This is a genomic window from Mycobacterium sp. DL440 (assembly GCF_011745145.1).
Classification (GTDB): domain Bacteria; phylum Actinomycetota; class Actinomycetes; order Mycobacteriales; family Mycobacteriaceae; genus Mycobacterium.
In genome coordinates, this window is sequence record NZ_CP050191.1 from 5,927,659 (window position 1) to 6,042,569 (window position 114,911).

Below are 114,911 nucleotides of genomic sequence, written 5' to 3' on the forward strand. Positions count from 1 at the left end.
ACCTCCGGACGCCGAACTCCCGCAGCGTGGCGACCCGCTCGGCCTCGCCCGCACGGTAGGTGATGGGCCAAGCCCGGCCGATCATCGGGCCCTGGCTGTCGAAGTACTGCCACACCTTGTCCATGACGTTCTTGGGCATGAAGTGCGTGTGCACGTCGACGATGCCGGGAAGACCCAGCTCCGTCCAGATCTTCCGCACCTTCTCCGATTCATCCATCGCGTCCGACGATATCGACCTTGGTTCCGGGCATGATCGGGGCATGTGGAATCCGGACACCTACCTCGCCTTCGCCGACCATCGGGGCCGGCCGTTCTACGACCTGCTCACGCGAGTCGCTGCGGAGGCGCCACGTCGGGTGGTCGACCTGGGTTGCGGGCCGGGCAACCTCACCGAGACGCTCGCGCAGCCCTGGCCGGGAGCGACGCTGGAGGCCTGGGACAGCTCCCCGGAAATGGTCGCGGCAGCGCAGGCCCGCGGGCTCGAAGCACACGTTGGGGCGATCGAGGAGTGGACGCCGCAACCCGACACCGATGTGGTGATCACCAACGCAGCACTGCAGTGGGTGCCCACCCATCGCGAACTCGTGGTGCGCTGGTCCGGGCAGTTGGCGCCGGGATCCTGGATCGCCTTCCAGGTACCGGGCAATTTCGATGCCCCGTCCCATCATGCGGTGCGGGAACTGGCCCGTCGTGAACCGTTCATCGAGCCGCTGCGCGACATGCCGTGGCGCGATGTCGGCCAGGTGGACACGCCCGTCGAATACGCCGGGCTGCTGACTGATGCGGGGTGTGCGGTGGACGCCTGGGAGACCACTTACGTGCACCAATTGACCGGTGAGACACCGGTTCTGGACTGGATCACCGGGACGGCTCTGACACAGGTCAAGGGTCGGCTGAGCGAAGAGATGTGGGAGCAATACCGCCAGGCCATCATCCCGATGCTGGCCGAGGCCTACCCTCGGCGCGCCGACGGCATCACGTTTTTCCCGTTCCGTCGGGTGTTCGTGGTGGCGCAAGTCGCGCGGTAGGCATTACCTACGACGTAATCGATTTCCCCACCGCACTCCGTGACGATGAGGGCATGCCTACGTTAGAGACCGCCGACCGCACCGACATCCATTACACCGATACGGGGTTCGGGCCGGTCCTGGTGTTCACCCACTCGTGGGGGCTCAACTCGGGCCAGTGGAGGCTGATCACAAACACCCTGGTGGACAAGGGTTTTCGCTGTGTCGCCTATGACCGGCGCGGGCACGGAGGCTCGGGTGCCTACGAAGGTGAGTGGACCGTGGATCTGCTGGCCGACGACCTGGCCCGAGTGCTCGAACACCTGGATCTCGACGATGTGACGTTGGTGGGGCATTCCCTGGGATGCGGTGAGATCGGGCGCTACCTCAGCCGTCACGGAACGGCTCGGGTGAACCGCGCGGTGCTGGTGGCGGGGCAACTCCCGCTGGTGGTCAAGACGGCGGACAACCCCGACGGTGTTCCCGAGGCGATGCTCGACGCCATGCTGGTCGAGCTGGAACGTGATGTGCGGCAATGGTGTATCGACAACATCCCGCCGTTCCTCGGGCCCCACACCGTGGCACCCGAGATCGTCGAGTGGACCGTGGACCAGATCGCTGCCGTGCCTGTTGAGACCCTGCTCGCCACCCAGCGGATGGGCGCCCATACCGATTACCGGGCCGAGCTCGCCGAACTCGACCTGCCCGTACTGCTGGTCCACGGCGACGTCGACGCATCGACACCCATCGAACTCACCGGACGGCGTACTGCCGCGCTGCTGCCACACGCACAACTCATCGAGATCCCCGGTGCGGCCCACGGGATCTACCTCACCCACGCCGACCGCGTCATCGACGCGATTTGTGTGCAATCAGCGGCGCGCACCGCCGCTAACCGCACCCAAATCACCGGTTAGCGACGGGTGTTGAGCAGGTCGACGACCTGCTGCACCAGGTCGTCGATGACGGCGCCAGTGGTGTCGAGCACCAGATCAGGGTTCTCGGGCGCCTCATAGGGGGCGTCGATGCCGGTGAGCCCCTTGAGTTCGCCGGCGCGGGCCCGGGCATAGAGCCCCTTGGGGTCCCGGCGTGCGCATTCCTCGACGGGTGTCGCCACATGCACCTCGATGAACGGCAGCTTGGCGGCATCGTTGAGTGCCCGCGCGGTATCCCGGTCCGACTTCAGCGGTGAGACCAGCGAGGCCAGCGCCACGACACCCGCATCGGCCAGCAGCCGGGTCAAATGTCCGACGCGGCGGATGTTCTCGGTCCGATCGCCGGCGGAGAAGCCGAGATCATCGGACAGGCCGTGGCGCAGGTTGTCCCCGTCGAGCAGATAGGCCACCTGACCCGATTCGACCAGGGCCCGCTCGACGGCGACCGCCAGCGTGGACTTGCCCGACGCGGGCAGGCCGGTGAACCAGATCGTGGCGCCGCGTTGCCCGGTGCTGTTCCACCGGTAGTCGCGATCCAGCGACGAGGGATGCCACTTGATGTCGGAGCGGTTGTGCCCACTCGGCTTGAGCTCGCGGGCCTGCAGGATGATCCCGGCACCGACGGTGTCGTTGGACACCTCGTCGATCAGGATGAACGCTCCGTTGTCGCGGTTGTCGGCATAGCTGTCAGCGATCAGTACCGAGCTGGTACGCAACGTCACCGAGCCGATGTCGTTGAGTGCCAGCTCAACCGGGGCCTCGACCTCGTCAAGAGTCTCCGGGTCCAGCTTGGTGTGCAACTCCTGGACTGTGGCCCGCACCGTGCGGGTGCCCTGCTTGAGGGCCAGCCGGTCGCCCGCGCGCAGTGGATCGTCGAAGAACCAGCACACCGTCGCGTCGATTTCGCGGGCCAGCACCGGAGGAGCGGCATCCGAGGAGTCGCTGACGAAGACATCGCCGCGACCCACGTCGATGTCGTCGGCCAGCTCGACCGAAACCGACAGCGGTGCAACGGCTACCGCACGTTCATCGTCCAGGGTGTCCACGGCCGTCACGATGGAGCGGGTACCGGCCGGCAGGCTCACCACGGGGTCGCCGACCTGCAGCGTGCCCGCGGACAGCCGGCCGGTGTAGCGGCGACGCTGTTCCGCCGTCGGCCGGGACACCCATTGCACCGCCAGGCGCAGGCTGGCCGGATCGGCATGCGGCGCAGCCAGTTCGACGCCCTCGAGGTATTCGAGCAGCGTCGGCCCGTCGTACCAGGGGGTGTGCTCGGAGCGGTGCACCACGTTGTCGCCCAGCTTGGCGGCGATCGGGATGACGGTGAGATCGAGCCCGCCGAGCCGGTCGGCGACCTGCTGCAGCTCACGCTCGACCTCGGCGAACCGGCCCTTGTCGAAGTCGACCAGGTCGATCTTGTTGACCGTGGCGACGAAGTGCTTGATACCCAGCAGCTTCGCGATGCGGGCGTGGCGGCGGGTCTGGCGCAGCACCCCGGCCCGGGCATCGACCAGCAGGATCGCCACATGCGCATTCGAGGCGCCGGTGAACATGTTGCGGGTGTAGCGCTCATGCCCTGGCGTGTCGGCCAGGATGTAGCTGCGGGTGTCGGTGGAGAAGAAGCGGTAGGCGACATCGATGGTGATGCCCTGCTCGCGTTCGGCCCGCAGCCCGTCGGACAGCGCGGCCAGATCAGCAACGCCTTCCGAATCGGTAACGGCCTCAAGATGATCCAGCGGCAGGCTGTCGGTGTCGTGCATCAGGCGGCCGATCAGGGTGCTCTTGCCGTCGTCCACCGAACCCGCGGTGGTGATGCGCAGAAGTTGACGTCCAGTCATCAGAAGTACCCCTCGCGTTTCCGGTCTTCCATCGCCGCGACGGACGTTCGGTCATCGGCCCGGGTCTCGCCGCGTTCGGAGACGGTGGCCGCCGAGATCTCGGTGATCACCCGGTCGATGGTGGTGGCCTGCGACCGGACGGCTCCGGTGATGGTGAGATCGCCGACCGTGCGGTAGCGCACCCACTCCACGGCCATCCGTTCAGAGCCGGCCGGCTGGGCATACTCCGAGACCGCGAGCAGGATGCCGTCCCGTTCGAACACCTCGCGCTCGTGGGCGAAGTAGATCGACGGCAGCTCAAGGTTTTCCAGCTCGATGTAGCGCCAGATGTCGAGCTCGGTCCAGTTCGACAGCGGGAACACCCGGACCTGCTCACCCTTGCGGATCCGGCCGTTGTACAGCGACCACGGCTCGGGGCGCTGGGCGCGCGGATCCCACTGGCCGAACTCGTCGCGGAAACTCAGGATGCGTTCCTTCGCCCGGGCCCGTTCTTCGTCGCGGCGCGCACCGCCGAACGCCGCATCGAATCCGCCGGCCTCCAGCGCATCCAGCAGGGTCCGGGTCTGCTGCCGGTTGCGGGACGCGCCCGGACCGGGATCGGCGACACGGCCGCTGTCGATGGTCTCCTGCACCGAGGCCACCACCAGCCTGTGACCAAGCCCGGTGGTGCGACGGTCGCGGAACTCGATGACCTCGTCGAAGTTGTGCCCGGTGTCCACGTGCAGGACTGGGAACGGCAACGCCGAAGGGCGGAAGGCCTTCTCGGCCAACCTCAACAGGACGATGGAGTCCTTGCCCGCCGAGAACAGCAGCACCGGACGCTGCAGTTCGGCGACCACCTCGCGGATGATGTGCACGGCTTCGGCTTCCAGCAGCCGCAATTCGTCGACGTGCAGTAGATCGGTCGTGGCCGTCATACCGGCAACCCCTCCTTCTCGGCATCGCGGCGGTAGCGATCCACCCATTCGTCGGATCGCTGATCGGCCTGACGTTCCAGGACCGGCTGCGGCGCCAGGCGCGGGTCCAGGCCCAGCGCCTCCAGCACCGCGGCCACCACGGTCGTCAGGTTGCGCCACAGGTACGGGTAGGACACGTCGATGGGGGAGATGTTCTCCTCGGCAAACCAGGAGCGCCAGCCCTCCTCCTGGGCCCGCAGCAGCGTGATCACGTGGGCGATGGCGCCCGCGTGATACTCGGCCCGCGCATCGCGCGTCGGATCGGCCCGGCCGCGCCACACCCTGGTCTGCACCGCCCGCCAGAACGAGACCGCCTGTGACACAACGTCGGGCCGGTAAACGTGGATCAGCACCGGGTCGCCGCCGGTGACGTCGCGGATCGCGGCGAGCAGGCCAGGCCCGGATCGCTCGGGCAGGCCCTCGGCACGTTCCAGCAGCAACGGTGTCTGGTTCCACATCAGCTTCCCGCCCCACACGCCGTTGGGGGTACGGCCGACGGTGCGGATGTAGTCGCGCCAGATCTCGGCCGGAGCCAGGTCTGGCTTGCCTTCGACCAGTGGGTCGAGCAGGCGCAGGATCGACTCGTCCTCGACGCCGGCGAACCATTCCCGCGGTTGCGGCGACATGCTGGTGGTCGGCAGGTACTGGAAGAACTCCTGGGGCTCGCCGGCCATGCCGGTGGCGCGCAGGGATTCCACCAGCAAGGTGCTGCCGCTGCGCTGGGATGCGAGCACCAGGTAGGCCGTCGGATGATCTGGCATGGGCGAGACTCTAACCATGATTGGTTTGCGGCGCCTATTTAAGTAGGCGTCAAGAGTTTTCATTCACCGTGATGAAAACTATTGGTGGGTATCGGTGATGCCACGGTCGGCAGCGATGGCCGATCTGCTGCTGGCCGGATGGCCGTGGATATGTAGATACGTCTCGGTGTAACGCTCCGATATGCGGGTGCCGGCGAATTCGGAGGGAATGACATCGAGCGTCTTCTCGCGCCAGTCGTTCAGGAGCAGTGCCAAGTCGTTCGCGATCGCCTCAGCCTTGTCGGTGGCGTCCGGTCCCAGCAGGTTGTTGCGCTCGGTCGGGTCCGCGACGAGGTCGTACAGTTCACGGCCGGGCCGGGGGGCCTTCACCCGCTCGTCGAGTGCCCGTCCGGAGGGGCTGTCGGCGATATCCCATGGCAGATCCAACAATGGTCGCGCCGCGTAATTCTCGATGTAGCTGTATTCCTTTGTGCGAATGGCGCGAATGGGGTCGAAAGAATCGTGGTACGTCTTTGTGGTGTACACCTCGGAACGGACCTCAGCCGTTTCCGTGGGAGTTGCTGTGAGGTTGCTGGCGTGTGACAGACCTTCGACCGCGTCGGGGATCTCGACGCCGAGGAGTTCCAGCAGGGTGGGCAGCAGATCAACCCCGCTGAACAGTTCGTCGTAGCGGCGCGGCGCGATGCCGGAGCCACGCGGCGGGCGCACGATCAGCGCGATGCCCGTGCCCGCGTCGTACAGCGTCGACTTGGCCCGGGGCAACGCCGGTCCGTGATCGGTGATGAACACTACCCAGGTGCTCTCGTCGAGACCGGTCGCGGCCAAAGTGCCGAGCAGTTCGCCGACCTTCGCGTCAGCTACCGCAATCGATCCGTAGAACTCGGCGAGGTCGTCACGCACCCCAGCGGTGTCGGGCAGGTAGTCGGGGACCGCGACGTCGTCGGCCTCGGCCGGTTCGTATCGGTCGCGCGGATACGGCCGGTGCGTCTCGAAGAACCCGGCGGTCAGCAGGAACGGTTCTTGCGGTGGCGCGGCCAACCATTCGGACGCCTGCTCGACGACGTACTCGCAGAACGAGTTCGATACGTCGAACTCGTCGTACCCCAGATTGGCCGGCTGCGAGGTTTCGTGTTGCATGCCGAACAGGGCTGTGTGCCAACCTGATTCGGCGAGGAAGTGGGGGAGCGTGCGCACTCCGGCGCGGTACTCCCAGCCGTGGTGGGCCAGGCCCACCAGTCCGTTGCTCTGCGGGTAGCGGCCGGTGAACAGCGAGCCCCGCGACGGTGAGCACAATGGTGCGGTGGCGTGGGCGCGGGTGAACAGGACCCCCTCGGCGGCGAGGCGGTCGAGGTGTGGGGAGACCACATCCGGGTGGCCGTACACGCCGAGATAGCGGCCGAGATCATGCCAGTGCACGATCAACAGGTTCTGCCGTTGCGGCTCGGTCACGTCACATCCTTTCCGTCCACCCTACGACCGAACAGCCTGAATGCGCGGCCCGCAACCGTTTGGCTCAGCCCGAGCACGTTATTTGCTACGGGTGATACGGCACGCCGACCGCGCGGAACACGTACTCCGGGCCCACGTCGAAAGCCAGGGACCGGCGGGGCAGCCGCGCCAGCACTTCGGCCGGAATCTCCGTCTTGTAGTGCAGCGAGAGCTTCCCGTGACCGCGCCGGTCGATCTGGGCCACGTCGGCCTGCAGGGTGAGCCCGGTCTCGCTGATCTCGGCGTGCACAGTACCGACCTGCGGGGCTGCCCACGGCTGGTCGATGCTGCGGCCGGCGAGTTTGGGCAGGGTGGACATGGTGGCCAGTGCCCGATAGTTCGTCAGAACCAGTGAACCGGCATAACTGGCGACACTGCCTGCCGAGCGCGTTCCCGGGATCGATCCGGTGAAACGCCTCGTCACCGGGATGTATTCGGCCAGGAAAAGGATGCCTTCGGCTTCGGCCTCCGCGCGCAGGCCATCCGGCAGTGCGCCGATGTGCATCAGCTTCCGCAGGATCAGTGCCATGTCTTCGACGGTAGCGCGCAAACATGGCAAATCGGTTGGAGCTGGTAGAGATGATCTGGTGAAAACCCGGGACAGGTGGCTGATCGTGAGCGTGGTGGCGGCCGTCGCGGTGTATGCGGCGCTGTGGATCGGCTACGCGAGGCAGTGGACCTGGCTCGCCGACGTCGACGCCGCGGGCTTGGCAGGTCCGTACCGGTTCGGCTCGGCGCACCCGGGCTGGGTGACGGCCTGGGACGTGTTCTGCACCGTGCTCGGGCCCTTTGCCTTCCGGTTGCTGGCATTGGTGATGATCGTCGTCGCGCTGGTGCGTCGCCGGCGGCGCATCGCCTGGTACCTGGTGCTGACCGTCGAGCTCAGCGCGGTGATCACCGAGCTGGCCAAGTCCCTGGTCGATCGTCCGCGCCCGTCCACGGCACTGGTCCACGCCCTGTCCACGTCGTTCCCGTCCGGGCATGCGATGGGCGTCATGGTGGCGGTGCCGGCGCTGCTGACGCTTGCCTGGCCCGTGCTCCGGCCCGCGCTGCGGGGTTGGTGGGCGGCTGCCGGGGCGGTGGTTGTCATCGCGATCGGCGTGGGCCGGGTGGTGCTCAACGTCCACCATCCCTCGGATGTGGTGGCCGGGTGGGCGCTGGGCTACGTCTGGTTCGCGGCGGTGTTCCTGCTGTACCCGCCGTACTCACCGACGGTCACGGCAGTGGACGGAACACCCGCAGCGCCCGGTAGCGCACGCTGAAACTGGCCTCGGTGATCGCCTCGCCCACCTCGCCGTCGTAGGCGACGGCGGTGGGTCCGTCGACGGCGACGAACCGGAACTCCGGCACCCGAAGTTCGTGATAGAGCGGACTGCGTTCGAGCCGGCCCAACGCCACGGATACCGCGATGCGCAGCCGGCTGAAACGCCGCCCGGTTTCCAGGATCCGCACGTCGATCAGACCGTCATCAAGACGCGGTCGCAGCGACGGGGCGAACCCAGACGGGAAGTACGTCGAATTGCCCAGGAAGAACAACTCGGTCTCAAGTGTCTTGTCGTCGTAGCTGATCCGCACCGGGGCCTCCCGGCGCAGCGTCAGATACAGCGCGTACATCCCGGCCAGGCGCTTACCCATCCGGTGTTCGAGCTTCTCACGCATCCGCACGTAGTTCGGGTACGCGCCGATGCTGGCGGTGTTGATCACCATGCGTTCCTCGTTGAGGCACACCAGGTCGACGTAGGCCGCGGTGCCTTCGGTGATGGCCTTGACGGTCCGGGCCACCGAATCGCAGCCGATGTCCTTGGCGAAGTGGTTGAACGTCCCGCCGGGGAACACCGCGAGCGGGACACCTGCCTCGACGGCGATGCCCGCCGCGCAGGCCACCGTGCCGTCGCCGCCGCCCACCGCGAGCACGTCGACGCGGGCAGCAGTCTCGCGTAACACCGTCTCGATGTCATCGTCGTCGCCGAGTTCGACGATCTCGGTGCGCGGCAGGGCTTTTCGCACATCGTCGACGATCCGCGCGCCCGTCCCGTCACCGGAAGCCGGGTTGATCACCAGTGCCACACCGGCACCGTCCAGTCGGGGCTCGGTGTGGAACCGCAACGGATCCGAAGCCGGCAGGGTGGCAGCCGGGATGGTCGGGACGATGCGTGCGCCGAGGACCGCGATCGCGGCGCCGATGCCGAACCCGGCGAACACATCGCCGGGGTAGTGCGCACCGGTGGCCACCCGGGACAGGCCGACCAGGCCGGCGAGCAGCGCCAGCGGCAGACCGGCGGGTGCGGACTCCAGGCCGACGCCCACCGCGAACGCCGCGGCGCTCGCGGAGTGGCCCGACGGCAGGGAATGCGAGGTGGGGATGCGCCGGGCCCGCCGGGCCAGCGGGATCAGGCTGCGGTCCGGCCGTGGCCGCCGCCAGATCCGTTTGGCGACCTGGTTGGTCACCAGGCTGGTCACGGCCAAGCTGACGACGCCGCGCCCGGCACCACGCCGCAACGACGTGCTGCCCAGCGCACCCATGGCGGCCGCGATGGCAAACCACAGCTTGGAATGGTCTGCGGCCCTGGTCAGCCCGGGCATCACGGTATCCAGCAGTGGGCTCGGTGACTCGGCGACCGCCTCGAAGACCTCACGGTCCAACGTGCCCAGGCCCTTGCCGATCGCATGCACGTCCATGTCGCCAAGGTAGCCGTCGGGACCGGATCGTGCCCCAAGCTTTACCGGGCCGAGAGGGACACCGACGACGATGGACGGATGCGCCGACTGCTCGCCATGCTGTGCGCCGGGGTGTTGGCTCTGGCATGCGCGCCCACGGCCGGTGCCGTCGACCCGCCCTGGTTCGCCCCCTCGGTGGGCAATGCCACCCAGGTGATTTCCGTTGTCGGAGTGGGTGGTTCGAAGGCGAAGATGGATGTCTGGCAACGCGGGCCGGCGGGCTGGCAGCCGGTCGGCGCGGGGATCGACGCCAACATCGGCTCCAACGGCATGGCCCCGCAGACCCACGACGGGGAAATGAAGACGCCCATGGGCATTTTCACCCTCGACTTCGCGTTCGGCACCGCCCCCAACCCCGGTGGCGGGCTGCAGTACGTCCAGGTGACGCCCGACCACTGGTGGGACGGGGACATGAAGAGCCCGACCTACAACACCATGCAGGTGTGCAAGAAGGCGCAGTGCCCGTTCAACACCGATCCGGCCAGCGGCACCGAGAACCTCGACATCACGGCTTATAAGCACGCGGTGGTCATGGGCGTCAACAAGGCGCGGGTGCCCGGCAACGGTGGCGCGTTCTTCGTGCACACCACTGATGGCGGGCCAACCGCCGGCTGCGTGGCGATCGACGACGCCACGCTTGTCAAGATCATGCAGTGGCTACGGCCTGGCGCCGTGATCGCCGTCGCGAAATAGCTCAAAGATTGAGGGCGGCACCGGGTTCCAGCTTGAAGTTGAGCCCGTCGAGCGAGAGGGTGGCGTCGTAGGTGCGGTCGTAACCGGTGGCGCTGATCTTCCAGCCGTCGGCGGTGCGGCGGTAGCGGTCGTGGTAGAACGCCGAACCGAACAACATGAAGTTCATGCTCGCGACGATCACGCGGTCCTGCAGGTACCAGGTGGCGGTGGCCTCGTCGCCGTTCACCTCGATCTCGGGGTGCGCGACGCGATGCTCGGTGACGACCTCGGGGCCCAATGAGGCCTTCATGTACTCCACCAGCGCGTCGCGGTCGGTGAAGTGCAGGGTCTTACCCATGGACTGTCCGTAGTCGCCTGCCACGTCCTCGGTGAGGGTGTCGGCGAACTCGTCCCAGTGCTTGGTGTCCAGTGCACGCAGGTACCGGTATTTGACTTGCTTGATGTCGTCGATGTCGCCCATGCCCGACATTTGAGCACAACTCCGGCGGGCGCAATACCCGTTGTGCCCACTGTGGCGAACGTGCAGGCTTTCGCGGCAGGGATGCGGCGTTCGGCTGTGGAGGCGGCACGCTCGTCACAGGGGCTGAAACGGTTTGCCGGTCCATTGATCTGACCTTCGTCCGGGGTGACCATGCCCGTTCCTGTGCGCCACATTAACGTTGCTGACGTGGTCAAAGGCGCACCGCCGGAACGTGCTTGGCCTGGCCGCTGCGGAGTGTCGGAAGGCCTTGGGGCTGCGCTGCGGCTATCGTGGCGTGCGTTATGAGCGGCCCGTTGGGGTTGTCGATCGGGACCACCAACTTGGTTGCGGCGCGTGTCGGCAATCAACCTGTCAGCCGGCGTTCGGTGTTGACCTTGTCGACCGACCGGACGCCGCAGGTCGGCGTACCCGAATCCGGTCCCGGTGTCACCTTGAGCGGGTTCGTCGAGCGGGTCGGCGATCCGGTGCCGTTGGTGGCGCCCGACGGGGCGTCCTACCCCGCCGACACCCTGTTGGTCGAGGCCCTCGATGCGATGGTCGAGCTGGTCGGCGGACCCTCCGAGCAGCTGGCGATCGCGGTGCCCGCGCACTGGGGTGCACCCACCTTGCGGGCCCTGCGTAACGCGCTGCGGCACAACCCGAGCCTGTCGCGCGACGGGCGGCCGCCCCGGCTCGTCCCCGATGCCGTTGCCTCGCTCGCGGCGCTGCGCGCCAACCCGGGTCTGCCGTCCAACGGCGTGGTAGCACTCCTGGATTTCGGCGGCGGCGGTACCAGCATCACGCTGGCCGACGCCACGTCGGCCTTCGAGCCGATCGACGAGACCACCCGTTATCCCGATTTCTCCGGCGATCAGATCGACCAGGCGCTGCTGACCCATGTGCTCGACGGTGTCGCTCAGGCCGGCGGCATCGATCCGGCCGGTACCGTGGCAGTCGGCTCCCTGGCCCGGCTGCGCGAGGAATGCCGTCAGGCCAAGGAACGGCTGTCGGCAGAGACTGCGACCGACCTGGTGGTCGAGCTGCCCGGATATTCGGCCACGGTGCGGGTGACCCGTTCCGAACTCGAGGGGCTGATGCAGGCGCCGCTCACCGGTGTATTGGATGCGCTGGAAAAGGCCTTGGAGCGCAACGGGATCAGCTGGCCAGCGGTCTCAGCGGTGGTGACCATCGGTGGCGGGGCCAGTATTCCGCTTGTCACCCAACAGCTTTCGGAACATTCGCAGGCGCAGGTGGTGACTACACCGCAACCGGCGCTGGATGCCGCGATCGGTGCCGCGTTGTCCGCCGCCTACGCCGCGGATGCCGATGCGCAGACCGGCATGGCCCCCACCCTGGGCCGGGCGGCGGTGGCGCCGACGGCCGGGATCCCTTCCGGCCCAGCAGGTTCTGAGGGCTCGTCCACCTTCCGCGCGCTGGCCTGGTCGGAAGACGACGCGGGCGACGACGTGGTGCCCTACACGGGCCCTGATTTGGTGGAGTCCTACGGCAGCGAGACCGCGGCACGTCCGGCCGTGCAGTACGTTCCGCCGACGGGGCCCATTGAACAACCCCGCGGCGGGTGGGAGCGGTTGCCGTTGACGGTTTTCGCGGTGGCCGCAGCCCTGGTCCTGGTCGCCATCGGTGGTGTGACGTACGCGTTGACCGGCCACCTCCTGTCACGACGACCACAACCACCACGACCCCGCCGACCACCACGACGACAACCACGCCGCCGACCACGACCACGACCACGCCGACCACGACCACCACGACGACGAACCCGATGACGACGACGTACGTCACCGTGCCGTTCGTTCCGGTGCCCATTCCGATCCAGGTGCCGAACCGCGGTGAAACGCAGCAACCCCAGTACCCCTACCCGCAACAACCGCAGTACCCGTACCAGCAGCAGCAGCCGCAGAATCCGTTCCAGCCCTATCCCTGACGACCTGTGGTGTTGCTGGACCGTCGCTGAACGGTACTTGGCAAAGGTTGAGCCGGCGGACCATGAGCAAGCGCCCTTCGCTCGCTCTGCCTTGACGTCAAGAGGCTCGCTGTACACGAAAAGTGTTGTGCGCATTGTCAATACAATGAACTGACAGCGGGGTTCGGCAATACGCTGCCGGGTACGTCGTTCGGCGGTACCTTCTCGGTCAAAACCGGGAGGAAAGATGAAGCGCATCCATGCCGTCGTCGTGGGCGCCATGGCGACCGTCGCCGCAGGCTCGTTCGCTGGACCGGCTGCAGCAACTCCCGCCGAGGGAGACGTCGTGCGCACCGATCTCGGCAAAGGCACCACCACCGCGCCGATCTGGGTCGTGACGGCGGGCCAGCCGACCACGTTGCATGTCCAGAGCCTGCTGCTCAAACCGGGGGCCCGCAGTGGCTGGCACACCCATCCCGGACCGGAGCAGTCGGTGATCAACGACGGTGCGGTGGTCGTGCGGAGTGCGGGTGACTGTGCGCCTGCGGTGTACACGGCGGGCCAGCTGGTCGTCATCCCGGCCGGGGTGGCCCACCAGGTCACCAACGAGGGCGCCGACGACGCCGATGTCGTCGTGACCTACACGCTGCCCGCCGACGCTCCGGTGCGGGACGACTCGCCTGACCAGTGTCCCTAGCTGGGGAAACGAGCTTGCAACCACGAAACTTTGGGCAGGGGTCGAATATCTGGGTAAGAGTTCGGTTAAGGTTCTGCTGTGCCTGAGATGGATCGTCGCAGTGTGATGTTCATGATGGGTCTGGGGGTGGCAGCGGCAGCGCTGCCCACCGGGACGGCCAACGCCGACCCGGCTGCACCTGGTCCCGGAGCGCCCGGAGCGCCCACCCCGCCGGCTGCTACCGCGGCGTCACCGACGTACCTGTTCCAGGATGAGTTCAACGGCCCGGCCGGGACCCCTCCCGATCCCGCGTGGTGGCATCTGGTGCCCGAGCGCGAGATGATCAAGAACCCGGTCGAGTGGGACAAGCCGTTCAACATGGGCCGCTACGTCACCGACACCGACCACGCATTCCAGGACGGCAAGGGCAACCTGGTGATCCGCGCGACCCGCGGCCCCGGCACCACGGTGCAGGAGAAGTACGCGGGCGCCAAGGTCGTCGGAAACTGGCGCGGTGGCATCGGCACCACGTGGGAGGCGCGGGTCAAGCTCAATTGCCTGACCGACGGTGCGTGGCCCGCGTTCTGGCTCCTCAACGACGATCCCGTCCGCGGTGGCGAGGTCGACCTGGTCGAGTGGTATGGCAACCGTGACTGGCCGTCAGGCTCCACGGTGCACGCCCGCCTGGACGGCGAGTCCTTCGCCACCAACCCGCATCCCATCGACAGCGGGTGGCACACCTGGCGGATGTCGTGGACGCCGCAGGGCATGTACTTCTGGAAGGACTACGCCCCGGGCATGGAACCCTTCTTCGAGGTTCCGGCCAACTCGTTGCAGGACTGGCCGTTCAACGATCCGGGCTACACCCTGGTGCCGGTGTTCAACATCGCCGTCGGCGGCTCCGGTGGCCGCGATCCGAGCGGTGGCAACTACCCGGCCGAGATGCTGGTCGACTGGATTCGCGTCTTCCAGGGCTGATTATTTTCCGGGCTTTCCGCGGAACTACGGGTTGTGACGTCTTTCCGACGATGTCACGTCAAAACCCGTAGTTTCGGCGTTTAAGGGCAGACCGCTGTCCGCAGCTTGCCGGGCGGCGGCGGGTTGAGCGCCGACGCGATCTGCTTGAGGGGCACCGGTGCGACGACGAGCGCGTCCCATGGAAAGCGTTCGCGGGTGCGGTCGAGGAAATCCACGGCCCGATGCAGGTGCCGGGGCTCGTAGTTGTGCACACCGGTGATGGTCAGCCATTGCCGCACAACGGTTTCCGGATCCACCGCCAACGGCGGCCCAGGGGTGACCGAGCCGGCGAGTACCAGCGTGCTGCCGATGTCGAGACGGCCCAAGGCATCGGTGACGGCCGCGGAAGACCCGGTGTAGTCGATCGCCACATCGACCGGGTCTCCGTCGGACGCGTGGCCGCCGAAGCGCGGGACCAACGCCATGCGGTCGGCGTTGCGGTCGACCACCTGCACAGCGGCTCCCGCTGCGGCACATGCCGCGACGGCGGTGAGGCCAAGCATGCCCGCTCCGTTGATGAGAACCCGTCGCCCGGCAAGCTCACCGGCGGCTTCCAGGGTGGCCATCACCGTCGCCGTCGCGCATGCGGCCGGCGCGGCGACCGGATCGGAAAGTGTCTCGGGGACCACGGCGATCGTGGTGCCCCGCGGCAGAACCACATGTGCGGCATAGGAACCCGACAACGGCCAGTCCCCGTCGAACGGCTCGTGGCCCACCTTGCGCACCGACAGACATTTGGCGCTCAGCCCAGCCCGACACCGACGGCACGAACCGCAGGCCACCGTCACCGACCAGATAACCCGTTGCCCGACTCGCACATCCGCGCCCGGACCGGTCGCGACGATCTCGCCGACGGCCTCGTGTCCCAGCACCGACGGGCAGGCCGCGGAACGGCGGCCCATGACGGTGTGCAGATCGCTGCCGCACACCGTGGCCAGCCGCACTCGGACCAGCACCTCTCCGGTGCCGAGTTCGGGAACCGGGACGGTCCGCACGTCGACACCGGAGCCGGTCCAGACGGCGGCCACCGTCACACGAGGCGGGATCGGATCCATCCGGACAACCTTTCGATGGCGTAGACGATGACAAAGATGACGATGACGATCGCGCCGGCCACATCGAAGTTCAGGGTGCGGATCGACTCGAACAGCAGAAAGCCGACACCGCCGGCTCCGACGATGCCCAGGATGGTCGAGGTCCGCACATTCACGTCGAACAGGTACAGGCTGGATCCGACCATTGCCGGCATGGCTTGCGGAATCACCGCGGCGAACAACGTCTTCCACCAGCCGCCGCCCACAGATCGAACAGCCTCCAGCGGTCCCGGATCGATCTCCTCGACGGCATCGGCGACCAGTTTGCCGAGGAATCCGATCGATCCGATGGCCAGCGCGCAGGTGCCGGCGACCGGGCCGAGCCCCAACGCCGCGACGAACACCACGGCCAGGATCAGCTCGGGCACGGCCCGCACCAACAGGATCCAGCCGCGGGCCAGCCAGTAGACCGCTGGGTGCGGTGTGACGTTACGGGCGGCCAGGATGCCGACCGGGATCGACAGCATGACACCGATGGCTGTGGACACCACGCCGATTGCGACGGTTTGTCCTGCGGCGATGAACAATTGGCTGCCGAGGGCCGAGAAGTTGGGCGGGATCATCCGAGTGAACACCTCGATGGCCGGCCCCACCCAGGTCACCAGGGACACCGGATTGATCTTCAACACCACCAACGCCGCCAGACACACACCGGCCAGCGCGCCGCCGAAGGCAAACCGGGCGGCGCGCTCACGTGCCGGGTGTGAGTGGGTCGAATCCAGCAGCATCCGCCGAATCACGATCGACAGTAGTTCCATGGCCGCGATGATCGCCAAGATGACGCAGGCGATGCCCAGGGCTCGCGGATAGATCAAGCCGCGCAAGGCATCCTGCAACGCGAAGCCGATGCCGCCGGCACCGACGAAGCCGAGCACCACCGACATCCGCAGGTTGATGTCGATGCGGTAGATGAAGGTGGCGATCCAGGACGGGACCACCTGTGGAACGACCGCGTTGAGCATCTCGCGGAAGTAGCCGACGCCGGTGCTGCGCACCGCTTCTCGGGGTCCCGGGTCGGTTTGCTCGATGGCATCGGCGAACAACTTGCCGAGCATGCCGATGGAATGAATGGCCAGCGCGAGAATGCCGGGCAGTACCCCGATTCCGAGGGCCCGGACGAGCAGGACGGCGAACAGGAGATCGGGCATGGCCCGGCAGAACGTGATGATGGCCCGTGCCACCGCCTGTACGGCCGGGTGTGGGGTGGTGTTTCGGGCGGCCAGAAAGGCCAGTGGCACTGAGGCGATCGCGGCGAGCACCGTCCCCAGAACGGCCATCAACAGGGTCTCGACCGCCAGGCCGCCGATGCGGCCGGGATCATCCAGGCGCGGCGGGATCATCCGCTCCAACAGTGCGGCAACCTCGTCGAGCCCGTTCAGCAGTGTCGCGGGGGCGAAGTCGATCGACCACGCCGCGATGATCGTGGTCAGCACCGCGGCGACGGTGACCAGGTGCAGCAGGCCGGGCAGTGGCCTGCGCTCAGGCGCCGGGGCGGAGGGGGTCGGCCGTTCGGTGAGGTCGGTACTCACGACGGCCGGGCCGCTGAATGTGCTGTGGGATCGACCCGTTGGTAGATCTCCATGACGTCGTCGCGGGTCATGCCGACCGCGGGCCGGTCCAGGATCTTCTGGCCGTTGCGCAGGCCGACGAGCCGGTGGGCCCAGCCCAGTGCGAGGTCCACCTGGTGCAGCGTGCACACCACGGTCAGCTTCTCCTCGATGCACACCCGGAACAGCAGATCCATGACGACACCGGCGTTTTCGGGATCCAACGAGGCCACTGGTTCGTCGGCCAGCAGCAGGCCGGGCTTCTGCATCAGGGTGCGGGCGATCGCGACCCGCTGCTGTTGGCCACCGGAGAGGGTGTCGGCGCGGCGGTCGGCGTAATCGGCCAGACCGACGCGGTCCAGGAATGCCAGGGCTTCGGCACGCATGGCCCTCGGATAGGTCAGTGCGCCGTACCGGGGGAGTCGCAGCTGGCCGAGCCCGCCGATCAGGACGTTCTCCAGGCAGCTCAGCCGCCCGACCAGATTGAAGTGCTGGAAGACGAACCCCACATTGCGGCGCAGTGCGCGCAACTGTTTGGCCGAGGCGGTGTCGACGTGGGTGCCGCCGACCTCGACGCTGCCGGAGGTGACCGGTTGCAAACCGTTGAGGCAGCGCAACAACGTCGACTTGCCCGATCCGGACAGGCCGAGCAGCACCAGCATCTCGCTGCGCCGGACGTCGAGGGACACGTGGTCCAGGGCCAGGGTGTCACCGAAGCGTTTGGTGACGTCGCGGGCGATGACGACGAGATCGTCGCCCGCGACGGAAGGGTGGGGTCCGTCTGCGCTCATGGGTGTCAGCCCTTGCACTTCTCGGAGCCGGTGACATCGCAGACGTGGCGCACACCGCTGTAGTCCGAGTCCTCGACCGGGACGAATCCCCAGGCCCGCTCGTCGGTGGTCCGGCAGGCGTCACCTTGGCAGAAGCCCTCGGCCTCAAGGTTGGGCACGTTGACCTTGTCGGCGAAGAGGGTCTTGAGCTTGCCGATGGCTTCGCCGCCCAGCGAGTCGTTGGCGGCGAACACCGAGCCGGCGATCATCTCCGACTTCCACACCGTCTTGAGCTGACCGGGTTTGAGGTCGCCCTTGGCGATCATGGTCTTGTCGACCATGGTGTCGAATGCGAAACCGGCGTCGCAGTCACCGTTGGCGATCGCCAGGGCCGAGGAATCGTGCCCGCCGGCGTAGATCGGTGACATCGCCGCGGAGATGTCGCCTTCAGAACCGGATTTGACCACCCCGGCCTCGATCAATCCGGCGGTGGGATAGAGAAATCCCGAGGTCGAGCTCGGGTCTACGAAGCAGACCTTCTTGCCGGCAAAGTCCTTGAGGCCGTTGACGTTCGCCTCGTTCGCGCGGGCCAGGCCGTACGACTGGTAGCCGGGCTTGGCGCCCTGCTCCTGGATGACTGCGCCGACCGGTGTGACCTTGGCGCCGTTGACTCCGGCGACGACGTAGGCGAACGGCCCGAAGAAGGCGAGGTCGACGTTGTCGGCGATGATGCCCTCGACCACCCCGGCATAGTCGGAGGCCTGCACGAACTCGACTTTGGCGCCGGTCTCCTTCTCCAGCAGCTTGATCAGCGGCTGGTAGCTGGCCTTGAGGTCGGTGGAGTTCTCGGCCGGGATGGCGGCCAGGGTGAGGGTCTCGGGGAAGCCCTGGGCGGTCTTGGCGTCGGAGTTGTCAGAACTCGAACAGCCGGACAGGACGAGGGCGGCGCTGGCGGCGGCCACGGTTGCGATCTGGGCTGAGGTGCGAGCGGTACGGAACTTCATGGCGCGCGGGACCTTTCGGGGCGGGTGCGTTTGACGGGCAGAGCGCGAGCGGGGGTGCGCCGCTGCCCTGCCCCACACCCTGTGTGTTGGTCTATACCAGCGGGTGCATCGAAGTTGGCGAGGAGGTTAACAACACGGCAAGTCTTGGTCTATACCAAAACTTGCTACGGTGAGCGGGTGGTCGCCAGCGTAGAACCCCGGGTTCTCAAGCACCAGGTTGTCCGTGCGCAACTGGAGCGATTGCTCGACGACCTCGAGGTCGGAGACCCGTTCCCGGCCGAGCGCGAGATCGCGGAACGATTCGATGTCGCCCGCGAGACGGTCCGTCAAGCGCTGCGAGAGCTGTTGTTGGCCGGGCGGATTGAACGCCGCGGTCGCTCCACCATCGTCGCGCGGCCCAAGATCCTGCAGCCCCTTTCCATGGGTTCCTACACCGAGGCGGTCAAGGAGCAGGGCCGTACCGGTGGGCGCATCCTGGTCGGCTGGAGTGACCTCGTCGCCGACGACGTCCTGGCCGGCCAACTGGCCATCGACGTGGGCGCACCCATCCTTCAGCTTGAGCGCGTCCTGACCACCGACGGCATCCGGGTCGGCCTGGAGACCACCAAGCTGCCGGCCGCGCGGTACCCGGGGCTCAGGGAGGCGTTCGACTACCGCGACTCGCTCTACGCCGAGATCCGCAGCCGCGGGATTCACTTCGCGCGGACCGTCGACACGATCGATACCGCGCTGCCGGACTCGCGGGAGTCGGCGCTTCTCACCGTGGACAGCCGCACTCCGATGTTTCTGCTCAATCGAGTGTCCTACGACCAGAACGGGATTCCGATCGAACAGCGGCGCTCCCTGTACCGGGGCGACCGGATGACATTCACCGCGGTGATGACTGCTTCGTAGAAGCCCGTACGGCAAAGGCTTTGGTTCTTCTGTCGAGCCGGGTGACATTTCAGGTCCACCGTTTGGAGCGTCGAGAACTTGTGCGCAGGTTTCGTAGCCGCGAAGACGGGCGAGCGGTCGTCGTCGGGATCAGGCACCGCCGGACCGGGACGCCCATATGTGCCGCTCGAGGTAGCCGCCGTGCCGCCACATCTGTCCCGGCAAAGTAGTTAGCTGAAGTGGCGGTGCCTTCTCGTTCCGACGCGGCCCAGGACTGTTTCGAGGCGTAAGTCACGACGGGTCGTAATATTCAAAATATTGACGTTCGGCAAATGTTGAAACGGTGGCAAACGGCGATGGCTGAGCGGCAAATATACCTCTGACGAGGTGTTTGAGCGCGAACCCCCTGGCGGCCGTTGTCATGATTGGGCTATTCGGTGAAATGGAATGTGTAAGTGGGCATTTTCCACACTGAAACGTGTTTCAGAAAAGTGCTCGCATCAGCGTGAAGGCCGGGCTACATTTCGCCGCGTCGGCGTGAGCGCCGGCGTCCGGTTCAGAAACTTCACCACTGTCCAATGTCACCTGTGCCTCGAAGGGAAGCCCAAGTGGAAGTATCCGTTCGTTCATGTCTCACCGCCACCACCGCGTTTGTTGGTGCCGGTGCGATGGCTTTGAGTCCGCTCAGTCCTGTTGCTCCGAATGTGGGTGACTTGCGGGTTCCTGCGCTGACTTCTGATGTGGGGTTGATGGCGGCGCCGTTCCCGTTGCAGACGTTGTTGAACACCGCCATGACCACCGCGAACAATGTGACCGCGGTGGGGCAGGCAGTGTGGACGTTGCCGGCGCCTCTGCTGCGGCAGGCGGCGGCCAATCTGATCGAATACGCCTCGATTGAGATCGGCGCGTTTCAGAGCGCCTCCGCTGGTGCGGTGGGGTACTTCGGGACTACGTTCCCGGTACAAATGCAGGCCGCGATCGATGCGTTGGACTCCGGTGATCTCCAGGGGTTCATGGGCGGTGTGAACAGCGCGATCTTCAACACGTTTTTTCAGGTGCTGATGCCGATGCAGTCAGCGCTGGCGATCCCGCAGCACATCGCGGCCAGCCTCGCGGCCGCGTCCATTTACCTCACGGGCGCATTCATTACAGCTGCGGGGGCCGTGGTGGTGCAGGGGACGCTTCCCGCGATTACGGGTGCGATCGGTGCCGACCTTCAGGCCAGCTACGACGCGGCCACCAGCGGTAATTGGGTGGGCACCATCGCTGCCCTGGCTGACCTGCCGGTCGCGGTGAGCAACGCGGTCCTCAACGGGGTGGGTGGAGTCGGGGGCCTGACCGGGCCCGCCGCTTCGATCATCACCGGCGGTGGTTTCTTGGGTCTGCTTATGCAGACCCTGCCACAACAACTGGCCAAGGCGATTGCGGACCCGGACGGACAGAACATCATGGCCGGGGGCACTGTCGAGGCGGCGTGGCAGGACTTTGCCACCCAGATGACCACCGGGTGGCCCACGCCCGGCGAGTTGGCGACCATCCCGGCGGGTATTGCGGCAGGGCTGCAGGGTCTGCCGGAAGCGGCCCTGAATGCGACCGGAAAAGCGTTGGGGGGGTTGATCGGTGGCGGCGGCAGCCCTGCGATCGCCCCGGGAGCGCAAACCGAGGCGTTGAGTGTTCTTGGTGCCGGCGGCGCACCTTCGGTTGCGGCAGTCGGTGGCGGTGTGGCCGCCACGCCGGCTGGGGTGAATCTTGGTGGCTTCGACGCCGGCGGCGGCGGACTGATCGGGATGTTCGTCGGTAACGGAACGGCTGAGCATCCCAACGCCGGGATCCTGATCGGGAAGGGCTACAGCTACGGCACGGTGGACGGGGACTGCGCATCCAGCTGTAACGGTGGTAGCGGCGGGATGCTGTTCGGCCAGGGCGGCAACGGCTTCGGCGGTGGGACCGGCGGCAGCGTCGGTCTGATCGGTAACGGTGGCGCCGGCGGTGCGGGCACGGTCGACAATCTCAATGGGGGTAACGGCGGTCAGGGCGGCATCTTCGGCAACGGCGGCGCCGGAGGTGCCGGGTTCGGCACCGGCAACGGCGGTAACGGTGGGAACGCCGGCGTGTTCATGAACGGCGGCACCGGCGGGGCAGCTGGTGCGGACGGTGGGACCGGCGGCACCGGCGGTCTGGGTGGGCTGCTCACCGGCAACGGAGGCACCGGTGGGACCGGTGGCGGCGCTGGTGGTGATGCGCGCGCCATCGGCAACGGTGGCACCGGCGGTGCCGGCAACGCCAACAACCCCAACGGTGGTGACGGAGGTACCGGTGGCGCAGTTTTCGGCAGCGGCGGCGACGGCGGTGCCGGCACGAACGGCAGCGCGGCCACCGGCGGGGAAGCCGGCGACGGTGGTCAGGGCGGTGACGCGGTCGCCATGGTCGGCAACGGTGGTGCCGGCGGGAAGGGCGGCACCGGTCAAGGAGGTGCGGGCAAGGACGGCGGCAGCGGCGGCGCGGGTGGCACCGGTGGAAAGGTGTTCGGCCAGGGTGGTACCGGCGGTGCCGGCGGCAACGGCAGCGTTTTCGGAGAAACCCAGGGCAACGGCGGCAGCGGCGGGAATGGCGGTAGCAGCACCGGAGTCCTGGGCACCGGCGGCACCGGAGGTACCGGCGGCAACGGCGGTGGCGGCACCGGCAGCGCCACCAGCAACGCCGGCAACGGCGGGACGGGAGGCAATGGCGGGGCCGGCGGAATCAACGGCGGTGCAGGCGGCAGGGGCGGCTTAGGCGGCACCAACACCTCCGGCGTCCACTCCCCCGGCTCCGGCGGTACCGGAGGCGCCGGCGGCAAGGGATTCGGCGGCAGCCGCCCCGGCGGCAGCGGAAAACCCGGAACCGCACCCAGCGGCACCACCCGTGGAGAGGGTGGAGCAGGCGGCGCCGGTGGTGGCCTGTGAACCGCATCGGCCCCCACGGGTGCGGTCAAAACGCTGATGGTCCAGCGTAACCCGTCACAGCCACTCGCAGCTTCGGTAGAGGAATGCCGAGCCTTCTAGTAGTGGTGACAATGATCCACCCCTTCCGGTCCCCAACGGAGGGGGTGGATTACGTTGTGGGTCAGTTTGTTTGGCCGAATGTGCAGACATTACCGAAATGCTCTGCAAACAACCAAGATTCATCCGACAACTCTGTTAACATCGCGGCTATGTCAGAGACCAGCCGCACCCCTTTCATGATGGCGATCGCCGCGTTGGTGGCGGCGGTGGCTGCGTTGGCTGTGGCCGGGTCCGCGTTCTGGACGCTGCGGGACAAGCCCGAAGTGTCGACGGGCGCCGCGCCGTCGCCTACCTCCGAGCAGGTGAGCGCCGCCCGCACACGTACGTGCGACAACGTCAAGAAGGTCACGTCGGGGGTTGCCATTCAGACGCATACCCAGCCCGACGACAACCCCGCCTCGGGGCAGGCCGTCGCGGCGAATGCCCGACTGTCGATGCTCGGCGGGGGCACCTATCTGCTGGAAAATATCGATCCGGCCGCACCCAGTGATCTCAACGATGTGGTCAAGGAATTCGCCGGCACTCTGCAGACGGTTGCGGTGAACGCGCTGGCCGGCATCGGCAACGATGCGCCCGACCAGGCGGCCTTGCTGCAGAAGGCGCAGGCCGAGACCGAGCGGATCGAAGCGCTCTGCACGTAGTCGGTGCCGTGCTTCTGGAGACATCGGACGGTGCCGCCGAAATCGCTGTAGCAGTTGGATTTTCGATATCAAGTCACTCCGCCACTGGTGACGGAGATTGTCAGGTGGTGAGCCGGAGCCGTTCGATTCGCTGACCGGTGATCTCCGCTATCAGCTCAAAGTCTTTGTCCAACGCCAATACGGTGAGGCCCGATACTTCGGCGAGGGCAGCAACCAGAAGATCAGGGATCGACGGTGCGCGATGCTGACCCCGGTCGGCTAGGAGCAACTGCACCTCGACCGCGCGATCTTCGACTGCAGGCGTGAAGTATTCCACCGGCATCAAGGCAAGCGGTGGTGACACGGATTCGGTACGCGCCTGTGCGGCTGTGCGGAACGAGTAGCCAACTTCCAGTCGGGTCACGCAGCTGATCCGCACCATGCCGCGTTCAATGCGGTCCACCCACGTCTGTGCATCCGGAGAGTCCGCCAACCGGGTATACGCCGACTTGTCGATGAGCCACGTGGTTACCGCCACGCATCCCCCATCACTTCCGGATTGTCGAGATCCTTGGCAGCTTCAGCTGCGCGGCGCAGGTCTTCGATGCTGAGTTGGCCTTGTACCGCTGAGGATGCGCGCTCAGCCTCGAATCTACGACGTAGGTACTCGTTGCGTGACAGTCCGTGGGCTGCGGCGTCTGCATCGATGTTGGCAATTGCCGCTTCTGACAGGCCTCGGATGAGTACATCTGGCATACGCTCGCACCTCCTGATATCAATGCTATCAGCAGGTAGGGTGCGTGCGCAGCGGTCATTCCTGGGCCTCCGGCATCCAACTGGACTTCTTGGCGCTCAGTGGCGGTTGCGGTAGGCGCGGGGTGATACCCCGACCCGGCGCCTGAAGGCGGTGGAGAAGTGGCTCGGCCTCGAAAACCCCACCATCGCACCGATTTCGGTGACGGTGCGTGTTGTGTGCCGCAACAGCGATTTGGCGCGCTCGATCCGTCGATCCAGCAGGTATTGATACGGCGTGGTGTGAAACGCTGCGCGGAATGCCGTGATGAATACAGCCACTGACATGTTCGCTTGCCGGGCAAGCGTTTCGAGAGTGATCCCCGCATCCAGACTGTCCTCGAGGAATTCGATGATCTTCGACCGGGTCGCCGCATCCAGGGTGTCGGTCCTGCGCTCGACCTGGGGTGGCGGGTTCACCGTGCAGGTATTGGTGATCGCCAGTCGAAGGGTTTCGCCGATCGAGTCGGTGAGTAGCCGCGCCAGGGTGTCATCGCGATCGGTGACGGCGTAGATGCGCTCCACCATCTGGTGGATCAGCGGGTCGCGGTGTCTGATGCGCGGAATCAACGTCGTCGCACCGATCAGTTGGCCCGGGATGGCGATCTCGCAGAACTCCGCGGTGTCGCCTTCGACCAGCGACGCGCACTTGTCGCCGGCAGGCACCACCCACATATCGCCCACGCGCGGCACGCCCCGGCCAGACGGACCCCAGTCCAGGTCGGTTTCCATCGAGCGCAGACGGCCTGCGCGGTGCACATAGACAAGGTGGCGGGTGTCGTCGAAACAACACCAATCGGTCGTGGTGTTGATCCGCTCGGTCGCGAACCGGACGGACATTCCGCCCGTGGCGACCTTTGTCTCGCCCAGTACGACGCGTCGGGTTTGGGGCCGGTCGTCGTTCCAGGGCTTCATTGCCACAAGCGGACCTCCTGTGCGATCTACGGCTGCGTCGATCTGGGCAGCAGAGTATCGAGGCGGGGCGCGCGGAGAACCGCTTTTTTGAATCTAAATTGCGGTGAAGTTCTCATTTCCGGGGCGGATGCAGCCTTAGGCATTTCTTATTTTTGTGATCAATTTGTGACCAATGACCTGCGGAAACACGCCGATGGGATGTTTGACGCGTTTCTGAGGAAACTCGTAGATCGGGGGAGCGGTTGCTGCGTTGTCACAGAAGTGCCCGTATGGTGCCCGTGTGGGCCGACATGGATTAGCCAGCCCCCGCCAGCGCAAACTACCGGCGGTAGCGGCTGCGATCGTCGCGCCGGTGGCTGCGTTCTTCGCCGCCGGCGGCGATGCCCACCCCTATCCCGTCAAGGAAGCCGCCCAGTCCGTCGCGGCCGAAGCCGCGCCGTGCTGCATGGAGATCGTGGCCGCGCCGGCCGTGTCCGCGTCGGCTCCGTCCGTTCAGGCCCTCGCCATGGGGACTGCGCAGGCTCAGCCGGCCACTGCCTCCCGCTGGCGCGTCATCAACATCCCGCAGCTGCTGCCCGTCGGCATCGCATCGGAGCGGGGTCTGCAAGTCAAGACCATCCTGGCCGCCCGCAGCGTCCACGCAGACTTCCCCCAGATCCATGAGATCGGCGGCGTCCGCCCGGACGCGCTGCGCTGGCACCCCAACGGCCTGGCCCTGGACGTGATGATCCCCAGCCCGAGCAGTTCTGAAGGCATCGCGCTCGGCAACCGGATCGTGGCCTACGCGCTGAAGAACGCCGATCGGTTTTCTCTGCAGGACGCCATCTGGCGCGGCACCTATTACACGCCGGACGGCGGCGCGAAAGCCGGCGGCTACGGCCACTACGACCACGTCCACCTGACCACCAAGGGTGGCGGCTACCCGAGTGGCGGCGAGCTCTACCTGCGCTGAGCGTGGCGTGTCCCATGCCCAGGGAGCATTGCGCCGTTTAGATTCGCGTCGTGGCGCGCAGAATGTCGTTCCGCCGGGCGCGATCGGTGATGAGCGCCGAGATCGGCGCGATCCGCCGCACCGATCCCGACCTCGATCCTGGCGACATCGCCGGCTTCACCTTGCCGATCCTGGTGCGCGCCCTGGGTGTGGTGGCCATCGGCCTCGTGCCGCTGCTGGTGGTCCGCAACGGGGAAACCGCGAACGAGCAACTCGTCCCGGTCATCGGATCACTCGCGCTGGTGATCATCTGCGCGGCTGTGGTGGCCTGGCTGATCTCGATCGTCATCTCCGGGCTGGTGGTGATGATCCTGTACCGGACCCGACCGTCGTCCTCGTCGCGCCTGGTCATGCGCACCCTGACCGACTCCTTCATGCGCATCGACGACTCCACCTCGGCGCTGATGCTGCTGGCCCTGCTGGCCGGCCTGCTCTCCTTGGCGTTCGGTCTGCCGACGCGCAGCGGTGACGAGCTGGCGAACTCGGTGCTCGACGATCTGCTGGCGGCGCAGATCGGGGTGTTGTTGGTGGCGTTGGGTTTCTTGTTCATCGCCGAATCGATCCGCTCGGCTGCCGACATCGTCGACGACCAGTCGCTGCTGCTGGCCTGGCCGTGGGCGCTGATCATCGCGTGCCTGAGCTGGGTGCTGTCCACGGTGGCCGGCCCGTTCGAAGCGACGCGGATGCTGACCATTCTGTTGCACGAATGGCTGCCGGCTGTCGTCGACGATCAACCCAGCGCCCAGGTGATCGCCGAACTTGTACCGCCCTCGGCGCGGTGGTGGGTGGCGTTCGGCCCCTTGCCGATCATCGCCGCGATCTGGTCCTACGAGGCGTACCGACGCGGCGGGTTCCTCGCGATCCGGCGGTTCTTCGATGACGACGCGTCCGCGGATGCTGCGGCTGGTTAAGCATCGAATTTCAGGCATAACGGGTTGACTGTTCTTCCATCGCGGTGTCAGCATGGTTATGCGTGAATTTTCAGGCATAGGAGTGGCATGGCAGTCCCCCGACGCACAAAACCTTCGATCGACAGCACTATGCCTGAAATTGCACGCATAGGGCGACTCTTCGCCGAGCGCCGCCTTGCGCTGCGGCTCACTCAACAAGCCGTCGCCGACTTGGCCGGTGTGTCCCGCTCCAGCGTTCAGTCGATCGAGCGGGGGAGCGGTTCGATCAAGTTCGGTTCGCTACTCGAGATCGCGGACGTGTTGGGTCTGCGCATCGAAGTCAGTGAGGCAGCCGAATGACGGTTCCGGGAAGTCCCGACCTACGCGCGGTTGTCGAGGCCGATGTTTACCTCGGCGATGAGCGCGTCGCGCATCTTGTTCGGCAGGGCGGTGACCAGATCAGTTTCGACTACGTCGCTGACGGGACCGTTGGCAGCCGCAGGATCCGGGAGCGGTCGGTCTCGTGGTCACTTTTACGTTCGCGCGATTACCCCGTCATCACCACAGGTGGTGCTGTTCCTGCGTTCTTCGCAGGGCTGCTGCCGGAAGGGGTGCGACTGGGTGTCGTGACGACATCGACGAAGACTTCCGCTGACGATCACCTGACATTGCTGCTGGCGATCGGAGCAGACACCATAGGTGATGTCCGAGTGTTCCCGGCCGGGGTTGATCCGGCTCGGCCGGCAGCGATGTTCGACCCCGAGCGCGACACGGACTTCCGTTTGGTCTTCGACAAGCTGACCGGTTCGGTGTCTGCCGATCCCGTGGGTTTGGCGGGAGTTCAGCCGAAGGTCAGTGCCGACATGATCTCGGCTCCCGCGCAAACCCGTTCGGGGCCAGCGATACTCAAGCTGAATCCGGCGGAGTACCCGTTGCTCGTCGAGAACGAGCACTTTTTCATGACGATGGCCGGGGCATGCGGATTGCGCGTCGCCCCGACCGCACTGCTGCGCGACGCCGCCGGCCGCAGTGCACTGCTGGTCACCAGATTCGACCGCGTGGGTGCGACGCGCATTGCGCAGGAGGACGCCTGTCAGGTGGCCGGCATCTACCCCGCGTCGAAGTACCGCATTACCACCGAGGCGGCCATCATGAGTCTCGCCGAGGCATGCGGACGAGGCGGCGGCTCCAAGGTAGCTGCGACCGCTGAGCTACTCAAAACTGTTGTCTTTTCCTGGCTGGTGGGAAATGGCGATCTGCACGGCAAGAACTTGTCGATCTACGATCTTGACGGAATATGGCAACCAACCCCCGCCTACGACCTGCTCTGCACTCAGCCCTACGCCGGCTGGCGAGACCCTATGGCACTCAATTTATTCGGCCGCGCGAACCGGCTCTCTCGGACTGACTTCATCGATGCCGGCGAACGCCTAGGCATCAGGCAGCGTGCGACGACGAGAATGATCGACCAACTCGTTGACGCGGCCCACGACTGGCCGGATAGATGCGGTGAGATCGGTTACGGCGAACGGCAGACAGAGCTACTTGCGGACATGCTGCATACCAGGATCGGCAGTCTGAAATGAGTTAATCGGATTCGGGTTCCGCGTCGGGCACGTCGCGTCTACGCGAGAGCATCAGCACGATGTCGCGGATCGGCGCCTCGCGCCGCCCACCCCACTCCGGGCCGACTGCGTAGTCGGCATCGGTGGCGACGAACCGGTAGCCCGGCAGGTCTCGTTGCGGTGCGAATGGAAATTTCATGTGCCACAAGCGGTCTGCGACGGCGACGGCGGCGTCTGGAGGCATCGGCCGGTCGATGCCGAGTGGGATGCAGATGTCCTGCGTGTGAATCAGGATATCCAGCAACGGATCGACCTCCTTCGTCATCGGCGGGCGTTTGCGCGATCCCGCCATGGCGCGCAACCGCGCCGTGACAGCAGCAGGGTCGGACGGGTCCTCCAGCGCCGCCCGGCGGACCATCGCGTCGAACCGGAAGCCCGACTTGAGTGCCGCCGGCAACATCTCGCCGATGCTCGCGTGGGACTGCGTGATGTGAATGGCGACCTCGCGCACCGTCCAGCCCGCGCACAGTGACGGCGTGGCCCACTGTTGGGGTTCGAGGGTGTCGAGGAGATCAGCGAGCTGTCCGCGCTGTTCATCGACATTGCGCCAGATGGTGTCGGAGTCCACGGCTGCTCCTATCGTCAGGTCTCTCTGATCAAACTAGTCGCGCGGGACGCTGTGACGAACGTTCAGGCTTTGGCGCCGGATCCGCAGTTTTACCTTTACCGCAACAGGCTGCACGCTCGCCACAGCGTCTGCAGACAGCACTCTGGCCCAGCACCGGGCGAATGCCGACTGTGTGCATCGCCTGACGTGGGTGATCTCCCTACAACGGGATTGGACGGTTCAGATCGTCGGCGCCATCGTCGGTGAGTAGGTCATGGAAGCTGCGCAATACCGTCGCACATGCCGCCCGCTCGGCCGGGTCGAGCCGGTCGAGCACCTTGCTCAATTCCCGGCGGCGCCGTGTGTTCACCTGGCGCACCAGTTTGCGCCCGCGGTCGGTCAGCGCGAGGGTGACGACACTGCGGTTACTCGGGTCGGAGCCACGCGTCAGATGGCCGGAGGCGTCCAACCGGTCGGCCAGTCGGGTCACCGTCGACCCGACCACCCCGAGGGCCTGGGCGCATTCCGTCGACGCCGACTTCCCGCGCTCCTGCAGCACGAGCAGCAGCCGGAACTGTGGCAATGAGATCTCCAGTTGGTCGACGCTGCGCAGCGCCACGCCCACCAGATCTCGGGTTGCGACTTCGAATGCCGACAGTTCGTCGACCGGAGTTCGGGTCATCTCGTGCTGCTGCGCGCTGCCCATCCAGCGAGTATCCCATGCGGAGGGTTGCGGTGCCTGTAAGTCTGCTGTGCTGCGCGGAGGCGACGAGGTTTGGATTGACACGCAACTGATTTCGAATTCATTCGCACCGAATGGCGCAATCTCGGCGGACGCTCAGCCGTCGAGCACATACTGAATGCTGTGCACCCGAGGTCATGGCCGGCGGCGGTGCGGAGATATGTGCGCAGCGCCCCGCTGACCTATGCCTGGCTGGCGGCGCTGCTGGTCACCACGATCATTCAGCACCAGATGCACGGGCGGGAACTGCATGCCCTGTTGGTCGAGAGGTCGACCAACATCCACCACCTGGGGACGGACCCGCTCTACGTGCTGGTCACCAGCCTGTTCTGGATCGATGGCCGGTTCTGGACGCCGTACCTGGTGTTGTTCAGTCTCATTCTTGCGCCGGCCGAGCGTTGGCTCGGTCAAATCCGTTGGCTGACTGTCGGTTTGATCGCCCATGTACTGGCCACCTACATCAGCGAAGGCCTGCTGTACCTGGCGATCCACGATCACGTCGCACCCGAACGGCTCGTCCACGTCCGTGACGTGGGGGTGAGTTACTTCCTGCTCGGGGTCGGCGCCGTACTGGCCTACCGCATTGTGCGGCCGTGGCGCTGGGTATATCTGGCAGCGCTGTTTCTCTACTTCGGTGCCGCGCTGGTCGCCAACATCAACTTCACCGCGATTGGCCATGTTGCGGCGCTGTTGATCGGGCTGTGCTGTTATCCGCTCACGCGGAGGCGGGGTCGGCGGGCCGCGGCGTCGTCCCTTTCTGCCGCAAGGTCGTGACGACGGCCGGTCAGCAGCCCGGGAGCGGAAACCGGTGTGGTTCAGGCCCCGACCGGCCCACCCGCCGGCGGCCGGGACAACAAGGCCACCACCGCATCGGCCAGCGTCGCGCGGGCGATCTCGAGATCCGAGGTGAAGCCGATCTGACGTTCGTTGCTCAGGCCCCGGATCGCGGCGGGCAGCAGACACCGCACCCGGTAGAGCTGGTCCGGGTCGAGGTCGAGTCCGTCCATCAGATAGTCGAATCCTTGAGTCCAGTCGAGTTCGCGCGCCGCGAAAGCCTCTGCCGTACGCGGATACTCGGCGGTGATATCGGAACGGCGGGGTGGCAGTGAGGTGCGCAGCGCCGTGAGGGCCCGACCCTCAGTGGTGTCCTGGTAGATCCAGGCGGAGTCGATGACCGCGGCCACCCGCTCCTTCAGAGTGCCGCTACGCGACGGCCAGTCTTCGGTATTGGATACCCAACTGCGGGAATGGATCTCGGTGATCACTGCCACCCACAGCCCGTCCAGGTCGCCGAACTGGTGCTGCACCGTACCCCAGGTGACGCCCGCGTCTTTGGCGATGCGATTGGCCGACACCGGCTCGCCACCGCTGTCTGCCAGGCAGCGGATGGCGACGTCGAGCAGGCGCGCACGGGTCTCCAGGCCGCGCTTGTTCAGCCGGGTGCCCGCGGCCGACGTAATGACTGCAGACGGGATCGCGGCCACCCACTGCTCCCGTGCGCGGGCGGCCTGCGGGGATTCGCGGATGTTCAGGCGAACCGCCCAGGGTTCGCCGCGACAGCCCGGCGCAGCGTCGGCCGGTTGCCCCGGTATGCCTGCACGACGGGAGCGAGCTCGTGCGGACTCGCACCGTGCATGATCACGGAGTGGGCGCCCAGGTCATACTGCCGGGCAATGGTTTTCGCGCAGTCCTGCGGTGATCCCTTGGCCACCGAGTCCAACCATTCGGCGGGGATCAGCTCGGCGATGCGCTCCAGCGTCTCGAAGGAGGCGCTGGCATCGATCGGCCCTGCGGTGGCCGCGTCGGTGAACAGGTCGCTCTGCCTGATCCGATCCCACACCGCGCGATCCCAGCCGTTGGCCGTAACCAGCACGTCGGGGTAGGCCTGCAGATAGGTCGCCAACCGGCCGACCCCGCGGCGCATCTGGTCCTCCGGCGACAACGCGTCGGGAACCGTCGCCAGACATGCCCAGATCCGGACGCTGTCCGGATCCCTACCCGCGCGTTCAGCGCCCCGCCGTACCGCCGCGACCGACTTCTCCGTCGCCTCATCAGAGAAAAAGGTATGCAGCACAACGAAATCACAGATTTCGCCGGCGAGTTCCATAGACTTCGGGCCGACGGCCACCATGCCGATAGGTGGTCCTTCGGGCAGGCCGCTCACGTGGCGCAGCATCGGCCACTTCCCGGCCGGTCCGTCGTGGTCCAGGATCATCTCGCCGGCCCAGAGCCGACGCAGGATGCCGAAGAAATCGCGCAGCCGGGCCTCGGTCACCACCGGGAGGCCGATCGCCGGCCAGTACCCCGCCATCCCACGACCGAACGCCATCGCGAAGCGGCCCTCGGTGAGCGCATGCATCGTCGATCCGACCGTCGCGGTGACGGTGGGGTGGCGCGTGTGGTGGTTGGTCGACGGGGCGATACCCAGGCTGGTGCTGCAGCCCGCCAGCGCGCCGGAGAGAACGGCCGCATCCTTCACGGTGAAGCGCTCGCCGATGTGGCACGAGCCCAGGCCGAGCTCCTCGGCCGTGCGGGCCTCAGGCAGGACCACTCGGACATCCGCGGGGTGCCTGGTGACGGCGTAATAGCCGAGCTCGCTGAGCTGGCCGTCGGGGTGATTCGTGCTCAATTACGTGCCTCTCGTTCCGCGGACGCCTAGCACTGTCATCCACGGCGACGGCAATTGTCAATGAGGGTTCTCAATGAATGGGCGGATGTGCCGGTGCGAGCGCGGCGTTCTGACCCTGACGTGACCCCGAGCTCATTGAGCAGCTGTCGAACTACCACCGAGTGCCGTCGAGCCCCGGAATCACGCACCGGCCGTCAGCGGCCACCCGGCCAATCACCATGCCGTCATACCCCGTGCACGACGAGTTGAGCGGCTCGCAGGTGTTGACGGACGTGATCACCTTGTCGGGGCCGCAGGCTGAGCCGGGTGCTGGCGGGTCGGCATTGGCGAAGGGAGTGCTGAAGCCCAGCATCAATGTTGCTGTGGCAGCAACGACGAGTGAGCGGGTCGCGTCAAACATGGTCGACACCTCCGGCCGATGATGGCCCCCGACAAGCAACAACGCTACCCCGTTTGGGCCATCTGTCGGCAAGGCTGGCTGACCGAATTTACGGGGAAAGTACGGGATTTCGCCGATTCAAGTTTGCCGGCAAAGCGCGATACGTCGCTGACCTGAATGCTTGGAGCCGATGACGGGAATCGAACCCGCGTATTCAGCTTGGGAAGCTGATGTTCTGCCATTGAACTACATCGGCATGATGCTGACGAAGGATAGCAACCCGGCCCGGGTTGTGGGTAAGGCGGGCGGGCATCGTCTCGGTGAGTCTAAGAAATTGACGCCGGTTTATCGCAGCGATGATGGCCGGCGACTGGCGAAGGTCGCCGACGCGGCCGACGCGGGCTGCCCAGCGCGGACCCGGAACCTCGGGCGGTGTGGCGAAACATCTGACTCCAGAACATGATTGCTGTTCACGCCCGACCCTGAGAGTCACGTAAAACCTCGGCCTGTCGTTCTCAGGGGCCCTCTCTACCGTCGGTAGTCGTGGGCTCCATCCGGCGCTGAATGGAGCGAACAGGCCCGCACGACGGGCCGAACCAATCGAGGGGTTCTTACCCATGGATGTTGTTATCGGTATTGCCATGACCTCGCGTGACGCCCGGCTTCTCCTGGTCGAGGGCACTCACGGCGACGGCGCGGTGATCGACCACGACTCGGTCGACGCGGACACCCGCATCGGCGCCGAGCACCCCGGCTTTCACGAGTACGTCGTCAACGCCGTGCTCGACACCTGCGCCGATGCGCCCGCGAACGGATACACCGTCACCCGCGTCGCATTGACCTGGACCGACGCGGTGGACGCCCACGCCAAGCTGGTGCTCGACGTCCTCGCGGAGCAGGGCATCGCCACGGTGACAGTGGTCTCCACGATCGACGCGCTCGAAGCCGCCACCGAATACACCGTCCAGGTCGCTGACTCCGACTCCATCGCGCTGTGCGTGGTGGAACCCGAGGAGACCATGCTGGCCGTGATCGGCGCCGAGGGCGACGACGGTACGCGCCGGTTGCGTAGTCGCCGTCTCGACGGAGCTGACGAGGCCACCGCAGTGCTGGCCCTGCGCGGCGTCTGCGAGAGCTTCCCTGAGCCGATCGCCGAAGTCGCCATCGCGGGGTCGGCACCCGACGCGGAAAGCCTTGTCGAGGAAGTGAATTCAGTGATGTCGCGGCCGGTTGTGCTCGGCGACGACGCCGCCCTGGTGCTGGCCCGGGGTGCGCTGCTCTCCAGCGCCGACGTTCGGGACGAGGCCACGTCGGCTCCCAAGCACGACCCGGTGATGCGCACCCTGACGACGATTGTGATGACGGCGGTGCTGATCGTGGCAGGTTCAGTTTTCCTCGCGCTCACCGTGCACGGGAACGACGGCAGCCCCCCGCAGCAGGCGTCAACCCCGGCCCCGGCCCAACACTCTGCACCGGCCGAGCCACACGTCCACACCGTCGTGCGCAAGGTAGTGCCACTGGCCGGGCGTGCTGCGGAGAAATCCTTGGAGACGCCCCACGCGGACAACGTTGTGCCGCCGTCGACAGGGGTGGTCCGTCGGTAACCGATACGCTCGTCGGGTGCTGCTCTCCGATAGGGACATCCGGGCCGAGATCGCCGCGAAACGCCTGGCCATCGAGCCGTTCGACGATGCCCTGGTGCAGCCGTCGAGCGTCGATGTCCGCCTGGACAGCCTGTTCCGGGTGTTCAACAACACCCGGTACACACATATCGACCCGGCCAAGCAGCAGGACGAGCTGACGACGCTGGTCGAACCCACCGAGGGGGAGCCGTTCGTTCTGCACCCCGGCGAGTTCGTGCTCGGCTCCACGCTGGAGGTGTGCACGCTGCCCGATGACCTGGCCGGGCGGCTGGAAGGCAAGTCTTCACTGGGCCGTCTCGGATTGTTGACGCACTCGACGGCGGGGTTCATCGACCCGGGCTTCTCCGGCCACATCACTTTGGAGCTGTCGAACGTCGCCAACCTTCCCATCACGTTGTGGCCCGGCATGAAGATCGGCCAGCTGTGCCTGCTGCGGCTGACCAGCCCGGCCGAGCACCCATATGGCAGTGACAAGGTCGGCTCGAAATACCAGGGGCAGCGTGGGCCGACGCCGTCACGCTCACATTTGAACTTCATCAAGTCCTAGACCGGGCCGGGTGGCCAGTGGGCGCGAAACGGCAGGCGAGCTCGCGATGGGGCCGGCGCCGTTTTCTACCTGTGGGCTGTGGAAATTGCCTATCAACAGCCCTGGTGTGGAAACGGGCGCTGTAGGGGGCGCCGACCCGCACAAAAGCGGTGAACTTTCAGTAACCACACCGCAACACGAAACACGTCGGAAACACGCTCGCCGCGCCCCTGAAACGCGCGCCGGAGATTCTCGTCGGAACCGAAGGAGCCCGACGTGCACGAGATCGATCCGGCCGCCACTGCCTGGCTGCTGGCCAGCACCGCGCTGGTCCTGTTGATGACCCCCGGCCTCGCCATCTTCTACGGCGGCATGGTCCGCACCACCGGCGTGCTCAACATGATCATGATGAGCTTCATCTCGATCCCGCTGGTCACGGTGGCCTGGCTGCTGGTCGGCTACACCCTGGCGTTCTCCGACGACGCCGGCGGCGGCCTGATCGGCGGCCTGCAGCACTTCGGCATGCTCGGCATCACGCCCAGCACCGCCCACGGCGCGGTACCCGAACTGCTGTTCGCCACGTTCCAGCTGGCCTTCGCCATCATCACTGCCGCCCTGGTCAGCGGGGCCATCGCGGACCGGGCGAAGTTCGCTGCCTGGATGCTGTTCGTCCCGCTCTGGGCCGTCGCGGTGTACGCCGTCGTCGCGCACTGGGTCTGGGGTCCGGGCGGTTGGCTGGCCGGCCTCGGCGTCCTCGACTACGCCGGCGGCCTGGTCGTCGAAATCGTGTCCGGGTCCTCGGCCCTGGCGCTGGCCCTGGTGCTCGGCCCCCGCATCGGCTTCAAACAGGACGCGATGCGCCCGCACAACCTGCCGTTCGTGCTGCTCGGTGTCGGCTTGCTGTGGTTCGGCTGGTTCGGCTTCAACGCCGGCTCGGCGCTGGCCGCCAACGGCACCGCCGCCGCGATCTTCCTCAACACCCTGGTGGCCGGCTGCCTCGGCATGCTCGGCTGGCTGACGGTCGAGCAGGTCCGCGACGGCAAGCCCACCACCTTCGGTGCCGCCTCCGGTGTGGTGGCCGGTCTGGTGGCGATCACCCCGTCCTGCGGCACCGTCAACACCCTCGGCGCGGTTGTGGTGGGCCTGGCTGCCGGCGTGGTGTGTTCTTTTGCGATCGGCCTGAAGTTCCGGTTCGGTTATGACGACTCGCTCGACGTGGTGGGTGTGCACTTCGTCGGCGGTGTCGTCGGTGTGTTGCTGATCGGATTCCTGGCCACCGAGGTGATGACCCAGGGCCCGCAGGGTCTCTTCTACGGCGGCGGGCTGACCCAGCTCGGCAAGCAGCTGCTCGCCGCGGTCGTCGTGGCCGCCTACGCCTTCGCCATGTCTTACCTGCTCGCCAAGGCCATCGACCGGTTCATGGGATTCCGGCTCAGCCCCGAGGACGAGACCACCGGCGTCGACTTCACCCAGCACGCCGAGTCCGCGTACGCCGAAGGTGTGCACGGGCATCTGCCTCAGCGCCGACCCGGATTGTTCGGGCAGTTGGGCCAGCTCGGAGACCGTGAACAGCGCCCAGATCCGGCCGAGGAAGACAGCGCGGGATGAACCGGCCGGTTCCGTTTGTCGTAATGCCGAGTAGGGTCTAACTAACCGGCGCCGGCGTGCACCACACCGTCGCGGTCCGACCAGAATCTAGCGCTGTAGCTAATGCGCACGGGTGTAACGATCAAGCTGGTTACACCGAAAAAGGTTCTAGTTGTCGGTTCGTGCGGAATGTGTGCGCAATGGCGACATAGGCAGTGCAGCAAACACATTGGAGGGCTTGGTGGACATCGTATTGGGTGTGGCGATGGCACCTACGACGGTCCGCATGGTGCTGGTCGAGGGGGAGAAGGCGGACGGCGTCACCGTCGATCACGACGTCTTCGATGTCACCGCCGGTGATGATTCGGCAAGCATCAGTGCATCCGATCAGGTGGTCGCGGCCATCCTCGGAACTCAGGAGAGCGCCACCACGGGTGGGCACCATCTGAAGTCGATCGGCGTCACCTGGACGGACCATTCGGACGCGGCCGCGCTGCGCGACACACTGTCCGCGCACGGCATCGACGACGTCATGCTGGTCTCCGAAAGTCATGCCGCCGCGGCACTGGCCCAGGCGGTCGGCCGCGCGGTCGGTTACGACACCACGGCGCTGCTGTTCATCGACCGTGACGCTGCGACGCTGTCGGTGGTGAAGACTGACGACGGTTCGGTGGTCAAGGTGTTGGCGCAGTCTCTGCACACCACTGACGCCATGGCCGTGCTCACCGACATGGCCGCGGCGGTCGAAGCGTCCGATTCCGCGCCCGACGGCATGTTCGTCCTGGGCGCTGGGGTGGACGTCGCCTCGGTGAAGGCGCATCTGGAGAACCTGGTGTCGCTGCCGGTCAGCGCCCCCGACGAGCCGGAGATGGCGCTGGCCCGCGGTGCCGCGCTGGCCTCGGCCACCGCGCCCGCGTTCGAGGCGACCACGGTCGGGCTGGCCTATTCGCAGGACCCTGACGGCACCACCGCGGGCAGCGCCTACGCGCTGGCCGGCCTGGCCACCGAGATGGCCCCGCTGGGCGACGCGCCGGTCGGCGGCGTCGGGCTCGTCGGCGATGAGATGCCGATGGAAGAGGAGCGCAAACCGTTCCTGCTCGTCGGCTCCGCGCTGACATCCGTGTTCGTGGTTGGCGTTGTGGCGCTGGTTATTTCGCCTGTCGCTTATACACATCTCCAAGAGGCCCCGGCGCCCGCACCGCAGGCGCCGCCCCGCACGGTCTACGTCGAGCAGCCCGCCGCGGCCCCGCCGCCGGCGCCCGAAGCTCCGGCTCCGGTCCCCGAGGCTCCGCCGCCTGCTCCCGAGCCGGCCCCGCCGATCTACAACCCGCCGGCGCCGTACATCCCGCCGCTGGTCGTGCTGCCGCCCGCGCCGCGGCTGCCGAACATCTTCCGTCCGCCGTGGGACCCGCCGCAGCGTCAGCGGCCGTGGGATCCGCCGTCGCGCCATGAACCGGAAACCCCGCAGTGGCCAGGCTCAGGTTCGGGTGACTGGAACCCGGGTCGGGGCTCAGGCGATTGGAATCCCGGTCGTTCGGGTGGCTCGGGTGACTGGAACCCGGGTCGCGGCTCAGGCGATTGGAACCCCGGTCGCTCCGGTGGTTCGCGCGGTGGCGGCGACGGTGGGGGGCTGTGGCCCTTCCCGTCATTTGGTGGGCACTGAAAACCGTTACCTGACGTTGGCCTGCCGCTCAGTGTCACGTAGCGGCTAGCTCATACTCGCGGCCTATCCAGGCAGTATGCGATGCACCGTATTCGGTACCGGCTATCTGGGCGCGACACACGCCGCGGGGATGGCCGAACTCGGCCACGAGGTGATCGGGGTCGACATCGACCCGGGCAAGGTGGCCAAACTCGCCGCGGGGGACATCCCGTTCTACGAGCCCGGCCTGCGCAAGGTGTTGAACGACAACCTGTCTGCCGGGCGGCTGCGGTTCACCACCGACTATGACGAGGCCGCCGACTTCGCCGATGTGCATTTCCTCGGCGTCGGTACCCCGCAGAAGAAGGGCGAATACAGCGCCGATCTGCGCCACGTGCACGCCGTCATCGACACCCTGGTGCCGCGGCTGCGCCGGTCGGCGGTAATCGTCGGCAAGTCCACCGTCCCCGTCGGCACGGCGGCTGACCTGGCCGAGCGGGCCCGCGGCCTCGCCCCTGCGGACGTCGACGTCGAGGTGGCCTGGAACCCGGAGTTCCTGCGTGAGGGTTACGCCGTGCACGACACCCTGCACCCGGATCGGATTGTGCTTGGGGTGCAGAGCGATTCATTGCGGGCCGAGGCTGCGGTGCGCGAACTCTACGCGCCGGTGATCGAGGACGGGGTCCCGTTCCTGGTCACGGATCTGCAGACCGCGGAGCTGGTCAAAGTGTCGGCCAATGCCTTTCTGGCCACCAAGATCTCGTTCATCAATGCGATCTCTGAAGTGTGTGAGGCGGCCGGCGCCGACGTCACCCTGCTGGCTGACGCGCTAGGCTACGACCCCCGTATCGGACGGCGATTCCTCAACGCGGGCTTGGGCTTCGGCGGTGGCTGCCTGCCCAAGGACATCCGCGCATTCATGGCCCGTGCCGGTGAGCTGGGCGCCAACCACGCGCTGACGTTCCTGCGTGAGGTCGACAGCATCAACATGCGCCGCCGCACCGCGATGGTGGAACTGACCACGCGGGCCTGCGGCGGATCCCTACTCGGCGCCAACATCGCCGTCCTCGGCGCGGCGTTCAAACCCGAATCCGACGACGTGCGCGATTCGCCTGCCCTCAATGTCGCGGGCATGCTGCAGCTGAACGGGGCCGCGGTCAACGTGTATGACCCCAAGGCGATGGACAACTCACAGCGAGTGTTCCCGACGCTGAACTACTCCACCTCGGTCCTCGAAGCCTGCGACCGGGCCGACGCGGTGCTGGTGCTCACCGAATGGACGGAGTTCGTCGACCTGGACCCGGCCGAGCTGGCCGACACGGTGCGGGTGAAAGTCGTTGTGGACGGCCGCAATTGCCTGGACGCGCACCGGTGGCAGGAAGCCGGATGGCGGGTCTACGCGTTGGGACGTCCCGTCGCCACTGTTTGACGCTTGTAGAACAAATTCCGCGGTCGTAGGCTCGGGCCATGCGGGAACGAATCCGGTGGATGGCCCTGCACGGGGTGGTTCGAGGCATTTCTGCGTACGGGATGCGCCACGGTGATCCACAAGCTCGGCTGGTCGCCGACCCTGCAGTGCGGGCCGACCCGGCGCCCTTCGCCGACGAAATGCGCCGTCGCGGGCCGATTGTGCGTGGCCGTGCGCTCCTGATGACCTTCGACCACGACGTCGCCAGCGACCTGCTGCGTTCCGATGACTTCCGGGTCTCGATGCTGGGCGGCAACCTGCCGCGTCCGCTGCGCTGGATCGTCGAAAAGACCGACACCGGGTCGCTGCACCCGCTGCGTCCGCCGTCACTGCTCGCGACGGAACCGCCTGATCACACCCGCTACCGCAAGCTGGTCTCCTCGGTATTCACTACCCGCGCGGTCGGGCGGCTGCGGGAACGTGTCCAGGAAACCGCGAACGCTCTGCTGGATTCGATGGACGACGACGGTGTGGTCGACATCGTCGACCGGTACTGCGCGCAACTGCCCGTCGCGGTGATCAGCGACATCCTGGGTGTTCCCGACGGGGATCGGTCCCAGATCCTGCGGTTCGGCGAACTCGGCGCGCCCAGCCTGGACATCGGGCTGACCTGGGGGCAGTACCAGGCGGTGAACTCCGGCATCCACGGATTCGAGACCTGGCTGACCGATCACCTGCGCCAACTGCGGCGCAACCCCGGCGACGACCTGCTCAGCCAGATCATCCGGGCCTCCGACGCCGGAGCGGCCGGAGAACCGCTCAACGAGGCCGAGCTGCGGGCGCTGGCCGGGCTGGTGCTGGCAGCCGGGTTCGAGACCACGGTCAACCTGCTGGGCAACGGGATTCGGATGCTGCTCGACCATCCCGAACATGTGCAGACCCTGGCGGCGCGTCCGGAGTTGTGGCCGAACGCGGTCGAGGAGATCCTGCGGCTGGACTCACCGGTGCTGATGAGCGCGCGGGTGGCCTTGCGCGACACCGAGGTGGCCGGCACCGCGGTGCAGGCCGGAGAACTCGTCATCGTGCATCTCGCCGGCGCCAACCGCGATCCCGCGGTGTTCACCGACCCCCACCGTTTCGACATCGAACGTGACAACGCCGGTCGGCACTTGTCGTTCTCCGGCGGTCGGCACTTCTGCCTCGGTGCGGCATTGGCCAGAGCCGAAGGACAGGTGGGCCTGCAGACCTTCTTCGACCGCTTCCCGGACGCGCGGGCAGCCGGTGAAGGCAGTCGCCGCGACACCCGAATCCTGCGCGGCTGGTCGACTCTGCCGATCACACTCGGAAAGGCACGCACAGCGGTAGGTTCGTGACGTGGACTTCCGAGCTGCTCTGCTCGACCAGACCCGTAGCTTCGGGGAGCTGATCGCCTCCAGCGATCCCGAGACGCCGGTGCCGACGTGCCCGGACTGGACGTTCAAGCAACTGTTCCGCCATGTCGGGCGCGGAAACCGTTGGGCGGCACAGATTATCTCCGAGCGTCGGGTTTCGCCTCTCGACCCGCGTGATGTCCACGGGGGCAGGCCGCCCGATGATCTCGACACCGCCATCGAGTGGCTCAACGCGGGCGCGGCCCAGGTCCTCAAGTCAGTGGACCAGATCGGCACCGACGCCAGGGTGTGGACGTTCCTGGGCCCCAAACCCGCGGGTTGGTGGGTACGGCGCCGCGTCCACGAGGCGGCGGTCCACCACGCCGACGCGGCGTTGGCGGTGGGAACCGAGTTCGTGCTGCCGGCGGACCTCGCCGCCGATGCGGTCAGTGAATGGCTGGAGATCGCCACCGCCTTGGCCAAGAAGCGGCATGAAGAACCGCTCGCGATGGGCTCCGGCATCCATCTGCACGCGACCGACGACGGTCTGGGGCCGACGGGGGAGTGGACGGTCGAGCACGACGAGGACGGGCTCGCGTGGTCCCACAGCCACGGCAAGGGCACCGTCGCGCTGAAAGGCCCGGCTCAGAAGCTGCTGATGGCAGTCACGCGCCGGCGCAAAGCTGCCGACCTCGGGCTGGAAGTGTTCGGCGACACCGCAACCTGGGATGCGTGGCTCGACCGCACACCGTTCTGAGAGGCGTACGTTTCGTTCATGACCACATCCGAGATCGCCACGGTTCTGGCCTGGCATGACGCGCTGGACGAAGACGACATCGACACGCTGATCGCGCTGTCCAGCGATGACATCGAGGTGGGCGATGCCAACGGTGCCGCCCAAGGGCACGCCGCCCTACGTGAGTGGGCCGCATCCGGCGGGGACACCGTGACGCCGGGACGGATGTTCGTGCACGACGGCGTGGTCGTCGTCGAACAGACCATTATGGCGGCCGACGGGACCACCCGCACCGGTGCTGCGGCGTTCCGGGTGGTACACGACCACGTCACGTCGGCGTTCCGTCACGACACCCTGGCCGCCGCACTGGCCGCCACCGAGCTCACCGAAAAGGACCTCGTCGGCTGAGCCGCAGGCTATTTCGTCCTGGTGGTGGGCGCGGGCGTGGCCAGCACAGCCGCGATCCCCGTCGTCAACGGGACCGACAGAGCCAGGGCGATGCCGCCCACAGCGGAGCGGGCGATCTCGATCGCCACGCTCTCACCCGTGAGCACGTCACCCAGTGACCGGTTGGCCACGCTGAACAACAGCAACAGCGGCAGGGCACTGCCGGCATAGGCCAGCACCAGGGTGTAGACGGTGCTGGCGATGTGGTCACTGCCCACCCGCATGGCGCCGACGAAGATCGACCGCCGGCTGCTGCCGTGCTCTGCCAGCTCGAACACCGTCGAGGCCTGGGTGATGGTCACGTCGTTGAGTACACCGAGTGAGCCGATGATGAACCCGGCCAACAACAGCCCGGTGATCGACACGTTGCCCATATACGCGGCGACTTCGTTGTTCTGGTCCTCGGATAACCCCGTCAAGTGGGCCAATTCGATTGCCGCCCAGGACAGTATCGCTGCCAGCAGCAGTGAGGTGAGAGTGCCCAGCAGGGCCGCGCTGGTGCGCAGGCTGACGCCGTGGGCCAGATAGATCACCGCGTAGAGAATCGCGGCCGAGGCCACCAGTGCCACCGGGATCGCCGGGGCGCCGTCGCGCAGCGCGGGCAACAGGAAGATCATCAACACAGCGAAGGCCACCACGATGCCGACGATGGCCCGCAGTCCGCGCCAGCGCGCCACGGCCACGATCACCACCGCGAACACCACGGCCAGGGCGACCAATGGCCAGGTGCGCTCGTAGTCGAAAAACGCGTAGGTGGTCGTGCCGGCCTCGTCGACCTGCCGGCTCACCCGAATACTGTCTCCGGCAGCAAGATTCGGCTGCCCGGGGCCGGTGGTGAACTCCAGCAGCGTCTTGGCGCCCTTGTTCGGCCCGGAATCGATGGCCACCAGGTTCTGCACACACGTGCCGCCGCCCGGTTCGGCGGGCCTCGGTGCCGACGTCAACACGCCGCCCGCCGACGGGCTGCCACAATCTGCCAGGGTACTGGATGCGACGTGCCCGGCCTCGGTGGTGACGGCCCCGCCCGCGGCGTTCTGGAAGGGCAGCGGAATGTCGACCTTCTGATGGCTGGGCCACAGCACCGCGGCGCCGATGAGCATCGCGAGGCCGATGGCGATCAGCAGGCCGACCACGATCCGGGCGGCCAGCGGACCCAACGGAGACGGGCCGGCCAGCGAATGGGAGTGGGAATGCGTGTGCGCCACCCGGTCAGGGTAGGTGAATCGACTGGTGAATTGCCTGTGCGCCCGCCCACACGATCGGCATCTCCCGTGACACTGAGATATCGGGGTTGATTTCTCGGGCGTAGAAAGTGCTGCGGGCAAACTGCCTCCTGCGTCAATGCCGCGTCTGTAGTGTCTCGGGCTGTGCCTCTGGACGTATGGAACGGCGAGCGGACCCTGACCCCGCGGATCGTCCTCACGCAGCAAGACATGGTGGCACGAGGCTTACGTCTCCGGTTCGCAACCGAGCACATCGATGAACCGACCGACTGGTGCTGTTTCGATGACTCGCGGCACCTGATCTATGTGCACCGCGAGGGTAGTCCGCACTCGATGGAGACGGTCCAGGATTGGGGGCCGTCGGATGGCCCGCCCCGGGTGGGCGATGTTTGGGTGGTGCCGGCCGGGGAGGGGTGTGTATCGCAGGTCCAAGGCGGTGAGCCCGCGGGATTCTGCGAGATCGCGGTTCCCATTCAGGCGGTCGGCGGGACGTCTCTGGTGCCACGCGTCAAGAAGCGAGATCCCCTGATGTATCAGCTGATCGAGGGATTGGCCAAACTCTTCGGCCGTGACGATGCTCCGGCCCGGTTGCTCAAGGACTCTCTGGCCGAGACTCTTCGACTGCACATCGCCGACACCTGCGTGTCGGCCGGGCCCCGGCGCGCAACGAGGCGGCGCGACGTGCTGGACCTCAGCACCCGGTCGGCCCTTGTCGAGTACCTCGAGGACGGGCTGGAGTCGGAGATCACCCTGGAGACGTTGGCGGGTCTCGCCGAGATGTCAGTCGGCCGGTTCATCAAGGCATTTGCCGCCGCATTCCACACCACTCCTCATCAATACCTGCTGGACCGGCGTATCGATCGGGCCAAGTCGCTGTTGATGACGACATCGCAATCCATCGCTGAAATCAGTACTGCGGTCGGCTTTACGACACCGAACCACTTCGCGACGGTGTTTCGGCGCCGCGTGGGGGTGTCGCCGAGTGGCTATCGCCAGAACGGCTGACCCCACGCCGATCGGACCCCACCGATGCCGGTGGGGTCCGATTGCCTGAAGCGTTCTTACTCGCTGCTGTCGCTCCGCGAGTCACCGGAGTCGCTGGTCTGGGAACCCGAGGAGGCGCGCTTTGCGCTCAGGCCCTTGGCAGCTTGCTTGACGTTGTCGCCGAACTTCTTGGCGGCGCCCTTGATCCCGTGGCGGACGTCCTTGACCGGGGTCGCCCGGTCGTTGTCCGCGGCGCTGAATCCGGCCTTGCCGGGCTTCGCGATCGGGCTGTGACGCACCAGCGGGGTTGCCGGGCCGGCGGTCTTGCTGTCGTCACTGATCTTGCTGTCGGCGGTGACCGTTTCGGCGGCCACGCGCACGGACGGTACGTCGGCGGTCTCGCTTGCCGAACCCACGTTCAGTGCAAGGGTTTTGGCTGCCGGGGATGGCAACGACGCGACATCGCCAACTGTGGCGCCGGCGGGGGGAGGCGGGGTGATCGCCGCCGCAATCGCCTGAGGAATGTGCACGAGCATTGCGCTACCCAGGCTCCACCCGCTGGAGGTGGCAGGGGTAAACGTCAGGAGGCCCCCGATCCTCTTTCCGAACCGGTTGACATATCCATTGACGACCGTATCGGTGAAATCGGCGGGAAGATTCACCACCGTGCTGAGCGCAGCCACGGGGTCACCGGCCTCCACGGCATCAACGAATGCTTGTCCCGAAACACCCAGTTGTTGGAGCCCCATTTGCACCGTGGACAACAGGCCAAAGCCGGTCCTTCCCACGAGCCCGGTATCGAACAGTGACGTCCTGACGATCGTCCCCAGGGCGGCCGTCACGTTTGCCGATATCTGGTAGGGCAATGAAAGGAGGTCGAGCAGCCCGAACAGGTTTGTCGCGAGCGCACCTAGGGTGCTGGAGAGTTCGGCCTGAGCTCCCAACACGTCACCCTGCGAGAGGCTTTCGATGATCAGCGGAAGCGCCGTCGGCAATGTGTCCCCGAAACCGTTCCCTTGTTCGGACGTCAGCCACTGGCCGAGTCCAGTGGCGGTCGTCGACAGCGCGGTACCGATCAGGTTCGCGTACGCGGTTTGATTGGCGATGATCTGCCGCAGGACCGGCATCGGGTCGGCTGCTGCCGTCTGGACAAGCGTCGACAGGCTGCTGTTCGTCGCTTCCAGAACTTCTACCCATCGCGTGACGGGGTTGACGAACGAATCGGCGAGGGCAGTGAGTTCGACGTCCGCCGTGGTTGAGTACACCGCCGGAAGCTTTGTGTCGGACAGCGCCGGGGGCGGGCCTACGAGACTGAACGCGATGGCGCCGGCGGTGGCCATGGCTGCGCCGGCAGTCGCGTAGGGCCGGAGGGCAGTGCGCAAGATTTGTCTCCTCTGGATCAACAACGCCGGACCGTGGTGACCGGCGGTGTCGAACCATATCTGTGACAAGGCTGAGAAAACCGCAAAAAATGCAACACGTTCTAGAAGGCCGGGGCGGCGCGCGCTGGGTGTGTGATCGGAATGGTTGCTGACCGGGAAATGGTCGTTAGGCAAACGAACTAGCTATTGCGCGGGGGTCGCGGCCGCAAATGCGCACTGCTTCGCCAATGCTCCTGACGTGGTCGCATATATGCAGGAAACCGCGTTGAGCGTGCTCGACTGTGGGCATTGCTGAGATTGGTTCGGGGCCAGGATTTGGCGTTTGCCACGTCGCGTAGATTCCGCCCGCGACAATTATTTGAACATGCGATAGAAAGCGAACGTTCTTCGCCGGTTCTCGGCCAATCCCCGCCTACCTACTGGCGGTAGCCGGCCAGGAAGTTGCCGAGTCGTTCGATGGCCTGGGCCAGGTCGCGGGACCACGGCAAGGTGACGATGCGGAGGTGATCCGGTGTGGGCCAATTGAATCCGGTGCCCTGGGTCAGCAGGATCTTCTCCTGCAACAACAGGTCGAGCACCAGTTGCTCGTCATCGTGGATGTCGTGCACCTCGGGATCCAGGCGCGGGAACGCGTACAGCGCTCCGGAGGGTTTCACGCAGGACACCCCGGGGATCTCATTGAGCTTGGTCCACGCGGTGTCACGCTGCTCGAGCAGCCGGCCGCCCGGCAACACCAGGTCGTCGATGCTCTGATGGCCGCCGAGGGCCACCTGGATCGCATGCTGGGCAGGCACATTCGGGCACAGCCGCATATTCGACAACAGGCTGATGCCCTCGATGAAGCTGGTCGCGTGCTCCTTGGGGCCGGTGATGACCAGCCAGCCGGAGCGGTAACCCGCCACCCGGTAAGCCTTGGAGAGCCCGTTGAACGTCAGGGTCAACAGGTCGGGCGCCAGCGTGGCCAGGGAGATGTGCTTGGCGTCGTCGTAGAGGATCTTGTCGTAGATCTCGTCGGCCAACAGCAAGAGCTGATGCTTGCGGGCCAACTCCACCATCTGCTCCAGGGTTTCGCGGCTGTACACCGCGCCCGTCGGGTTGTTCGGGTTGATCACCACGAGCGCCTTGGTGCGCTCGGTGATCTTCGACTCGATGTCGGCGACGTCGGGATTCCAGCCCTGGGTCTCGTCGCACATGTAATGCACCGGGGTACCGCCGGCCAGCGCGGTCGAGGCCGTCCACAGCGGGTAATCCGGTGCCGGGATGAGCACCTGATCGCCGTTGTCCAGCAGCGCCTGCAGGGTCATGGTGATGAGCTCGGAGACACCGTTGCCCAGGTAGACGTCTTCGATGTCGAACCGGGGGAAACCCTCGACCAGTTCGTACCGGGTGAACACCGCGCGGCGCGCGCTGGCGATGCCCTTCGAATCCGAATAGCCCTGCGCGTTGGGGAGGGCCTGGATCATGTCGCGCATGATCACATCGGGTGCCTCGAAGCCGAACGGCGCGGGGTTGCCGATGTTGAGCTTGAGGATGCGATGACCTTCAGCTTCCAGCCGTGAGGCGTGCTCGTGTACCGGCCCACGGATCTCGTACAGGACGTCCTGCAGCTTTGTGGACTGGGCGAATGTACGCGGCTTCGGGTTCTGACCGGTCTGCCACGGCAACTGATGAGTAGTCACGCCCACCATGGTCTCATCACCGTCCACTGATTTTGGAATTTGCCCATGTGGTAGGTGGCCACCGCCACACTCGGCCGGCGCCGGTCAGTCGACTTTGGGGGCGGTTATGGACCTGGGGCGCACTGTGACGAACGTGCTGGTTCTTGCGCTGAGACGCGAAATGGCCACCTCCCCTCGCGGGGAGATGGCCATTTCGGTGTGAAAAGACGTGCTCAGCGCTTACCGGGACGCTTGACGCCCGCCTTCATGCCCAGGCCCACGACCGGAGGTTCCGGCTTGGCGGGCTCGGCTGGCGCTTCCGCCTTCTCTGCTGCCGGTTCCGGTGCCGGCTCGGCGGCGGGTGCGGCTGGGGCAGCGGCGGGCGAAGCCGGAGCGGCCTTCTTGGCACCCGGACGACGCGCGCCTGAAGCGATGCCCAGGCCCACGACCGGCGTTTCCGGCTTGGCCGGTTCGGCCGCCGCCGGAGCAGGAGCAGCGGGAGCCTCAGCAGCCGGAGCCGCAGGGGCAGCCGACGCTGCAGGTGCGGCTTTCTTGGCACCCGGACGCTTCGCGCCGGCCGCCATGCCCAGACCCTTCACCGGCGCCGCGGGAGCAGCCGGCGCCGCCGGAGCCTCGGCAGCCGGAGCCGCAGGAGCGGCCGGGGCGGCCGACGCGGCCGGAGCCGAAGCCTTCTTGGCGCCTGGACGCTTGGCGCCACCGGCCATGCCCAGACCCTTGACGGGTGCAGCCGGGGCCGCGGGGGCCTCGGCAGCGGCTGCGGCCGACGCGGCCGGAGCCGCAGCTTTCTTCGCACCCGGACGCTTGGCGGCGCCGGCCATGCCCAGACCCTTCACCGGGGCCGGAGCCGCAGCCGGTGCGGCAGGCGCCTCGGCAGCCGGTGCCGGCTCCGCGGGCGCGGCTTCCTCGACGGCAGGTGCCGCAGCTTCGGCCTTGGCCTCGGCTTCCGCGCGTGCCTCGGCCCGCTTCTCGGATTCCTTTGCCGCCGTGCCCTTCTCGGGCAGCGTGATGGCGCTCTTGTCCAACGAGTTCAGCAGCAGCTGGGCCACGTCGAGCACTTCGGCCTTCTCGACATTGCGGGCGGCCGCGACGTCGTCGACACCGTCGGTGATCATCACACGGCAGAACGGGCAGCCGGTCGCGATGGTCGAGGCGGTATCCATCGCCTCTTCGGTGCGCTCCACGTTCACGCGCTTGCCGATGTGCTCTTCCATCCACATCCGCGCGCCACCGGCACCACAGCACAGGCCGCGGTCCGCGTGGCGGGGCATTTCCTTCAGCGTCACGCCGGAGGCCTCGACCAGCTCACGCGGAGCCTCGTAGACCTTGTTGTGGCGACCGAGGAAGCACGGGTCGTGGTAGGTCACCTCGGGGCCGCCGGTGGATTTGACCGGCACCAGCTTCTTGTCCCGGACCAGCCGGTTGAGCAGCTGCGTGTGGTGCACCACGGTGTAGTTGGCGCCCAGCTGTGGGTACTCGCGGCTCATCGTGTTGAAGCAGTGCGGGCAGGTGGTGATGATCTTGCGGTCGACGGTCTCGACACCCTCGAACAGTTCGTTGATGGTCTCGACGTTCTGCGCGGCGAGCTGCTGGAACAGGAACTCGTTGCCGGAGCGGCGAGCGGAGTCACCCGTGCAGGTCTCGCCGGTGCCCAGCACCAGGAACTTCACGCCCGAGGAGGCGAGCAGCTCGGCGACGGCCTTGGTGGTCTTCTTGGCGCGGTCCTCGTAAGCGCCGGCGCAGCCCACCCAGAACAGGTATTCGTATCCGTCGAACGATTCCACGTCCTCGCCGTAGACCGGCACGTCGAAGTCGACCTCGTCGATCCAGTTGGTGCGGTCCTTGGCGTTCTGGCCCCAGGGGTTGCCCTTGGTCTCGAGGTTCTTGAACAGCACACCGAGTTCACCGGGGAACTCCGACTCGACCATGACCTGGTAGCGGCGCATGTCGACGATGTGGTCGATGTGCTCGATGTCCACCGGGCACTGCTCGACGCAGGCGCCACAGTTGGTGCAGGACCACAGCACGTCGGGATCGATGACGCCGCCCTGCTCGGCGGTGCCGACCAGCGGGCGCAGCGCCTGCTCGGGGCCGGAACCTTCGATGCGCGCGAAGCCGTCTTCGGGTACACCGTGCCCGTGGAGGCTGTCGCCCAGCGCGGCGAAGTCGACCGAGCCCTCCTCCGGCATCGGCTTGCCCTCGATGATGTAGGGAGCCTTGGCGAACAGGTGATCGCGCAGGTTCATGATCAGGAGCTTGGGCGACAGCGGCTTGCCCGTGTTCCAGGCCGGGCACTGCGACTGGCAACGACCGCACTCGGTGCAGGTCGCCATGTCGAGGTTGGCCTTCCAGGTGAAGTCCTCGATGCGGCCCTTACCGAACACCGCGTCCTCGGAGGGATCCTCGAAGTCGATCTGCTCGCCCTTGTACTCCATGGGAAGCAGCGGGCCGAGGCCGTCGGGCAGACGCTTGAAGGTGACGTTGATCGGGGCCAGACCGATGTGCAGGTGCTTGGAGTGCAGCACGATGAGCAGGAAGGCCAGCATGACGCCCAGGTGGGCCAGCAGTGCGATGCTCTCCAGCCACACGTTGGCGGTGTGGCCCAGCGGGGCCAGCAGCGCGGCCATGCCGTCGGAGAAGAAGGCGCCGGACTGGTACGGGAAGTTCTCGCCGAGCACGTTGACGGCCGCGCCGCGGAACACCGCGTAGGTCGCGATGACCAGGAAGATCATGATCAGGATGGTCCAGGCGCCGCCGTTGTGCGAACCGTAGAACCGGGATTCGCGGCCGAGCTGCTCGGGGTTCTTCCGGATGCGGATGATCGCGAAGACGATGATGCCGGCCAGCACGGCGACGGCGAAGAAGTCCTGCAGGAAGCCGAGCACTGCCCAGCGGCCGACGAACGGGATGTGGAACTCGGGGTTGAACAGCACTCCGTAGGCCTCGAGGTACACCGTGGCGAGGACGAAGAAGCCCCACATGGTGAAGAAGTGCGCGAGGCCGGGGATGGACCACTTCAGGAGCTTCGACTGGGCGAAGACTTCCTTGTTCTGGTTCAGGAAGCGCTGGACGAGATGGTCTTTGCGGCCACGCTCGTCGCCGAGTGTCTGCCCCGAGCTGATCAGCTTCGTCAGCCACTGCACGCGCTTGGCGGCGAACGCCAGGACTACGAGCGTGGCGAGCACACCGATAATCAGCCGTGACAGAGTCAGGGTGTGTTCGAGACTCTCCACAGAAATGCCTCCATTTCGCCAGTTACCCGACGGTAACTTAGGCCTAGTTACCCGTCGGTAACTTAGCTTCCTTCAGCTCATAGTGACATTTTGGAGTTTCCTACCGCTACCGAGGCTTACCTAAGTTGAAGCTCACTGTGGGGCAGGTCTCAGCGCGGCGTCGCCCGCCCCCGCAGCCCAGTGCCCTCAAAGAAGCCTGCCTCGGCGGCGCGGCGGCATCGCTAACACCGCGCTGTGCTCGTCGTTGGTGCAGGGCCACGAAGCGGCCGGGCTCCTCGGAGACCCGGCGAATGAGTCGGCGTCATCGATTTCGCGGACGGCTTTTCGCCGCGGTCGCTGGGCGGCGGAAAGCTTCGGCGTGACGTTGCTGTCGCGTCAATTGGAACGTGTTCCAGAAATTTTTTGAATGTGACAAGAATGTGAATACGTCACAGCCAGCCTGACGGTCATTGCCAACGCGCCCGCGGACGTCGACCGGGTTCTCAACTCGGCCGGAGGCCTCATCGACATTCAATTCAAGGGCAGCACGGGTTCCATCGCCGTCGGCGGCCCGGTACTGAGCCTCATCCTCAAGAGGGCGGAGGCCATTGCCAAGGCCCTCTCCGCGCCGACCGCGGTCACCGCGGCGCCGGCGTCTCCGACATCGACTGTGTCGACCGGCACAGCCGTATCTACAGACTCGACAGCGGCCAGAGAAGGCGTTGCAACCCAGGGCAGTACCAAGACGGCGGGTTCTTCGACGACCGGGCAGTCGCGTAACCCGGGTAACCCGGTGAAGAAGGTGAAGTCCGCTCTTTCCGGGGTCGGGAAGAACATCAGTGGAGCGCTCGGCAAGGAAGCCAAGCGTGCGCCCAGTTCAAAGGGTGCCGACGGTGCGAAGGTCAAGGCCCGGCATGCCAATTCGGGCGGGGCTGAGTGACCCCGTAGTCGAGAACTCGGTCGGCCCTTGCCCTTTCGGGTAAGGGCCCGTCGCTGGTGTCGGTTGACCCACAGGCCTATTCCTTCGCCAAGGAGAGGGCCTGTTACTAGTCCTGCGGCGCAAGCATCGCCCTCAGCATCGACAACATCTCGGTGCGCGACTCGGCGCCGAGGCGTCGCCGGATCCGGGCCACATGATGCTCGACGGTCTTCGCCGAGATGAACAACTGGCTGCCGATGTCGCGGTAGGGCATTCCGAGCAGCAGCAGTTCGGCCACCTCCCGCTCGCGGTCGGACAACTTGGTCGACGCCGGAGCCGGCGCCTGGGGTACGGCGCCCAGAGGGGTCGCCACGGCGACCTCGACCTCATCAACCGCGCTGGTCTGTTTGAGATCGCGGGCCAGTTGCAACATCGCCTGGGACACCCGGGCATCCGGGGTCTGCAGTGCGGCCTGGCTGGCCAGTCGGGTGCCGTCCCAGGTCAGGCCGAACTGCGACAGAGCACGGGCCGCGGTGGTGACCTCATCGGTGTCGACGTGATTGGCCAGCACCCGCAGCCAGGTGCGCCCGGCAGTGGCCAGCGCGCGGGCGAACGCGCTCTGTGTGGCCGCGGTGGTCAGCGACTGCCCGTGCGGGGCGACGGCTCCGGGCGAGTTGGCCAGGATTCCGGCGTGCACACCGGCCCAGTGCAGCGGCACCGACCACAACACCGGATTACCCAGCGCCGCAAGCAGGCTCCACGCCTCGGACAACGTGTGTTCCAGGCGATCGACCTGACGCATCCTGGCGCCGGCCACCCACAACTCACCCAGCGGAAGCATCGAGAACAGGTCGATCGAATACTCGGCCAGCACCTCGACCGCGGCATACCAGTGCTTCTGGACAGCGCCGCTGTCCCCGCTGCGCCGGGCGATTGCGGTACGCAGCGCCGCGGCCCACAACGCGTCTCTCCGGTGCAGATCTTCACCCGCTTCGGCGGCGGCAGCGTCGGCGCCGGCCGCGCCGAGCTGACCATCCTGCATCTTCACCCAACCCAACAACAGGCGGTGGCGCGCCGCGCTGAACGCCTCCTCACCCGCGCCGCCTGCCCGCACCGCGCGGCTGATCACACTGCGTGCCCGCACCGAGTCGCCACCGTGCAGTGCCGCCAGGGTCACCAGCGCCGCCGGGGTATCGGGGGCCACACCGCTGGCCTGGTACTCAGTGGTGACCGCCTGCCCCAGCCGGGCCACGGTCACGGCGAACGGCTGATCCAACGACAGCACCAGACCTTCGGACAGGCTGCGCGCCGCCCTCGCCGTCGAGGTGGGTGGTCCGGTCACCTCGGAGCTCGACGAAGCCCGCGCCGCTTCGCCGTCGCCGGCGGCGAGGAAGGCTGTCGTGGCGGCTGAGCTGATCAAGGTGTCGGGAGCGGGGCCGAGCCACCGGAACAGGTCGGCGGCCTGGGCTGCGCCGCCATCGTGCATGGCGACGCTGGCCGCGACCCTGACCGCGATGGCCCGTTCGGACGGGTCCTCGGACCCGAGCAGTTCATCGGCCATGCGGGCCGCGGTGGTGCAGTCCCCGGCCAGCGCCAGGGCGTCGGCCAGTCGGGTGCTCACTGCGGCGGCCCCGGCCGTGACCGCGGCGCGGTAGAGCCGGGCGGCCCGCGTGGGCCGGGCGCGATTGTGGGCGGCGTGCTCGGTCAGCGCCTCGGCCAGCCGGTCATCGCGGAGTCCGTGCTCGGCCAGGCGCACCGCGAGGTCGGCCGACAAGGTCGACAGCTCGAGTTGCGAAGTGAGCAGGGAGATTTCGATCTCGTGATGGCGCGCGGTACCGGCGATCTGGGCGAGCGATTCATGAACCAGTCGCACGAACCGCCGGTCGTGGGACGGCTCCACCAACCCGCCGGCGCGGGCCCGATCCACCAGCACCGACGCCTCCGCGCCGGTCAGACGCAGCGCTGCCGCGACATCGTCGGGGCCGAGATCGTGGCTCAGCGACAGGATCAGCAGCGCATCGCGGGTGGCGTCGTCAACCCGGCGTAACCGTTGCAGCAATGCGAACCGCGCCGCTTCGGCCGGCGCCTCGACCGCGTCTGCGGCCGCCCGCAACAGAAACGGTAGGCCCGCGGTTGCCGCGAGCACCGATCTCACGGTTTCCACGGTGGCCGGAGACCCCAGCGCCGTGCTCAGCACCCGGCCCACCTCGGCTGCGGCTAGCGGCCCGAGTCGCAGCACCGGGTTCTCCCGCTCCAGCGCGGTGGTCAACGCCTGCAACGGTGGGCGGTGGGTCAACGGCTCACACGCCACCACCACAGTCGCCGATGGATCCGCGACTTTCTCTGCAAGACAGTCGATTTCGGTATCGGCCAGCTGGTCTGCGTCGTCGACGACGAACGCCGCCTCGGGTGCATCGCCCGACCGGGGTGCACGGGTCAGCACAGTGCGACCGGCCTCGCGCAGTGCGCTGCGGATCTCGGTGAGCACCGTGCTCTTCCCGGTTCCGACGCCGCCGGACAGCAACAGCTTGACCGGCGCGGCGGGGTTGGCCAGCACCGCACTGATCGCTGATCGGGCAGCCAACGGGAGCTCCGGAACGGGTTCCGGTGCCGGGGCGGTCATCAGCGCCGACCTAGGCTCCGCCGCCTGGGGCCTCCGCCGCTGTGGTGGTCACCGGCGGCTGGGTGGTGGTCGGCGGCTTCGTTGTCGTCGGGGGCTGCGTCGTTGTCGTCGGCGGTTGCGTCGTGGTGGTCGTGGTCGTGGTCGGTTGCGTCGTTGTGGTGGTCGTCGTCGTTGTGGTGGTTGTGGTCGGGCTCGTCGTCGTGGTGGTCTCCGGCGCGGACGTCGTCGTCTCCGGCGGCGGCGGTGGGGGTGCGATGACCGTGGTGGTCTCAATCCCGTCGGGACCCTCGGTCACGGTGGTGACCGGCTCAGGCGGCGGCCCCTCCGGGGACGGACCCATCGAATAGGTGGTGCTGGTCTCGGTGACCGGGGTGGAATCTCCCTCGGAGCTGGTCAACGTCACTGCGAGGCCGCCCGCGGCCAGCAGCACGGCAGCGGCCGCCGCTCCGAACAGGATCGGTGGCCGTTTGTACCAGGCGAGGGGCGCCGGCGCGGCGGCCGACAGCTCCTCGTCGTGGCTGAACTCGACGGGAGGCCGCGCCGCGGTCGTGCCGGGCGCGGCTTCGTACTCGCCGCCCGCATAGGGCACCGGTTCATTGCCAGGTGCGTCGTCCTGCGACCAGGCCAGGGCGCTCCCCGCATCCCCGTCGTCGGCCGCCGGTTGCGCCATGGTGGCGCCCGCCGCCCAGGCAGCCGGTCCGAGGCTGGTGGGAGCCATGCCGGTGGGAGCATCGGCAGCCGCCACCTCGGGGGCCATGCCGGTCGGTGCAGCGGCGTCGATGACGCGCTCGGCGACGAGGGCGGCCCCGAGGGCGGACCGGAGTTGGGGCTGGGCCGTCGTCACCACCGGCGCGCGCAACCGCTCGGACAGGCGCTGGGTCACCAGGGGGATCGCCGCTCCGCCGCCGACGGTAGCGACCGCGTTCACGCTCGACAACGCAATGTTGTTGCGCTGCAACATGTCTTCGACGGTATCCAGCAGGCCCGCCAGGGGCGCGGACATCAGCTGCTCTAGTTCTGGGCGGGTCACCCTGACGTCAGCGTTGAACCCGGGCAGTTCGGTGGGAATCGCCGTCGCGGTGTCGGCGGACAACCGCTCCTTGGCGTGCCGACATTCCGCCCGCAGTTTCGCCAGCGAACCGACCGCCGCGGTGCCCGCCGGGTCGGCATCGGTGGCCGTCGCGATCCCGCTGAGCACATGGTTGAGCAGTGCCTGGTCGATCTGATCGCCGGAGAAATCGGGATAACGCACAGTCGGTCCGATGGTGGCGAAATCGGCTCCGGCGTCGGCGAGTGTCACGCTCGTGCCGCTGCCGCCGAAATCGCACAACACCACGACGCCGTCGGCAGGTAACCCGGGATCGGCTTGCAGTGCCGCCAGCGCGGTCAAAGAGTCGGGCACCAGGCCTGGCGGAATGCCGTGGGGCGACAGCGCGGGCTTGTTGCGGAGTGCGCCGCGCAACGCGCCGACGGTGCTCGGGCCCCAGTGCGCCGGTACCGCGATCACCACGGGCGCACCGCCGCCGGCGGTGCGGGCCATCACGTCCAGCGCCTCGGCCAGCACCAGTTCACCGCGGTGTTGGGACCCATCGGCGGCGACGAGAGGCACCGGGTCGCCCACTCGCTCGACGAAGCCGGCCAGCGGCAGCCCGCTGCCGGTGTACTCGCCCACGTCCGGTGCGCGGTCGTTGTGCAGTGTGAAGATCGATCGGCGGATCACCGGTTGGCGGCCTTCGCGGGCTGCCACCAGGTTGGTCATCCCGATCGACAACCCCAGTGAGTCAGTCATCAGGCGTCACTCCTGTTGTCTCGGCCGACCCTCACCCTAACTGCTGAGACATCGAGGGCCCGGCATTGTTCCCCTAGTGGCGTCAATCCCCTAATGCCCACCCCCCTAATCGCGGGTGGGCAGGGGTGGGTTCGGCACCGATCCCAGCACCCTCACAGCTGGCTAGCATTCGAAGCGAACTGTTGAGGAGGTGGAGCATGGCGAACACATTGCTGGACTTTGTGATGTCGCTGGTACGCGACCCCGACGCTGCTGCCCACTATGCCGCCGACCCGGCACAGGCCATCGCCGACGCACATCTGTCGGATGTGACCAGCGCGGACGTCAACAATCTGATTCCGGTCGTGTCGGAGTCGTTGTCGACGGCCGGCACCAGCGGCGCGTTCGGTGACCTCGGTGCCCCCGACCCGGGCGGCAACGTCTGGGCCAGTGGCGCGGCGACTGCGGCATTCGACGCCTTCGGTGATCACGTGCCGGTCGATGCCCCCAACCATGCCTGGGACGCGACGGTGGGCCAGGTGATCGACCAGTCGGACTCTGTGGACCAGGTGGTGACTTCAGTGTCTTCGGCACCGGCCATCGACGACGCCGGCCTTGCCCACCAGTCGCTCGACGACATATCGCTGCAGCTCAACGAGCCGGTCATCGATGATGCGCCGATCGTGGATCCGGCATCGGATGCCGTTTGGGACCATCCGATCGTGGACGACCAGCACCACACCGACGATGGCGGTGGGTTCGACATCTTCGACTGAACCTACCCAGCTCTCCCATAAGCGCGCGACCCATGTGGTCGCGCGCTTATTGCGTTTTACCTGCGAAAACATCAATAGATTTGGGGGTACCACCCGTGCCCCTACGCATCCCCTATGCCCCTATTGGGGTAGCCCCCTGCACCCCGGATAGGGGAGATGCGGGGAGGGGAATCGACCCCGTTTCCGGTGCCGCGGCGCACCCATAACGTTGTCTCCAGATCGCCGGAAAGCCCGGCGGGGGACTCACCAGAGACTCCCAGAAACATTCGAAAGGGTTGGAGAAATGACCTCTCTGATCGACTTCATCCTGGACCTGTTCCGGAGCCCCGCCTCGGCAGCTTCGTTCATCTCCGATCCGGACGGCAGCCTGCGTGACGCCGGCCTGCCGAACGTGACCGCGGCCCAGCTGCACGCCGTCGCGGCCACCGCCGCCCCGGCCGGTGTCCTGCTCGGTGGCGGCAACCCGGTGCTCGGCCTGCAGCGCGCGGTCGCCGACCATCACAGCATCCCGGCCTCATTCGGAAACCAGGTCGCCTCACCCTTCTCCCCGCAGACGCAGTTCGCCAGCAACAATTCCACCGATTGGGCCAGCAACAACGACACCGACCTGGCCAGCCACAACAACGTGCCGGTCATGAGCCCCAACCAGGACGCCGGCGCGAACGCCCAGCAGGGTGCGTTCAACCTGGGCTTCGGTGACATCACCCTCGGCGACAAGAGCACCAACACCGCCACCAACGGCGGCGTGGTGGTCGACGGCGACAACAAGGGTGACATCGTCAGCGGTGACGGTGCGGTGCTCGGTGACGGCAACACCATGAACAACGGCGACATCCTGGCCGGTTCCGGCTCACACGTCGCGGTCGGCAAGGACAACGCCATCGAGGACAGCTCGCAGCACGCCGGCGGCGACGTGGTGTCCGGCAACGACGGTCCGGTGATCAAGGACGTCGACATGAGCGGCGGCCACGGCGGTGGCGCGTCCGGCGGCGACAGCCTGATCGGTATCGGCAGCGGCGGTGCGTCCGGTGGCGACGGCGGCAACGCCGGCTCGATCATCCTCACCGATGCCTCGACCCACGCGGTCGGCGGCAACCAGACCACGGTCGACGGTGACTACGGCAGCCGCAATACCCAGGACAACTCGACGCACACCTCGGTCCAGACCGAGAACACCCACAGCGTCGAGGACCACTCGTCGAGCTACACCTCGAACATCGGGTCGGGCAACGACACGGCGTTCGCGTCGAACAACGACACCGCGTCGCACAACGACACGTCCTTCGGGTCGCACAACGACACCAGCTCGGCGCTGGGCTCGGGTAACAGCTACGACTCGCACTCGCAGTCCCACACCGATGTCGCGTCGCACAACCCGATCGAAACCGGGTTCGACGCCTTCTGATCCGATCCCACAGGGGCGGGGGCCATCCGTTACGCGGGTGGCCCCCGTCCCGTTCGCGCGCCTACCGTTGAGCCCGGCATGCAGGAGGTACTTCCATGACGCAACCCAATGACGCTACGGCCGTCGGACCGGCCAGACCGGTCAAGGTGATCGTCGAACTCATCGACCACACCAGCACGATCGCCGCCACCTACGACCGCGGCGACCTGGTGGAGCGGCTGCGGGTGGCGAAGGTGCGTATCAGTGACCCACAGATCCGCGTGGTCATCGCCGGCCAGCTCAAACAGGGTAAGAGCCAGCTGCTGAACTCACTGCTCAACATTCCGGTGGCCCGCGTCGGCGACGACGAGTCCACCGTCCTGGCCACCGTCGTCGCCTACGGTGAGCAGCCGTCAGCGCGCCTGGTGGTGGCCCGTCCCGACGGGGCCGAACCCGAGCTGATCGACATCCCGCCGTCCGAGGTGACCAACGACCTGCGTCGCGCCCCGCAGGCCGGCGGCCGTGAGGTGTTGCGGGTCGAGGTGACCGCGCCGAGCCCATTGCTCAAGGGCGGGTTGGCATTCGTCGACACCCCGGGTGTCGGTGGGCTGGGGCAGCCGCACCTTTCGGCGACTCTGGGCCTGCTGCCTGACGCCGATGCCCTGCTGATGGTCAGCGACACCAGCCAGGAATTTACCGAACCGGAAATGACCTTCATCCGCCAAGCGATCGAAATCTGCCCGGTGGCAACGATTGTCGCGACCAAGACCGATCTGTACCCGCATTGGCGCGAGATCGTCGGCGCCAACACCGCCCACCTTCAACGGGCCGGCATAACGACTCCAATCACACCCGTCTCCAGTGTGCTGCGCAGCCATGCGATCCAGCTCAACGACAAAGAACTCAACGAGGAGTCGAACTTCCCGGCCATCGTGAAATTCCTGTCCGATCGGGTACTGACGCGCGAGAGCGACCGGATCCGCGACCAGGTGGTCGCTGAAATCCATTCAGCAGCAGAACATCTACTGCTGGCCGTGAACTCCGAGCTGGCCGCGTTCACCGATCCGGGGGAACGTGAGCGGCTGACGGCCGAGCTGGAACGGCGCAAGCAGGAAGCCCAGGAGGCCCTGCAGCAGACCGCGCTGTGGCAGCAGGTGCTCAACGACGGCATCTCCGACCTGACCGCCGATGTCGACCACGATCTGCGTCACCGGTTCCGCAACATCACCCAGCACGCCGAGAAGGAAATCGACACCGGCGACCCCACCCTGCACTGGGCCGAGATCGGCACGGAGCTGGAGGAGGCGGTGGCCACCGCCGTCGGCGACAACTTCGTCTGGGCCTATCAGCGTGCCGAGGCGCTGGCTGCCGAGGTGGCCCGCACCTTCACCGAGGCGGGCCTCGAGGCCGTGCAGCTGCCACAGATCGACGCCAGGGACATGGGCGCCGGATTCGGTGAGATGAAATCGCTGGCCCGGCTGGAGGCCAAACCGATCAAGGCCGGGCACAAGGTCATCACCGGCATGCGCGGTTCCTACGGTGGCGTGCTGATGTTCGGCATGCTCACCTCCTTCGCCGGGCTCGGCATGTTCAACCCGCTGTCCCTGGGCGCCGGTCTGGTGCTGGGCCGCAAGGCCTACAAGGAGGACATGGAGAACCGCATGCTCCGGGTGCGCGGCGAGGCCAAGACCAACATGCGCAAGTTCATCGACGACGTCGCCTTCGTCGTCGGCAAGGAGTCGCGGGACCGGCTCAAGGGCATTCAACGGCAACTGCGTGACCACTACCGCGGCATCGCCAACCAGACCACTCGCTCGCTCAACGAGTCGCTGCAGGCCACGCTCGCCGCGGCGAAAGTCGAGGAGACCGAGCGAAACGCCCGGGTCAGGGAACTGGAGCGCCAACAGAACATCCTGACCCAGGTCGTCGACCACGCCCAGCGTCTGGCCGCAGAGGCCCCACTAGGCTCCAACAGTTAGTTTCGATTTGGTTTTCGGGTTGGAAGGGTTGGACTCCGCAGCGTGAGCACGGCCGATCAGGTGCGCTCGATTCTGGGCGGCACCATCAAGGCGTACCGGGGCGACCCGGCCTACCGCAATCGGCCCGACGTGCACAACGAGCTGGACCGGATCGGACGCCGGCTCAACCAGCCGATCCGGATCGCGCTGGCCGGCACGCTCAAGGCGGGCAAGTCGACGCTCGTCAACGCGCTGGTCGGGGAGGACATCGCGCCTACCGACGCCACCGAGGCGACCCGCATCGTCACCTGGTTCCGGCACGGGCCCACCCCCAAGGTGACCGCCAATCACCGTGGCGGGCGGCGGGCCAATGTGCCGATCGCGCGGGACCCGCGTGACCGCGGCCTCACCTTCAGCTTCGCCGGGCTGAACCCCGAGGACGTGGTGGACCTCGACGTCGAGTGGCCGGCTGCCGAGCTCATCGACACCACGATCATCGACACCCCCGGCACCTCGTCGCTGTCGCGGGACGTCTCCCAGCGAACCCACCGGCTGCTCGTGCCCGAGGACGGGGTCCCCCGCGTCGACGCGGTGGTGTTCCTGCTGCGCACCCTCAACGCCGCCGACATCGCCCTGCTGAAACAGATCGGTGAACTGGTCGGCGGGTCCTCGGGCGCTCTCGGCGTCATCGGGGTGGCCTCACGGGCTGACGAGATCGGTGCCGGGCGCATCGACGCGATGATGTCGGCCAAGGACGTGGCCAAGCGGTTCACCGAAGAGATGGACAAGACGGGGATCTGCCAGGCTGTCGTCCCGGTGTCCGGACTTCTGGCCCTGACCGCCCGCACGCTGCGGCAGAGCGAGTTCGTCGCGCTGCAGAAGCTCGCCGGCATGGAACCGGCCCAGCTGACCAAGGCGATGCTCTCGGTGGACCGGTTCGTGCGCGAGGACAGCTCACTGCCGGTGGACGCGGCCACCCGCGCGGCGCTGCTGGACCGGTTCGGCATGTTCGGTATCCGGATCTCGATCGCCGTGATGCACGCGGGGGTGTCCGACTCCGTCGCCCTGGCCGACGAACTGCTGGAACGCAGCGGCCTGATCTCCCTGCGCGATGTGATCGACCAGCAGTTCGCGCAACGGTCAGAGCTGCTCAAGGCGCACACGGCGCTGCTGTCGTTGCGACAGTTCGTGCAGCACAACCCGATCTACGCGACGCCCTACATCCTCGCCGACATCGATCCGCTGCTGGCCGACACGCACGCCTTCGAAGAGCTGCGACTGCTCAGCCTGCTGCGCTCGCGCCCCACCACACTGAACGAGGACGAGATGGCCTCGCTGCGCCGCATCATCGGCGGGTCGGGCACCGACGCGGCCAGCCGGCTCGGACTGCAACCCGATGCGCCGTTCGACGGGCCCCGCTCGGCCTTCGCTGCGGCGCAGCGCTGGCGGCGACGAGCCGACCACCCACTCAACGATCCATTCACCACACGGGCCTGCCGCGCCGCGGTGCGCAGTGCCGAGGCGCTGGTCGCAGAGTATTCGTCGCGTGGCCTAACGAATTAGACCCCTCCGTCGACATACAGGTATGCGTGATTGCCTGGGGTTGTCCGTGGGGGCGACCAATCTGGTGGCGATCGCCGACCACACGCCGTTGGTGCGGCGGGCGGTGTTCGCGCTTGGTGGCGGCCCGATCATGAGTGGGTTCGTCGAACGGGTCGGTGACCCGGTGCCGCTGGTCGCCGCCGACGGCTCGACGCATCGCGCGGAGCAGTTGTTGGCCGGCGCGGTCGAGGCGCTGACGCGTGAGGTCAGCCCGGCGCATCGGCCGGACACGTCGGTGCTGGCGGTGCCCGCGCATTGGAACGTTGGGGCGCTGGAGGCTGTGCGTCGCGCATTGCCCGGTGTCCGCGTGGTTCCCGATTCGGTCGCGGCATTGACGGCCATCCAGTCGTATCCAGGCCTGCCGGCCCGCGGTGTCGTCGCCTTGTGCGACTTCGGCGGGACCGGTACCAGTCTGACCCTGGCCGACGCTTCCGCGGGGTTCGCGACCATCGGCCAGACGGTGCGGTGTCAGGACTTCTCCGGTGACCTGATCGACCAGGAATTGCTGCGCGGCGTCCTGAACAATCTGGATGCCGAACCGGCCGGCACCGCAGCGGTGACCACGCTGGCCCAGCTGCGGGATCAGTGCCGGGCCGCCAAGGAAGAGTTGAGCTCTCGGGCGGCTGCCAGCCTGGCCGGAGTTGGCAGCGCGATCAGGCTGACCCGTGCCGAGCTCGACGCGGTCGTGGACCGGCCGCTCTTTGGCGTGATCGAGGCCATGCTGGACCTGCTGCGCCGCAACGGTATTCACTCGACACAGCTGGCGGCGCTGGTCACCGTCGGCGGCGGCGCGCGGATACCCATTGTCACCCAACGCCTTTCATCGGCGTTCCGGCTTCCGGTCACCACCGTGCCGCAGGCCCAGGTGATCGCCGCGGTCGGGGCCGGGCTGCTGGCCCGACGCGGGGACGACGAGACCGCGACGCAGGTGGCGTGTGCGGCTCCTGCTCCTCAACTAGTGACCGGCACGGTGGCCGCGTCCGCGCTGGCCTGGTCGGCGGAAGACTCGGTGGCTGAGGTCGCCGAGTTCATTCCCGAATCAGTGACCGAGGATTCGGCCCGGCCCGAATTCGTGTTCTCCGAACCACCTGTGGCGCCCGCCCCGGCGCGCGTTGCCTGGTACCGGCGCGGCGGCGTGGTGGCCTATGCGGCGGTGTTCCTGGCCGTTGTCGGCACCGTCGGCATGGTGTTGTCGGCTCGGGCCGATCGGCTCGACGCCGCAGTGTCCGGGCTGTTGGCGCCGCAAACCGTTCCGGCCGAGTCCCCATTGGCCGCCCAGGCCGCACCCGCACCGCCCACGCGGACCGTGGTGGTGCGTGATCCGTCCTGGCCAGGTTCTGGCACTGGTGCGCCCGCACAAGCTGCGCCGCGCCCAGCGGCCGCGCCACGCATGGTGCAGAGCGCGCAGAGTCCACCCGCTCCGCAGCGAGTGGGCCCCGCGCCGCGGGCGCCCCTGCCACCGCCGGTCGCTCCGGCACCTGTGCCGCTGCCTGCGCCTCCGGTAGCATTGCCGCCGATTCCGGTGCCGCCGTTGGTGTTTCCGCCTGTCACGCTCCCGCAGTTGCCGATCCCGACGTTCAAACCGCCCGTGCCTTCGCCATCGCCCAGCCCGTCACCGTCGCCCAGCCCTGCACCTTCGCCCAGCCCTGCACCTTCGCCTACGCCCAGCCCGTCGCCTTCGCCTACGCAAACTCCTGGGCCGTCGCAAACCGTTGAGCCCACTGCCACGCTTGAGCCCACGCCTACTGCCACGCTTGAGTCACCCTGAGTCGTGCCTTTGCGCGGCGGATTACTGCTTGATGGTGACTGCAATCCGCCACCTTGATGGCTATGCGGCGCGATCAAGCCGAGAGAACCCGCACTCAGGTCCGCACGGCCGGCCACGTACGGCGATCCCGTGCCGCTGCAACAGTTGAGCGATCTTGCCCGCCGTCTGACAAGGCCGGTCGAAGACCTGTCCGTAGGAAAGCCTGACGGTCGCACGGCCGTCGACTGCCGCGTCGAGATCCCGTTCGAAGTCCGCATCCCGCCGGCTCGCCGAGTCGTGATAGACCCGGCCGTCGAGTTCAACCACGAGGCGTTCGCTGTACTCGGTATCGCGGTAGCAGACACCGACGGATGAGGCGGCCCGCTTCTGCCTCACGGCCCGGGGTAAACCGTGCGGGCGCTCGACGCGAACGAGATAGCCGTGCTCGAGCACCGAGCGCTTGCAGCAGTCTCCGTGCCGTCGTACGCCGTGATTGGCAGGCGTTGGCCAGAACAGCAATGGCATCGAGTTCGGACGTGGCGCGGCACGCGACGTCGAGTGCGGCTTCGTCGTAACGCATCCGTGGCGGGCCGACGTTCCACAGCGTCCGCTCTCGGAGGTGCACGACACGGTGAATGCGTACTCCCGCCGGCTCAGCCAATGCGGACCGCCGTCGCGCCACCGCGACATGGATGGGAGACGTTTCACTTCCCAGGGCCGATTCGAAGCACAGCACGGCCGGAGCTGCGTAAAGCACTGCGGCCCAGGCGCGTTGCAACCACGTCAGCGGTCCGTGTGATCGACATACACGCCCGCGTGGACCCGGGCCCACTCGTTGCGCCTGAGCAACCGTCGGATCTCATGTTCCTGCAAACCCGCATCCAGCGCCTGGCGACGCGAGATCACCCCGCTCTGTTCGCGAAGCACATCGTCGACGTCCACCAACTCGATACTGGTGGACAGGCGCGACGGCGACCAGAAGCATTTCGAGAACCTGTGGATAAACCGCCTGCGCCGAGCCAGGTTAGGGGTTACCTGCGGGCGCCTGCGTGGTCGTCGTCTCCGGTGCGGTCGTGGTAGTCGTCGCCGGCGCAGTGGTCGTGGTCGTGGTCTCGGTCGTCGTCGCCGGCTCGGTGGTGGTTGTCGTCGTGGTTTCCTCGACCGTCGTGGTGGTTGGCGCCACGGTCTCGGTGACGGTGTGCGTCGGTGCCGGAACCACGGGGGCCGAGGTGGCGACCGATGTGGTGGTGGTTGCCGTGGTCGACGTGGTGGTAGTCGTGGTCGTCGACGAGGAATCGGACGAGAACAGCTGCACCAGGGCATAGATGACCAGCGCCGCGATAACTGCGCCGAGCGCACCCATGCCGATCAGCGCAGCGGGCTTGCGGTACCAGGGGACGGGCTCGGGAGTGGGCGGCGCGGAGTACTCGCCGTGGCTGGGCGCGTACTGCGTCGGCTCCTCGTCGTCGTAATAGTTCGACACGCGCCGATGGTAGGCGCGCTCAGCCGCCCGGCGGGGGATACAGCGTGCGTGTCACGTTGGTACGCGGCCGGTAGTGCGTCGTGGGGTACTCCCCGTAGTCGGCGCCCGACGGCGTGGTCGTCGTCGTGGTGGGTGTGGTCGTCGACGTGGGCGAGGTCTCGGAGGTCGTGGTGGTCGTCGTCTCCGAGGTTGACGACGTCGTCGGTGTGTCCGACTCGCCGGGCACACCGAACTCAGTGGTCACCGGCAGGCGGGAAGTGGTGGTCCGGGTCGTGGTGGACTTCGTCGTCTTCACCGACGTCGACGTATAAGTGGGCGGGACGAAATCGATGGGAGCGTCCTCGGGCCCGCCAGAGCTGGTCAGCGAGATCGCCGCCCACAACACCAGGCCGATCACGGCTAGGGCGGCCGCGCTGGCCCCAGCCACCGCCGGCGTCGAGTGATGCCAGGGCGCCTCGGGCTGCCCCTGATCGTCGTCGTCACCGGTCACGGGCACCGATACTATGCCCGGCCTTGGAGTGGGCTTCGGTCAGCTCAGCTGACGGATGACATCGCCGGCGAAGAGCTCGAGGTGATCCAGATCGGTCTGGTCGAGCATCTGCAGGTAGATCCGCTGCACCCCGGCCTCCAGGAACGGGCCCAGCTTGTCGACGATCTCGGCGGGCGTGCCGACCAGCGGTGAATTGCTCCGGAGTTCGTCCACCTCGCGGTTGATCGTCGCGGCGCGTGTGGCAATCTGCGCTTCGTCGCGGCCCGCGCACAGCACGAAGGCCGCCGAGTAGGTCAACGAGTCGGCGGTTCGTCCCGCCGCGGTCACCGCGTCGGCCACCCTCGCGAACTGGGTCTTGAGCGTGTCCAGTGGTACGAACGGCACGTTGAACTCCGCTGCGAACTCCGCGGCCAGCGCCGGGGTGCGCTTGGCGCCCATCCCGCCGATGACGATCGGCGGATGGGTCTGAGTGGGCTTGGGTAGCGCTGGAGAGTCGACGACGGTGTAGTGCTCGCCAGTGAAGTCGAAAGTCTCGCCAACAGGCGTGTCCCAGAGGCCGGTGAGGATGCGCAGCTGCTCTTCGAGCCGATCGAAACGCTCACCCAGCGGCGGGAACGGGATGGCGTAGGCCTGGTGCTCAGCCTCGAACCAGCCGGCGCCAAGACCCAATTCGACACGGCCACCGCTCATCTCGTCGACCTGCGCCACCGAGATGGCCAACGGTCCGGGATGGCGGAAGGTGGCCGAGGTGACCATGGTGCCCAGCCGGATCGTCGAGGTTTCGCGTGCGATGCCGGCCAGCGTCACCCAGGAGTCGGTCGGACCGGGCAGGCCGTCACCGCTCATTGCCAGGTAGTGGTCAGACCTGAAGAACGCCGAGTAGCCGAGCGCTTCAGCCGCGCGGGCCACCGCGAGCTGATCGGAGTAGGTAGCACCTTGCTGGGGTTCGACGAACACACGGAAATCCACGGACGCCAGCCTATCTGCGGCATCGTAAGGATGGCGCGCGGCTTGGTGCCAGGCGTGGGTGACCTGAGGTTCTACAGCCCGCGGCGGGTGGCGCGCAGCGCGGCGACGGCGTCGTTATTGCCGGAGAACTCCACCCGGGCCGGCTCGCGTCCGGCGGCGAACATCAGCAACTCGCCCGGTTCTCCGGTCACCGTGACCTCCGGACCGGAGCCGATGGCGGCCAGCGTCTTGCCCTGCGGCGTGGTCAGGGTGACCCGGGCGGGGGATTTGCCCATGGTCATCCGGGCCATCGCGCCGATTCCCCGCGACAGCGCGGATACGGTAGCAGCATCGAGATCCCTTGGCTCCCAGTCAGGTTGGGCCCGGCGCACATCCTCATTGTGGATGAACATCTCGGCCACATTGACCAACGGGTCCAGCAGTTTGAACGGGGAATAGAGCGGGGGACCCGCGGCGATCTGGTCGACCAGGTCGGCCCAGTCCGTGCTTTGGGTGACCTTCTGCTGCACGCGGTCGGTGTAGCCGGCGAGCTGGGGGACCAGGATCCCGGGTGCAGCGTCGAGGCGCCGCTCCCGCACCACCAGATGTGCGGCCAGGTCACGGGTGGTCCAGCCCTCGCACAAGGTGGGCGCATCGGGGCCGGCGGCGCGCATGGACTCGACCAGTGCGGCACGTTCCCGCCGAGCGACAGTCATGCGCGATCCGCCTTCGGCTCCTCGCTTGAAGTCATAGCGCCAACTCTAGAAGGTTTTCACTCCCTGGACAGCGACGGTCATCCCATGTCCGGTGCTGTTGTTGCTGATCCGGGTGCCGTCCTCGCTCGCATCGATGGTCCAGCCCACCGCGCTGTACTTGCGATAGTCGAGGGTGATCACCGGAATGTCGCCGAGGTTGCCCACGACCCACTTGATCTGGCCGTCCGGGGTGAGCCTCACGCCATTCGCGTGCTCACCGTCGATCACCGGTGAGTCGGCGAAGTCGGACTCGCACCCGACGTCCTGCTGGGACAATTGGCAGCGGGTCCTGCCGGACTTGGTCTCGATGAAGACGTACCCGTTCTGCGGCTGCAGTTCCGCTGCGCCGGACGGCGGAGCGGGCGCCGAGGTGCTCGGCGGAGCGGTGGTGCTCGACGAGGGCGCCGGACTGGACCGGGTGGGCCGCGCGGTCGGGAAACTCGGCTCAGTCGGTGATTGCGGGCTGGTGGCCGGAGTGCCTTCGATACTCGATTGGCAGCCGGACAACAGCGCACCCACAGCCAGCAGGGCGCCGAGCGATTGCCACGCCTTCACCGCGACAAGGCTACGCATCGCGGGTGGTCACGCCGGGCTATGACGCGCCGAACAACCCCGCGTATCCGTCAGACAGTGCGCGCAGCTGCCCGGCACCGTCACCGCGGAACGATGCGCCGTGCATCAGGGCCAAGGTGGTGGGGTTCAGCTCGGCCAGTTGGGTCAGTGTGGGAACCAGGTTGGTGGTCAGGCCCGTGGCGTGGAATAGCGATTCGGCATCCAATGCCGGTGCCACGCAATCGGATTCAGTGAGCGCCGGGCATTGGCCGGTATGGGTGAACAGGTCGCCGGCCAACAGCGTCGACGTGGTCTCGTCGAACCACAGCCCGGCTTCCCAGTTGTGCGGAACATGCGGGGTGGCGATGAAGCGCAGGCGATGCCCACCGATGTCGTGCGCGGCCTCCGCGGGCGCGGCGACCGGCGGACGGTCACACATGTCGGTCAGCGACAGCATGATCGCGAGCGGGCCGTGGATCACCTCGGCGTCCGGTGCGGCCGCCAGGAACTGGTTGACGGCACCGCATTCATCGGCCTCGAGGTGTCCGAACGAGATCCAGCGCAGTTGGGTCAGCGGCAGTATCCGTTCGATGGCCGCCGATACCTGCGGAAACAGGAACCGGTGACCGGTGTGGAACAGGAATGGCTCGTCACCGGTCAGCAGGAACTGATTGAAGGTGAAGCCGTGCTCGGTGATCCCCGGTATCCAGGTGGAGAGCCGGTAGATGTCCGGGGCGATCTCATCGACGCGGGTGTCCAGGTCGGAGGCCATGCGACCATGGTCCGCCCAATCATTCCCGATGGCTGGGTTTTGCTGTCTTGGGAACCTCCCAGCTGCGTCACCTACCGTCATCGGGTGCTCGGCAAAGCCCTCGATGCGTTTCTGGACTCTCCGTTGTCTGGAATCGTGCCGTGGGCGCTGATGGCGATTCTGGCCGGTCCCGGGCGGTATGAGATCGCGGTATGGGGCGCGCTCGGCTTCTCGCTGTTGGTGCTGGCGCTGGACCGTCGTCGCAACATCCCGGTCCACGTGCTGGAGATACTCGGAGTGGTCTTCTTCGTGGTGCTGGCCGCCGTCGGCCTGGTGGCTTCCAGAGGGCAGAAGACGTGGCTGGAGATGTGGTCGGGGGAGATCACGAATGCCTCGTTGGCGACTTTCGCCCTGGTCAGCCTGGTGATCGGCCGGCCGTACACGACGGCGTACGCGCGCGACGTCACCCAGCCGGACCATTGGGATACGCCGCTGTTCAAGCGCACCAACATGGTGGTGACCGCGGTGTGGGCGGCGGCATTCGGCTTCTCGGCGTCGGTCGGCTTCCTCGGGGATGTGCTGTACGGCAGTACCGACAATTTCTGGACCGGCTGGATTCTGCAGTTGGCCGCGCTGTTCTTCGCGGTGGCCGTCACCGAGTTCTATCCCGAGTACGCCCGGGCCAAGGACGCGGCGCATGCGCTGCGCCCGGTGCCGTCATGGTCGCGGGTGTTCGAGTGGCTGCCACCGTTCGTGCTGGCAACCGGTGTCGCAGGCTGGCTGCTGGCCACGGTCAGCAGCGGGGTGGCTGCTGACCTGGTGGTGGTCGGTGCATTCGGCACGGCACTGTTGCGACGGCGCGAGCTGCGGGCTCGGGCCACGTAACTGTCAGGACTTGCTCGGCTGCGGCAGGAACTGGTTGTCGAGCAACTTTGCGTAGTCGGGCAGTTGCGTGCTCGGGTCGATGGACTTCTGGGTCTTGGCCCATGTCCCGAGTTCGGCCAGCTTGTCGGCCAGGTCCGGATTCAGCTGGATGGTGAAGTCGAACTCGGTGAGCACGATGCGCAGAAGTTCGGGGTCCAGCTGGGTGGCCTTGGCGACGGCGTCCGTGGCGGCGTTGTCGTGTTGGGACAGCGCAGTTCCCGCGTCACCGAGGGCGGTGAGGAAGGCCGTGAACGCCTTGCCCTTGGTTGCGACGGCGGCTTCGGTGGCGACGAACAGGCTGTGCTGGTTGTAGGTTCCGCCACTCAGTGGCACCGCGTCGTCGCCGAGGGCCTTGATGGTCTGCGCCTGGTAGGGCTGGAAGATCGACACCGCATCGACGTTGCGCTGGGTGGCGGCGGTGACGATCGCCGACGGCGCGACCTGCACCAGCTCGGCCTTGATGTTGTTCTGCGCCAGGGCATTCGACACGTAGTAGGCAGCGCTGGTGCCCAGCGGGGTGCCGATCGACTTGCCCGCCAGGTCCGCGACGGTGTTGATGCCGGCACTGCGCCGGGCGACGATACGCGAGCCCTCCCAGCGAGATCCGTCGGCGATCACCCGCAGGGTGGGCGTCCGCGTCAGCGCGGCCGAGGTCGGCACGTCGGCGGCGGTGGTGATGTCGACCTGGCCGGCCGCCGCGGCCTGCAGTGCCTCCACGCCGGATTGAAAGTTCACCACCTTGACGTTCACGTTGTGCTTCCCGAACAGACCGGTGTCGGCGGCGACCGGGACCTGCGCCCAGGACGGGTCGACGACGAACCCGACGGTCAGCTGATCGGCATTCGCGGTGCCCGCGTCGCTGCAGGCGGTGCCTGCCACGGAGAGCGCGGCGGCGGCAACTACTGCGGCGACGAGCCGCCGGAGAGGGGTCTTCATGGATGAGTTCCTTTGTGGGTAGCGGGTCACTGCACGACGTGGTCGATGCCGAGCTGGTGGTGCAGGGTTTTGCGAATCTCGCTGTACCCCGGCTGATCTGCCAGCGCATCGGCCGGGCGGGGGCGGCTCAGCGGGTTGGTGATCTGATTGACGATCTGCCCGTCGCGCAACACGCTGACGGTGTCGCCCAGCCGGATCGCCTCGTCGATGTCGTGCGTGACGAAGACGATCGTGCGGTTCAGCCGCGTCCACAGATCGATCAGCAGATCCTGCATGCGCAGGCGGGTCAGCGCGTCGAGCGCCGCGAACGGTTCGTCCATCAACATGACGGTCGGCTCCCCGGCCAGCACGCGGGCGATGCTGACCCGCTGCCGCATGCCGCCGGACAACTCGCCGGGACGCTGTGTGGCCACCTCGTCACGCAGGCCCACCAGGTCGAGCAGTTCGTGAATCTTTCCCCTGCGCTCGCGTTTTGACAGTCGCCGGGCCGCCAGGGCGAAGTCGATGTTGTCGGCGACCGTCATCCACGGGAACAGCACGTCACGCTGGAAGGCCACGCCTCGGCGGGGATGCGGTGCGGTGACCGTCTCGCCGTTGTCGGTCACCGAGCCTGCGGTGGCCGTGATGAGTCCGGCAAGGCAGTGCAGCAGAGTCGATTTGCCGCTGCCGGAGGCGCCCACGAGTACGGAGAATGAGCCGTCGGGAACGGTCAGGGAGATGCCCTTGAGGGTCGGCTCCTGCTTGCCGGGGAACCTCACCACGAGGTCGTGGGTTTGGATGGCCATCTCAGCGCTCCTCTTGGGCCCAGCGGGTAAATGGGGACGTCACCGAGGCGACGAGCAGGTCACACAGGGCGCCGACGATGCCCAGGACGATCAGGCAGAAGATCAGCCGATCGGCCTGTGAGAACAGCTGTGCCTGGGAGATCCGATACCCGATACCCGATGTGGTGCCGGTCATCTCGGCCACGACGATGAGCACGAACGCCATCGCGGCACCCACCCGCAGACCTGACGCGATGTCGGGGGCCGCCTCGGGCAGCACCACTCGCGACAGGGTCTGCCAACGGCCGGCCCCCAGGCAGCGGGCAGCTTTCAGATAGTCGATCGGGGTGCTCGCCAACCCGGAGTGGCTGTTGATCCACACCGGGACGAAGACGCCGAGTGCGATCACCAGGAGCTTGCTGTTCTCGCCCAGCCCGAACCACAGGATCGCCAACGGGACGAGACCGATCGTCGGGATCGGCGAGAACACCCGCAGCACCGGTTGCAGCAGGTTGCGGCCTGCGGTGGTGGTGGCGGTGAACACCGCGACGGTGATCCCCACGCCGGCACCGATCGCGAAACCGACTGCCGCTCTTTGCAAACTCGCGACGATGTCGTCGACCAACAGGTCCTCGGTCCACAAGGTGTGCCCGGCGGTGAGGATCTCGGGCACGCTCGGGAACAGCTGTCGCGGGAACCGTCCGGTTGCCACGATCAGTGACCACAGGGCCGCGGTGATCCCTAGTCCGGCGAGAGTCCAACCGAGGACGCCCAGCTGGGCGAGTGCCGACCGCAGCCGGGCCGGGGCGGGCTGCTGCGGCGGGGGCGACGTCGTACCGCGGACCGCCAGACCAGCTGTCATGAAAGGCTTCCCGGCTCAAGTCCCACCGCGTTCAGCGGAGAACGCAACGTGCCCTCGGGTGCCCAGTCGAACGGAACGGCCTGCGACCGGTACACCAGCGCCGTGCGGGTGAGCCGGTCGACCCCGGGCACCCTGGTCTGCTTGACCTCGGGCTCCCCGGCTACGCCATAGCCCTGGTAGGGGCTGTGATACTCCCACACCACATCGCCGTCCGGGGTGACCTGGAACAACCGCCCCTGCATCCCCTCGGTGATCAAGGTGTTGCCGTTGGGGAGACGCTGCGCATTGCTGACGAACGAGCTGAAGAAGGTCCACGACGGCAGGCCGGAGTCCTCGGCGGTGTACTGCCACACGATTTCCATGGTGGCAGGGTCGATTTCGAGCACGCGGGAGCCGGCGTAGATGCCCAGCGGCGCCGCTGGATATCCGGCCCCGCCCTGGTTGTCGAACACCAGGATGTTGCCCGCGCCCGGAAGACCCGCGGCGATCATGTGCGGGTTGTGCTGACCGGAGGTCTGATCGACCGGACGTGGCACCTTGTGCACATTGATGCGCTGATGCTGGGCGCCGAACTCGGCGTCGTAGTAGGGCCCCAACTTCCAGGCGATCGTTCCGGACGACTTGTCGATCAACGCGATGATGTTCGCCTTGCGGAAGCTGATCAGGATGTTGTCGGGGTGGAAGGCGGAGTCCGGCTCGTCGACGTACCACCGGTTGGGTCCGAGGGTTTTGGCGCTGTTCATTTCCAGATAGCCCCAGGGATCGTCGGGGTCGCGAGCAACGGCCTGCCGCAAGGCATCCCAGCCGGCATCGGAGAATCCGAACTCGTCGAGATGGTCGCCGGCCAGCCACTTCCAGACGATCTCACCTTCGGGCGTCACCTCGTAGAGCCCCTGGTCTCCGACGGTATGGTCGCCGAGACCGGGCACCACCCGGGGAACGGTGGTCAGGATCAGTCGATTGCCGTTCGGCAGCAGCTCCCAGTCGTGGTTCTGCCGAGCCGCGCCGGCCGGCGCCTGCGTGCCCCACTCCCAGATGACCTCCCCGGCCCAGTCGAGTTGGCCCACGGTGCCGTTGGCGTAGATGCCACCGCGGGCATCGTCGCTGTCGGACAGTTGCACCCCGACGTCGCCGATCCGCCCGTCGTTGAGTGCCGGGTCCAGGATGCGCGGTGGCACACCGGCATACGGCCACTCGTGCACCACGGTGCCGTTGAGGTCGATCAGTCGGGTGACCCCGTCGGCGCCGGTGAACAGGACGTAGCTGTCGTAGGCGAGTTCGGGGTCGAGGTAGCTGACTCCGGTGAGTCGTACGAATGCCATGTCAGCTACTCCACCAACTCCTGGTTACAACCATGGGTCCTCCTCGTAACGGTTCTAATCGATTAGCGTAGGCAGGCGAAACGTGGACGGAACCGTCACAATCGAGGTGATTCAAACTCTTTCGAGTGGTCACCGACGAGCGGAGGGTCCAGCCGTTGTGAGTGGTAAACGTCCGACCCTGGCCGACGTGGCCAACCGCGCCGGCACCTCGACGGCGGTGGTGAGCTACGTTCTCAACAACGGGCCGCGTCCAGTATCAGAGGTATTGCGGGCCAAGGTGATCCGTGCGATCGATGAACTGAACTACCGGCCGGATGGCCGCGCCAGGGCGTTGCGTCGGCCGCGGCGTTGGCGGCAGATCGGACTGCTGGTTCCCGATCTCACGCTGCCCTTGTTCGGTGAGTTCGTAGGGCGGATCGAAGTGGAAGCGCGGGCGCGCGACCACCTGACCCTGATCGGCAACACCGGATACGACCCCGAGCGTGAGATTGAGTTCGCCACCGCGTTCGCCGAGGTCGGTGTCGACGGGCTACTGGTGGTCGGCGCGGCCAACGCCCCGCATACGGCGAATCTCTGTCGGCGGGAACGCATTCCCGTGGTGTGGATGCACAACATCCGCGGCCCGATCGAGACGGACATCATCGGGGTGGATCACGTCCATGCCGGCGAACTGATCGCCCGCCACCTGCTCGACATCCACGACTGTCGCGACATCGCGTTCGTCGGCGGTGTCACTGCGGGCGACGTCCGGCACGGTGACCGGGAAACCGTGCAGCAGCGATTCGAGGGCGTCGCCTCCGTCGTCGGCCAGAGCCTCCCGCACATCCGCACCGATCTCACCCCGTCCGGCGCCTACGGTGCGGTCCGGGAGTTTCTGCGCGACGGCGCGGTGCCGCGGGCGTTCGTGGTCGGGACCTACGGGCAGACAGCGGCCACGATCCGGGCGGTCGCCGATGCAGGCCTGCGGATCCCCGACGACATCCGGATCGTCGGCTTCGATGGTGCCGCGGTCGACTACGGACGGCTGCGACTCACCACCGTGCAGCAACCGGTTGATGCGCTGGCCCGTCAGGCTCTTGGCCGGCTACTGGGCGATTCACCGTGCGCCGACGATGGTTTCGTGCCGACCCTGAGGGTGGGGGAGACCTGCGGCTGTACCTAGTGGTGCAGCACCGTCCGCACGAGGTTCGGCAGCGCGTTGACCGCCTCGGGATCGTGCCCGAAATGTTCGATGACCTGCACCTGGATCTCGCCGACGATGCCGCCGAGAACGGCACCGACCGCGATCATGGTCGGCTCGTCGTCCTTGAACACCGGCCGCAGAATCGACTCGTATTCCTCATTGGTGAGCTGTCCCATCTTGTCGATGATGGTCTGCTCCAGGTCGAGGGCGTTCATGGCATAGTCCTGCGCCTCGACCAACGTGGTGGGCAGCCGCTCCAGCACCATCCGCACCAGGTTGTCCTTGAATGCGTTGTAGCGCTGCGTGCCCACCGCGAACTTGACCAGCGGCGTGGCGATGCCGGTCTGTGCGTCGATGGCCGCTTCGACCTCCTTGCCGACCAGCGAGAACAATTTGTCGGCACCCGGTCCGCGCAGCACACCGTCGAACAGGATCTCGGGGGAGAACAGGTCCTCGGACAGGATCCGCGCGTAGTCCTTGGTGATGATGTCGCGCTGGGCGTGCAGCAACCCCTGGAACGGGATGAAGCCGAGGTACTTGGTCGGCTGGACGGGCCGGAACAACATGTTGAGCGCGATGTAATCGCTGATGAAACCGACGCCGAAGCCGAATGCCGGCATGATCCACGGGTTCTGGAACAACGCCCACGCGATCATCTGGACCACGCCGATGACGAGCCCGAAGTAGATACCGCTGCGCCGGACGAACGCCATGGCGTTGTCGCCGAGCCCGCGCATCAGCTTGTTCAGCTTGTCCTTGTTGCGGACGAGCGTCGTGACGGCCAGGTACTGGATGTCGACGAATCGATTGAGGTCCGCCCGCATCTCGTTGAGCATCTTCTCCACGACCTTGGGGGTCTGATCGTGGATGCGGGCCTGAATGGCATTCCGCGCCGCATCGGGCAAGGAGTCCCACAGCCCGGGCCGGATCTGCTCGGCGAGGTCGCGGGAGATCTCGTCGACCACCTGGGTAAGTGGCTCACGCAGCGCGTTGACGGCTTCCTTCGCGTCGACCTTTTCGAGCAGTTCCTCCGGTTTGAGGAGGTTCTGGGTAAGCAGCTCGATGGTCTTCGAGCCCACCTTGCCCGCCCGGCGTGGCACGATGCCCTGCCAGCCGAACGGCCCGACGCCCTTGAACTCCATCGGCCGGTAGATCATCTCCAGCGCGACGATCTTGGTGCTCCAGCCGACGAACGCGGCGACGAACGGCATGGACAGGTAGATCAGCCAGTTGACGTTGAAATCGGCCCTGATCTCCTGCCACGTCTGGACCGCGAGAATCGTCTCGGCCGTGCTCACGCGCGATCCGCCTTCGGCTTCTCGCTGGTCGTCACGACCCGTCCCGGAGCACCGCAGACTCCCACAAACCGCGCCCCAGCCCCGACAGAGACAAGGTCAGCTTCTCCACCCGTGCGGCCAGCGGGCCGCGGGATCCGCTCTTGGTCGCCTGCAACACCATCGGCTCGGCCAGGAGCACCTCGTACTCGGCCTTCTGGGAAGGGTCCTCGGGACCGGTCTCGACCAGACCCAGCGACAGCAGATGACCGACGTACTGCGGAACCATGCCGGGCAACGCCACGTTGGCGGTGCGGCCGATCAGGCAGGCGTTCTCCAACACTGCTTGACCTGGGGTGCGCGATCGGGTCCAGGTGTGGATATTGACCAGCGGCGAAGCATCACCTTCGGAGAGCGCGCCGAGGATCCGCGCTTCGTCGGCCACGAGCTGGTCGAGCAGCCGGTGGTACAACTCCACCTGACTGCCCGCCGTGCTCTGATCCAGGGCCCGGTCCAGCAAGCGGTCCATCTTGGTGTTGAGCGATTCGGGCGTCGGCTCCTCCGGCGTGGCGGTGGTTACCGGTCGGGGCGCCGCCGAATCGATGGCCTCCAGCCGGTTCTTCACCAGCGTGGCCAGTTGTTCCTCGCCCCAGGCGGCCAGCTTCATGCTCGTCTTGGCGGCGTCGAGCGCGCGATCGGCGAGGCCGAAAGGGTCGTACCGCTTTGGCAGCAGGGGGCGCTCGTTTCGCGGGGTGCGGATCGCGATGGCGATCTCGCCGACGGGTGTGGCGAACCTGAACGCCCGCCGCTGCATGTTCCTGCGGCGTGCTGGAACCTCATCGGACACCGTGTTGTCCGTACCCCTCTTCGACAGTTCCTCTGACATCACTGATCGATTGCCTCCCCACCTACCGGGTGTCCCCGAGCTGTGGGCACCGTACCTGGTCAGCTGCTGGGCTGCCCAAGTCCCAGGTGGGTGGCAGAGGTTCGTGAGCGAGCGGCGGTGTCGGGGGAGAGACCCGCGCACGAGCATCGATGCACATAAATGCACTATTGCATTGGACTGCAAATAGTGGGTACCGTCTCGTCATGACGACAGAGCAGTCGGCGCCCTCGGATCGGCGCACGGTGGAGCGGTTCATGGATGACCCGATCGGATTTTTCGGGGAGTCGCTGACGCGGATGCACAGCGTGCCGCGGGCGGAACTCGAAGAGCTGCAGCGGCAGGCCATGGCGATCCGGTTCGGCCAGCACCGCGGAAGCATCGAGATCGTGCGCAAGCTCGCCGATCGACTCGGGGTCGACGAACTGCTCGAGTTCGACGATGTTGTTCCTCTGCTGTTGCCGCACACCGCGTACAAGTCGTATCCAGCGGTGCTCGTCGACAACAAGCGTTTCGACCTGCTGACCCAATGGCTGGACAAGTTGACCAGTTATGACCTGGCGGGAGTCGACACCGAGGGCTGCACCGGTATCGACGACTGGATTGAGCGGCTCGACCGGCAGACACCGCTGGAGGTGATCACTTCCAGCGGGACCACCGGCACGCTGTCGATCATTCCCAAGGACAAGCACGGCGCCAGCGAGGGCATGATCCTGTGGAAGATCTGCCTGTTCCAGACGTTCGGGACCGAACCCACCGCCGCCGAACTGGATCCGAAGGTCGACGTGATCTGGCCCAACTACGCGAAGGGCAAGCTCGGTCACCTCCGCATCGCGGACATGATCAAGGGCGGCTTCACCGGCGGCGATGAGACCAAGTTCCATGCGCTCTACCCCGAGGCGATCGATACCGACCTGATGTTCCTCGCCTCGAAGATGCGCGCGGCAGCGTCGCGCGGTGAACTGGATCGGCTGGTGGTCGACCCCGCGCTGGCCGCGCGGAAGGACGAGTTCATCGCGATGCAGGCGCGGCAGCCCGAAGACCTGGACAAGTTCTTCACGATGATCGCCGAGAAGCTGTCCGGTAAGCGGGTTTTCATGATCGGCACCTACAACCTGATGTACGACGTGGCCAGGGCCGGCCTGGACCGGGGTATCTCGGGAGTCTTCGCCAAGGACTCGGCGATCCTCACCGGGGGCGGCATGAAGGGTTTCGCCCTTCCCGACGATTACATGGATGTGATCCGCAACTTCCTCGGCGTGGACCGCATCCAGGAGGGCTACGGCTTCTCCGAGCAGAGCGCCTTTCACTGGGGTTGCAGCGAGGGTCGTTATCACGTGCAGCCGTGGGTGATTCCGTTCGTACTCGACCCGGACACCGGCGAGCCGTTGCCCCGCACCGGCCGCCAGACCGGCCGCGCCGCGGTGTACGACCTGCTGCTCAAGGCGCATTGGGGCGGCGCGATCTCCGGCGACGAGGTGACGATCGACTGGGATCTGCCATGTCCGTGTGGGCAGAGCAGCGTCGCCTTCGAGCACGACATCATGCGCTACAGCGAGAAGCAGGGCGTCGACGATGACCGGATCACCTGCGCGGCGACCCATGAGGTGCACAACGAGGCGGTCAATTTCATGAAGGCGTTCGAATCGTGAGTGCCGCCTACACCGTTCCGCTCTTCCTCCGCGGTGAGGTCGTCACCGACGACTTGGTGTCCTTCGGAACACGCAGCGGTGCTGCGCAGTTCGAGGCACCTGACATGTACCGGTACGTGAATCAGCTGCCGCTGGCGAGCCCGGCGCAGATGGCCGACCTGTACGAGGTGAGTTTCGACGAGATCCTCGATGTGCTCCAGGCACTCGGTGATGCCCTGGTCTTCGACACCAATCCCCACCTGCAGCGGGCTTACGAGGCCGCGTTGGTGTCCAACGTCCTGCCCGCGCAGATGCTGGAGAACAGCTACCGCATTCTGCCGCCGCTGTTTTCGCGCGAGAATGTATTGGAGGTCGCCGAGAGTCAGGTCGGACTGGAGTACCTCAACGGCTGGGTGCGGCGCACGCTGGCCGACGGCCGGGAAATGCGGGTACGGGCCTTCGGCGCCCGAACCGCGCACATCCCGGCCGGGAACGGCGGACTGGTATCGGCGGTGACAATCCTGCGATCGGTAATCACCCGCTCGGATGTGATCATCAAGGCGCCGTCCAACGATCCGCTCACCGCGGTCGCCATCGCGCGGACGCTGGCCGAGGTGGCCCCCGGTCACCCCATCACCCAACATCTGACCGTGGGCTACTGGAAAGGGGGGGACGAGGAGGTCGAGGAGATCCTCTACCGGCCTGAACACATCGAGAAGATCGTCGCCTGGGGCGGTTTGGCGTCGGTCAAACACGTCACCCGCTACATCCGGCCCGGCCTGGAACTGATCTCGCTCGACCCGAAACGCAGCGCGACCATCATCGGCCGCGAGGCGTTCGGCGATGCCGAGACGATGCGCGAGGTGGCGCGAGCTGCGGCTGTCGACATCGGCGTCGCCAATCAGGAGGGCTGCGCGAACGCGCGAGTGATCTACGTGCTGAGCGGAACCGATGGGGCGGGCATCGCTGATGCCAACCGGCTCGGCGAGATGATCTATGAGGAACTGACCGCGCTGCCCGAGTTCATCAGCACCGCGCCGAGGTATCCGGACCGCGACCTGTTCGAGTATGTGGAATCGTCGCGGTTGACGGAGGACTTCTACCGGGTGATCGGTGGCCGGAACCGCGAGGGTGCGATCGTCGTGTCGCAGTACGACTCCCAGGTGGACTACTCGTCGATGCTGTCCGGGCGGGTGGCCAACGTGGTGCCGGTCGACAGCATCGACACGGTCACCCAGGCCGTCAACTCCTACACCCAGACCATCGGCATCTACCCCGAATCGCTCAAGCGTCAACTGCGCGACACCCTCGGCCTGTTCGGTGCGCAGCGGCTCACCAGCCTGGGGTACGCGTGCAGCGTGCCGATCGCCGCGCCGCAGGACGGTATCGAACCGATCCGGCGTATGTGTAAATGGATCGTCGAGGAAACCTGCGACCCAGGCGTGGTGATGCCGCTCTGGCGCCTGGCAGCCGCTACCCGGGAGGCATAGATGTCCGCACCGAATGTACCTACCGCGCTCGACATGGTCGACGGGATCGATCTGGGCGGCAAGACATGTGTGATCACCGGTGCCACTTCAGGACTCGGCCGGGAATCGGCGCGGGCCTTGGCTACGGCCGGTGCGCATGTAGTGCTGGCCGCACGCAACCCCGGCGCGCTGACCGAGGCGGCCGACTGGATCCGTACCGAGGTGCCCGGCTCGCGGGTCTCCACGGTCCTGTTGGACCTGGCCTCACTGGCCGGCGTGCGGACCGCCGCCAAGTCCATCAGCAGGATCGCCCCGGCCATCGATGTGCTGATGAACAACGCCGGCGTGATGTTCACCCCGTTCGGCCGCACCGCTGATGGCTTTGAAATGCAGTTCGGGACAAACCATCTCGGCCACTTCGAGCTCACCCGGCTGCTCGTTCCGCAGCTGTCCGCCGCGGCGGCGGCCCGGGTGGTGATCCTGTCTTCCGACGGGCACACGATGGCCGACATCGACCTCGACGATCCCAACTGGGAGCGGCGGGGCTACGACAAGTTCCTCGCCTACGGAGCGTCGAAAACCGCGAACGTCCTGCACATGGTCGAACTCGACCGTCGACTGAGCAGTCGTGGGATACGGGCTTACTGCGTGCATCCGGGTGTGGTCGCCACCTCACTGGCCCGGCACATGACCCGCGACGACTTCGCCGCACTGTCCGACCTCACCCCGGCGCAGCCGAACCGGAGGGCCGAACGCATCGACGTCCTTCACGACTTCGTGCTGCCCGACCAGGGTGCGGCCACGCAGGTCTGGGCCGCGGTGAGTCCCGAGTTGGCCGGCGTGGGCTCGGTGTACCTGGCGGACTGCCGAATCCGGCCCGAGGTCGCGTCATACGCCGTCGACCCGCACCGCGCCGCCCAGTTGTGGGAGCTCTCGGAATCCCTGTGCAGCTGACCGGTTTTACCGCGTCATCGGTAAAGTCGGTGGCCATGGATCGAACGCAACGGCGCAAACAGGAAGTGCGCGAACGCATACTGCAGGCCGCGTTCGATCTTTTCCTGTCCCAAGGCGTTGACGCGACCAAGATCGAAGACATCTGCGCGCGTGCCGACGTCGCGAACCGGACCTTCTTCAACCACTTCGCCACCCGCCAGGACATGCTGGCGGCCCTGGCCGAGCAGCGGTTGCTCAACCTTCAGGAGGTGCTGCGCGACCGGTCGGGGGAGCCGGTGCCGGCGCGGCTCATCGGGCTGTTCGACGACATCGCAAAAACGCTCACAGAATCCGGCGACACCTACCGCGAGCTGATCGGGGCGATGTTCGCCACCACCGGGCTGCGGCTACCGCGTGGCTACGGCCTGCATCAGACGTTCGTCGAGCTGGTCGAGGACGGCATCGCGAGGGGCGAGGTCACGCGCAAACATGATCCGCGCACACTCGCCGACATCATCGTCGGTGCGCTGGTCGGTGGGGTGGTCAGCTGGACCACCGAGCAGAGCTATTCACTCGACACCGGCATGCACGACCTGGCCGGTGCGCTGGTGGACTTATTGCAGGCGGATTGACGGCACCCAGACGGGTCAGTCGACCCCCAACATCACCTCGGTGGACTTGACGAGCACGGTCGTCGGGGTGCCGGGCTGCAGCCCGAGCTCCTCGACCGCCTCCTTCGTGATGGAGGCCGTGACGATCTGCTCACCGCCGTCGAGCTTGACCTTGACGGTCGCCATGACCGCGCCGATCGACACCTCGGTGACCTTCCCAGTGAGCTGGTTGCGGGTGGATAGACGCATCGCGAGCCTCCGTCGATCAGTGGGTTTGGATCGACGTTAGTCGCTCATGGCCGGGGGTAGCATCCGTTACACAACTCAAAACGTCGATGACGCATTGTGGGAGAACCTCCGATTCCGGAGGTGCCGTAGGTGCAAATCCTCTCCGGGAAACTCTCAGGCCCAATACCGCAGTGCCGAGGCAACTCTGGAGAACAGCGTGCGTATCCGTCGCGCTTACCGAAGGGGAAAAGGCGCCATGCGCCGAAGCTCTCAGGTTTCAGGACAGAGCGGGGAGGTGTCACCAGACGACGCATCGCGTCACCGCGATGCGCGAAATTGGAGTCATCTCATGGCGGTCAGTGTGTTCGATCTGTTCTCGATCGGGATCGGTCCCTCGAGTTCACACACGGTTGGCCCGATGCGGGCGGCCGGCATGTTCGTCGACGAACTCGTCGGTCGCGGCGTGGTTGACCACGTCGCCGAGGTCAAGGTGGACCTGTTCGGTTCGCTGGCGGCGACGGGTGCCGGTCACGGCACGATGCCGGCCATTCTGCTGGGTCTGGAGGGCTACCGGCCCGAAACGGTCGAGACCGACGAGATGGAACGACGACTTGCGACCGTTCGCAGCCAGGGCAAGATCTCGTTGGCCGGCCGGAGCATCATCGCGCTGACCGAATCCGACATGCATCTGCAACCGGACCGTCGGCTCACCCAGCACCCGAACGCCATGACATTGACGGCATTCTCGTCCGGTGGTGACACGGTCCACCTCGAGACGTACTTCTCGGTCGGCGGCGGTTTCGTCGTCACCGAATCCGAGCCGGACCAGCGTGAGACGGGACGAGGCGCCGACGGGTCCTTCCGCACAGCCGCCGAGTTACTCGCCCTGACCGAGCGCGACGGACTGTCGGTGAGCCAGGTGATGATGCGCCACGAATGCGTGTCCCGTAGCGAAGTCGAGGTGCGGGACCGTCTCCTGCGCATCCGTGACGTCATGGTCTCGTGTCAGGCCCACGGGATGTCCCGGGATGGCTACCTGCCGGGCAACCTGAAGGTCCGCCGTCGGGCCAAGGACTGGTACGTCCGGCTCAATGCCGAAGACCCACAGCGTGATCCGTCCTTCGCCGAGGACTGGGTGAACCTGGTCGCGCTCGCGGTCAATGAGGAGAACGCATCGGGCGGCCGGATCGTGACCGCGCCCACCAACGGTGCGGCCGGGATCGTCCCGGCGGTCCTGCACTATGCGTTGCGTTACACCTCGGCCGGAATTGCGGATCCGGACGACACGACCGTCCGCTTCCTGCTCACCGCCGGTGCCATCGGTTCGCTGTACAAGGAGCGGGCCTCGATTTCGGGCGCCGAAGTCGGGTGTCAGGGTGAGGTCGGATCCGCAGCGTCGATGGCTGCCGGAGGCCTCGCCGAAATCCTGGGCGGCACACCGCAACAGGTCGAGAACGCTGCCGAGATCGCCATGGAACACAGCCTCGGTCTGACCTGCGATCCGATCGGCGGCCTGGTGCAGATCCCATGTATCGAACGCAACGCCATCTCGGCGGGTAAGGCGATCAACGCGGCCCGCATGGCACTGCGGGGCGATGGCACCCACCGGGTGAGCCTGGATCAGGTGATCGAGACGATGCGTGCCACCGGAATGGACATGAGCGCCAAGTACAAGGAGACATCCATGGGTGGCCTGGCGGTCAATGTTTCCGTCAACGTCGTCGAATGCTGACGGCGATGGCTACCGGGAAATTTCTCGGAATCCCGGGAACAAATCCGCCAAAACCCCCGTTGACCACACCGACAGCAAGTTGAGCGCGAGTGACTCAAGTCTGGGTTGACAATCTATGCCCTCCCGGAGCAAGCTTGAGCGCAGTCCGCTCAGACCCCTATCTCTATCAGGAGGCAACACCATGGCTCGTGCGGTCGGTATCGACCTCGGGACCACCAACTCATGCGTGGCGGTCCTGGAAGGCGGCGACCCCGTCGTCGTCGCAAACTCAGAGGGCTCCCGGACCACCCCGTCCGTCGTCGCATTCGCGCGCAACGGCGAGGTGCTGGTCGGTCAGCCCGCCAAGAACCAGGCAGTGACCAACGTCGACCGGACCATCCGTTCGGTCAAGCGCCATATGGGCACCGATTGGGCCGTCGAGATCGACGGCAAGAACTACACGGCGCAGGAGATCAGCGCACGTGTGCTGATGAAGCTGAAGCGTGATGCCGAGGCCTACCTCGGTGAGGACATCACCGACGCGGTCATCACCGTGCCGGCGTACTTCAACGACGCTCAGCGTCAGGCAACCAAGGAAGCCGGGCAGATCGCCGGCATGAACGTGCTGCGCATCGTCAACGAGCCGACCGCGGCCGCCCTGGCCTACGGCCTGGACAAGGGCAGCAAGGAACAGACCATCCTGGTCTTCGACCTCGGTGGCGGCACGTTCGACGTCTCGCTGCTGGAGATCGGCGACGGTGTCGTCGAGGTGCGTGCCACCTCCGGTGACAACCACCTCGGTGGCGACGACTGGGACGACCGGATCGTCGAGTGGCTGGTCGACAAGTTCAAGGCCACCAGCGGCATCGACCTGACCAAGGACAAGATGGCCATGCAGCGGCTGCGTGAGGCTGCCGAGAAGGCCAAGATCGAACTCAGCTCCTCGCAGAGCACCTCGATCAACCTGCCCTACATCACCGTCGACGCCGACAAGAACCCGCTGTTCCTCGACGAGCAGCTGACCCGCGCCGAGTTCCAGAAGATCACTCAGGATCTACTGGACCGCACCCGTCAGCCGTTCCAGTCGGTGATCAAGGACGCCGGCATCTCGGTCGGCGAGATCGACCACGTGGTGCTGGTGGGTGGCTCCACCCGCATGCCCGCCGTGACCGACCTGGTCAAGGAAATGACCGGCGGCAAGGAGCCCAACAAGGGCGTCAACCCCGACGAGGTTGTCGCGGTGGGTGCTGCGCTGCAGGCCGGTGTGCTCAAGGGCGAGGTGAAAGACGTTCTGCTGCTTGACGTCACCCCGCTGTCCCTCGGTATCGAAACCAAGGGTGGCGTGATGACCAAGCTCATCGAGCGCAACACCACCATCCCCACCAAGCGGTCGGAGACCTTCACCACCGCTGACGACAACCAGCCGTCGGTGCAGATCCAGGTCTTCCAGGGTGAGCGCGAAATCGCTTCGCACAACAAGCTGCTCGGCTCCTTCGAGCTGACCGGTATCCCGCCGGCCCCCCGCGGCGTGCCGCAGATCGAGGTCACCTTCGACATCGACGCGAACGGCATCGTGCACGTCACCGCCAAGGACAAGGGCACCGGCAAGGAAAACACGATCAAGATCCAGGAAGGCTCCGGCCTGTCCAAGGAAGAGATCGACCGGATGATCAAGGACGCCGAGGCGCACGCCGACGAGGACAAGAAGCGTCGCGAAGAGGCTGACGTCCGCAACCAGGCCGAGTCGCTGGTCTACCAGACGGAGAAGTTCGTCAAGGAACAGCGTGAGGCCGAGGGCGGGTCGAAGGTTCCCGAGGACACCTTGACCAAGGTCGACGGCGCGATCGCCGAGGCCAAGACGGCGCTGGAAGGCTCCGACATCTCCGCGATCAAGGACGCCATGGAGAAGCTCGGTGTCGAGTCGCAGGGTCTGGGCCAGGCGATCTACGAGGCCACCCAGGCTGAGCAGGCTGCCGGTGGACCCGATTCGGGTGCCGCCGCCGCGGACGACAACGTGGTGGACGCCGAGGTTGTCGACGATGATCAGGAGACCAAGTGACCGAGAACGATTCGCACGAGCCGGTGACCATCACCGACAAACGGCGCATCGATCCCGACACCGGTGAGGTTCGTGAGCAGGCGCCGGCCCCTGGTGGGCCGGCGCCCGCCGCCTCCGATGCCGGTGCGCCGGCGAGCGACAGCGACGAGGTTGCCGAGCTCAAGGCCACGCTGCAACGCGTGAAGGCCGAATACGACAACTACCGCAAGCGGGCCCTGCGTGATCAGCAGGTCACCGCCGACCGGGCCAAGGCCACCGTGATCACCCAGTTGCTGGGAGTGCTCGACGACCTGGACCGGGCCCGCAGCCACGGTGACCTGGAATCCGGGCCGCTCAAGTCGGTTGCCGACAAACTCGTCGGTGCCCTTGAAGGACAGGGCCTTTCCGGGTTCGGCGCCGAGGGAGACGAGTTCGACCCCTCGCTGCACGAAGCCGTACAGCACGAGGGCGAGGGCACCCACCCCGTCGTCGGGACCGTGATGCGCCGGGGATACCGGATCGGCGACCAGGTGGTCAGGCACGCCCTCGTCGGCGTGGTCGATACCGTGCCCGAGGCGGAAGCCGGCACTGATTCCCCGTCGGGGGCAGCGGATAACGCTGACACCGCCGGCGATCAGGCCGCAGAATCAGACAATTAGTCCAACCAACTAGAGAGAAGAGGTAAGGAGGTGGCGCATGGCCCAACGCGAGTGGGTCGAGAAGGACTTCTATAAAGAACTCGGCGTCTCCTCTGACGCCAGCGCCGACGAGATCAAGAAGGCCTACCGGAAACTGGCCTCCGAACTGCATCCCGACCGCAATCCCGATGCGGGAGCGGCCGAGCGGTTCAAGGCGGTTTCCGAGGCGAACAGTGTTCTCTCGGACCCCGCGAAGCGCAAGGAGTATGACGAGACCCGTCGGTTGTTCGCCGGGGGTGGACGTCGGTTCGACCAGGGCGGGAACTTCAGTGGCGGATTCGGTTCCGACGGAGCCGAATTCAACCTGGGGGACCTGTTCGACGCGGCCGGCCAGAGCGGCGGCGCCAACATCGGTGACCTTTTCGGCGGGCTGTTCGGGCGCGGTGCGCAACCACGCCCGAGCCGGCCCCGCCGGGGCAACGACCTGGAAACCGAAACCGAGCTGTCCTTCCTGGAAGCCACCAAGGGCGTGGCCATGCCGCTGCGGCTGACCAGCCCGGCACCGTGCACCAACTGCCATGGCAGCGGTGCGCGGCCGGGCACCAGCCCGAAGGTGTGCCCGAACTGCAACGGCTCCGGTGTGGTCAACCGCAACCAGGGGGCGTTCGGATTCTCCGAGCCCTGCACCGAATGCCGGGGCAGCGGCTCGATCATCGAGCACCCCTGCGCCGAATGTCAGGGCACCGGCGTCACCACCCGAACCCGCACGATCAACGTGCGGATCCCACCGGGCGTCCAGGACGGTCAGCGCATCCGGCTGGCCGGCCAGGGTGAGGCCGGGCTACGGGGTGCGCCCTCGGGCGACCTCTATGTCACCGTGCATGTGCGTCCGGACAAGGTGTTCGGGCGTGACGGCGACGACCTGACGGTCAGCGTTCCGGTCAGCTTCCACGAATTGGCGCTCGGGACAACGCTTTCCGTTCCCACCCTGGACGGCAAGGTCGGTGTGCGCGTGCCCAAGGGCACCTCCGACGGCCGGATCCTGCGGGTGCGCGGACGCGGGGTACCGAAACGCTCCGGCGGCCACGGTGACCTGCTGGTCACGGTGAAGGTTGCAGTGCCGCCGAACCTGGAAGGTGAAGCGGCAGAAGCGCTGGAGGCGTATGCGAAAGCCGAACGGGCCAGCGGATTCGATCCGCGGGCCGGATGGGCAGGCAACATATGAGCCAGCGCAAAGACGAAGCCCGCACGTTCTTGATCTCGGTGGCCGCCGAGCTGGCCGGTATGCACGCGCAGACCCTGCGCACATACGACCGGCTCGGCCTGGTCAGCCCGCAGCGCAGTTCCGGCGGCGGGCGCCGCTACTCCGAGCGTGACGTCGACCTGCTCCGTGAGGTGCAGCGGTTGTCACAGGACGAGGGCGTCAACCTGGCCGGGATCAAGCGCATCATCGAACTCACCAATCAGGTTGATGCACTGCGCACTCGGCTATCCGAGTTGAACCAACAGGTCGAGCAACTCAGTGCCAACCAGCGTCATGAGGTGTCGGTGGCGTCCAAAGCGGTGGTCCTGTGGCAGCCCGGAGCCGCCCGGCGGCGACATCTGCCGTAGGGCCGCCCGGCGGCGACATCTGCCGTAGAGCCGCCCGGCGGCGACATCTGCCGTAGGTGCGGCGCGCGTTAGCCGATATTGATCGAAAAGGTGGCCGTCTCCGGACTTCCGGGGGCGGCCATTTTGTAATTCCCGCGGCGTAGCGCGTCGGTCGGGGCGGCCATCGGCTCGATGCCCACCACGCTGTCGCTGAGCGGAGCGAAGAGTTGCGCAGCGCTGTAGCCCTGGCCGAAACTGACCTCCACCCGCTGCGCCCCGCCGGTCAGCGTGAACACCGCGCCTTCGCCGACATCGTCGAATCCGTCGTCGAGCTCGGTGCTGCCCAGGCGCTTCGCTCCTGCCGGCCACTCCTCGGATGCTTGGGTGGGAAGGCCTCGGTCATCCACGAGCAGATGCCGCATCGCGGGGGTCTGCAACTGCCAATCCTCGCGCGGCACACCGGGAATCGTCACGTAGGGGTGATAGCCGTAGCACAGCGGGACGTGTTGTCGAGCAGTTGGCGTCACGGTGGTGGCCACGGTGAGGGTCCGGTCGGCGAGCGTCACCGCCATCGTGAGGCGGTGGGGGAAGGGGAACGTCGCCAGCAGCCGTGGGTCGGTATCCCAGTCCAGCGATGCCACGAGCGTGTTCTCGGACTGCGCGCTCAACTGCCAGTCCGGGTTGGCGGCGAGCACACCGTGGATTGGCGCCCCGTGCGCGTCGCCCCGTACCCCGTTCGCCCCGGGGGTCACGTCCACCACCGTGTCCGCGACCCGGTATTCGTTGGCGCCCAGGCGATTTGCCCACGGATAGAGGATCGGGATGCCCATCGTCTTGCCGTCGGTGAGGTAGGCCTGCAACCCGCGCCGCTGGCCGAGGTATTCGACGCCGCCGTCGGCCAACGACGTACAGACCATCCCCGCGCCCGGAACGTAGGTGGCCGTCAGCGACGACGACGGGTCAGACAAGGTGACTGGTTGAACCTCGGCCATGGCGCCAGTCTGGCACCCTCAGCGCGTCAGCGGGTCGTGCTGGATGCGGTCGGCCGGCGCGCCTCGCTCGACCAGGGCGGCCTTGGTGGCAGTGACCATGTCCGGTCCACCGCAGACCAGGATCTGCCGATCGCCCCAATTGCCGAATTTCGTCACCACCTCCGCCAGCGTGCCGGTCTGGCGCACGTGTAGCCCTCGCGGCGGGCGGACATCGGGATACTGACCGGCCCAGGGGGGATCGGTGCTGTACTCGGATACCGGGGTCACTGACAGCCACGGATTTGTCGAGGCGATGTGCCACAGCGTTTTCAGGTCGTACAGGTCGCACGGATAGCGGCCACCGAAGAACAGGTGCACGCGGGGGTTCTCGCCGTGCAACGTCATGTCCATGATGATGTTGCGCAGGGGGGCCAGGCCCGTGCTGCCGGCCACCATCAGCACATCTTCGCCGTCGCGATCGACATGCAACCCGCCGTGCGGGCTGGACAGCCGCCAGCGGTCCCCGATCTTGGTCTCGGCGACGACGGCGGTGCTCACCATGCCGCCCGGGACAGACCGGATGTGGAACTCGATGGCTCCGGAGCGGTCGGAGGGAATGGCCGGGCTCAGGTAGCGCCACCGCCGCGGCCATTGGGGCACCTGGACGGTGACGTACTGGCCGGGGTGGTAGAACAGCGCCTGGTCGAGCTGCAGCCGGATCACCGAGACGTCGCGGGTGACCCGGTGGTGTTCGATGACGGTGCCGTCACAGTAGGCCGGGGATTCCTCGGCGTCGGCCGCGCCGCGCATCACGCCGATGATCAGGGCCACGGCATCGCGGGTAGCTTCGGCCAGGGCGTCATGCCAGTCGGACACGAGGTGGTCATGCAGCGCGTTGTACAGCGCATCGTGCATGGAGTCGTAATGGCTCTGCGTCACCCCATATTTGCGGTGGTCTCTGCCGAGCTGGGCCAGGAACGCCACCGGCTCCTCGGCGCGCTGGGCGATCAACTCTCCGAACAGCCAGGTCAGGGCGCGTCCGAAGACATCACGCTGGGTGTCCATATCGGGGGGGAACAGATCGCGGGCGGAGAGGTCGGTGGCGAACCACCGGGTGTAGAAATCGCGGATCAGGGGCGCTGCACCCTGCTCGGGGTCGACGGCGTTCTGCAGTGTCTGCAGCGCGTCACGGTCATCGAGTCCCACGGAGCTGCATCATAGGCGCGGTACGGCCCGGCCGCCGCAAAGCGGCGCTGATCAGCAACATCAGCCCGACGATCGCCCAGCAACTGAGCACGATGATCGCGGTGTCGGCGCCGGCTCCGTCGAAGTAGGCGGTGGACCGCAGCAGGGTGGCAGTGGCGCCCTGCGGCAGCAGCTGGCCGAGCTGGCCCCAGTCGGACGGCAGCATTTCCGGTGCAGAGGTCAGCCCGGACAGCGGGTTGCCGAGCAGTAGGGCCAACGCCGCGCCCACGCCCAGTCCGACCTTGCCGAACAGCGATCCCAGGCCGAGCATTAGCAATCCGGCGGCGGCGATCCCCAAGGTCAGCCCCGCGGCCACGCCCCACAAGTTCGAGTCGATCGAGCCGAATACGTACTGGAGTAGGGCCGCGACGGTGGTGCCTGCGACCGCGGCGAACACGATGGTGGCGGTCAGGCGGGTCCACACCTCGCGGCGCAACATCAGGGTGAGGGCCACGGCAGGCAATATGCCGGCCAGTGTGATCGGCAGGGCGGAGGCGGCCAGCCCGGTCCCGCGCGGATCCTGGTTGGTGGGCGGGGCAAGGTCCTCGGTGTGCAGGGCGACTCCTGAGTGTGCAGCGATGCCGCTACCGATCTGGGTGAGCAGTTGGGCGACGGCCGGGCTGCCTCCGGTGGCGGTCGCAGGGTCGGGCTTTCAGGGCCGAAGGCGATGCCGCCGTAGAGGTTTCGGTTGAGTATTGCCTCACGCAGGGCGGCCTCACCGGGGTAGTAGGTGAGCTTGAACGCGCCGGGGGCCTGCTGTTCGAGGCGCTCGGCGATCTGGCTGGTGGCGGCCTGGGGTCCGGCCGCACCGATCGGGACGTTATGGGGCTTGGACCGTGATGCCGGCAGGGCGAAGGCGATGGCCACGATTGCGATCGCGACGGTCAGCGCGGAGACGATGCCCATGGCGCGCAGGGTGGCGGGTGGCGCGTGTTCGGGTGCTGCGTGACGGACGGCCGTGGGCATCTGTGTCGAGAGCATCGTTTCCTCTTTTCATCCACTGTTGAATTAATCGGTTGAGGTGAGAGTAAGCCCTGCAGAGGCAAGATTTCAATAGGTGTTGAAATGATAATGTCGACGTATGGCTTCACCTGGGAAAACTGCTACGCGCCGAGGGCGTCGCCAGGGCGACCCGGTGTCTCGCGACGCCGTGCTGGCGGCAGCCAAGCTGCGTTTCGCGGCCGAGGGCTACGAGAAGACGACACTGCGCGGGATTGCGTCGGACGCGAACGTCGACGCGTCGATGGTGCTCTATCTGTTCGGGTCGAAGGCCGACCTGTTCCGGGAGTCCCTGCGGCTGATCCTCGATCCCGACGTGCTGGTGGCGGCTCTGGAAGGGCCGGAGGGGGAGATCGGTGAACGAATGGTCCGCGTCTATCTGAAGATGTGGGAATCGCAGGACACCGCAGCCAGCATGCGGGTCATGCTGCAGTCCGCGACATCGAATTCCGATGCGCACGTGGCATTTCGAACGTTCATGCAGGATTACGTGCTCGCCGCGGTGTCAGGCGTACTGGGTGGCGGTGAGCAGGCTCGGCTGCGGGCCATGCTCGCCGCGTCGAGCCTGGTCGGTACCGCGATGCTGCGCTACGTGATGGAGGTCCCGCCGTTGGCGACACTCGACGGTGAAGACATCGTGCGACTGCTCGCGCCGACGGTGACCCGCTACCTCACCGCCGATGCGGGTGAGCTGGGGTTGCCGGCGCTGTAGGCGGTCGGTTCTTACTTGCCGAACGTCGCGCTTGCGGCCACCTTGGCGTACTGCCCCACGACCTTGCTGACCTCGAAAGAGTTCGCTACCGCGTTGGCGTTCATCACCGACATCTGTCCGGCAGCAAGAGGTACTGAGCCGGCGACAGCTCCGACCTCAATTGCCAATGCGACGGCAGGACCTTGCGGACCGGAGACCTTCGCAATCATGGCGGGCAGGATCGCATAGCCGAGGACAGTCGCGCATGTGCCGAGGAACGAGCGCGTCTGATCGACTTGACTCGCCTGTTTGCTCACGATTGCTTCCAAGGCCTTGTCGGCTTCCGCAATCGAGCGCGCGCGGTCCTGCTGTTTAGCGTCTTGGCCCGTGTAGGCCTGCGAGGCGTCGCCTTGCCACCCGGACGTCGGCTTCGCCGATTCCAGGGTGTCATGGACTTGGCCCAACTGCTCTGCGCCCTGCCCGAACCTGTCGCCAGTATCCGGATTGCCGATTCCGCAAGTGAGAGTCATACCCTGGATGCCCAACAGGCCGACGTTGATGATGGGAGTTGCGACAGACTTCCCGATGAGCATCTGCACGAGCCCAATTGCGTCGGAACCCAGCCCGAGCTTGTCCCCGGCTTCGTCGTGAGACTTCGTGGACCACAGAGTGTTGGCATCCCCGAGATCGCCCAACTTGTCGCTCTTGCCGAGAGTCTTGCTTACTTGCTCCGCGGCATCCCAAAAGCTCATTCTTGTCTGGTCCTTCCTTCGCTGGGGCGAGCCTAACAGCATGCCAACATGTTGCTACGCACCAATTTTGGGTGTTCAAAACGCGGCTTCGGCGTTCTCTGTGGCAACCCTGAATGCGCTGACGGCTGGTGTCTAGGCTGACGGCACACTCATCGGGCCCACCGCGAGAACGGCGCTAGCGAATCGAGATGGTCATACAGAAAGTGTGCAAAAGTGGTGGCCAGCAGCAGCGTAGGCATTGGTGGGGACGTGGGATGCGCACAGTCGAGCCGGTAATCGAAGGTTGCGTACATGAACATGGCTTCGAGCTTGGCTTGGTTCCGTTGACTATGCACCCGTCCGACCTCTGTGCTGGTGTCGTAAATCGGTTCGTCGAGTTCCAACTTGGTGAACTTGGGGATATAGGAACGTATTTTGGTGGCGCCTAGCGATTGGTCCTGATACTCGAGCTCGAACGAAATTTTGGGGGTTCGGAAGTATTGCCAATACGAGCTGGTCTGCCGAAGGCAACCGAGTTCACGGCCGTCGGGGTCGTGAATGTGCAGACGATGTTTGCCACGACCCAGGAATCCAACGGATCGGATGAACTGCAGCAGTTGAGTTCCATCGGGCTGAACGACCTCGAATACGAGTTCGCTGAGTGCCTCTCCCCCCAGTGGGGGTGCTTTCAGTAGTTGGATCAACGCGAGTAGTTGCCCACGCGGATTCGTAATCGAGCAACGGATATCGGAGCCCGCTCCACCGCGGATTGGTTGGAGGAACAGAGTGGGCTCCCCGAACGGGTACCCGCCCGAAGTCAGCGGCGGGGCAGGGACCTTGGCCGCGGTCGGCGGTTGCATCGGCGGACCAGATGCCACGTGGGCTGTCCACTGCCTGCCGTCGAAGTACCGGATCTGCTGAGTGTTCCAAGGGTCGGTAAACCATCCCGCCTGCGGCGGTGGTGGCACGCTTTCGTTGATGGTCGCCCCTCGGTCAGTCTTCGCGCTCGGTGTGCCGTGCGATGAGCGCGAAGTCGGCCTCGTGGGCCTGTTCCGGTGTGGCGAACGGCATGTTGGTCTCCACGAAATCCCGCGCGTCTCGCAGATCCATGCCCTGCTCGACGAGCATGTTCACCACGCCGACGTGGACGACCGCCGTAGCTTTCGTGGCCGCCACGCCTGCCACAAACCGGATCTCTTCGGCAAGTTGGGATTCGGTCAAGGTGGTTACCTTTGGATCCAGATCGACCTGGGCGACCGACCCGCCGAGGTAGGCCGTCACCGTGACGGTGCCGGGCGGGTTGATCGCCTGGACCACGGGGCCCTGTTCCTCGTCCGCGGTAGCTTCGTCGGCGTCGATGGCGCCGAAACTGTCGTCCTCGTCGTCCTCAACTTCGATGGTGGTGTAGTCGTCGACACCAGCGAAGGGCGATTCGTGGCGGACGTCGCCTACCGAGTAATCCGGCAGAGCGTCGAGTCCGGACATGTCTTCGTCAAGGTTAGGCATGTCGAAGTCGAGTGCGTCCAAACCTCCGTCATCGGAGTGTGAGAACTCATCGCCTGGATCGTGTGTCGTCACGTATCTACGGTCCCGATTCTGGTCGACGGCCTGGCATGAGCCGAGGTAGTTGGCTTGATCGAAGGCTACCGTTCGCGAAGTTGCCTATCGGCAGTGGTGTCAGCGCGGATGCATCTCCTTACTGAGTTTGCCCGACTCTTGCGTGTCCGACTGGTCGTAACGTGACGCTGCCAGTCCCAGTCGGCTCGACAGGCTGGTCGAAACGGAGTTCAAACCAGCGCAGGCAGCAGCACGTGCTGCTTCCGCCGCTGCGACGGCCGCGTTGGCAGCTGAGCAGACGACGCCGTGATTGACCATCATTGACGTGCTGACGCCGTGCGACGCGGCGGCGGCCGCGAGGATTTGTTGTGCGGCGGTGTTCTGTCGCTCCGCAAGTTCGAGCACGTGTGAGGTAATCACGCGCAGTTCGCCGGACATGTGGATCTCCTCGTGTACCTGGTCATCGTCTATCTGTGGGTGAGCCTAACGGGCGACTCAGGCTCACCTGTGCACCAATTTCGGTCGCGAACAGCAACACGGGAGCCGAAGGCGATGTCGTTGATCGCTCAACTGCCCTCAAACTGATTCTGGCCCAAGGACTCCACAAAGCTGGGTCCACGGCGGTCGAGTTCACGCCGGTACTCGTCGGCCCAGGTGCCGAATGGCTTGTGCGCCAGGTATTCATTGCGGAACCGGTCGTCTTCGGACACTTCGGAAACGCAGAACGACGGAATGGCGAGATCGACCACGGGCCCGCCCCGCTCGACTTCGGAGAGCAACAGCGGTGCGTTCCGCCCGAGGAACTGGTCGATGATCCAGCCGTCCTCGCCGAGCCACATCGAATAGCGAACCTTCGCGATCACATGTTCGGACCGGCCGACGATCTGTGCCGCGATCAATGGATCGAGTTCGCGTTCGGCCTCGTAGCGGGTGCCGCCGACGGCGGGACCTTTGGCCGTCATGGTCCCGAGCGATTCATCCCCCAATGCCGCCACGAGCTCGGCGGGAGTCGCATCCAATTCAGCGGGCGCAGGGCCCTGTACACGGACGCGCACCGCGTATCCGTCGGACGCGAAAAGGTAGGCCTGGACGATCAAGGCTGGTGCGGGATCCGATGCAGCCACTGCGGGCAATTCGCGGACAAAGAACTTCCGCTCGAATTCGAAATCACCGAAACCGGATTCGGACATGCGCACACCGTAGCCCGGTCTGCGCCGAAAGCGTCGCCTATAACGCGTGAATTCCCTTGTAGAGCACGAGCAGGCCGATCACCACAAGAATCGCGGCAACCAAGACGGCATGGTTGCGCTCCATCCATTCCTTGAGCCGGGCCAGCGCCGGGTCCAAACGCTCGCCGGACACCGCGTACGCGAGGATCGGCAGCGCCACGGTCGATCCCGCTGCCAGCACGAAATAGAGCCCTGCCGCCCAGACGCCGGGCTGGCCGAGGCCGGCGCTGCCGATGGCCAATCCGGCTGCCGCGCAGATGAACAGCACTTTGGGGTTCACCACCGTCAGTACGGCTCCGGCTGCTCCGGCCTTGATTGGCGTGAGTGTGCTGAGGCTGCTCATCCAACCCGGCATGTGTTCCGATTTCGCCCGGGTGAGAAAACGGAAGGCACCGAAGACGATCAGCGCGGCGCCCACCACGATGCGTAACCACGACGCCCACGTCGGGGGTTCGTCGAGCTCGCCGAGCAGGCCCGAGACGCCGACGAAAATTGCGGTCAGCGCGGCGAGGCCGAGAAACCAGCCCGTGAGGAAGGCCAGGCCGGCCGGTCGAGGGCGCGGGGTGTGCAGCACCAGCACGGCCGGAATGATCGACAGCGGTGACAGGGCCACCACCAATGCCAGCGGGATGAGTTCGGCGAAAACCGAACCCCAGCTTTCCGTCATGGCCGCCCTCTCGATGCAGTACCCGAGCAAAACCTAGCAAGCATCGAGCCACCTGGAGGTGAGTGCTCACCAACGCCCGGTCGCAACGTCCTCGACGGCATCGGCGGCGTGTCCGGGCCCGCCGTGGGCATGGATCTCGTCGCTGATGGCGTCGAGGTTCGCTCGGATCTGCTGATCGGCGGCGATACCGATCACCGCATCGCGGATCTCGGTGACGCTGGGCAGGTGGTCGGCGAGGTGTCGGCCGACGCCGACGGTCTGCAGACGGGCGGCATTGGCGGGCTGATCGACGGCCTGCGGAATCGCCACCATCGGCACCCCGAACCGCAACCCCTCGGTGCATGAGCCCATGCCGGCGTGGGTGATGAAGCAGTCGGCGCGACGCAACACCGCCGGTTGGGGGACGGTCTTGCGTAGCTGAACCCACGACGGAACCGCACCCAAGCCGTCGACGCCGGCGCGTCCGGTGGCCAGTACCAGCCGCCAGCCTTGTCCGTCGAGTGCTTCGATCACGTTGCGGTACACGTCGGCTCGGTCGGTGTAGGCCGTACCGAAGGCCAGCAGGGCCAGCGGGCCGTCGCCGCCCGGCGGGGTCCAGTCGCGCGGATCTTCGCGGCGCGGGTCGATGCACGGCCCGACGAACCGGTAGCGGTCACCGACCCGGTCGGCGTTCCGTTGCATCACGCGGGGGAGCAGTGCCAGGCAACGTTGCGGCAAACCGGTTACGTCGTCGAACGTCAGGCCCGACAGCGAATCGGTCAGCCAGTCATCGAACACCTGGTGGTAGGCCAGGCCGCTGGGGCTATTCAGGATGGGGCCGAGTATCTCGGCCATGTCGTCGTGGTAGCCGTCCCAGGCCACCTCGCTCGGCGACAGCTGAGCTGACGGCACCCCCCACTGCTCGGCGGCCACCGGACCGGCCATGCCGCCGATGTCGTAGAGCACCAGGTCGGGCCGATCGTCATCGAGGGCGGCGTGAACCTGGGGCAACACATGGATCGCCTCGTCGAGGAACATCCGCATGCCGGTCACCGGGTCGCTCTCGTCACCCCAACCCTCCGGTGCTCCCGGAGCGCCCGGGAGCACGGACGTGCACTCCACGACGTCGGCGCCGGTCGGGCGAACCAGCCAGCTCAGGTGGCCGCTGACCAGGTAACTCACCCGATGGCCGCGGCGCGCCAACTCGTGAACCACCGCCAAATGTGGGTACATATGGCTGGGAGCGGACGCGGCGACGACGGCGATGTGCACGCCACCGAGTCTGCCCGCCGAAAATTTTCAGAGTTGAGCGGAACAGACTCAACCTTGACTACGTTGTACATCGCGACAAGCATTTTCTCTATCGAAAAAGGGAGGTGTCGTGGACTCGTTCAACCCGACGACCAAGACTCAGGCGGCGCTGACCTCAGCGTTGCAGGCGGCCAGCTCCGCAGGCAATCCGGAGATTCGGCCCGCCCATCTTTTGATGGCACTGCTCACTCAGAATGAGGGCATTGCCGCACCACTGCTCGAGGCCGTCGGCGTGGATCCCGCGACGATTCGTGCGGGGGCGCAACGACTGCTCGACGAACTGCCCAGCGCCAGCGGCGCCAGCAGCCAGCCTCAACTGAGCCGGGAATCGCTCGCTGCGATCACCACGGCCCAACGCCTGGCCACCGAGATGGACGACGAGTACGTCTCCACCGAACATCTGATGGTCGGCTTGGCCACCGGCGACTCCGAGGTCGCCAAACTGCTGTCCGGACATGGTGCCTCACCCGAGGCGCTCCGCGAGGCCTTCACCAAGGTGCGCGGCAGCGCCCGCGTCACCAGCGCCGATCCGGAGGGCACATATCAGGCGTTGGAGAAGTATTCCACCGACCTGACCGCCGCCGCGCGGGAAGGCAAGCTCGACCCGGTCATCGGGCGCGACAACGAGATTCGTCGCGTCGTGCAGGTGTTGAGCCGCCGCACCAAGAACAACCCCGTGCTCATCGGTGAGCCCGGCGTCGGCAAGACCGCGATCGTGGAAGGTCTGGCGCAGCGCATCATCGCCGGCGATGTTCCGGAAAGCCTGCGCGACAAGACCGTCATCAGCCTGGATCTGGGGTCGATGGTGGCGGGTGCCAAGTACCGCGGTGAATTCGAGGAACGGCTCAAGGCGGTCCTCGACGACATCAAGAATTCGGCCGGGCAGGTCATCACGTTCATCGATGAGCTGCACACCATCGTCGGCGCCGGTGCCACCGGTGAGTCCGCGATGGACGCGGGCAACATGATCAAGCCCATGCTGGCTCGCGGCGAGCTGCGACTGGTCGGCGCGACCACGCTCGACGAGTACCGCAAGTACATCGAGAAAGACGCCGCCCTGGAACGCCGGTTCCAGCAGGTTCTGGTCGGCGAGCCGTCGGTCGAGGACACCGTCGGCATCCTGCGCGGACTCAAGGACCGCTACGAGGTGCACCACGGTGTGCGCATCACCGACTCCGCTCTTGTTGCGGCTGCGACTCTTTCGGACCGCTACATCACCTCGCGCTTCCTGCCGGACAAGGCGATCGACCTGGTCGACGAGGCCGGATCCCGGCTGCGTATGGAGATCGACTCCCGGCCCGTCGAGATCGACGAGGTCGAGCGGCTGGTCCGGCGCCTGGAGATCGAGGAGATGGCGCTTGAGAAGGAGGAGGACGACGCCTCCAAGGAGCGGCTGGAGAAGCTGCGCGGTGAGCTGGCCGATTACAAGGAAAAGCTGGCGGAACTGACCACCAGGTGGCAGAACGAGAAGGGCGCCATCGACATCGTCCGCGAGTTCAAGGAGCAGCTGGACACCTTGCGCGGCGAGGCAGATCGCGCCGAGCGCGACGGCGACCTGGCCAAGGCCTCCGAGCTGCGCTACGGGCGTATCCCGGAGGTCGAGAAGAAACTCGACGCCGCATTACCGGTGGCCGAGGCTCGCGAGAACGTGATGCTCAAGGAAGAAGTCGGCCCCGACGACATCGCCGAGGTGGTGGAGGCGTGGACCGGTATTCCGGCCGGGCGGATGCTCGAAGGCGAGAGCGCCAAGCTGCTGCGCATGGAGGAGGAGCTGGGCAAGCGCGTCATCGGTCAGAAGGCCGCGGTGACCGCCGTGTCGGATGCGGTGCGCCGCACCCGGGCCGGGGTGGCTGATCCCAATCGGCCGACGGGTTCGTTCATGTTCCTGGGCCCGACCGGTGTCGGTAAGACCGAGCTGGCAAAAGCGTTGGCGGAGTTCCTGTTCGACGACGAGCGCGCCATGGTCCGCATCGACATGAGCGAGTACGGCGAGAAGCACTCGGTGGCTCGACTGGTCGGTGCGCCTCCGGGCTACATCGGCTATGACCAGGGTGGTCAGCTCACCGAGGCGGTGCGGCGGCGTCCGTACACGGTGGTGCTGTTCGACGAGATCGAGAAGGCCCACCCGGACGTGTTCGACGTGCTGCTGCAGGTGCTCGACGAAGGCCGGTTGACCGACGGCCAGGGCCGGACAGTCGACTTCCGCAACACGATCCTGATCCTGACCTCCAACCTGGGTGCCGGTGGCACCGAGGAGCAGGTGATGGCGGCGGTGCGGGCGGCCTTCAAGCCGGAGTTCATCAACCGGCTCGACGACGTGATCCTGTTCGACGCACTCGACGAGGAGCAGCTCGTCTCCATTGTTGACATCCAGTTGCAGCAGCTGCAGAAGCGGCTGGCGCAGCGCCGGCTCAACCTCGAGGTGTCGTTGCCCGCCAAGGCATGGCTGGCCGAGCGTGGTTTCGACCCGCTCTACGGTGCCCGCCCGCTGCGTCGCCTGGTGCAGCAGGCCATCGGCGATCAGTTGGCCAAGATGCTGCTGGCCGGCGAGGTGCACGACGGCGACGTGGTGGCGGTCAACGTCACCCCCGACGGCGAAGGCCTGGTGCTGGGCTGAGTTAGCCCGCCGAAACGGCATTCCAGCAGGCGTCCTCTCGGACTTTGTCTGCTGGAATGCCGTTTCGCGCTAATGGGACTAGATGTTGAAGCGGCCGGCGAAGCCGCGCAGCGGCACGTCGGCGCTCGTCAGCAGCCCGGGCGAGGCCGCCACCACCGACGCGATGGCATTGAGTGCGGGCAGCCCCGTCACCGTCATGCCGATCGAGGCGAACGAGGTCGGATCAGACAGGTCCACACCGGGTTTCGGGAAGATCATGTGCTTGTTATAGACGCACGGATCGCCCTTGATCTGAGTGATGTAGCAGCCCTTGATATCCCAGCTCGGATCGGTGTGCGGGGTCATCTGCCATTCCAGATGGGTTTCGACGCGCGGCACGCCGTCGACCATGCCCTGGTATTTGATGTAATTGCCGCCGAGCGATCCCTTGGGCAGCGTGTACCAGCCCAGGTCGACATCCTTGGTGCAGGCGCCGAGTTCGTAGGTGAACTTGACCTCGTCGAGCTCCAGCCCGAAGCAGTCGGCCATCATCAGCACGCTGTCGGCGAAGACCCGGGTGTATTTCTCCAACTTGCCGGGGATCGACGGGTCGTCGACGGGCAGGCCGTAGCCGACCTCGATCCAGGTGTCCTTGCTGTGATGGCATGACACGTCGACGGATTCGATGGTGGTGACGTTCTCGATCTCGGCGACATCGGCCGAACACACCACGCCCAGGATCTGGTTGACGCCGGGGTTCATGCCGGTGCCGTAGAACGTCGACCCACCCTTGGCGCAGGCGTCGGCCAGCAGCTGCGATACCGGCTTACCGGAGGGATGGGGGTGGTTGGTGTCGCGGTGCCAACCGGTGATCCAGTCCGCGGTGGTGACGATATTGATCCCGGCCTCAAGGACTTTCACGTACAGGTCCTCGTCCGGAAAGACACCGTGGAACGTCAACACGTCCGGACGCGCCGCGATGATCTCGTCGATCGAGCCGGTGGCCACCACGCCGATGGGATCGATCCCGGCGATCTCACCGGCATCGCGACCGACCTTTTCCGGTGAGTAGCAATGCAATCCGACCAGTTCGAGATCGGAGCGATGGCCGAGACGTTTGATCATCTCGGTGCCGACATTGCCGGTCGCCACCTGGAATACACGGATCTTCTCGGTCATAGGGTGTCCACTTTCCTCACTCTTGCCAGATCTGCGGCACTGCCGCCGCGACCGTCGGGATAGAACTGCATGGCCCACTTGCGGATTGCGGTGAAGCCCTCGTACTCGGCGGTGGCCAGCGCCGGAGGATCGGAATATCGCTGGTGTGACCAGATGTGAATGTCCTGGGTGAACTGGCGGATCACCTCGTCGCCGAATTCGGCGGCGCGCTCGGCGGCCCGGGGAGTGTCCTTGCCGGGGGTTCGGCCGATGTAGACCATGAACCGCACGTCCGAGGTGGACTCGTCGACGGGGGTGACCGCCGAGATGGTGCGGTTGTCGATCATTCCCCAGCTCTTGGTCACCGCGATGCCCAGACCGCCGTTGACCGCCTCCACGCCGCTGCGCACATCGTCGATCGACTGCTGATCGTCGCCCTCGAAGGTGATGGTGAAGTCGACGTAGGAGATGGGCGCGGCGAAGTCGTGGCGGGTGAATACCGGCACGATCGGGGTCTGGTGCACGTACTTGAAGTGCGCGAAGTCGACGCCGTTCTCCAGTACATACTGCGGATGAAGCTCGAGCGCCTCGCGGAACAGTCGCTGCTGGGGGTAATAGTCGGCCGCGCTGCTGCCGTCGGCGAACGACGCGAACACGTCCGGCGCCTCGAAGAACGGCTCACGCCCCTCGATGTCGTGCCAGATGTAGATGGCCTCGTTGCGTTCGGCGACCGGGTAGGTGCGCATCCGGCGGCCGCGGTTGGGCCGCTCCTGATACGGGATGCAGACGTTGCGGCCCTCGGTATTCCACTGCCAGCCGTGGAACGGGCACTGGATGACCTCGCCGACGACGTGGCCACCGAATCCGAGGTGGGCGCCGAGGTGCTCGCAGAAGGCGTTCATCACGGTCACCTGCCCGGATTCCGAGCGCCAGGCGACCATCTCCTCGCCGAAGTACTTCATGGCGTGCACAGCGCCGACGCCAACCTGGTCTGACCAGGCGACTTGGAACCATCCTGTCGGTTTCATCGACAACGGTGGTTTGGCCATGACGCGAATCGTAGGAGGTTCTGTGAAACTTTGGAAGAGTTTTGGTAGAGGGTTCTGCGAAACTTGTCCCGCCCGGCTAATCTCTCGGAGATGACCGAGACGGAGGCGGGCGCGCGGCGGACCAACCGGCGCGGCCTCGCCACCCGGGAGAGCATGCTGGAAGCCGCGCGTAAGGCGCTGGCCACCGGCGACCCGGGAGCGGTGTCGGCCAACCGGATCGCCAAGGAGATCGGTGCCACCTGGGGCGCCGTGAAATACCAGTTCGGCGACATCGACGGATTCTGGGCGGCGGTCCTGCAGCGCACCGCTCAACGCCGTGCGGGCATGCTGAGCCGGCGTGACGACGGTGTGCCGCTACGTCAACGCGTCGCCGGCATCATCGACCTGCTCTATGACGGGCTGACAGCCAGCGATTCGCGGGCGATCGAGAATCTGCGCGCCGCGCTGCCACGGGACCGCGCCGAACTGGAACGGCTCTACCCGAAGACCGCAGCCGAACTCTCGTCGTGGGGACAGGGATGGCTGCAAACCTGTCAGCAGGCCTTCGCCGATCTCGACGTGGACCCCGAGCGGATCCGCGAGGTCGCCTCGTTCATCCCCGGCGCGATGCGCGGCATCACCTCCGAGCGTCAACTCGGCACCTATACCGACCTCGATGTGGCCCGGCGGGGCCTCACCAACGCGATCGTCGCCTACCTCGAAGAGTCCCGGTTGCATCGCTCTGATCACCGGTAACCGGGTTGTGACCTCACAAGGTGGGGGCATTTCCGCCGTCAACAAGTAGGCTAGGCCCGATGGTCCCGCTCTGGTTCACGCTGTCCGCACTCTGTTTCGTGGGTGCGGCCGTATTGCTGTACGTCGACATCGACCGTCGGCGTGGGTTGGGACGGCGCCGCAAGTCGTGGGCGAAGTCGCATGGCTTCGATTACGAGCACGAGTCGCACGAGATCCTCAAGCGCTGGAAGCGCGGGGTGATGTCGACCGTCGGTGACGTCACGGCCAAGAACGTCGTCCTCGGCCAGATTCGTGGCGAGGCGGTGTTCATCTTTGACATTGAAGAGGTGGCGACAGTGATCGCGCTGCACCGCAAGGTCGGCACGAACGTCGTCGTCGATCTGCGGCTCAAGGGCATCAAGGAGCCCCGGGAGAGCGACATCTGGCTGCTCGGCGCGATCGGTCCGCGGATGGTGTACTCCACCAACCTCGATGCCGCTCGCCGCGCGTGCGACCGCCGGATGGTCACGTTCGCCCACACTGCTCCCGACTGCGCCGAGATCATGTGGAACGAGCAGAATTGGACGCTCGTCAGCATGCCGGTCACGAGTACCCGTGCCCAGTGGGACGAGGGACTGCGCACTGTGCGTCAGTTCAACGACCTGCTGCGGGTACTGCCCCCGGTCCCGCAGAACGGCGTGGCACCGCAGTCCGGTCAGGGCAGCCAGGCTGCGCTGGCCCGTCGGGCAAGCTCGCCCAGCCGCCCGTTGGCGCCGACCCCGGCCGGGCGTCGCGAGCTGCCTCCGGGCCGGGCCGATGCGGCACCCGGACGTGGTGATGTGGGCCGTTACACCCAGCCGCGCCAGGAGCCGGGCCGCCCGGATGCGATCCGTCGCACCCCGCCGCCGGCCCGCAACGGGCGTCACGCACCGCACTACCAGCGCTAACCGGCGCAACCGAGCAGTTAAGTACCCTCTAGGTCGTGCCTCGTCCCCTCGCGCTGATCACCGGACCGACCTCGGGGCTCGGCGCCGGATTCGCCCGCCGCTACGCGCGTAACGGTTATGACCTCGTCCTCGTGGCGCGCGACGCGGCACGGTTGGAACAACTTGCCGCCGAACTGCACGACGAAGCCGGTGCAGACGTCGAAGTGCTGCCCGCGGACCTCGCGTCCGCCCCGGACCGGTCCAAGGTCGCCGACCGGCTGCGCGACGGGGTGCAGGTGTTGGTGAACAACGCCGGATTCGGCACATCGGGTGAATTTTGGAATGCCGCCCTGGCGCAGTTACAGGCCCAACTGGATGTCAACGTCACCGCGGTGATGGAACTGACCCATGCCGCGCTGCCGTCGATGATCGAGGCAGGCAGCGGCACCGTCATCAATGTGGCCAGCGTCGCCGGGCTGGTGCCCGGGCGCGGATCGACCTATTCGGCTTCCAAGGCCTGGGTCGTCTCGTTCACCGAGGGGTTGGCCAACGGGCTGGGTGGCACCGGGGTCGGGGTGCACGCGCTGTGCCCGGGATTCGTCCACACTGAGTTTCATGCCCGCGCGGGCATCGACATGGCAGGCACACCGTCGTTCCTGTGGCTGCAGGTCGAGGACGTGGTGCGCGAATGCCTGGCCGACGTGGCCGCAGGCAAGGTGGTCATCGTGCCGGGCCTGCAGTACAAGGTGCTCACCACCGGGGGCCGGATGGCTCCACGAAACCTGGTGCGTGCCATGACAAAAGCAGTGGGAAAAGGTCGTGGGAGAACTTAGAACAGAACTGACGTGGCAGTGCGGGCGCTGATCGCGGCGGTGATGGCGGTACTTCTCGTCGTTACCGCGGGCTGCACGTCCGATCAGCCGGAACGCACCTATGAAGCGTCGACCGCCGAGCTCGGCGAGTCGCTCGACATCCTCGGGTGGCATCTGAAGGTGTCGGATCTGCGGTTCGACTCCGAACATGTGCTGGTCGACGTCGAGGGCTCGGCCTCGGGCGATGCCCGTGCCAAACCCGAGGACATCCGGTTCGGTCTGTATGGCGCCCTGGCGCATCCGATCGAGGCCGACGCACTCCATGGCTGCGACGGGATGGACAACCTGGGCGTCCGGCCGTTATCGGCGCCGTCGCCTGACAAGCTCAGCGGCACAGTCTGTTTGGGGCCACAACGTGAGCAGAACCAGGTGCGCGGGATCTATGTGTACTCGCCGCGCGAGCGCATCCCGGGAACCACGGTGGCCTACCCGGCGGCCTTTCCGGTGGGGATGCTGCCCACCAGCGTCAACGACACCGGTGTCACCGTCAAGACCTCCAGCGTCGATGCATTCAGTGCCGACGGCGGTCAGTTGGCACCGACGGCGATCGGTGACCCCACGGCCTTCGCCGGCAAGGGGTACATGCTGCTGGGGCTCGAAATCGACGGTGCAGCAAAGCGTTACGGAGAAGACGCGGCGGCCCGCGGCGGTCCGCTGATGGTGGTGGCCGGCCCGACGCTGCCGCCGCCGGGGCTCAGCCATCTCTGCTCGGTGTACGGCTCGTCGGTGCTGCTCCTGCCGGAGGCTTCGCGTCAGGCGGTCAACGTCCGGGCGTCGCTCTGCACGCAGGGAGAGATGAATGCCGCGCTGCTGTATGCGTCAGTGTCGGTGATCGGCACCCACGCCGCGCTGTGGACCACCGGTGGCTGAGAGCGTCGGCCCGACGGAGTGGGGCGAGGCCCCGGGTGTGGGCCCGTGGGAAGGGCCGCTACCTGTCGGGGACGCGCGCTACGACCCAGAGCTGCTGCGCGACGGCGACACCCGCAATGTCGTTGACGCCTACCGGTATTGGACCCGGGCGGCAATCATCGCCGACATCGACCGGCGGCGACACCGGCTGCACATCGCGATCGAGAATTTCGGCAACGACGCCAACATCGGAGCGGTGGTGCGCACCGCCAATGCCTTCGCCGTCGACACTGTGCACATCGTCGGGCGGCGCCGGTGGAACCGGCGTGGCGCCATGGTCACCGACCGCTACCAGCGGCTCTGCCACCATGACACCACCGCTGAATTGCTGTCTTTCGCCGCCGACACCGGGTTGACCGTCGTCGCGGTGGACAACGTGCCCGGCGCCGTGCGGCTGGAGCAGACCGAACTGCCCCGCGACTGCCTGCTGATCTTCGGTCAGGAAGGTCCGGGCATCACGCCGGAGGCGCAGGCCGGGGCGGCTGTCACGGTCTCCATCGCTCAGTTCGGCTCGACCCGCAGCATCAACGCCGGAGTCGCGGCGGGAATTGCCATGCACGCGTGGATCACTCGCCACGCGGATTTTTCGCAGGCCTGGTAGCTCAGAAGGGCGCGCGGAAAACTGTCCGACATGCCGCCAATTCGGCGGCCCGGTAAGGCAGGATCGTCGATATGGATCAGCTATGGGCTAACCGCGCGGCCAGTGCCGAAGCCGCGATCACCCAGCGACACCTGACGAAACTGTGGGGGCTGCCGGGCACCCAACTCGGTGTGGTGGCCTGGCCGTCGACCAAGAAATACCGCAAGTTCGGAACCTGGCACTACTGGTGGCAGGCGCATCTGCTGGACACGCTGGTCGACGCGCAGGTGCGTGATCCGCAGCCTGAGCGCAAGACCCGGATCGAGCAGCAGATCCGTGGACACTGGCTGCGCAACAACCTGTCCTGGACCAACAACTACTACGACGACATGGCCTGGCTGGCGCTGTCCCTCGAGCGGGCCGGGCGCCTGGTCGGGGTGGAAAAAGCCCATGCGCTCAGAAAGCTGTGCACGCAGTTCGTCGACGCCTGGGTACCAGAGGACGGCGGCGGTATCCCGTGGCGCAAACAAGACCAGTTCTTCAACGCGCCGGCCAATGGTCCGGCCGGGATCTTTCTGGCCCGCTATGACGACCGGCTGCGTCGGGCCCAACAGATGGCCGACTGGATCGACGACACCCTGATCGACCCCGAAACCCACCTGGTGTTCGACGGCATCAAGGCCGGCTCGATGGTGCGGGCCCAGTACACCTACTGCCAGGGCGTGGTGCTCGGGCTCGAGGTCGAACTCGCGGTGCGGACCGGCGACGTCCGGCATGCCGAACGGGTCCGCCGCCTGGTGACCGCGGTGGACAAGGAGATGGCACCCGACGGCGTCATCAAGGGCGCCGGGGGTGGTGACGGTGGGTTGTTCAACAGCGTCCTGGCGCGGTACCTAGCGCTGGTGGCCACCATGTTGCCGGGCGACAGCCCGCAAGATGAGGCCGCGCGTGAGACGGCCCGCTCGATCGTGCTCAAGTCGGCCGAGTCGGCGTGGAGTAACCGCCAGACCGTGGACGGGTTGCCGTTGTTCGCTGCGTTCTGGGACCGGACCGCTGAGGTACCCGTTGCCGAAGGAAAGCAAGCTGAGTTCGTCGACGGTGCGGTCAACGCATCGGCGATCCCCGAACGTGACCTGTCGGTCCAGGTGTCGGGGTGGATGCTGATGGAGGCCGCACATACCTTGGCCGGGTAATCGCGGCCGGCAGGACCTGCCTACCAAATAGAAAAATGGTCGGACCATAATGGGTGTGTAGATGTCTGACGAATTTGTGAAGTAGGTCGTGAATGGAAAGGGTCGCTCGGACCTCGTTGGTCGATGTCGTCGTCGCCGGGTTGCGGGACGAGATCAGAAACGGTAGCTGGCCGGTTGGTGCGAAGATCCCCACCGAGGCGAAACTCGTTGAGGCACTTGGAGTCAGCCGTCCTTCGGTTCGTGAGGCGGTGCGTTCACTCGTCCAGTCCGGCCTGCTGGAGGCGCGGCAGGGCGACGGGACCTACGTGGTCGCAGACGACGAGACGACGGTTGCGCTGCGGCGGGTGATCGGCGCAGCGGACCTGGTCGAGGCGCAGCTGGTGCGTCACACGCTTGAGGTGCTGGCGGCGCGTGAGGCCGCGGCCCACCGCTCGGCCGCGGATATCGAGGCCTTGCGCGCCGCAGTTGCCGGGCGCCGAAGCGCCAAAGCCAAGGCCGATCTGGACGCGTTCATCGATCACGATGTTGCCTTCCACGTCACGGTGGCCCGCGCGTCACACAACTCGCTGCTGTGCGAGTTCATCAAGTCCTTCGAGACTGTGATGCGTGATGTCGATCATGCCGCGATGTGCATGCGGATCCCCGATGATCCGCACCGGGAGTTCCACAACGATCTGTACAACGCCATTCAGCGGGGTGACCAGGCTGCCGCGACGCGTGCCGCGGTCCACGGGCTCGATGTCCACGAGCGTCACCTGTACGCCATAGGTAACTGAGGAAAAAGCAAAGGTCTCCTGCCGGTGGACCGGCAGGAGACCTCTCACGGACTGCGATTACTTGCTGTCCGACTTGCTCTTGGTGCCGGCGCTCGCGTCACTCGACGATGCGCTGGAGCCGCTCGACGTGCCTGCTCCCGCGGCAGACGAGATGTTGTGAATATCGAGGTGGGGCGCGGAAGGCGGCACCGCCAACGGTGACAGCGCGATCGCGCTCGCCCCCACCAGCGCGATGCCGGTCGGCGCGAGCTTCTTCGCGCGAACACTGTGTAAATCGTTCATTCTTCGTGTCCTTGTTATGGGCCATATGGGCCGTGCCTGGTGTGAGCGTCATCACCGTAATTGGGTGATTTTCAGAACTCCAAAACAATAGTTATGGAACTGGAATTCAAGGCGTAGTAGAAATAGCTGGAAATACTCACCGGGTTCTCAGGAGTTCCCCAGGATTGGCTACCATGGTGCTGAAACGGTCGTCGATGACCACCCGAACGCGCTGGTCGGATATTTAGCTACGCCTGTAGTCAGATATCATCAAATCATCTGACAGCAGATGATCCCATGGTCAGGCGATTGATTATTTGAGCGGCGAAAAGGCCCCATTTGCGGTGGCTGTTCGATTCTTCTTTTTTGCGCGTAAGTCAAGCGTGTCCGTACCAAAACTGAGCGCGCGCACAGCGAAGGCTAGGTTAGGCATCGTGAGAGACGTGCTCGCCGACGCACTGTCGGTCTGGCGTGCCGGTGGCACCGCGGGCCTGGCGACGGTGGTGCGCACATTCCGTTCCGCACCGCGGCCGGCCGGCGCCGCGATGATGGTGGCCCCCGACGGCACCGTGACCGGGTCGGTATCCGGAGGCTGCGTCGAAGGAGCGGTGTACGAACTGGCCGGCGAGGTGGTCGCCGAGGGCACGCCGGCGCTGCAGCGTTACGGAGTCAGTGACGACGACGCCTTCGCCGTGGGGCTGACCTGTGGCGGCGTCCTCGACGTGTTCGTCGAGCCCGTGTCGAAGCGGACGTTCCCCGAACTGGAAGCTCTGGTCGATGACATCGAAGGGCACCGGCCTGCCGCGACGGCCACCGTGATCGCCCACCCTGACCCCGACTGGGTGGGCCGGCGACTGGTCATCCGCACCGACGAGGTAACCGGCACACTCGGTTCGACCCGCGCCGACAGTGCGGTCACCGATGATGCCAGCGGTCTGCTCGACACCGGCCGCAGCGCGGTGCTGACATTCGGACCCGACGGTGAGCGCCGCGGCGAGGGCATGGAGGTGTTCGTCGCGAGCTTCGCGCCACCCCCGCGGATGCTGGTGTTCGGAGCCATCGACTTCGCGGCCGCCGTCGCCCGCCAGGGCTCACTGCTCGGCTATCGCGTCACGGTGTGCGACGCGCGTCCGGTCTTCGCCACCGCGGCTCGCTTCCCAACCGCTGACGAGGTCGTCGTCGACTGGCCCAACCGGTACCTGGCCGCACAAGCTGCCGCCGGCGCGATCGACGGCCGCACGGTCATCTGCCTGCTCACCCATGATCCGAAGTTCGACGTACCACTGCTCGAGGTGGCGCTGCGGCTACCCGAGATCGGCTACATCGGTGCAATGGGTTCGCGGCGCACCCACGATGACCGGATGGCCCGGTTACGCGAGGCCGGCCTGACCGACGACGAACTCACGAGGCTGTCCAGCCCCGTCGGATTGGACCTTGGCGCCAGGACGCCCGAAGAGACCGCGGTGTCGATCGCGGCCGAGATCATCGCCCAACGCTGGGGCGGCACCGGCACGCCGCTGAACGGCACCGACGGCCGCATCCATCACGAACACAGCCATCACGAACACAAAAAACCGAGCGAATTGAGGAGCGGACAGTGACCCGAGCCAGGATCGATTTCCCCAGCCGGATCGGCGTGTGGTGGGCCAGTGACACCTGGGCCATGCCCGAGGCGCAGCAGGTCGCGCGGGAGATCGAAGCCCTCGGCTTCGGCTCGTTGTTCCTCCCCGAGGTGGTCGGCAAGGAGGCGCTCACCCAGTCGGCAGCGTTCCTCGCCGCCACCGAGCGTCTGGTGGTGGGTACCGGTATCGCCAACATTCACGTGCGGTTGCCGTCGGCCGCTGAATCGGGGGCACGCACCCTCACGGCGCTCTACCCGGGCCGGTTCGTGCTCGGGTTGGGTGTCAGCCATGGACCTCTTGTCGAGCATGGACTGGGTGGCACCTACGCCAAGCCGCTGGCCACCATGCGCACCTACCTCGAGCGGATGGCCGCGGTTCCCGAGCAGATCGAACCCGGCGTCGGACGTCCGCCCCGATTGCTGGCTGCACTGGGCCCGAAGATGATCGAGCTGTCCGGCACGCACGCGGACGGTGCACACCCCTACCTGGTGACGGCCGATCACACCGCGACCACCCGCAAGATCCTGGGGCCGGACCGCTGGGTGGTGTCCGAGCAGGCTGTCGCCATCGGCGGTGACGATGCCGACCAACTGGCGCGTGCGCACCACCATCTCGAGGTCTACAGCGGGTTGCCCAACTACCGGAACTCATGGCTACGGCAGGGTTTCGACGACACCGACCTGGTTCGCGGCGGATCAGACCGGCTGGCGCGCGGCCTCGTCGGCATGGGTTCGACCGACCAGGCGGCCGCGGCGGTCACCGCGCACCTGGATGCCGGGGCCGACCACGTTGTGGTGCAGGCACTGGGAGAGAACCCGACAGCCGATCCGCGCCCGGCGTTGCGCGAGCTCGCGGCCGCACTCGGTCTCGGCTAGGCCTGCGGAGCGTCGGCTTTCTTGGCGGCGCTGCGACGCTTGAGCCACTCGTAGAACATCGGAGCGACGGAGGCGACGACGATCAGGATGAAGATCGGCTCGAGCAGATTCTGGATGATCTCGAACTGACCCAGCCAGTAGCCCAGGAGCACGAGGCCGACGCCCCACACCACCGCTCCCAGGACGTTGAACGTCGTGAACACCGAATAGCGCATCTTCGCGGCGCCGGCGACGAGCGGTGCCAGCGTCCGCACGATCGGCACGAACCGGGCGATGACGATCGCGAACGGGCCGCGCTGCTCGAAGAATGCGTGGGCCTCGTCGAGGTACTTCTGCTTCAGGACCCGGGCGTCGGGTTTGAACATCTCGACACCGATGAACCGACCGATGAGGTAGCCGACCTGTCCGCCGAGGATCGCCGCGACGGGGATGAACACCAGTAGCTGCCAGAGTTCGAAGTTGGCGTCCACCGAGGTTCCCTGGGCGGCGGTGCCCGCCGCGAGCATGCCCGCGACGAACAGCAACGAGTCGCCCGGCAGGACGGGGAACAGCACGCCTGACTCGACGAACACGACGACGAGAATGCCCACCAGGGCCCAGGTGCCGAAGGATCCGATGAGGTGCAGTGGATCCATGAAATCCGGCATGAGCGCCAGATTGGTCGTAGCCTCAGGGAGGGCGGTGTCGATCACGACTCCCAAGGGTACCTGGGCCTCACCAGCGGTCTTCACCTGCGATGACTCACGTCGAGATGGAAGGACATGCCATGCCGATCGCCACGCCTGAGGTCTATGCCGAGATGCTCGGCCGGGCCAAGGAGCATTCCTTTGCATTCCCGGCCATCAACTGTGTCGGCTCGGAGAGCATCAACGCGGCCATCAAGGGTTTCGCCGACGCGGGGAGCGACGGCATCATCCAGTTTTCGACCGGTGGGGCCGAGTTCGCTTCGGGGCTCGGGGTGAAGGACATGGTGACCGGTGCCGTCGCACTGGCCGAATTCGCCCATGTGATCGCCGACAGGTACCCGATCACGGTCGCTCTGCACACCGACCATTGTCCGAAGGACAAGCTGGACACCTATGTGCGTCCGCTGCTGGCCATCTCATCGGAGAGGGTGAGTGCGGGTCGCGCTCCCTTGTTCCAGTCGCACATGTGGGACGGCTCGGCCGTCCCGATCGACGAGAACCTCGCCATCGCCCAGGAACTGCTGAAGCTTTCTGCTGAGGCCAAGATTGTGCTCGAGGTCGAGATCGGCGTCGTCGGCGGTGAGGAAGACGGCGTCGAGGCCGAGATCAACGAAAAGCTCTACACCTCCTCGGAGGATTTCGAGAAGACGATCGACGCGTTGGGCGCGGGCGAGCAGGGGGCCTACCTACTGGCGGCCACGTTCGGAAACGTGCACGGCGTGTACAAGCCCGGCAATGTGGTTCTCAAGCCCGACGTGCTGGCCGAGGGCCAGCGGGTGGCCGCCGCCAAGCTCGGATTATCCGATGACGCAAAGCCTTTCGATTTCGTCTTCCACGGCGGGTCGGGTTCGCTGAAGTCCGAGATCGAAGATTCCCTCAAGTACGGCGTGGTGAAGATGAACGTCGATACCGACACGCAGTACGCCTTCACCCGTCCGTTGGCCGCGCACATGTTCACCAACTACGACGGTGTGCTCAAGATCGACGGCGAGGTGGGTAACAAGAAGTTCTACGACCCGCGCAGTTACCTGAAGAAGGCCGAGGCGTCGATGAGCGAGCGCGTGGTCGAGGCCTGCAACGACCTGCACAGCGCCGGACGCAGCGTCACCGGCGGTTAGACGGCTCAGACGGCCGGTCGGCCGTAGCCGAGGATCCTGGCGATCTCGGCGTCATCGAGGGTGTGCACCCGGATGCCGCCCTCTTCATTGCCACCGATTGTGGTGATCGCGTTGTCATCCACGGTCACAACGAAATTGGTGTGCAACCCGAGCGGGCTGCCATCGGCGTACATCACCACGTCGCCGGTGCGCGGCCGGTATCCCTCCGGATCGGTGAACCGGCCCGCCGCCTGGTAGTACTCCTGCAGCGTGTACACGCCCGGGATCCGCCAGCTCCCCGAGTTCGGGTTGGACAGCGGCTGGCCCGCCTCGTTGAGCACCCAGCTGACGAAGTCGGCGCACCACGGCTCCTCGACGCCTTCGGAGAAGTGGCTGCCGCCGGGCTGGGCGTCGTACTGCGCCTGCAGCACATCGACGATGCGCGCCTGGGCCGGATCGAGTGCGGTGCGGTCGATCTGGGGGAAGGCGACAGGTTTGCCGGGCAGGATGTCGATGGCGCCGGGATGCCGGACCAACAGGGTTGCCAGGCCGACCACGATGACCGCGCCGAACGCGCACAGGGTCAACCAGAGTTTGGGTCCGCGCAGGGTCACCGGACCAGATTAACCGGTCGGTGCCTGGCAGATCTTCCACTGATTGTCGCGGAACTGGAGGTCGAAGCTGCGGGTGGACCGGGTTTGCGGGGCAAATGCCATGAAGCTGGTGACGTTGGCCTCGGCGTGGTCGCCGCTGACGACCACCTGGTCGATGCTGGCCACCACTGGGTACTGCTTGGCGTCCTCCACTCGGGCGTGGGTTTCGTCCCAGGCCTTCTGGTCGTACTTGACGTAGTTCTCCCGGGTGGTGCCGCAGGTCATCGACCGCAGGGCAGCCAGGTCGCCCCGCTGGATGGCCGAGTCGAAGTCCTGGATCGTCGTGCGGACGTCGTCTTCCTGGGATGCCGCCGACGACGATTTGCGGGTCAGCAGGACGGTGCCGAGCACCGCGATCGCCACCAGGGCCGCGATGACCAGGACGACTGCCACCACCCATCCCCAGCTGCGGCGGCCGGCGGGCGCCGGTCGCTGATCCGATTCCTCGCGCGGCGGGATAGATTGCGGGGCTGCACCTTTCGGCACTTCCTCGGTGTCGGTGTCGCCCTCGGCGGGCGGTGCGAACACCTCGGTCTCCGGGTCGGGCGGGGTGTCGATCTTCTGGGTGGATCCGTCGAACCCGGATGGTGCGGTGAAGCGTCGTTCTTCGCTGCGCGCCACCGCCTCGGTGACTTCGTCGGCCGAGCCGATGATTTCGGTGGCCGGCTCGGAGAGCTCGGGTGTGGGGAACGCGGCTGTGGGCAACTCGACCTTCTCGGTCGGGGTGTCGCTCTGGTCGGTGCGATCTTCGTCAGGTCCCGTTGGGTTCGACATCCCTGCTGCGGTCCTCCCGTACGTCGGTACCGGTGGAGCTTATCGGTCGGTGCACAATAGGCCCATGACACGGATGGGTGATTTGTTGGGGCCGGAGCCGGTCCTCCTTCCCGGGGACCCTGAGGCCGAGGACGAATTGGCCGCGGGTGAAAAGGCTGCCGTCGTGGCGGCCGCCCACCCGTCGGCGTCGATCGCGTGGGCGGTGCTGGCCGAGAGGGCGCTCGCCGACGACAAGGCCGTCACCGCGTATGCGTATGCCCGCACCGGCTATCACCGCGGGTTGGATCAGTTGCGGCGTAACGGCTGGAAGGGTTTCGGCCCGGTGCCGTTCGCCCATGAGCCGAACCAGGGATTCCTGCGGTGTGTGGCCTCGTTGGCCCGGGCGGCCGACGACATCGGTGAGACCGACGAGCTTCAGCGGTGCCTCGATCTGCTCGACGACTGCGATCCGTCGGCCCGGGCCGAACTCGGCCTGGCCTAGTCCTTCGCCTCGCAGGAGCAGTCGTCTGCTGATTCGGGCGGCTCCACCTGCACGGTGGCGTGGGCCAGGCCCCGGGCGTTCAGTACCGCGCGGGCGTCGTCGAGCACTCGGGCGGTGTCGGCACTGCTGGTCAGGTGCGCGGTGACCATGTCCTTCCCGGGGACGAGCGTCCACACGTGCAGATCGTGCACGCCCGTCACGCCTTCCACCGCCCCGAGTGCGGTCCGCAGCTCTTCGACGTCGATGTGCTGCGGGGAGGATTCGCTGAGGATCCGCAGCGCTGCCCGGGCCAACGCGATGGCCCTCGGGAGCACCCACAGAGCGACGAGGACGGCGACCACGACATCGGCGTAGGGCCAGCCGGTGGTGACGGTGACGATGCCGGCGACGAGGACACCGATGCTGCCGACGGTGTCGGCCACGACCTCCATGTACGCACCTTTGACGGCCAGGCTGCCTTCCGCATGCGAGCGCAGCAGCAGCACCACTACGGCGTTGGCGAGTAGCCCGGCCAGCGCGACGACGATCATCGGCACGCCGGGTACCTCGGGCGCGTCGCCGAGCCGTTCGAAAGCCTCGTAGAGGATGAACGCGGCGACGCCGAGCAACAGCACCGCGTTGGCCACCGCGGTGAACACCTCGGCGCGGTGCCAGCCGTACGTCCGGTCGGGTGAGGAGCTGCCGCGGCGTGCGAGCAGTACCGCGGTCACCCCCATGAACATCGCGACCAGGTCGGTCAGCATGTGCCCCGCGTCGGCCAGCAGTGCGATCGAGTTGATCAGCAG

Annotated in this window: 108 protein-coding genes, 1 tRNA gene, 3 pseudogenes and 1 riboswitch (2 of these 113 only partly in view); of the genes and pseudogenes, 54 read left to right on the plus strand and 58 right to left on the minus strand. The window is 66.4% G+C overall.

Annotated elements, in window-relative coordinates:
• Positions 1–217 carry the start of an amidohydrolase family protein gene (locus HBE63_RS28845; protein ID WP_166908390.1) on the minus strand. Its footprint begins 662 nt before the window's first position, so the window shows 217 of its 879 coding nt (coding positions 1–217); the start codon lies at positions 215–217; the stop codon falls past the left edge of the window.
• A 43-nt stretch (positions 218–260) separates the two neighbouring features.
• Here HBE63_RS28845 and HBE63_RS28850 point away from each other — a divergent pair, with 43 nt between their 5' ends.
• Positions 261–1,028 (plus strand): trans-aconitate 2-methyltransferase, encoded by a 768-nt coding sequence (locus tag HBE63_RS28850; protein WP_166908392.1) that lies wholly within the window; start codon positions 261–263, stop codon positions 1,026–1,028.
• A gap of 53 nt (positions 1,029–1,081) precedes the next feature.
• Positions 1,082–1,924, plus strand: a complete 843-nt coding sequence (locus HBE63_RS28855; protein ID WP_166908393.1) for an alpha/beta fold hydrolase — start codon at positions 1,082–1,084, stop codon at positions 1,922–1,924.
• Here HBE63_RS28855 and cysC read toward each other — a convergent pair.
• The 5 genes from cysC to HBE63_RS28880 all read right to left on the minus strand — a co-directional run bounded on the left by cysC (position 1,921) and on the right by HBE63_RS28880 (position 7,514).
• Positions 1,921–3,780 carry an adenylyl-sulfate kinase gene (gene cysC / locus HBE63_RS28860; RefSeq protein WP_166908395.1) on the minus strand — a complete coding sequence of 620 codons (1,860 nt, stop codon included), beginning with the start codon at positions 3,778–3,780 and terminating at the stop codon, positions 1,921–1,923. The two genes, HBE63_RS28855 and cysC, sit on opposite strands and share 4 nt — an antisense overlap.
• On the minus strand, positions 3,780–4,697 hold the full coding sequence (gene cysD / locus HBE63_RS28865; protein ID WP_166908396.1) for a sulfate adenylyltransferase subunit CysD: 918 nt from the start codon (positions 4,695–4,697) through the stop codon (positions 3,780–3,782). The genes cysC and cysD overlap by 1 nt, the downstream gene beginning before the upstream one ends.
• Positions 4,694–5,497 carry a Stf0 family sulfotransferase gene (locus HBE63_RS28870; RefSeq protein ID WP_166908398.1) on the minus strand — a complete coding sequence of 268 codons (804 nt, stop codon included), beginning with the start codon at positions 5,495–5,497 and terminating at the stop codon, positions 4,694–4,696. The genes cysD and HBE63_RS28870 overlap by 4 nt, the downstream gene beginning before the upstream one ends.
• A gap of 78 nt (positions 5,498–5,575) precedes the next feature.
• A complete protein-coding gene (locus tag HBE63_RS28875) occupies positions 5,576–6,946 on the minus strand; it encodes a sulfatase (protein WP_166908400.1) in 1,371 nt (456 codons plus the stop codon).
• Between the two features lie 85 nt (positions 6,947–7,031).
• Positions 7,032–7,514 carry a hypothetical protein gene (locus HBE63_RS28880; protein WP_166908402.1) on the minus strand — a complete coding sequence of 161 codons (483 nt, stop codon included), beginning with the start codon at positions 7,512–7,514 and terminating at the stop codon, positions 7,032–7,034.
• Positions 7,515–7,572: 58 nt separating this feature from the next.
• On the opposite strand from HBE63_RS28880, the gene HBE63_RS28885 reads away from it, so the two are divergent.
• Positions 7,573–8,247, plus strand: a complete 675-nt coding sequence (locus tag HBE63_RS28885) for a phosphatase PAP2 family protein (RefSeq protein ID WP_208301240.1) — start codon at positions 7,573–7,575, stop codon at positions 8,245–8,247.
• On the opposite strand, the gene HBE63_RS28890 is transcribed toward HBE63_RS28885, so the two are convergent.
• Positions 8,201–9,664: a bifunctional phosphatase PAP2/diacylglycerol kinase family protein gene (locus HBE63_RS28890; protein ID WP_166908404.1), complete on the minus strand. Its 1,464-nt coding sequence runs from the start codon at positions 9,662–9,664 to the stop codon at positions 8,201–8,203. The genes HBE63_RS28885 and HBE63_RS28890 overlap by 47 nt on opposite strands.
• 78 nt (positions 9,665–9,742) lie before the next feature.
• Here HBE63_RS28890 and HBE63_RS28895 point away from each other — a divergent pair, with 78 nt between their 5' ends.
• On the plus strand, positions 9,743–10,396 hold the full coding sequence (locus tag HBE63_RS28895; protein ID WP_166910356.1) for a L,D-transpeptidase: 654 nt from the start codon (positions 9,743–9,745) through the stop codon (positions 10,394–10,396).
• Between the two features lies 1 nt (position 10,397).
• Here the strand turns inward: HBE63_RS28895 and HBE63_RS28900 are convergent, their stop codons facing one another.
• Positions 10,398–10,856: a nuclear transport factor 2 family protein gene (locus HBE63_RS28900; protein ID WP_208301241.1), complete on the minus strand. Its 459-nt coding sequence runs from the start codon at positions 10,854–10,856 to the stop codon at positions 10,398–10,400.
• Between the two features lie 302 nt (positions 10,857–11,158).
• Between HBE63_RS28900 and HBE63_RS28905 the strand changes: the two are divergent.
• The 3 genes and pseudogenes from HBE63_RS28905 (at position 11,159) to HBE63_RS28915 (ending at position 14,434) form a co-directional block, all read left to right on the plus strand.
• Positions 11,159–12,801 (plus strand): annotated as a pseudogene (locus tag HBE63_RS28905) (Hsp70 family protein).
• Positions 12,802–13,027: 226 nt separating this feature from the next.
• The gene (locus tag HBE63_RS28910) at positions 13,028–13,477 is read left to right on the plus strand and encodes a cupin domain-containing protein (RefSeq protein WP_166908408.1); all 450 of its coding nucleotides are present in this window, start codon (positions 13,028–13,030) and stop codon (positions 13,475–13,477) included.
• Positions 13,478–13,564: 87 nt separating this feature from the next.
• Complete coding sequence (locus tag HBE63_RS28915) at positions 13,565–14,434, plus strand: family 16 glycosylhydrolase (protein WP_166910358.1); 870 nt, start codon at positions 13,565–13,567, stop codon at positions 14,432–14,434.
• An 80-nt stretch (positions 14,435–14,514) separates the two neighbouring features.
• On the opposite strand, the gene HBE63_RS28920 is transcribed toward HBE63_RS28915, so the two are convergent.
• From HBE63_RS28920 to HBE63_RS28935, 4 genes are read right to left on the minus strand one after another with little or no spacing between them, the layout of a single operon-like run.
• Entirely contained in the window at positions 14,515–15,528 is a 1,014-nt protein-coding gene (locus HBE63_RS28920; protein WP_166908410.1) for a zinc-binding dehydrogenase, read from the minus strand.
• Positions 15,504–17,096, minus strand: coding sequence for a phosphonate ABC transporter, permease protein PhnE (gene phnE, locus HBE63_RS28925; RefSeq protein WP_166908412.1), 1,593 nt, complete (start codon positions 17,094–17,096; stop codon positions 15,504–15,506). Before phnE ends, HBE63_RS28920 begins: the two co-directional genes overlap by 25 nt.
• Positions 17,093–17,905, minus strand: coding sequence for a phosphonate ABC transporter ATP-binding protein (gene phnC / locus HBE63_RS28930; RefSeq protein ID WP_166908414.1), 813 nt, complete (start codon positions 17,903–17,905; stop codon positions 17,093–17,095). Before phnC ends, phnE begins: the two co-directional genes overlap by 4 nt.
• Positions 17,906–17,910: 5 nt before the next feature.
• A complete protein-coding gene (locus HBE63_RS28935; protein WP_166908416.1) occupies positions 17,911–18,888 on the minus strand; it encodes a phosphate/phosphite/phosphonate ABC transporter substrate-binding protein in 978 nt (325 codons plus the stop codon).
• Between the two features lie 177 nt (positions 18,889–19,065).
• Between HBE63_RS28935 and HBE63_RS28940 the strand changes: the two genes are divergently transcribed.
• The 3 genes from HBE63_RS28940 (at position 19,066) to HBE63_RS28950 (ending at position 23,446) form a co-directional block, all read left to right on the plus strand.
• The gene (locus HBE63_RS28940; protein WP_166908418.1) at positions 19,066–19,782 is read left to right on the plus strand and encodes a GntR family transcriptional regulator; all 717 of its coding nucleotides are present in this window, start codon (positions 19,066–19,068) and stop codon (positions 19,780–19,782) included.
• A 728-nt stretch (positions 19,783–20,510) separates the two neighbouring features.
• Entirely contained in the window at positions 20,511–22,706 is a 2,196-nt protein-coding gene (locus HBE63_RS31795) for a hypothetical protein (RefSeq protein ID WP_208301242.1), read from the plus strand.
• A gap of 248 nt (positions 22,707–22,954) precedes the next feature.
• Positions 22,955–23,446, plus strand: coding sequence for a hypothetical protein (locus HBE63_RS28950; RefSeq protein ID WP_166908420.1), 492 nt, complete (start codon positions 22,955–22,957; stop codon positions 23,444–23,446).
• A 100-nt stretch (positions 23,447–23,546) separates the two neighbouring features.
• Here HBE63_RS28950 and HBE63_RS28955 read toward each other — a convergent pair whose 3' ends face one another.
• The 3 genes from HBE63_RS28955 to HBE63_RS28965 all read right to left on the minus strand — a co-directional run bounded on the left by HBE63_RS28955 (position 23,547) and on the right by HBE63_RS28965 (position 25,132).
• Positions 23,547–23,963, minus strand: a complete 417-nt coding sequence (locus HBE63_RS28955) for a PIN domain nuclease (protein ID WP_166908422.1) — start codon at positions 23,961–23,963, stop codon at positions 23,547–23,549.
• Positions 23,954–24,181, minus strand: a complete 228-nt coding sequence (locus HBE63_RS28960) for a hypothetical protein (protein WP_166908424.1) — start codon at positions 24,179–24,181, stop codon at positions 23,954–23,956. The genes HBE63_RS28955 and HBE63_RS28960 overlap by 10 nt, the downstream gene beginning before the upstream one ends.
• 96 nt (positions 24,182–24,277) lie before the next feature.
• Positions 24,278–25,132 carry an AraC family transcriptional regulator gene (locus tag HBE63_RS28965; RefSeq protein WP_166908426.1) on the minus strand — a complete coding sequence of 285 codons (855 nt, stop codon included), beginning with the start codon at positions 25,130–25,132 and terminating at the stop codon, positions 24,278–24,280.
• 280 nt (positions 25,133–25,412) lie between these two features.
• On the opposite strand from HBE63_RS28965, the gene HBE63_RS28970 reads away from it, so the two are divergent.
• The 4 genes from HBE63_RS28970 (at position 25,413) to HBE63_RS28985 (ending at position 28,599) form a co-directional block, all read left to right on the plus strand.
• The gene (locus HBE63_RS28970) at positions 25,413–26,084 is read left to right on the plus strand and encodes a hypothetical protein (RefSeq protein ID WP_166908428.1); all 672 of its coding nucleotides are present in this window, start codon (positions 25,413–25,415) and stop codon (positions 26,082–26,084) included.
• Positions 26,085–26,146: 62 nt separating this feature from the next.
• Positions 26,147–27,034 (plus strand): hypothetical protein, encoded by an 888-nt coding sequence (locus tag HBE63_RS28975; protein WP_166910360.1) that lies wholly within the window; start codon positions 26,147–26,149, stop codon positions 27,032–27,034.
• A gap of 129 nt (positions 27,035–27,163) precedes the next feature.
• Positions 27,164–27,373, plus strand: coding sequence for a helix-turn-helix transcriptional regulator (locus HBE63_RS28980; protein WP_166908430.1), 210 nt, complete (start codon positions 27,164–27,166; stop codon positions 27,371–27,373).
• Entirely contained in the window at positions 27,370–28,599 is a 1,230-nt protein-coding gene (locus tag HBE63_RS28985) for a type II toxin-antitoxin system HipA family toxin (protein WP_166908432.1), read from the plus strand. The genes HBE63_RS28980 and HBE63_RS28985 overlap by 4 nt, the downstream gene beginning before the upstream one ends.
• 1 nt (position 28,600) lies before the next feature.
• On the opposite strand, the gene HBE63_RS28990 is transcribed toward HBE63_RS28985, so the two are convergent.
• Complete coding sequence (locus tag HBE63_RS28990; protein ID WP_166908434.1) at positions 28,601–29,206, minus strand: maleylpyruvate isomerase family mycothiol-dependent enzyme; 606 nt, start codon at positions 29,204–29,206, stop codon at positions 28,601–28,603.
• Between the two features lie 199 nt (positions 29,207–29,405).
• Positions 29,406–29,891: a MarR family winged helix-turn-helix transcriptional regulator gene (locus tag HBE63_RS28995; protein WP_166908436.1), complete on the minus strand. Its 486-nt coding sequence runs from the start codon at positions 29,889–29,891 to the stop codon at positions 29,406–29,408.
• Positions 29,892–30,050: 159 nt separating this feature from the next.
• Here HBE63_RS28995 and HBE63_RS29000 point away from each other — a divergent pair, with 159 nt between their 5' ends.
• On the plus strand, positions 30,051–30,701 hold the full coding sequence (locus HBE63_RS29000) for a rhomboid-like protein (RefSeq protein ID WP_166908438.1): 651 nt from the start codon (positions 30,051–30,053) through the stop codon (positions 30,699–30,701).
• A 41-nt stretch (positions 30,702–30,742) separates the two neighbouring features.
• Here the strand turns inward: HBE63_RS29000 and HBE63_RS29005 are convergent, their stop codons facing one another.
• The 4 genes from HBE63_RS29005 to HBE63_RS29020 form a co-directional block, all read right to left on the minus strand.
• Positions 30,743–31,411, minus strand: coding sequence for a TetR/AcrR family transcriptional regulator (locus HBE63_RS29005; RefSeq protein WP_243858361.1), 669 nt, complete (start codon positions 31,409–31,411; stop codon positions 30,743–30,745).
• Between the two features lie 44 nt (positions 31,412–31,455).
• Entirely contained in the window at positions 31,456–32,556 is a 1,101-nt protein-coding gene (locus tag HBE63_RS29010) for a TIGR03857 family LLM class F420-dependent oxidoreductase (RefSeq protein ID WP_166908440.1), read from the minus strand.
• A 151-nt stretch (positions 32,557–32,707) separates the two neighbouring features.
• The gene (locus HBE63_RS29015) at positions 32,708–32,956 is read right to left on the minus strand and encodes a hypothetical protein (protein WP_166908442.1); all 249 of its coding nucleotides are present in this window, start codon (positions 32,954–32,956) and stop codon (positions 32,708–32,710) included.
• Between the two features lie 161 nt (positions 32,957–33,117).
• Positions 33,118–33,191, minus strand: a tRNA-Gly gene (locus HBE63_RS29020).
• A 385-nt stretch (positions 33,192–33,576) separates the two neighbouring features.
• Here HBE63_RS29020 and HBE63_RS29025 point away from each other — a divergent pair.
• The 8 genes from HBE63_RS29025 to HBE63_RS29060 all read left to right on the plus strand — a co-directional run bounded on the left by HBE63_RS29025 (position 33,577) and on the right by HBE63_RS29060 (position 42,255).
• Positions 33,577–34,539: a hypothetical protein gene (locus tag HBE63_RS29025; RefSeq protein WP_166908444.1), complete on the plus strand. Its 963-nt coding sequence runs from the start codon at positions 33,577–33,579 to the stop codon at positions 34,537–34,539.
• 16 nt (positions 34,540–34,555) lie between these two features.
• Complete coding sequence (gene dcd / locus HBE63_RS29030) at positions 34,556–35,125, plus strand: dCTP deaminase (protein ID WP_166908446.1); 570 nt, start codon at positions 34,556–34,558, stop codon at positions 35,123–35,125.
• Between the two features lie 255 nt (positions 35,126–35,380).
• The gene (locus tag HBE63_RS29035; RefSeq protein WP_166908448.1) at positions 35,381–36,712 is read left to right on the plus strand and encodes an ammonium transporter; all 1,332 of its coding nucleotides are present in this window, start codon (positions 35,381–35,383) and stop codon (positions 36,710–36,712) included.
• Positions 36,713–36,932: 220 nt separating this feature from the next.
• Positions 36,933–38,354, plus strand: coding sequence for a hypothetical protein (locus tag HBE63_RS29040; protein ID WP_166902214.1), 1,422 nt, complete (start codon positions 36,933–36,935; stop codon positions 38,352–38,354).
• Between the two features lie 76 nt (positions 38,355–38,430).
• Entirely contained in the window at positions 38,431–39,762 is a 1,332-nt protein-coding gene (locus HBE63_RS29045; RefSeq protein ID WP_166908450.1) for a UDP-glucose/GDP-mannose dehydrogenase family protein, read from the plus strand.
• Positions 39,763–39,800: 38 nt separating this feature from the next.
• The gene (locus HBE63_RS29050) at positions 39,801–41,114 is read left to right on the plus strand and encodes a cytochrome P450 (RefSeq protein WP_166908451.1); all 1,314 of its coding nucleotides are present in this window, start codon (positions 39,801–39,803) and stop codon (positions 41,112–41,114) included.
• 1 nt (position 41,115) lies between these two features.
• Positions 41,116–41,868 (plus strand): maleylpyruvate isomerase family mycothiol-dependent enzyme, encoded by a 753-nt coding sequence (locus HBE63_RS29055; RefSeq protein WP_166908453.1) that lies wholly within the window; start codon positions 41,116–41,118, stop codon positions 41,866–41,868.
• 18 nt (positions 41,869–41,886) lie between these two features.
• Positions 41,887–42,255, plus strand: a complete 369-nt coding sequence (locus HBE63_RS29060) for a nuclear transport factor 2 family protein (RefSeq protein ID WP_166908455.1) — start codon at positions 41,887–41,889, stop codon at positions 42,253–42,255.
• Between the two features lie 8 nt (positions 42,256–42,263).
• Here HBE63_RS29060 and HBE63_RS29065 read toward each other — a convergent pair whose 3' ends face one another.
• Positions 42,264–43,499, minus strand: coding sequence for a YibE/F family protein (locus tag HBE63_RS29065; RefSeq protein WP_166908457.1), 1,236 nt, complete (start codon positions 43,497–43,499; stop codon positions 42,264–42,266).
• A 162-nt stretch (positions 43,500–43,661) separates the two neighbouring features.
• Between HBE63_RS29065 and HBE63_RS29070 the strand changes: the two genes are divergently transcribed.
• A complete protein-coding gene (locus HBE63_RS29070) occupies positions 43,662–44,522 on the plus strand; it encodes an AraC family transcriptional regulator (RefSeq protein WP_243858362.1) in 861 nt (286 codons plus the stop codon).
• Between the two features lie 56 nt (positions 44,523–44,578).
• Here HBE63_RS29070 and HBE63_RS29075 read toward each other — a convergent pair whose 3' ends face one another.
• From HBE63_RS29075 to HBE63_RS29085, 3 genes are all read right to left on the minus strand, one after another.
• Positions 44,579–45,841 carry a hypothetical protein gene (locus HBE63_RS29075; RefSeq protein ID WP_166908459.1) on the minus strand — a complete coding sequence of 421 codons (1,263 nt, stop codon included), beginning with the start codon at positions 45,839–45,841 and terminating at the stop codon, positions 44,579–44,581.
• A gap of 458 nt (positions 45,842–46,299) precedes the next feature.
• Positions 46,300–47,589 carry a pyridoxal phosphate-dependent aminotransferase gene (locus HBE63_RS29080; protein WP_166908461.1) on the minus strand — a complete coding sequence of 430 codons (1,290 nt, stop codon included), beginning with the start codon at positions 47,587–47,589 and terminating at the stop codon, positions 46,300–46,302.
• Positions 47,590–47,774: 185 nt separating this feature from the next.
• Positions 47,775–50,792: a heterodisulfide reductase-related iron-sulfur binding cluster gene (locus HBE63_RS29085; RefSeq protein WP_166908463.1), complete on the minus strand. Its 3,018-nt coding sequence runs from the start codon at positions 50,790–50,792 to the stop codon at positions 47,775–47,777.
• 772 nt (positions 50,793–51,564) lie between these two features.
• Between HBE63_RS29085 and HBE63_RS29090 the strand changes: the two genes are divergently transcribed.
• Complete coding sequence (locus HBE63_RS29090; protein ID WP_166908465.1) at positions 51,565–51,711, plus strand: hypothetical protein; 147 nt, start codon at positions 51,565–51,567, stop codon at positions 51,709–51,711.
• Between the two features lie 106 nt (positions 51,712–51,817).
• On the opposite strand, the gene iniR is transcribed toward HBE63_RS29090, so the two are convergent.
• Both iniR and HBE63_RS29100 read right to left on the minus strand, forming a co-directional pair.
• Entirely contained in the window at positions 51,818–54,313 is a 2,496-nt protein-coding gene (gene iniR / locus HBE63_RS29095) for an isoniazid response ATPase/transcriptional regulator IniR (protein ID WP_166908467.1), read from the minus strand.
• Positions 54,314–54,323: 10 nt separating this feature from the next.
• Positions 54,324–56,102 carry an Hsp70 family protein gene (locus tag HBE63_RS29100; RefSeq protein WP_166908469.1) on the minus strand — a complete coding sequence of 593 codons (1,779 nt, stop codon included), beginning with the start codon at positions 56,100–56,102 and terminating at the stop codon, positions 54,324–54,326.
• A 197-nt stretch (positions 56,103–56,299) separates the two neighbouring features.
• On the opposite strand from HBE63_RS29100, the gene HBE63_RS29105 reads away from it, so the two are divergent.
• The 5 genes from HBE63_RS29105 to HBE63_RS29125 all read left to right on the plus strand — a co-directional run bounded on the left by HBE63_RS29105 (position 56,300) and on the right by HBE63_RS29125 (position 63,569).
• On the plus strand, positions 56,300–56,857 hold the full coding sequence (locus HBE63_RS29105) for an IniB N-terminal domain-containing protein (protein WP_166908471.1): 558 nt from the start codon (positions 56,300–56,302) through the stop codon (positions 56,855–56,857).
• 283 nt (positions 56,858–57,140) lie between these two features.
• Entirely contained in the window at positions 57,141–58,262 is a 1,122-nt protein-coding gene (locus HBE63_RS29110) for an IniB N-terminal domain-containing protein (RefSeq protein WP_166908473.1), read from the plus strand.
• Between the two features lie 95 nt (positions 58,263–58,357).
• Positions 58,358–60,220 (plus strand): isoniazid-induced dynamin-like GTPase IniA, encoded by a 1,863-nt coding sequence (iniA, locus tag HBE63_RS29115; RefSeq protein ID WP_166908475.1) that lies wholly within the window; start codon positions 58,358–58,360, stop codon positions 60,218–60,220.
• Positions 60,221–60,262: 42 nt separating this feature from the next.
• Positions 60,263–61,762 carry a dynamin-like GTPase family protein gene (locus HBE63_RS29120; protein ID WP_166908476.1) on the plus strand — a complete coding sequence of 500 codons (1,500 nt, stop codon included), beginning with the start codon at positions 60,263–60,265 and terminating at the stop codon, positions 61,760–61,762.
• 22 nt (positions 61,763–61,784) lie between these two features.
• A complete protein-coding gene (locus tag HBE63_RS29125; RefSeq protein ID WP_166908478.1) occupies positions 61,785–63,569 on the plus strand; it encodes an Hsp70 family protein in 1,785 nt (594 codons plus the stop codon).
• Between the two features lie 60 nt (positions 63,570–63,629).
• Here HBE63_RS29125 and HBE63_RS29130 read toward each other — a convergent pair.
• The 7 genes and pseudogenes from HBE63_RS29130 to HBE63_RS29160 form a co-directional block, all read right to left on the minus strand.
• A pseudogene (locus HBE63_RS29130) lies at positions 63,630–64,490 on the minus strand (type IV toxin-antitoxin system AbiEi family antitoxin domain-containing protein).
• An 82-nt stretch (positions 64,491–64,572) separates the two neighbouring features.
• The gene (locus tag HBE63_RS29135) at positions 64,573–65,031 is read right to left on the minus strand and encodes a hypothetical protein (RefSeq protein WP_166908480.1); all 459 of its coding nucleotides are present in this window, start codon (positions 65,029–65,031) and stop codon (positions 64,573–64,575) included.
• A 19-nt stretch (positions 65,032–65,050) separates the two neighbouring features.
• Positions 65,051–65,521, minus strand: coding sequence for a hypothetical protein (locus HBE63_RS29140; RefSeq protein ID WP_166902215.1), 471 nt, complete (start codon positions 65,519–65,521; stop codon positions 65,051–65,053).
• Positions 65,522–65,560: 39 nt separating this feature from the next.
• Positions 65,561–66,490 (minus strand): LLM class F420-dependent oxidoreductase, encoded by a 930-nt coding sequence (locus HBE63_RS29145; protein ID WP_166908482.1) that lies wholly within the window; start codon positions 66,488–66,490, stop codon positions 65,561–65,563.
• A gap of 71 nt (positions 66,491–66,561) precedes the next feature.
• Positions 66,562–67,185: a TIGR03085 family metal-binding protein gene (locus tag HBE63_RS29150; RefSeq protein ID WP_166908484.1), complete on the minus strand. Its 624-nt coding sequence runs from the start codon at positions 67,183–67,185 to the stop codon at positions 66,562–66,564.
• A 45-nt stretch (positions 67,186–67,230) separates the two neighbouring features.
• Positions 67,231–67,797, minus strand: a complete 567-nt coding sequence (locus HBE63_RS29155) for a hypothetical protein (RefSeq protein WP_166908486.1) — start codon at positions 67,795–67,797, stop codon at positions 67,231–67,233.
• Positions 67,798–67,816: 19 nt separating this feature from the next.
• Positions 67,817–68,536: an MBL fold metallo-hydrolase gene (locus HBE63_RS29160; protein ID WP_166910365.1), complete on the minus strand. Its 720-nt coding sequence runs from the start codon at positions 68,534–68,536 to the stop codon at positions 67,817–67,819.
• A gap of 96 nt (positions 68,537–68,632) precedes the next feature.
• On the opposite strand from HBE63_RS29160, the gene HBE63_RS29165 reads away from it, so the two are divergent.
• Positions 68,633–69,412, plus strand: coding sequence for a hypothetical protein (locus HBE63_RS29165; RefSeq protein ID WP_166908488.1), 780 nt, complete (start codon positions 68,633–68,635; stop codon positions 69,410–69,412).
• Positions 69,413–69,415: 3 nt separating this feature from the next.
• Here HBE63_RS29165 and HBE63_RS29170 read toward each other — a convergent pair whose 3' ends face one another.
• The 4 genes from HBE63_RS29170 to HBE63_RS29185 are packed head-to-tail and all read right to left on the minus strand — an operon-like array spanning position 69,416 to position 73,335.
• Complete coding sequence (locus HBE63_RS29170; RefSeq protein WP_166908490.1) at positions 69,416–70,387, minus strand: ABC transporter substrate-binding protein; 972 nt, start codon at positions 70,385–70,387, stop codon at positions 69,416–69,418.
• A 26-nt stretch (positions 70,388–70,413) separates the two neighbouring features.
• Entirely contained in the window at positions 70,414–71,172 is a 759-nt protein-coding gene (locus tag HBE63_RS29175) for an ABC transporter ATP-binding protein (protein WP_166908492.1), read from the minus strand.
• A 1-nt stretch (position 71,173) separates the two neighbouring features.
• Positions 71,174–72,013 (minus strand): ABC transporter permease, encoded by an 840-nt coding sequence (locus tag HBE63_RS29180; RefSeq protein ID WP_166908494.1) that lies wholly within the window; start codon positions 72,011–72,013, stop codon positions 71,174–71,176.
• Positions 72,010–73,335: an aryl-sulfate sulfotransferase gene (locus HBE63_RS29185; protein ID WP_166908496.1), complete on the minus strand. Its 1,326-nt coding sequence runs from the start codon at positions 73,333–73,335 to the stop codon at positions 72,010–72,012. The genes HBE63_RS29180 and HBE63_RS29185 overlap by 4 nt, the downstream gene beginning before the upstream one ends.
• Before the next feature lie 157 nt (positions 73,336–73,492).
• On the opposite strand from HBE63_RS29185, the gene HBE63_RS29190 reads away from it, so the two are divergent.
• The gene (locus tag HBE63_RS29190; RefSeq protein ID WP_243858364.1) at positions 73,493–74,497 is read left to right on the plus strand and encodes a LacI family DNA-binding transcriptional regulator; all 1,005 of its coding nucleotides are present in this window, start codon (positions 73,493–73,495) and stop codon (positions 74,495–74,497) included.
• Here HBE63_RS29190 and HBE63_RS29195 read toward each other — a convergent pair.
• Both HBE63_RS29195 and HBE63_RS29200 read right to left on the minus strand, forming a co-directional pair.
• Entirely contained in the window at positions 74,494–75,816 is a 1,323-nt protein-coding gene (locus HBE63_RS29195) for a DUF445 domain-containing protein (protein WP_166908498.1), read from the minus strand. The two genes, HBE63_RS29190 and HBE63_RS29195, sit on opposite strands and share 4 nt — an antisense overlap.
• A 31-nt stretch (positions 75,817–75,847) precedes the next feature.
• Positions 75,848–76,678, minus strand: coding sequence for an Abi-alpha family protein (locus HBE63_RS29200; protein ID WP_208301244.1), 831 nt, complete (start codon positions 76,676–76,678; stop codon positions 75,848–75,850).
• A gap of 203 nt (positions 76,679–76,881) precedes the next feature.
• Between HBE63_RS29200 and HBE63_RS29205 the strand changes: the two genes are divergently transcribed.
• From HBE63_RS29205 to HBE63_RS29220, 4 genes are read left to right on the plus strand one after another with little or no spacing between them, the layout of a single operon-like run.
• A complete protein-coding gene (locus HBE63_RS29205) occupies positions 76,882–78,327 on the plus strand; it encodes a hypothetical protein (RefSeq protein ID WP_166908500.1) in 1,446 nt (481 codons plus the stop codon).
• On the plus strand, positions 78,324–79,796 hold the full coding sequence (locus tag HBE63_RS29210) for an acyl-CoA reductase (protein ID WP_208301245.1): 1,473 nt from the start codon (positions 78,324–78,326) through the stop codon (positions 79,794–79,796). The genes HBE63_RS29205 and HBE63_RS29210 overlap by 4 nt, the downstream gene beginning before the upstream one ends.
• Positions 79,797–80,729 carry an SDR family NAD(P)-dependent oxidoreductase gene (locus HBE63_RS29215; RefSeq protein ID WP_166908502.1) on the plus strand — a complete coding sequence of 311 codons (933 nt, stop codon included), beginning with the start codon at positions 79,797–79,799 and terminating at the stop codon, positions 80,727–80,729. It begins immediately after the preceding gene.
• 35 nt (positions 80,730–80,764) lie between these two features.
• Positions 80,765–81,340, plus strand: coding sequence for a TetR/AcrR family transcriptional regulator (locus HBE63_RS29220; RefSeq protein ID WP_166908504.1), 576 nt, complete (start codon positions 80,765–80,767; stop codon positions 81,338–81,340).
• Between the two features lie 15 nt (positions 81,341–81,355).
• On the opposite strand, the gene HBE63_RS29225 is transcribed toward HBE63_RS29220, so the two are convergent.
• The gene (locus HBE63_RS29225; RefSeq protein WP_166908506.1) at positions 81,356–81,568 is read right to left on the minus strand and encodes a molybdopterin-binding protein; all 213 of its coding nucleotides are present in this window, start codon (positions 81,566–81,568) and stop codon (positions 81,356–81,358) included.
• 174 nt (positions 81,569–81,742) lie between these two features.
• Positions 81,743–81,843, plus strand: a riboswitch (glycine riboswitch).
• Between the two features lie 53 nt (positions 81,844–81,896).
• On the opposite strand from HBE63_RS29225, the gene HBE63_RS29230 reads away from it, so the two are divergent.
• The 5 genes from HBE63_RS29230 (at position 81,897) to HBE63_RS29250 (ending at position 87,545) form a co-directional block, all read left to right on the plus strand.
• Complete coding sequence (locus HBE63_RS29230; RefSeq protein ID WP_166908508.1) at positions 81,897–83,279, plus strand: L-serine ammonia-lyase; 1,383 nt, start codon at positions 81,897–81,899, stop codon at positions 83,277–83,279.
• 181 nt (positions 83,280–83,460) lie between these two features.
• Entirely contained in the window at positions 83,461–85,317 is a 1,857-nt protein-coding gene (gene dnaK, locus HBE63_RS29235) for a molecular chaperone DnaK (protein WP_166908510.1), read from the plus strand.
• Positions 85,314–85,955, plus strand: coding sequence for a nucleotide exchange factor GrpE (grpE, locus tag HBE63_RS29240; protein ID WP_166908512.1), 642 nt, complete (start codon positions 85,314–85,316; stop codon positions 85,953–85,955). The genes dnaK and grpE overlap by 4 nt, the downstream gene beginning before the upstream one ends.
• A gap of 37 nt (positions 85,956–85,992) precedes the next feature.
• A complete protein-coding gene (dnaJ, locus tag HBE63_RS29245; RefSeq protein ID WP_166908514.1) occupies positions 85,993–87,159 on the plus strand; it encodes a molecular chaperone DnaJ in 1,167 nt (388 codons plus the stop codon).
• The gene (locus tag HBE63_RS29250) at positions 87,156–87,545 is read left to right on the plus strand and encodes a heat shock protein transcriptional repressor HspR (protein ID WP_166908516.1); all 390 of its coding nucleotides are present in this window, start codon (positions 87,156–87,158) and stop codon (positions 87,543–87,545) included. Before dnaJ ends, HBE63_RS29250 begins: the two co-directional genes overlap by 4 nt.
• A gap of 68 nt (positions 87,546–87,613) precedes the next feature.
• Here HBE63_RS29250 and HBE63_RS29255 read toward each other — a convergent pair whose 3' ends face one another.
• From HBE63_RS29255 to HBE63_RS29265, 3 genes and pseudogenes are all read right to left on the minus strand, one after another.
• Positions 87,614–88,516 carry an aldose 1-epimerase gene (locus HBE63_RS29255; protein WP_166908518.1) on the minus strand — a complete coding sequence of 301 codons (903 nt, stop codon included), beginning with the start codon at positions 88,514–88,516 and terminating at the stop codon, positions 87,614–87,616.
• Between the two features lie 18 nt (positions 88,517–88,534).
• The gene (locus HBE63_RS29260) at positions 88,535–89,701 is read right to left on the minus strand and encodes an FAD-binding oxidoreductase (protein WP_166908520.1); all 1,167 of its coding nucleotides are present in this window, start codon (positions 89,699–89,701) and stop codon (positions 88,535–88,537) included.
• Positions 89,688–90,721, minus strand: a pseudogene (locus tag HBE63_RS29265) (ABC transporter permease). Before HBE63_RS29265 ends, HBE63_RS29260 begins: the two are co-directional and overlap by 14 nt.
• 100 nt (positions 90,722–90,821) lie before the next feature.
• Between HBE63_RS29265 and HBE63_RS29270 the strand changes: the two are divergent.
• On the plus strand, positions 90,822–91,451 hold the full coding sequence (locus HBE63_RS29270; protein ID WP_166908522.1) for a TetR family transcriptional regulator: 630 nt from the start codon (positions 90,822–90,824) through the stop codon (positions 91,449–91,451).
• Between the two features lie 11 nt (positions 91,452–91,462).
• On the opposite strand, the gene HBE63_RS29275 is transcribed toward HBE63_RS29270, so the two are convergent.
• The 7 genes from HBE63_RS29275 to HBE63_RS29305 all read right to left on the minus strand — a co-directional run bounded on the left by HBE63_RS29275 (position 91,463) and on the right by HBE63_RS29305 (position 96,865).
• A complete protein-coding gene (locus HBE63_RS29275) occupies positions 91,463–92,182 on the minus strand; it encodes an EspA/EspE family type VII secretion system effector (protein WP_166908524.1) in 720 nt (239 codons plus the stop codon).
• A gap of 149 nt (positions 92,183–92,331) precedes the next feature.
• Positions 92,332–93,129 (minus strand): DUF2510 domain-containing protein, encoded by a 798-nt coding sequence (locus HBE63_RS29280; protein ID WP_166908526.1) that lies wholly within the window; start codon positions 93,127–93,129, stop codon positions 92,332–92,334.
• Positions 93,130–93,154: 25 nt separating this feature from the next.
• Entirely contained in the window at positions 93,155–93,739 is a 585-nt protein-coding gene (locus HBE63_RS29285) for a hypothetical protein (RefSeq protein ID WP_243858365.1), read from the minus strand.
• Between the two features lie 99 nt (positions 93,740–93,838).
• Entirely contained in the window at positions 93,839–94,156 is a 318-nt protein-coding gene (locus HBE63_RS29290; protein ID WP_166908528.1) for a type VII secretion target, read from the minus strand.
• A gap of 128 nt (positions 94,157–94,284) precedes the next feature.
• Entirely contained in the window at positions 94,285–94,908 is a 624-nt protein-coding gene (locus HBE63_RS29295) for a hypothetical protein (RefSeq protein ID WP_166908530.1), read from the minus strand.
• Between the two features lie 37 nt (positions 94,909–94,945).
• Positions 94,946–95,614 (minus strand): GAP family protein, encoded by a 669-nt coding sequence (locus HBE63_RS29300; RefSeq protein ID WP_166908532.1) that lies wholly within the window; start codon positions 95,612–95,614, stop codon positions 94,946–94,948.
• Positions 95,615–95,680: 66 nt separating this feature from the next.
• A complete protein-coding gene (locus HBE63_RS29305) occupies positions 95,681–96,865 on the minus strand; it encodes a macrolide family glycosyltransferase (RefSeq protein ID WP_243858366.1) in 1,185 nt (394 codons plus the stop codon).
• 109 nt (positions 96,866–96,974) lie between these two features.
• Between HBE63_RS29305 and clpB the strand changes: the two genes are divergently transcribed.
• Positions 96,975–99,521 carry an ATP-dependent chaperone ClpB gene (gene clpB / locus HBE63_RS29310; protein ID WP_166908534.1) on the plus strand — a complete coding sequence of 849 codons (2,547 nt, stop codon included), beginning with the start codon at positions 96,975–96,977 and terminating at the stop codon, positions 99,519–99,521.
• 78 nt (positions 99,522–99,599) lie between these two features.
• Here clpB and HBE63_RS29315 read toward each other — a convergent pair whose 3' ends face one another.
• Both HBE63_RS29315 and HBE63_RS29320 read right to left on the minus strand, forming a co-directional pair.
• Positions 99,600–100,679, minus strand: coding sequence for a dihydrodipicolinate reductase (locus HBE63_RS29315; protein ID WP_166908536.1), 1,080 nt, complete (start codon positions 100,677–100,679; stop codon positions 99,600–99,602).
• Positions 100,676–101,707: a Rieske 2Fe-2S domain-containing protein gene (locus tag HBE63_RS29320; RefSeq protein WP_166908538.1), complete on the minus strand. Its 1,032-nt coding sequence runs from the start codon at positions 101,705–101,707 to the stop codon at positions 100,676–100,678. The genes HBE63_RS29315 and HBE63_RS29320 overlap by 4 nt, the downstream gene beginning before the upstream one ends.
• Before the next feature lie 90 nt (positions 101,708–101,797).
• Between HBE63_RS29320 and HBE63_RS29325 the strand changes: the two genes are divergently transcribed.
• The 7 genes from HBE63_RS29325 to HBE63_RS29355 all read left to right on the plus strand — a co-directional run bounded on the left by HBE63_RS29325 (position 101,798) and on the right by HBE63_RS29355 (position 107,677).
• Complete coding sequence (locus tag HBE63_RS29325) at positions 101,798–102,442, plus strand: TetR/AcrR family transcriptional regulator (protein ID WP_166908540.1); 645 nt, start codon at positions 101,798–101,800, stop codon at positions 102,440–102,442.
• 59 nt (positions 102,443–102,501) lie between these two features.
• Entirely contained in the window at positions 102,502–103,368 is an 867-nt protein-coding gene (ttfA, locus tag HBE63_RS29330) for a trehalose monomycolate transport factor TtfA (protein WP_166908542.1), read from the plus strand.
• A gap of 35 nt (positions 103,369–103,403) precedes the next feature.
• Positions 103,404–104,180: an SDR family oxidoreductase gene (locus HBE63_RS29335; RefSeq protein ID WP_166908543.1), complete on the plus strand. Its 777-nt coding sequence runs from the start codon at positions 103,404–103,406 to the stop codon at positions 104,178–104,180.
• Between the two features lie 18 nt (positions 104,181–104,198).
• Positions 104,199–105,089 (plus strand): hypothetical protein, encoded by an 891-nt coding sequence (locus tag HBE63_RS29340; RefSeq protein ID WP_166910379.1) that lies wholly within the window; start codon positions 104,199–104,201, stop codon positions 105,087–105,089.
• The gene (locus HBE63_RS29345; protein WP_208301246.1) at positions 105,082–105,729 is read left to right on the plus strand and encodes an RNA methyltransferase; all 648 of its coding nucleotides are present in this window, start codon (positions 105,082–105,084) and stop codon (positions 105,727–105,729) included. Before HBE63_RS29340 ends, HBE63_RS29345 begins: the two co-directional genes overlap by 8 nt.
• Before the next feature lie 71 nt (positions 105,730–105,800).
• Complete coding sequence (locus HBE63_RS29350; RefSeq protein WP_166908545.1) at positions 105,801–106,901, plus strand: glycoside hydrolase family 76 protein; 1,101 nt, start codon at positions 105,801–105,803, stop codon at positions 106,899–106,901.
• A gap of 92 nt (positions 106,902–106,993) precedes the next feature.
• Positions 106,994–107,677, plus strand: a complete 684-nt coding sequence (locus HBE63_RS29355; RefSeq protein ID WP_166908547.1) for a FadR/GntR family transcriptional regulator — start codon at positions 106,994–106,996, stop codon at positions 107,675–107,677.
• Between the two features lie 57 nt (positions 107,678–107,734).
• Here HBE63_RS29355 and HBE63_RS29360 read toward each other — a convergent pair whose 3' ends face one another.
• On the minus strand, positions 107,735–107,959 hold the full coding sequence (locus HBE63_RS29360; protein WP_166908549.1) for a hypothetical protein: 225 nt from the start codon (positions 107,957–107,959) through the stop codon (positions 107,735–107,737).
• A gap of 413 nt (positions 107,960–108,372) precedes the next feature.
• Here HBE63_RS29360 and HBE63_RS29365 point away from each other — a divergent pair, with 413 nt between their 5' ends.
• Together HBE63_RS29365 and HBE63_RS29370 are read left to right on the plus strand one after the other, a co-directional pair.
• A complete protein-coding gene (locus HBE63_RS29365) occupies positions 108,373–109,539 on the plus strand; it encodes an XdhC/CoxI family protein (RefSeq protein WP_208301247.1) in 1,167 nt (388 codons plus the stop codon).
• Complete coding sequence (locus HBE63_RS29370) at positions 109,536–110,435, plus strand: LLM class F420-dependent oxidoreductase (RefSeq protein WP_166908551.1); 900 nt, start codon at positions 109,536–109,538, stop codon at positions 110,433–110,435. Before HBE63_RS29365 ends, HBE63_RS29370 begins: the two co-directional genes overlap by 4 nt.
• Here HBE63_RS29370 and HBE63_RS29375 read toward each other — a convergent pair.
• The gene (locus HBE63_RS29375) at positions 110,432–111,082 is read right to left on the minus strand and encodes a DedA family protein (protein WP_166910383.1); all 651 of its coding nucleotides are present in this window, start codon (positions 111,080–111,082) and stop codon (positions 110,432–110,434) included. The two genes, HBE63_RS29370 and HBE63_RS29375, sit on opposite strands and share 4 nt — an antisense overlap.
• A 119-nt stretch (positions 111,083–111,201) precedes the next feature.
• Here HBE63_RS29375 and fbaA point away from each other — a divergent pair, with 119 nt between their 5' ends.
• A complete protein-coding gene (gene fbaA / locus HBE63_RS29380; protein WP_166908553.1) occupies positions 111,202–112,239 on the plus strand; it encodes a class II fructose-bisphosphate aldolase in 1,038 nt (345 codons plus the stop codon).
• Positions 112,240–112,244: 5 nt separating this feature from the next.
• On the opposite strand, the gene HBE63_RS29385 is transcribed toward fbaA, so the two are convergent.
• Both HBE63_RS29385 and HBE63_RS29390 read right to left on the minus strand, forming a co-directional pair.
• Entirely contained in the window at positions 112,245–112,832 is a 588-nt protein-coding gene (locus HBE63_RS29385) for a CHAP domain-containing protein (RefSeq protein ID WP_166908555.1), read from the minus strand.
• 9 nt (positions 112,833–112,841) lie between these two features.
• Entirely contained in the window at positions 112,842–113,645 is an 804-nt protein-coding gene (locus HBE63_RS29390; protein WP_166908556.1) for a DUF4878 domain-containing protein, read from the minus strand.
• A gap of 64 nt (positions 113,646–113,709) precedes the next feature.
• Here HBE63_RS29390 and HBE63_RS29395 point away from each other — a divergent pair, with 64 nt between their 5' ends.
• Complete coding sequence (locus HBE63_RS29395) at positions 113,710–114,126, plus strand: DUF3151 domain-containing protein (protein ID WP_166908558.1); 417 nt, start codon at positions 113,710–113,712, stop codon at positions 114,124–114,126.
• Here the strand turns inward: HBE63_RS29395 and HBE63_RS29400 are convergent.
• Positions 114,123–114,911 carry the 3' portion of a cation diffusion facilitator family transporter gene (locus HBE63_RS29400; protein ID WP_166910385.1) on the minus strand. The gene runs 108 nt beyond the window's last position, so only the last 789 of its 897 coding nucleotides appear in the window; its start codon lies beyond the right edge, outside the window — the gene reads right to left on this strand; the stop codon is at positions 114,123–114,125. The genes HBE63_RS29395 and HBE63_RS29400 overlap by 4 nt on opposite strands.

Coding starts and splice junctions, on each gene's coding strand:
- HBE63_RS28850 (WP_166908392.1), top strand. CDS start 261: ATGTGGAATCCGGACACCTACCTCGCCTTCGCCGACCATCGGGGCCGG.
- HBE63_RS28855 (WP_166908393.1), top strand. CDS start 1,082: ATGCCTACGTTAGAGACCGCCGACCGCACCGACATCCATTACACCGAT.
- cysC (WP_166908395.1), bottom strand. CDS start 3,780: ATGACTGGACGTCAACTTCTGCGCATCACCACCGCGGGTTCGGTGGAC.
- cysD (WP_166908396.1), bottom strand. CDS start 4,697: ATGACGGCCACGACCGATCTACTGCACGTCGACGAATTGCGGCTGCTG.
- HBE63_RS28870 (WP_166908398.1), bottom strand. CDS start 5,497: ATGCCAGATCATCCGACGGCCTACCTGGTGCTCGCATCCCAGCGCAGC.
- HBE63_RS28880 (WP_166908402.1), bottom strand. CDS start 7,514: ATGGCACTGATCCTGCGGAAGCTGATGCACATCGGCGCACTGCCGGAT.
- HBE63_RS28890 (WP_166908404.1), bottom strand. CDS start 9,664: ATGGACGTGCATGCGATCGGCAAGGGCCTGGGCACGTTGGACCGTGAG.
- HBE63_RS28895 (WP_166910356.1), top strand. CDS start 9,743: ATGCGCCGACTGCTCGCCATGCTGTGCGCCGGGGTGTTGGCTCTGGCA.
- HBE63_RS28900 (WP_208301241.1), bottom strand. CDS start 10,856: ATGGGCGACATCGACGACATCAAGCAAGTCAAATACCGGTACCTGCGT.
- HBE63_RS28910 (WP_166908408.1), top strand. CDS start 13,028: ATGAAGCGCATCCATGCCGTCGTCGTGGGCGCCATGGCGACCGTCGCC.
- HBE63_RS28915 (WP_166910358.1), top strand. CDS start 13,565: ATGGATCGTCGCAGTGTGATGTTCATGATGGGTCTGGGGGTGGCAGCG.
- HBE63_RS28920 (WP_166908410.1), bottom strand. CDS start 15,528: ATGGATCCGATCCCGCCTCGTGTGACGGTGGCCGCCGTCTGGACCGGC.
- phnC (WP_166908414.1), bottom strand. CDS start 17,905: ATGAGCGCAGACGGACCCCACCCTTCCGTCGCGGGCGACGATCTCGTC.
- HBE63_RS28935 (WP_166908416.1), bottom strand. CDS start 18,888: ATGAAGTTCCGTACCGCTCGCACCTCAGCCCAGATCGCAACCGTGGCC.
- HBE63_RS31795 (WP_208301242.1), top strand. CDS start 20,511: ATGGCGGCGCCGTTCCCGTTGCAGACGTTGTTGAACACCGCCATGACC.
- HBE63_RS28950 (WP_166908420.1), top strand. CDS start 22,955: ATGTCAGAGACCAGCCGCACCCCTTTCATGATGGCGATCGCCGCGTTG.
- HBE63_RS28960 (WP_166908424.1), bottom strand. CDS start 24,181: ATGCCAGATGTACTCATCCGAGGCCTGTCAGAAGCGGCAATTGCCAAC.
- HBE63_RS28965 (WP_166908426.1), bottom strand. CDS start 25,132: ATGAAGCCCTGGAACGACGACCGGCCCCAAACCCGACGCGTCGTACTG.
- HBE63_RS28975 (WP_166910360.1), top strand. CDS start 26,147: ATGTCGTTCCGCCGGGCGCGATCGGTGATGAGCGCCGAGATCGGCGCG.
- HBE63_RS28980 (WP_166908430.1), top strand. CDS start 27,164: ATGCCTGAAATTGCACGCATAGGGCGACTCTTCGCCGAGCGCCGCCTT.
- HBE63_RS28985 (WP_166908432.1), top strand. CDS start 27,370: ATGACGGTTCCGGGAAGTCCCGACCTACGCGCGGTTGTCGAGGCCGAT.
- HBE63_RS28995 (WP_166908436.1), bottom strand. CDS start 29,891: ATGGGCAGCGCGCAGCAGCACGAGATGACCCGAACTCCGGTCGACGAA.
- HBE63_RS29015 (WP_166908442.1), bottom strand. CDS start 32,956: ATGTTTGACGCGACCCGCTCACTCGTCGTTGCTGCCACAGCAACATTG.
- HBE63_RS29025 (WP_166908444.1), top strand. CDS start 33,577: ATGACCTCGCGTGACGCCCGGCTTCTCCTGGTCGAGGGCACTCACGGC.
- HBE63_RS29045 (WP_166908450.1), top strand. CDS start 38,431: ATGCGATGCACCGTATTCGGTACCGGCTATCTGGGCGCGACACACGCC.
- HBE63_RS29050 (WP_166908451.1), top strand. CDS start 39,801: ATGCGGGAACGAATCCGGTGGATGGCCCTGCACGGGGTGGTTCGAGGC.
- HBE63_RS29060 (WP_166908455.1), top strand. CDS start 41,887: ATGACCACATCCGAGATCGCCACGGTTCTGGCCTGGCATGACGCGCTG.
- HBE63_RS29075 (WP_166908459.1), bottom strand. CDS start 45,841: ATGGCCACCGCCGGCGCCATCGCGTTCAGTCTCGTAGGCCCGCCCCCG.
- iniR (WP_166908467.1), bottom strand. CDS start 54,313: ATGACCGCCCCGGCACCGGAACCCGTTCCGGAGCTCCCGTTGGCTGCC.
- HBE63_RS29100 (WP_166908469.1), bottom strand. CDS start 56,102: ATGACTGACTCACTGGGGTTGTCGATCGGGATGACCAACCTGGTGGCA.
- HBE63_RS29105 (WP_166908471.1), top strand. CDS start 56,300: ATGGCGAACACATTGCTGGACTTTGTGATGTCGCTGGTACGCGACCCC.
- HBE63_RS29110 (WP_166908473.1), top strand. CDS start 57,141: ATGACCTCTCTGATCGACTTCATCCTGGACCTGTTCCGGAGCCCCGCC.
- iniA (WP_166908475.1), top strand. CDS start 58,358: ATGACGCAACCCAATGACGCTACGGCCGTCGGACCGGCCAGACCGGTC.
- HBE63_RS29125 (WP_166908478.1), top strand. CDS start 61,785: ATGCGTGATTGCCTGGGGTTGTCCGTGGGGGCGACCAATCTGGTGGCG.
- HBE63_RS29150 (WP_166908484.1), bottom strand. CDS start 67,185: ATGACTGTCGCTCGGCGGGAACGTGCCGCACTGGTCGAGTCCATGCGC.
- HBE63_RS29155 (WP_166908486.1), bottom strand. CDS start 67,797: ATGCGTAGCCTTGTCGCGGTGAAGGCGTGGCAATCGCTCGGCGCCCTG.
- HBE63_RS29170 (WP_166908490.1), bottom strand. CDS start 70,387: ATGAAGACCCCTCTCCGGCGGCTCGTCGCCGCAGTAGTTGCCGCCGCC.
- HBE63_RS29175 (WP_166908492.1), bottom strand. CDS start 71,172: ATGGCCATCCAAACCCACGACCTCGTGGTGAGGTTCCCCGGCAAGCAG.
- HBE63_RS29180 (WP_166908494.1), bottom strand. CDS start 72,013: ATGACAGCTGGTCTGGCGGTCCGCGGTACGACGTCGCCCCCGCCGCAG.
- HBE63_RS29185 (WP_166908496.1), bottom strand. CDS start 73,335: ATGGCATTCGTACGACTCACCGGAGTCAGCTACCTCGACCCCGAACTC.
- HBE63_RS29200 (WP_208301244.1), bottom strand. CDS start 76,678: ATGTCAGAGGAACTGTCGAAGAGGGGTACGGACAACACGGTGTCCGAT.
- HBE63_RS29205 (WP_166908500.1), top strand. CDS start 76,882: ATGACGACAGAGCAGTCGGCGCCCTCGGATCGGCGCACGGTGGAGCGG.
- HBE63_RS29215 (WP_166908502.1), top strand. CDS start 79,797: ATGTCCGCACCGAATGTACCTACCGCGCTCGACATGGTCGACGGGATC.
- HBE63_RS29220 (WP_166908504.1), top strand. CDS start 80,765: ATGGATCGAACGCAACGGCGCAAACAGGAAGTGCGCGAACGCATACTG.
- HBE63_RS29225 (WP_166908506.1), bottom strand. CDS start 81,568: ATGCGTCTATCCACCCGCAACCAGCTCACTGGGAAGGTCACCGAGGTG.
- HBE63_RS29230 (WP_166908508.1), top strand. CDS start 81,897: ATGGCGGTCAGTGTGTTCGATCTGTTCTCGATCGGGATCGGTCCCTCG.
- dnaK (WP_166908510.1), top strand. CDS start 83,461: ATGGCTCGTGCGGTCGGTATCGACCTCGGGACCACCAACTCATGCGTG.
- dnaJ (WP_166908514.1), top strand. CDS start 85,993: ATGGCCCAACGCGAGTGGGTCGAGAAGGACTTCTATAAAGAACTCGGC.
- HBE63_RS29250 (WP_166908516.1), top strand. CDS start 87,156: ATGAGCCAGCGCAAAGACGAAGCCCGCACGTTCTTGATCTCGGTGGCC.
- HBE63_RS29255 (WP_166908518.1), bottom strand. CDS start 88,516: ATGGCCGAGGTTCAACCAGTCACCTTGTCTGACCCGTCGTCGTCGCTG.
- HBE63_RS29270 (WP_166908522.1), top strand. CDS start 90,822: ATGGCTTCACCTGGGAAAACTGCTACGCGCCGAGGGCGTCGCCAGGGC.
- HBE63_RS29275 (WP_166908524.1), bottom strand. CDS start 92,182: ATGAGCTTTTGGGATGCCGCGGAGCAAGTAAGCAAGACTCTCGGCAAG.
- HBE63_RS29290 (WP_166908528.1), bottom strand. CDS start 94,156: ATGTCCGGCGAACTGCGCGTGATTACCTCACACGTGCTCGAACTTGCG.
- HBE63_RS29295 (WP_166908530.1), bottom strand. CDS start 94,908: ATGTCCGAATCCGGTTTCGGTGATTTCGAATTCGAGCGGAAGTTCTTT.
- HBE63_RS29300 (WP_166908532.1), bottom strand. CDS start 95,614: ATGACGGAAAGCTGGGGTTCGGTTTTCGCCGAACTCATCCCGCTGGCA.
- HBE63_RS29315 (WP_166908536.1), bottom strand. CDS start 100,679: ATGACCGAGAAGATCCGTGTATTCCAGGTGGCGACCGGCAATGTCGGC.
- HBE63_RS29320 (WP_166908538.1), bottom strand. CDS start 101,707: ATGGCCAAACCACCGTTGTCGATGAAACCGACAGGATGGTTCCAAGTC.
- HBE63_RS29325 (WP_166908540.1), top strand. CDS start 101,798: ATGACCGAGACGGAGGCGGGCGCGCGGCGGACCAACCGGCGCGGCCTC.
- ttfA (WP_166908542.1), top strand. CDS start 102,502: ATGGTCCCGCTCTGGTTCACGCTGTCCGCACTCTGTTTCGTGGGTGCG.
- HBE63_RS29350 (WP_166908545.1), top strand. CDS start 105,801: ATGGATCAGCTATGGGCTAACCGCGCGGCCAGTGCCGAAGCCGCGATC.
- HBE63_RS29355 (WP_166908547.1), top strand. CDS start 106,994: ATGGAAAGGGTCGCTCGGACCTCGTTGGTCGATGTCGTCGTCGCCGGG.
- HBE63_RS29360 (WP_166908549.1), bottom strand. CDS start 107,959: ATGAACGATTTACACAGTGTTCGCGCGAAGAAGCTCGCGCCGACCGGC.
- HBE63_RS29375 (WP_166910383.1), bottom strand. CDS start 111,082: ATGCCGGATTTCATGGATCCACTGCACCTCATCGGATCCTTCGGCACC.
- fbaA (WP_166908553.1), top strand. CDS start 111,202: ATGCCGATCGCCACGCCTGAGGTCTATGCCGAGATGCTCGGCCGGGCC.
- HBE63_RS29390 (WP_166908556.1), bottom strand. CDS start 113,645: ATGTCGAACCCAACGGGACCTGACGAAGATCGCACCGACCAGAGCGAC.
- HBE63_RS29395 (WP_166908558.1), top strand. CDS start 113,710: ATGACACGGATGGGTGATTTGTTGGGGCCGGAGCCGGTCCTCCTTCCC.